The following is a 115343-nucleotide window of genomic DNA, read 5'->3' as shown; positions in this document are numbered from 1 at the left end:
AACCAAAGCCAAGTAATATTGGCCGTTCTGGGCTGGCTCATGAGCTACTCCAGGCTGCTTGAAAAGGCACCCCTTGCGGGTGCCTTTTTTATGGGCGCGATTTGGCTGCCCGCAGCTCAGGCTTTCTGCCCGGCACCGCAAGGTCTGCCGGTTGCCCAGGTGCAGCGTGTGGTCGATGGCGACACCTTGCGCCTCACCGACGGGCGCAATGTGCGCATGATCGGCCTCAACACTCCCGAAACCGGCAAGAACGGCCAGTCCGCCGAACCTTTTGCCGTGGCTGCCCAGCGCCGCTTGCAGGCCCTGGTGGATGCCAGTGGTGGTCAGGTCAGCCTGCGGCTCGGTCAGCAGGCCCAGGATCATTACGGTCGAACGCTGGCCAATGTCTATGCCCGCAACGGCGCCAACCTTGAGGCGCAGATGCTCGGCGAGGGGCTTGGCTATCTGGTGGCGGTTGCCCCCAATGTGGCGCTGGTCGATTGCCAGAAGGACGCCGAACTCAAGGCGCGCAAGGCCGGGCTTGGTGTGTGGCGCAATTCGCCGGTCCAGCCAGCCGGGCAGATCGACAAGGGCGGCTTCGCCCTGATCTCCGCCCAGGTTCGTGATGTGCAGCGCAATCGCGGTGGCATCTGGATCGAGCTGCAGGGTTCGCTGGTGCTGCGCATCGCTCCTGAACTGCTTGCCCAATTCGACAGCGCACAGCTCGAAAGTCTGCAAGGGCGACAGATCGAAGCGCGTGGCTGGGTGGTGGACCGTTCCCGGCGCGGTGGTCTAGAGTCAGGACAGGCCCGCTGGATGATGCCGATTACCCATCCGGCCATGCTCAGCCTGCCGAGCCGCTGACCTCTCGCTATTCAATGCCCTGAACCCGGTGCCTTGCTGATGAATGGTCCGGGCTTTTGTGTTTCACGGCTCTAAGCGTAAAGTCTATAGCCCCGCCCCTTGACAGCAGTGACTGGTCAGTCTTGTTAGGACTATGCATCTTGCGTATCCTCGGCGGTCCGTCTGTCCCACAGTAAAAAAGCGGAATCCCTAAATGTCAGATTTGAAAACTGCCGCGCTCGAATACCATGCCAATCCACGTCCTGGTAAATTGAGCGTCGAACTCACCAAGCCGACCGCAACTGCTCGTGACCTGGCCCTGGCCTACAGCCCTGGCGTTGCCGAACCCGTGCGTGAAATTGCCCGTGATCCTGAACTTGCCTACAAGTACACCGGCAAAGGCAACCTGGTAGCAGTTATTTCCGATGGCACCGCGATCCTCGGCCTCGGCGATCTGGGCCCACTGGCTTCCAAGCCGGTCATGGAAGGTAAAGGGGTTCTGTTCAAGCGTTTCGCCGGTATCGACGTTTTCGATATCGAAGTCGACTCCGAAAGCCCGCAAGCCTTCATCGACACCGTCAAGCGCATCTCCATCACCTTCGGTGGCATCAACCTGGAAGACATCAAGGCGCCTGAGTGCTTTGAAATCGAAAAGGCGCTGATCGAACAGTGCGACATCCCGGTTTTCCACGATGACCAGCACGGCACCGCTATCGTGACCGCGGCCGGCATGATCAACGCCCTGGAAATCGTTGGCAAAAGCCTCGATAGCGCGAAGATCGTCTGCCTGGGCGCTGGCGCTGCAGCCATCTCCTGCATGAAGCTGCTGGTGAGCATGGGCGCGAAGATCGAAAACATCTTCATGGTCGACCGTACCGGCGTGGTTCATTCCGGCCGTACCGATCTGAACCAGTACAAGGCTGTGTTCGCCCACTCCACCGAAAAACGCACCCTGAGCGAAGCTCTGGACGGCGCTGACGTATTCGTCGGTCTGTCCGGTCCTAACCTGCTGAGCGCTGAAAACCTGAAGCTGATGGCCAAGGATCCGATCGTGTTCGCCTGCTCGAACCCTGATCCGGAAATCTCCCCTGAACTGGCTCACGCTACCCGTGACGACGTGATCATGGCGACCGGTCGTTCCGACTACCCGAACCAGGTCAACAACGTTCTGGGCTTCCCGTTCATCTTCCGTGGTGCCCTGGACGTTCGCGCCAAGCGCATCAACGAAGAAATGAAAATCGCAGCGGCCAACGCCCTGCGCGAACTGGCCAAGCTGCCTGTTCCACAGGAAGTCAGCGACGCCTATGGCGGCATCAAGCTGGAATTCGGCCGTGAGTACATCATTCCGAAACCAATGGACGCTCGCCTGCTGGGTCTGATCTCCGACGCAGTGGCCAAGGCTGCCATCGAAAGCGGCGTTGCTACCCTGCCGTATCCGAAGCATTACCCGCTGACCAGCGTGGATGATGTTTTCAACGGTTAAGTAGTAGCCCACAAAAAAACCGGCATTGATGGCCGGTTTTTTTGTGGTCGTGGAATCTGATTTATCCGCGAAGGCTTTCGCGGATAAATCCACTTCTACAGGCTGGTCAGAACAAGTCGATCGGCGCCGATTCGTCCGCCGGCAGCGGGCTGCCCGGTACGCTGCCGCCCAGTTCGTTGACGCTCGGTGGCGTATCTTCGCTCTTGAACAGCTCGAAGAACGCATTCGGCGTGCTTGGTGTGGCTGCACGGCCGCTGACCGGGTCAACCCGCAGGCTGAGGATGCCGTCCGGTTCGGCCTGCTGATGCGGTGGCTTGTCCTTGAGCGCGGCGCTCATGTAGTCCATCCAGATCGGCAGGGAAACCGTGCCGCCAAATTCATGACGTCCAAGGCTTTCAGGCTGGTCGAAGCCAGTCCAGACCGTGGTCACGTAATCGGCGTTATAGCCGGAGAACCAGGCATCCTTGGAGTCGTTGGTCGTACCGGTCTTGCCGGCGATATCCGGGCGGTTCATGGACAGGGCACGGCGTCCGGTACCGCGCTTGATCACATCCTGCAGCATGCTGTTGAGGATGTAGGTCGTGCGACCGCAACCACTGGTGCCTGGGGTTCGGAGGGCGAAGTCGAGGAGTTGCTGGTCAGCGGGTTGTCGTGGACTGTGAAGGTCGAGGTGTCTGGCGCGGTCTTGGCGTCCGTGGCCGGTACGCTGGCCGGATTGGCGAGGAACAGTGTCTGGCCGTCGCGGTTCTCGATCTTCTGGATCAGGTACGGGCTGACCTTGTAGCCGCCGTTGGCGAAAGCACTCCAGCCGGTGGCGATTTCCATCGGGGTCAGGGTTGCGGTGCCCAGTGCCAGCGACAGGTTGCGTGGCAGATCCTGCTTGGCGAAGCCGAAGCGGGTGATGTAGTCGATCGACATGTCGATGCCCAGCGCCTGCAGCAGGCGGATCGAAACCAGGTTGCGCGACTTGTAGAGCGCTTCACGCAGCCTGATCGGGCCAAGGAAGGTATTGGTGTCGTTCTTCGGGCGCCAGACCTTGTCCAGATACTCGTCGACGAACACGATGGGTGCATCGTTCACCAGGCTGGAGGCGGTGTAGCCGTTGTCCAGCGCGGCGCTGTAAATGAACGGCTTGAAGCTTGAGCCCGGCTGACGCTTGGCCTGCATGGCGCGGTTGTAATTGCTCTGCTCGAACGAGAAACCGCCGACCAGTGCGCGAATGGCGCCGTTCTGTGGATCCAGTGACACCAGCGCGCTTTGCGCGGCGGGAATTTGACTGAATTTCAGGGTGCCGTCTGCCTGGCGCAGCAGGCGCACCAGATCGCCAACATGAGCTACGTCAGCAGGCTGACGCGGATTTGCCCCCAGACTGTTGGTGTTCAGATAAGGACGCGCCCATTTCATGCTGCTCCATTCGACGGTTTCTTCCTTTTCGCCATTGCGGGTCAGGACCCGTATGCCGTTCTTGTCGATCTGGGTGACGATGGCAGGCTCCAGGCCATTGATCGTGCGCTGCTTGCTCAGTTCCTGGGCCCAGCCGGCATGAGTCATGCCCGGCAGGCGGCTTTCCGGGCCACGATAGCCATGGCGTTGATCGTATTCGATCAGGCCTTGCTGTACGGCCGTGTTGGCATGTTCCTGAAGATCGCTGGGAACAGTTGTGGTGACGCGGAAGCCTTCGGTATAGGCTTCGCTGCCGTAGCGGCCGACCATTTCGGCGCGGGCCATTTCGGCGATGTAAGGCGCGTAGACCTCTGGCGTCGGAACGTGATAACTGGCGTTGATCGGTTCGTTGAGGGCGGTCTGGTAGGCATTCTGGTCAATCTTGCCCAGACGGTACATGCGCCCCAGGATCCAGTCGCGACGTTCCTTGGCGCGGGCCGGGTTGGCCAGCGGGTTGAAGCGCGACGGCGCCTTGGGCAGACCGGCAATCATGGCCATTTGCGCAAGGCTTACATCGCGAATCGATTTGCCATAGTAGACTTGCGCCGCCGCCTCGATGCCATAGGCACGATTGCCCAGATAAATCTTGTTTACGTACAGCTCAAGGATTTCATCCTTGGTCAGTTGGCGCTCGATTTGCAAGGCAAGAAGGATTTCGGTGGTTTTACGTGAAAAGCTTCTTTCGCTGGTCAGGAAAAAGTTTTTCGCGACCTGCATTGTGATGGTACTGCCGCCTGATTGAATATGGCCGCTTTTCACCAGTTGGGTGGCGGCACGCATCAGGCTGCTGGGGTCGACGCCGTAGTGATTGGCGAAATTGTCGTCTTCGGCCGAGAGCAGGGCGTTGATGAAGTTGGGCGGGATTTCGGCAAAGCGGATCGGGGTCCGGCGCATCTCGCCAAACTCCGCGATCAGCTTGCCGTCGCTGCTGTAAACGCGCAGGGGAATTTGCAGTTGAATGCTTCTCAGCGCTTCAACAGATGGCAGGTTCGGACTCAGATAAAGGAATGCACCGCTCAGACTGAGCAGCAGACCGCAGAATACTGCTACGAGAGACCACCAGAGAAACTTCAGCAGGCGTATCAAGGCTTTTGGATTTCCACGAAAAAGAATGGGTTAAGCACAGGCATTTACAAATGAACACGCCTTGAAGCTTTGTTAAACGAAAAAACCGCTGGGCATTATAAGCATTTTTCGTCTCCAAGCGTGATTTGCGCTACTGTCAAGGCAGTTGACAGTGGCTCTGACCAAAAATTACTCCGTAAGTGGCGGAAAACTCATAGGAATCAGGTTGTGTTCGAACTCTTCGGTAAGAAGGCCAGCACCCTTCTAGGGATCGATATTAGCTCCACCTCGGTAAAACTCCTTGAGTTGAGTCGTTCCGGCACTCGTTACAAGGTCGAGTCCTACGCGGTCGAACCGCTGCCGGCCAATGCCGTTGTTGAAAAGAACATTGCCGAGCTTGAAGGCGTCGGCATGGCGTTGTCGCGGGTGCTGGCCAAGGCCAAGACCAGCGCCAAAATCGTGGCGGTCGCAGTGGCGGGTTCGGCAGTCATCACCAAGACCATCGAGATGGACGCCGGTCTGTCTGACGACGATATGGAAAACCAGCTCAAGCTTGAGGCTGACCAGTACATTCCCTATCCCCTCGAAGAGGTTTCCATCGACTTTGAAGTCCAGGGCTATTCGGCGCGCAATCCCGAGCGTGTCGAAGTGCTGCTGGCTGCCTGCCGCAAGGAAAACGTGGAAGTGCGTGAGGCCGCATTGGCGCTGGCCGGGCTGACTGCCCGGGTCGTCGATGTGGAGGCCTACGCGCTGGAGCGCTCTTTCGGCCTGCTGTCCGCTCAACTGGGCAACAACCACGATAAATTGACCGTGGCGGTGGTGGACATAGGCGCGACCATGACCACCCTGAGCGTGCTGCATCATGGCCGCATCATCTATACCCGCGAGCAATTGTTCGGCGGCCGGCAACTGACTGAGGAAATCCAGCGCCGCTACGGTCTTTCCATGGAAGAGGCGGGGCTGGCGAAGAAGCAGGGCGGCCTGTCCGACGATTACATCAGTGAAGTGCTGAACCCTTTCAAGGATGCGCTGGTGCAGCAAGTCTCGCGCTCGCTGCAGTTTTTCTTTGCTGCCGGCCAGTACAACAGCGTGGATTACATCATGCTGGCGGGCGGTACGGCTTCCATTCCGGGGCTTGAGCATTTGATCCAGAAACGTCTTGGCACGCCCACTCTGGTTGCCAACCCTTTTGCCGACATGGCCCTGAGTTCCAAGGTCAATGCCGGTGCATTGGCCAGTGATGCTCCGGCCCTGATGATCGCCTGCGGTCTTGCCCTGAGGAGCTTCGACTAATGGCACGGATCAACCTTTTACCGTGGCGTGAAGAGCTTCGCGAAGAGCGCAGGAAGCGTTTCCTGACGGTCCTGGCCGGTGTGCTGGTGCTCTCTGTAGCAGCCCTGTTCATGATCGATCGCTACGTCAGCAACTCGATTACCTATCAAGAGTCGCGCAACGCCTTCCTGCAGAAGGAAATCGCCCAGCTGGATATCCGCATCAAGGAAATCAGCGACCTGAAAGCCCGGCGCAAACAGTTGCTGGAGCGGATGAAGATCATCCAGGACCTGCAGGGCAATCGCCCGATCATTGGCCGGATGTTCGACCAGTTGGCGCGGACCCTGCCGGATGGCGTTTATTTCACAGATGTCAAAATGACCGACAAATTGATTTCCATCAGCGGAGCTGCCGAATCGAACAACCGGGTTTCGGACCTGATGCGCAACCTGGAAGCTTCCGACTGGCTGGAATCGCCAAGCCTGACCGAGGTCAAGGCGACCACGGCCGGTGCAGTGGATCAGGCCAACGTCTTTCAGTTGACCGTCCGTCAGACCCAGCCTGCCGTTGTCGTTGAAGGAGCCAAGCCATGAATGTTTCCGAATGGCTGGAAGGGCTGCGCAAGGTCGATCTCAACGATCTGGACCTCAATAACCTGGGTTCCTGGCCGGCAGCGGTCAAGGCGATTTCCGGTGCGTTGGTGATGGTTCTGGTGCTCGGGCTGGGTTATTTCTTTTTCATCCAGGAGCTTGAAGCCCGCCTGGAAGGTGCGCAGGCCAATGAGCTGATGCTGCGCGAGCAACTGTCGACCAAGGCATTCCAGGCCGCGAACCTGGAGCCTTACAAGAAGCAGATGGAAGAAATGGAAAACACCTTCGGCGCTCTGCTGCGGCAATTGCCCAGCGACACCGAGGTGCCGGGTCTGCTCGAAGACATCACCCGTACCGGTCTGGGCAGTGGCCTGGAATTCGAGGAGATCAAGCTGTTGCCCGAAGGGGTGCAGCAGTTCTACATCGAATTGCCGATCCAGATCACGGTCGTCGGCGGTTATCACGATCTGGCGACCTTTGTCAGCGGTGTGGCCAGCCTGCCGCGCATCGTGACGCTGCATGATTTCGAGATCAAACCGGTCGATCCCAAATCCCAGACCAAGCTGCGCATGAACATTCTGGCCAAGACCTACCGCTACAACGATGAAGGGCTGAAGAAATGAGGGCGGCGCGACTGTTGTGCGTCAGTATGCTGTTGATGGGGCTGGCCGGGTGCGACAACGATCAGGAGTTTGCAGACCTCGGTACCTTCATCGATGAGGCCAAGGCGCGTCCATCGGGCAATATCGACCCATTGCCCAAGTTTCGGCCCTATGAAACCTTTACCTACAACGCGGCCAACCTGCGCAGTCCGTTCCAGCCTCCGGTGAAGATCGATCTGCTCAATCGCCAGAAAGGCTCGCGGCTGGTCAAGCCCGACGAGACACGGGTCAAGCAGTTTCTCGAAGGGTTCAACATCGAATCGTTCGAGATGGTCGGAACGATTGGCAACGAATCGGGTACATTCGCCTTGTTGCGCGGTGCCGGAGGTGTGCATCGGGTGAAGGTGGGTGATTATCTGGGCCGCAATAACGGCCGGATTGTGTCGGTCAGCGATGCGCAGGTCGATGTCATTGAAATAGTTCCTGATGGAGAGGGGGCCTGGCTTGAAAGGCCGCGCAGTATTTCCCTCAAAGAACGCTCATGAAGTGGGCAAGGCCAAGCATGCATAACACCGCACAACGGAAACTCATCATGACCAGGATTCTCTCGATTATCGGCGTATCGCTATGGATAGCGATGCTTTCGCCGGTTCTCCAGGCAGCCAATCTCAAAACCCTGGATGTCGCAGCCTTGCCCGGCGACCGGATCGAACTGAAGCTTTCGTTCGATGCCCCGGTGCCTGCGCCGCGCGGCTACACCACCGAGCAGCCGGCGCGCATCGCCCTGGATCTGCCGGGTGTGACCAGTCAGTTGGCGACCAAGAGTCGTGACCTGGGTGCGGGCAACGCGCGCAGCGTCGTGGTGGTTCAGGCCCAGGACCGCACGCGGGTCATCATCAACATGACGACGCTGTCGCCCTACAGTTCGCGTGTCGAAGGCAACAATCTGTTCGTGGTCATTGGCCAGGGCGCTGCGGCGGCCCAGTCTTCCCAGCCGACCACGGCCATGGGAACACCGAGAGTTGCGGTCCCGGCACCAGCTCCTGCTGCCCGGCCATTCGTGCCAGCTGGCGCGAAAGCCATCAAGAATATCGATTTCCAGCGCGGTGAGCTGGGCGAAGGCAATGTCGTCATCGACCTGAGCAGCCCTGGCATCTCGCCGGACATTCAGGAGCAGGGCGGCAAGATTCGCGTCGACTTCGCCAAGACCCAGTTGCCTGAGCCATTGCGCGTCAGGCTGGACGTCAAGGACTTCGCAACGCCTGTACAGTTCGTCAGTGCCACGACTTCCGCTGACAAGGCCAGTATCAGCATCGAGCCTGCGGGCGCCTTCGATTACTCGGCCTACCAGACCGAAAACAAGCTGACCATCAGCGTCCGCCCGTTGACCAACGAAGACCTGGACCGCCGCGCAGCCGACAAGCCGGTATACACCGGTGAAAAACTGTCGCTGAACTTCCAGGACATCGATGTACGTTCGGTGCTGCAATTGATCGCCGACTTCACCAACCTGAACCTGGTCGCCAGCGATACGGTGCAGGGCGGTATTACCCTGCGCCTGCAGAACGTGCCGTGGGATCAGGCGCTGGATCTGGTGCTCAAGACCAAGGGCCTGGACAAGCGCAAGGTCGGCAGTGTGCTGCTGGTCGCGCCCGCTGATGAAATCGCCGCCCGTGAACGTCAGGAACTGGAGTCCCTCAAGCAGATTTCCGAGCTGGCACCGTTGCGTCGCGAGCTCTTGCAGGTCAATTACGCCAAGGCTGCCGATATCGCCAAGTTGTTCCAGTCGGTGACCAGCGTCGAATCGAAGATCGACGAGCGCGGTTCGATCACGGTGGATGAGCGCACCAACAACATCATTGCCTATCAGACCCAGGACCGCCTCGATGAACTGCGCCGCATCGTGTCGCAGCTGGATATTCCGGTGCGTCAGGTGATGATCGAAGCGCGCATCGTCGAAGCCAACGTCGATTACGACAAGGCGCTGGGCGTGCGCTGGGGTGGCACCAGGGTCGGTGGCGGCAACTGGAATACCTACGGCCTGGACGATAATGGCGATGAAGCGGGTAACACCGGTAATGACTTGACCGGCAACGTACCGTTCGTCGACCTGGGCGCTGCCGATGCAACGTCGGGTATCGGGATTGCCTTCGTCACCAACAACACCCTGCTCGACCTTGAGCTGAGTGCGATGGAGAAGACCGGCAACGGTGAAATCGTCTCCCAGCCGAAAGTGGTCACTTCCGACAAGGAAACCGCCAAGATCCTCAAGGGTACGGAAATCCCCTATCAGGAATCCAGCTCCAGTGGCGCCACAACCGTGAGCTTCAAGGAAGCGTCCCTGTCGCTGGAAGTTACGCCGCAGATCACGCCGGACAATCGCATCATCATGGAGGTCAAGGTCACCAAGGATGAGCCGGACTACCTCAATGCGGTCCTTGGTGTACCGCCGATCAAGAAAAACGAGGTCAATGCCAAGGTGCTGGTTTCCGATGGCGAGACGATCGTGATCGGTGGGGTGTTCTCCAATACGCAAAGTAAAGTTGTCGAGAAAGTGCCATTTCTTGGCGATGTGCCGTATCTTGGCCGACTTTTCCGTCGGGATACGGTTTCAGAAGCGAAATCCGAGCTGTTGGTATTTCTGACTCCGCGTATCATGAACAACCAGGCGATTGCTGTGAGTCGTTGATTCTGTGCGAAATTTAATACTTGTAGGGCCGATGGGCGCTGGTAAAAGCACCATCGGCCGTTTGCTTGCCAAAGAGCTGCGCCTGCCATTCAAGGATTCCGACAAGGAAATCGAATTGCGCTCGGGCGCAAATATCCCATGGATCTTCGACAAGGAAGGCGAGCCGGGCTTTCGTGATCGCGAGCAGGCGATGATTGCCGAACTGTGCGAAGCCGACGGCGTCGTGCTGGCGACTGGCGGCGGAGCGGTAATGCGCGGCGAAAATCGTCAGGCACTGCGTGCTGGCGGACGTGTGGTGTATCTGCACGCTTCGGTCGAGCAGCAGGTCGGGCGTACGGCCCGTGACCGCAATCGCCCCTTGTTGCGTACTGCCGATCCGGCCCGGGTATTGAGCGAGTTGCTGGCCATTCGCGATCCGCTGTATCGGGAAATCGCCGATCTGGTGGTTGAAACCGATGAACGGCCGCCGCGTATGGTCGTTCTTGACATACTTGCCCGCTTGGCAGAGCTTCCTCCCCGTTAAAGCGCAGACGAAAATGCGCTATCCTCGGCGACCATCAAAACAGCGACAGCCATTTGCTGTCCTGGCGCACGAAAAAACATGCGCAATGCCCAATCGGTAATCAATGTGGGGACACATGCAGACACTTAAGGTCGAGCTTGGTGAGCGTAGCTACCCGATTCATATTGGCGAAGGCCTTCTGGACAAGCCGGAGCTGCTGATCCCGCATATCGTTGGGCGGCAGGTGGCTATCGTTTCCAATACCACGGTGGCTCCTCTTTATCTTGAGCGATTGACGCGCACCCTGGTGGGCTACAACGTCTTGTCGATCGTGCTTCCCGATGGCGAAGCGTTCAAGAATTGGGAAACCCTGCAAACCATCTTCGACGGCCTGCTCACGGCTCGCCATGATCGCCGCACGACAGTGATTGCCCTGGGTGGTGGTGTGATCGGTGACATGGCCGGATTTGCTGCCGCCTGCTATCAGCGTGGTGTGAATTTCATCCAGATCCCGACCACCCTGTTGTCCCAGGTGGATTCATCGGTGGGCGGCAAGACCGGCATCAACCATCCGTTGGGCAAGAACATGGTCGGTGCCTTCTATCAGCCGGGCGTCGTGCTGATCGATACCACCACCCTCAATACCCTGCCTGAGCGTGAGCTGTCCGCCGGGCTGGCTGAAGTCATCAAGTACGGCCTGATCTGCGACGAGCCTTTCCTGACCTGGCTTGAAGAACACGTCGACGAGTTGCGCGGCCTGGACCAGGCCGCGCTGACCATCGCCATCCAGCGCTCGTGCGCGGCCAAGGCGCTGGTGGTTGGTGCCGATGAGCGTGAGACCGGTCTGCGGGCCACCCTGAACCTGGGCCACACTTTTGGCCATGCCATCGAAACGCATATGGGCTATGGTGTCTGGCTGCATGGCGAAGCGGTTTCCGCCGGTACGGTCATGGCACTGGAGATGTCCGCGCGTCTTGGCTGGATCACCACCCAGGAGCGGGATCGCGGTATTCGCCTGTTGCAGCGCGCCGGATTGCCGGTAGTGCCGCCGCAGGACATGACGGAAAACGATTTCCTCGAACACATGGCGATCGACAAGAAAGTGATCGATGGTCGCCTGCGTCTGGTGCTGCTGCGTCAGATGGGTGAAGCGGTTATCACGGACGATTATCCAAAAGAAGTACTACAGGCCACCTTGGTTGCGGATTACCGTGCCCTGGTGGATCAGCTTAGAGGTTAACGGAAAACCCATGACTAGTTTGCATGCCGACGAGGCTTTCCTCGGCCATTATCAGTTGAGTCATGACCCCTTTGCGGCGCGGGTGCCTGGCTTCAAGTTTTTCCCTGCCCAGCGCAAGTCGGTGCTGGGGCAGCTTCATCATCTGGCGCGCTACAGCCAGTTGCTGCTGGCCGTAACCGGGCCGCAGGGTAGCGGCAAGACCCTGCTGCGCCAGGCTCTGGTGGCGAGCACCAACAAGCAGTCGGTGCAGAGCGTGGTCATTTCGGCGCGTGGCGCCAGCGATGCGGCAGGTGTTCTGCAGCAGGTCGCACAGGCCCTGCTGGTCGCCCAGGCTGAAATGCAGGCGATCCTTGCGCAGGTCGTGCAGCTCGCGCTGACGGGTCAGGAAGTCTATTTGCTGGTCGACGATGCGGAACAACTCGGCGATTCGGCGCTCGAAGCGTTGCTGGGTCTGGCCGCAGGCACGCCTGAGGGGCGTCCGCATGTGTTCCTGTTTGGCGAGCCGTCGCTGATCGATCGACTCGATCAGCTGTGTGCTGACCTGCAGGGTGATGTCGAAGGCGAGCGCTTTCATGTCATCGAGTTGCAACCTTATACCGAAGAAGAAACCCGGGAGTATCTGGCTCAACGTCTGGAAGGTGCAGGGCAAGGAATCGCGTTGTTCACTGCCGAGCAGATTACCGATATCCATGAACAGTCCGATGGCTGGCCTGGAACCATCAACCAGGTCGCCCGCGATTCAATGATCGAGGCGATGATCGCGAGTCGCTCCGCGGTCAAGCGCCCAAGTGTGGGGTTCAACATGCCGAAAAAACACGTACTGGCCTTGGGCGCAGTCGTCGTGGTCGCAGTGGCAGCCGCAGTGCTGATCCCTGGCCGTGGGGACAAGACTGCCGCGCCAGCCAATGCTCCGGCCCAGGCTCAATTGCCGTTGGGGCAGGGCGCTCCAGCGAACCAGCAATCCAACAATGGCGGGCCGGCGATCGAGTTCGCGGGCAATTCGCAGCCGATGCCTCTGCCGCTGGTCGGCAATTCGCAGCCGGTGATGCGCGGGCCTCTGGCTGAAGCGGCCGGTGCCGGAGAAAGCGACGAAGATGCAGTGCCGATGGGGTCGCCAGCCCAGCCGGCCACGGTAACCACCACTGCGCCACCTGCGGGCGCGGCGGCAGGCCAGGCACCTTCTGCTGTGCCTCGTTCTTCCATTCCGGCTCCAGCGGCGGCAACGCCGGTTGCTCCGGCCGCCAAGCCTGCACCGGCTCCAGCTCAGGTCGCCACGGCCAAGCCAGCTCCGGCACCCGCCAAGCCTGCTGAAAAACCTGCTGCTGCCGCTGCCAAACCGGCTGCGGGTGGCAACTGGTACAGCGGTCAGGCGCCAGGTCATTATGTCGTGCAGATTCTGGGCACCAGCTCCGAAGCGACGGCCCAGGCCTATGTTGCCGAGCAAGGCGGCGAGTACCGTTACTTCAAGAAAACATTGCAGGGCAAGCCCCTGTATGTAGTGACGTACGGCAACTTTTCCGACCGCGCTGCCGCTCTTGCAGCCATCAAGGTCTTGCCAGCCAAGGTTCAGGCTGGTAAACCTTGGCCCCGTACTGTCGCCAGCATCCAACAAGAGCTCGGCGCCACTCGCTGAAGTCGCAGCGGCCTTATCCAGGCCGCTCACCCGGCAAACCTGATTTTACCTGCACGGACGTGCCGCTTTTAGCGGCGCGCCTTGCGGTGTCTGCGTTACAAGCGCCATGCCGTTTAGCCCACTTCGGTCAGAATATTGAAAAAATACTTTGACTAGCACAGTGGTCGCCTATAAAACCTTCATAAATGCGACATTGGATTTCGGCTTTTCGCCGTAAAATTTGTGGGCCTTTGTGTCGCTGTGTACAATGACCTCCGTTTTGCCTCTCCGAAGCCGGCGTACGTTCGGCGTGACAGGTAAGTGATTGAATTGAAAAGAAATATGCCTCGGATAGAGGCAGCCTGGTGAGAAAGTGTCTATGAAAGCCGGTCTATACCAACCAGATGAATTCAAGGATAACTGCGGCTTCGGCCTGATCGCTCATATGCAGGGCGAGCCCAGTCATCACCTGCTGCAGACGGCCATCCAGGCCCTGACCTGCATGACCCACCGTGGCGGGATCAACGCCGACGGCAAGACCGGTGACGGTTGCGGTCTGTTGATTCAGAAGCCGGATGCTTTCCTGCGTGCGGTCGCCAAGGATCACTTCGCTGCCGATCTGCCCCGCCAATATGCCGTGGGCATGGTGTTCCTCAATCAGGACGACGCCAAGGCCGATATCGCTCGCGAGAACATGAACCGCGAGATTCTGGCCGAAGGCCTGAGCCTGGTCGGGTGGCGTCAGGTGCCAATCGACACCAGCGTGCTGGGTCGTCTGGCCCTTGAGCGTCTGCCGAAGATCGAGCAGGTATTCATCGGTGGTGAAGGCCTGAGCGATCAGGAATTCGCCATCAAGCTGTTCAGTGCCCGTCGCCGCTCGTCGGTGGCCAACGCTGCCGATGCCGACCATTACATCTGCAGCTTCTCGCACAAGACCATCATCTATAAAGGCCTGATGATGCCGCGCGACCTGACGGCATTCTTCCCTGACCTCAGCGACGAGCGCCTGCAGACCGCGATCTGTGTGTTCCACCAGCGCTTCTCGACCAACACCCTGCCGAAATGGCCACTGGCTCAGCCATTCCGCTTCCTCGCCCACAACGGCGAGATCAACACCATTACCGGCAACCGTAACTGGGCCCAGGCGCGGCGTACCAAGTTCACCAACGATCTGATGGATCTGGACGAACTCGGCCCTCTGGTCAACCGCGTCGGTTCCGACTCATCGAGCATGGATAATATGCTCGAACTGATGGTCACCGGCGGCATCGACCTGTTCCGCGGCGTGCGGATGATCATTCCGCCAGCGTGGCAGAACGTCGAAACCATGGACCCCGATCTGCGGGCGTTCTATGAGTACAACTCCATGCACATGGAGCCGTGGGATGGTCCGGCCGGCGTGGTAATGACCGAAGGTCGCCATGCAGTCTGCCTGCTCGACCGTAACGGTCTGCGTCCGGCCCGCTGGGTCACGACCAAGAACGGCTACATCACCCTGGCGTCGGAAATCGGCGTATGGGACTACAAGCCCGAAGATGTTATCGCCAAGGGCCGCGTCGGTCCTGGGCAGATTTTCGCGGTGGATACCGAAACCGGTCAGATTCTCGACACCGATGCCATCGACAACCGCTTGAAGTCGCGTCATCCGTACAAGCAATGGCTGCGCAAGAATGCCCTGCGCATCCAGGCGACCATGGAAGACAACGACCACGGTTCGGCCTTCTATAACAGTGACCAGCTCAAGCAATACATGAAGATGTATCAGGTCACCTTTGAAGAGCGTGATCAGGTACTGCGTCCGTTGGGCGAGCAAGGCCAGGAAGCGGTCGGCTCCATGGGTGACGATACGCCGATGGCTGTGCTGTCGCGTCGCGTGCGTTCGCCTTTCGACTACTTCCGCCAGCAGTTCGCGCAGGTGACCAACCCGCCGATCGACCCGCTGCGTGAAGCCATCGTCATGTCGCTGGAAATCTGCCTCGGTGCCGAGCGCAATATTTTCCAGGAATCGCCCGAGCATGCTTCGCGGGTAATCCTCAGCTCGCCGGTGATTTCCCCGGCCAAGTGGCGTTCGCTGATGAACCTGGAGCGTCCGGGTTTCGAGCGCCAGATCATCGACCTGAACTATGACGAGAGCGTCGGTCTGGAAGCGGCCATACGCAACATCGCCGATCAGGCCGAAGAAGCCGTGCGTGCCGGTCGTACCTTGCTGGTGCTGAGCGACCGTCATATCGCTCCAGGCAAACTGCCTGCCCACGCTTCCCTGGCTGTCGGCGCAGTTCACCACCGTCTGACCGAGAAGGGCCTGCGTTGCGACAGCAACATTCTGGTCGAAACCGCGACTGCGCGTGACCCGCATCATTTTGCCGTGTTGATCGGCTTCGGTGCCTCGGCGGTCTATCCGTTCCTGGCCTACGAAGTGCTGGGTGACCTGATCCGTACCGGTGAAGTGCTGGGCGACCTTTACGAAGTCTTCAAGAACTACCGTAAAGGCATCACCAAAGGCCTGCTCAAGATCCTCTCGAAGATGGGCATCTCGACCGTTGCGTCCTATCGTGGCGCGCAGCTGTTCGAGGCCATCGGCCTGTCCGAGGAAGTCTGCGACCTTAGCTTCCGTGGCGTACCAAGCCGCCTGAAAGGCGCCCGTTTCGTCGATATCGAGGCCGAGCAGAAAGCCCTGGCTGCCGAAGCCTGGAGCCCGCGCAAGCCGATCCAGCAAGGTGGTCTGCTCAAGTTCGTGTTCGGTGGCGAGTATCACGCTTACAACCCGGACGTGGTCAGCACCCTGCAAGCTGCCGTACAGCAGGGCGACTACAGCAAGTTCAAGGAATACACTGCGCTGGTGGACCAGCGTCCGGTGTCGATGATTCGCGACCTGTTCCAGGTCAAGACTCTCGACCAGCCGCTGAGCATCGACGAAATCGAGCCGTTGAGCGAGATTCTCAAGCGCTTCGACTCCGCCGGGATTTCCCTCGGTGCCTTGTCGCCAGAAGCGCACGAAGCGCTGGCCGAGGCGATGAACCGTCTGGGCGCCCGCTCCAACTCCGGTGAAGGCGGCGAAGACCCATCGCGTTACGGCACCATTCGCAGCTCCAAGATCAAACAGATCGCGACTGGCCGTTTCGGCGTGACGCCTGAGTATCTGGTCAACGCCGACGTGTTGCAGATCAAGGTCGCTCAAGGCGCCAAGCCGGGTGAAGGCGGGCAACTGCCGGGTGGCAAGGTCAATGGCCTGATCGCCAAACTGCGCTATGCAGTGCCGGGCGTGACCCTGATCTCGCCGCCGCCGCACCACGACATCTATTCCATCGAAGACCTGTCGCAGCTGATTTTCGACCTCAAGCAGGTCAACCCGGCGGCACTGGTTTCGGTGAAACTGGTGGCTGAAGCGGGCGTCGGTACCATTGCTGCCGGTGTGGCCAAGGCTTATGCCGACCTGATCACCATTTCCGGCTACGACGGCGGCACAGGCGCTTCGCCTCTGACCTCGATCAAGTACGCCGGTGCACCGTGGGAACTGGGCCTGGCTGAAACTCACCAGACCCTGCGCGGCAACGACCTGCGCGGCAAGGTTCGGGTACAGACCGACGGTGGTCTGAAAACCGGTCTGGACGTGATCAAGGCTGCTATCCTCGGTGCCGAAAGCTTCGGCTTCGGTACGGCTCCGATGATTGCCCTGGGCTGCAAATACCTGCGTATCTGTCACCTGAACAACTGCGCCACCGGTGTAGCGACCCAGAACGACAAGCTGCGCAAGGATCACTACATCGGCACTGTCGACATGGTGATCAACTTCTTCACTTATGTGGCTGAAGAAACCCGTGAGTGGCTGGCCAAACTGGGCGTTCGCTCGCTTGAAGAGCTGATCGGCCGCACCGACCTGCTGGATATCCTGCCGGGCGAAACCGAGAAGCAGCAGCATCTGGACCTGACGCCTCTGTTGGGCAGCGACCATGTGCCGGCCGACAAGCCTCAGTTCAGCCTTGTTGACCGCAACCCGCCGTTCGACAAAGGCCTGTTGGCCGAAAAAATGGTGGAAATGGCCAAGCCGGCCATCGAATCCCTGAGTGGCGGCGAATTCGAGCTGGATATCTGCAACTGCGACCGCTCCATCGGTGCACGGATTTCCGGTGAAATCGCCAGGCTGCACGGCAACCAGGGCATGAACAAGGCACCGATCACTTTCCGCTTCAAAGGCACTGCCGGGCAGAGCTTCGGGGTGTGGAACGCCGGTGGTCTGAACATGTATCTGGAAGGCGACGCCAACGATTACGTCGGCAAAGGCATGACCGCTGGCAAGCTGGTCATCGTTCCGCCTAAAGGCAGCCCGTTCAAGACCAATGAAAGCGCCATCGTCGGCAACACCTGCCTGTACGGCGCGACCGGCGGCAAGTTGTTCGCGGCCGGTACTGCGGGTGAGCGTTTCGCTGTGCGTAACTCCGGGGCCCACGCCATCGTGGAAGGCACTGGCGACCACTGCTGCGAATACATGACCGGTGGTTTCGTCTGTGTCCTCGGCAAGACCGGCTACAACTTCGGTTCCGGCATGACGGGCGGTTTCGCTTACGTGCTCGACCAGGACAACACCTTCGTTGACCGGGTCAACCATGAGCTGGTCGAGATTCAGCGCATCAGCGGCGAGGCGATGGAGGCTTATCGCACTCACCTGCAAAGCGTGCTGAACGAGTATGTCGAGGAAACCGACAGCGAATGGGGCCGTAACCTGGCTGAAAACCTGGACGACTACCTGCGCCGCTTCTGGCTGGTCAAGCCCAAGGCTGCCAACCTGAAGTCGCTGCTCTCCAGCACCCGGGCGAATCCGCAATAAGACAGCCGCAAGCTGCAAGCTTGAAGTGACAAGCTTGCAGCTCTGTGAACTGAACCGAATTTGATTTCTTGCAGCTTGAAGCTTGTCGCTTGAAGCTGCCGCGAAGAGGCTACAAATGGCTGAACGTCTCAGTAACGACTTCCAGTTCATCGAGGTCGGGCGTAAAGATCCGAAGAAGAAGCTGCTGCGCCAGCGCAAGAAAGAGTTCGTGGAAATCTACGAACCGTTCAAGCCCCAGCAGTCGGCCGATCAGGCTCACCGCTGCCTGGGTTGCGGCAACCCGTATTGCGAATGGAAATGTCCGGTACACAACTTCATTCCCAACTGGCTCAAGCTGGTCTCCGAAGGCAATATCCTGGCGGCGGCCGAGTTGTCCCACCAGACCAACACCCTGCCGGAAGTCTGCGGCCGCGTGTGCCCGCAGGATCGCCTGTGCGAAGGCGCCTGTACCCTGAATGACGGTTTTGGTGCGGTCACCATCGGTTCGGTCGAGAAGTACATCACCGACACCGCGTTTGCCATGGGCTGGCGTCCGGACATGTCCAGAGTCGTGCCGACCGGCAAGCGTGTCGCGATCATCGGTGCCGGTCCTGCGGGCCTGGGTTGTGCCGATGTGCTGGTACGTGGCGGCGTGACTCCGGTGGTGTTCGACAAGAACCCGGAAATCGGCGGTCTGCTGACCTTCGGTATTCCCGAGTTCAAGCTGGAGAAATCCGTGCTGAGCAACCGCCGTGAAGTGTTCACCGGCATGGGTATCGAGTTCCGCCTCAATACCGAAGTCGGCAAGGACGTCAGCGTCGATCAACTGCTTGAAGAGTTCGATGCCGTGTTCATGGGCATGGGCACTTACACCTACATGAAGGGCGGTTTCGCCGGTGAAGAGTTGCCGGGTGTGCACGATGCGCTCGACTTCCTGATTGCCAACGTCAACCGTAATCTGGGCTTCGAGAAGTCGCCGGAAGATTTCGTCGACATGAAAGGCAAGAAGGTCGTGGTACTGGGCGGCGGCGACACCGCGATGGACTGCAACCGGACCTCGATCCGCCAGGGTGCCAAGTCGGTGACCTGCGCCTATCGTCGCGACGAAGAAAACATGCCGGGTTCGCGCAAGGAAGTGAAGAACGCCAAGGAAGAAGGCGTGAAGTTCCTCTACAACCGTCAGCCGATCGCGATTGTCGGTGAAGGCAAGGTCGAAGGCGTCAAAGTGGTCGAAACCCGCCTGGGCGAACCTGATGCCCGCGGCCGTCGCAGCCCCGAGCCGATTCCCGGTTCCGAAGAGATTATCCCGGCCGATGCCGTGGTCATCGCTTTCGGTTTCCGTCCAAGCCCGGCGCCATGGTTCGAGCAGTTCGGCATCGAAACCGACAGCCAGGGCCGTGTGATCGCTCCTGAGCAATCGCAATTCAAGCACCAGACCAGCAACCCGAAAATCTTTGCCGGTGGCGACATGGTGCGCGGTTCCGACCTGGTCGTGACCGCAATCTTCGAAGGCCGCAATGCGGCTGAAGGGATTCTGGATTATCTGGGCGTCTAGTGACGCCAGCTACGAGCTACAAGTAGTAAGCGGCAAGCTGGAAGCAAAGGCAGGTTTCTCTGCTTCTGGCTTGCGGCTTATAGCTTGTAGCTTCGCGCTGTCCCTGCGACTAATCGCCTCGATAGAGAAAAGAAACGGCTCTTGCCGTGCCTTTTGTGTCCGCGTCTGAGAAAATGCCCGCACTTTTTTTGCGGATGCCGACATGACTGCCCTGAAGAACGACCGTTTCCTTCGTGCCCTGCTCAAGCAACCCGTAGACGTCACGCCTGTGTGGATGATGCGTCAGGCCGGTCGCTACCTGCCCGAATACCGCGCCAGCCGTGCCAAGGCGGGCGACTTCATGAGTTTGTGCAAGAACGCCGAGTTCGCCTGTGAAGTCACGTTGCAGCCGCTGGATCGCTATCCGCTGGATGCCGCGATTCTGTTCTCCGACATCCTGACCATCCCCGATGCCATGGGCCTGGGCCTGTATTTCGAGACCGGCGAAGGTCCGCGCTTCAAGAAAACCGTCAGTACCCTGGCCGACATCGAAGCCTTGCCGATTCCCGATGCACAGCAGGATCTGGGCTATGTGATGAATGCGGTCAGCACCATTCGTCGTGAGCTCAACGGGCGCGTACCGTTGATCGGCTTCTCCGGCAGCCCATGGACGCTGGCCACTTACATGGTCGAAGGCGGTTCGTCGAAAGACTTCCGCAAGTCCAAAGCCATGCTCTACGAAAACCCGCAAGCCATGCACCTGCTGCTCGACAAACTGGCGCAGTCGGTGACGACGTACCTCAACGGCCAGATTCTGGCGGGCGCCCAGGCGGTGCAGATCTTCGATAGCTGGGGCGGCAGCCTGTCCGCAGCGGCTTATCAGGAATTCTCGCTGGCCTACATGCGCAAGATCGTCAGCGGCCTGATCCGCGAACACGACGGCCGCAAGGTGCCGGTCATCCTGTTCACCAAGGGTGGCGGCCTGTGGCTGGAAAGCATCGCGGACGCCGGGGCCGATGCCTTGGGTCTGGACTGGACCTGCGACCTCGGCCAGGCCCGCCAGCGTGTCGGCAACAAGGTTGCGCTGCAAGGCAACATGGACCCGACCGTGCTCTATGCCCGCCCGGAAGCCATTCGCCAGGAAGTCGCACGCATCCTGGCCAGCTACGGCAGCGGCACCGGCCACGTCTTCAACCTCGGCCACGGCATCACCCCGGAAGTCGACCCGGCCAATGCGGGTGCTTTCATCGAAGCGGTGCATGAGTTGTCGGCGCAGTATCACCAGTAACTGGATTGGTAAGCGCTGTTATGAAAACGCCCGGTATTTTGCCGGGTGTTTTTTATTGGGAAATGCTCACTTGACCAGTCTGTCTCTAGACCTTTGCCGCCAATGGCTGCAACTTCGACAGCTGTAACGCCACGGCCAGTGCCACCAGCAATAACAGGCCGATGAACAGCCCGATGCCGTTCCAGCCGGCGTAATGCCAGAACACTCCGCCTCCGGTTCCGGCAACGCTTGAGCCTGCGTAGTAGCAGAACAGGTACAGCGATGTGGCCTGGCCTCTGGCCTTGACGGCCCGGCGGCCGACCCAGCTACTGGCGAGCGAGTGAGCGCCGAAGAAGCCGAAGGTGAAGATCAATACGCCAACAATGACCACCGCCAGTGGCGAAAACAGGGTCAGTAGCAGGCCGATCAGCATCATCAGGATGATGGCCCACAGCACTTTGCGCCTTCCCAGCCGGTCACCCAGCGAGCCGATCTTAGCCGAGCTGTAGATACCCGACAGATACACCACCGAGAACACGCCGACGACTGCCTGGCTGAGGTTGTAGGGTTCGCTCAGCAGGCGATAGCCGATGTAGTTGAACAGGGTGACGAACGCGCCCATCAGCAGGAAGGCGAGCAGGAACAGCAGCGGCAGCCCTGCATCGCGAAATTGCAGGACGAAACCATCCAGCAGGCTGCGCGGGTGCAGCGAGCGGGGCTGGAAGTTGCGTGATTCGGGCAGGATTCGCCAGAACACGGCGGCTGCCACGAGGGCCAGTCCGCCGACCACCAGCATTGCGCTATGCCAGCTTACGTAATCGATCATCACCCCGGTAATCAGCCGTCCGCTCATGCCGCCGACTGCGCTGCCGCCAATATAAAGCCCCATGGCCAGGCCGAGGTGCATCGGGTGGATTTCTTCGCTGAGGTAGGTCATCGCCACCGCGGCCAGCCCGCTCAGCGACAGACCTACCAGCGCCCGGGTGACCAATACGCCTTGCCAACTGGGCATCAGCGCACTGGCAATGGTGAAGATCGCTGCGCAGAACAACGCCAACACCATTACCGACTTGCGTCCCAGCCGGTCTGAAATCGGTCCGGTGATCAACAGACCGAGGGCAAGCATGGCCGTGGCCACTGACAGGATCAGGCTGCTTTGTGCCGCGTTGATCGAGAACTCCCGGGACAGCAGCGGCATCATCGGCTGCACGCAGTACAGCAGGGCGAAGGTCGCGAAGCCACCGGCGAACAGTGCCAATACCGTCCTTGTGAAAGCAGGGGTGTTCTTCTCGATATAGCGGTCACCTGCCGGAACCGTCGCTTCGACGGCCAGAGGCTGCGGTTCAGTGGAAAGCGGAGCAACGACAGGGTTCACGATGACCTCGGGGCACGGCGGCAGGCATGTAATGAAAAAAGCATATAGCGCTTGAATCATTCCATCCAATATATTGTTCGACCTGTTTGATATGTAAAACGACTTAATGGAGGCTTCATGGAATTGCGCCATCTGCGTTACTTCATTGCGGTTGCCGAAGAGCTGCATTTCGGGCGCGCCGCGCAGTCGCTGGGGATTTCCCAGCCACCGCTGAGCCAGCAGATCCAGATGCTGGAGCATGAACTGGGCGCGCGTCTGTTCGACCGTACCAACCGGCGTGTCGAACTGAGTGAAGCCGGCAGGCTGTTTCTCGAAGAGGCGCGGGCTGTGCTGGCGCAGGTCGACAAGGCCGCTGATGTGGCGCGGCGAGCCCAGTTGGGTGAACTTGGGGAATTGAAAATCGGCTTCACCGCGTCGGCGCCTTTCACTTCCAGCATCCCGCAGGCGATTTTCGCCTTTCGCCAGACTTATCCAGACGTGCATCTGGCCCTGAAGGAAATGACCAGCAAGGACGTGGCTGAACGCCTGGAAGAAAAGTCGATACAGGTCGGCATCATGCGCCCGTTGGCACTGCCGGACTCGCTGGTGTCCTTCGAGTTGTTGCGCGAGCCGCTGGTCGCGATTCTGCGCTCTGATCATCCCTTGGCGCTGGGCAGTGAGCAGGGTCTGTACATGTCGGCGCTGGCCGCCGAGCCGTTCGTATTCTTCCCGCGCTCCTATGGCAGCGGCTTGTACGCCCAGATACTGGATCTGGCCCGAGAGGCCGGGTTCAGTCCGTTGATTACCCAGGAAGCAGGCGAGGTGATGACCATCATCGGGCTGGTGGCTGCAGGTCTTGGCGTGACAGTGCTACCGGCTTCCTACCAGCGGATGCGGATCGAGGGAGTGGTCTATCGCACCTTGCTCGACCCTGCAGCCACCAGTGCCGTGTGGCTGGTGCAGAGAAAGGACGAGCAGTCACCGATGGCCAAGGCGTTTTATGAGCTGGTGACTGGCGGTACGAGGTTCAGCTCGACCAATGAAGTATGAGCTTTTGTGTCGATAAGCTCGCCGTTGTCATATGTATTGCCTAGACTCGGACCTCTTGCAGGCTTTTTATCGGTCTTGCAGGTTGTTTCTTCACTCAGCAAGGAGTCATTGCATGCGTCGCGTGGTGTTCAATCAAAAGGGCGGTGTCGGCAAGTCCAGCATCGCCTGCAATCTGGCTGCTGTCAGCGCTAGCGAAGGTTATCGAACACTGTTGATTGATCTGGATGCACAGGCTAACTCGACCCAGTACCTCACCGGCCTTACCGGCAATGACATTCCCATGGGGATTGCCGAGTTCTTCAAGCAGACCCTTTCCTCCACGCCGTTTGGCAAGAAGAACCGCGTCGATATCTATGAAACGCCTTACGACAACCTGCACGTTGTGACCGCCACTGCAGAACTGGCCGATCTTCAGCCAAAGCTTGAAGCCAAGCACAAGATCAACAAGCTGCGAAAACTGCTGGACGAGCTGAGCGAGGATTACGAGCGTATTTATCTGGATACGCCGCCAGCACTGAATTTCTATGCGGTATCGGCACTGATCGCCTCTGATCGGGTATTGATCCCGTTTGACTGCGACAGTTTTTCGCGTCAGGCCCTTTATGGTCTGCTGCAAGAGGTTGAAGAGCTCAAGGAAGATCACAACGAGGAGCTTGAGGTTGAAGGCATTATCGTCAACCAGTTTCAGTCCCGGGCCAGCTTGCCGCAGCAGATGCTGGACGAGTTGATTGCCGAAGGATTGCCGGTCCTGCCGGTCTACCTCAATGCCTCGGTGAAGATGCGCGAATCGCATCATGCAAGCATCCCTCTGATTCATTTCGATCCTCGTCACAAGCTGACTCAGCAATTTGTCGAGCTGCATCACTGGCTGGAAACCAGGGCACAGGCTTGAGGGCTGAGCGAAGCGGGGCGCAATGCCCCGCTCTGACAGGTATCACTCGTTAGTCTTGAAGAGTGGCGAATCAAAGGTGCCGGCCTTGATCGAACTGGTTATCCGTTCGACGGTGGAGAGGGCCTTTTTGACCATTTCGTCCGGAATGGTGATGGTCGCTTCCATGTCAGCCCTGGAGTGCTCCTGGGAAGCAGCCAGCCGGTTGCTGCCGGTGGGACATCCGCACTTTACCTGGTGCCCGTGCGTGGCAACGGCCACACAGCCATTGATATAGGTCGGGTTGCCCTCGGCGATGTAGCCCACGCTCTTGCACGCCGGACACCATACCGGATCACCCATGCGAGCCACCCTGCGCTGATCTATCAATTCTGTTGCAGATGCTGACAGCACAAAGCCGCCGGTAGTGGTTGGATCGCCTTCCTTGACTACAAATGGCATGAGCATGCCTCCTTGGTGTTTTGGAAAGTACAGATGTTAGATGGAAAGCTTCATCTCAGGGGTGGTTAACTTATATTAAGGAAGAGTCCTACAAAAGAATCGGCAAATACTGTTGCGGGTTACCGAATGGATGCGCTCCTGCGAGTGGTAGTTGAAGGTTGTCAACTATCCTTTCGGGTTGCCCGTTTGGGGAGTTGAGTGGGTTGATTTATCTCTATAGCCTTTTTTGTCATGAACAACAAAAAAGGTATTCGGATATGTACGTTTTAAAAGAATTCAGGCTGGTCGTGGCTGTTGCTGCGCTTGTTGGGTCAGGTGTGGTTCAGGCAGGGCCGCAGGTGACGGTTGTTTTCAAGAATAATGGTTCTGCGGAAGCTGTATATAGTCCGGTGGACAGTAATGAGGCACTGACCAGGACTTTTGCTGTGAAAGTGCCGAATGACAGTGTCTCTGCAGGTAGTGTAGATACATATGTTATTAAAGGACGTCTTTCTCCGTATGCCAGCCACGCTTTTGTCCGTTACAGCAGCGGGAATAAGGTCTGCAAGTTCAAATCTACTTACGTGATGACGGCTACCCGCTCCGTCAAGGTGCCGAAATGGATCAAGGAGGCGACAGCGAGTGGTGGTGCGCGCTGTGATGCCAGAATTAACTCTGTCAATAACGCTACTCATGAATGGATTGTCGAATTCGTCATGAGTTAAAGAGTGCTGGTTGTTAGCTATGGGTTGGCGGTACTGGAAATAAGAATTTATTTTCAGTGCGGCTGACTTTTTATAGATGTTGGTAGGAGGTTTTATGATAAAAGCTATCGAAGTTAAAACTGTCTCCTTGCCTGTTACTTCGACGCCTGCAATGACAGTTGTTGTGGATGCAATAGAGAATATCTCTGCTGTCTCATCCGATACAGCCACGGTATCGCCACTCTCTCGTCAGCTAAGCGAGTGTGCTGCACGGGCGCAAGTGCGTGACCAATCACTTGGTCGCCAGGAGTTGGGGCATCTGGCGCAAAGATTAAAGGCTCAATTCGATACTGTGCCTTATACGCAGAGTAATGCCAGGCATGTTTTGCCAGACACCAGAGTCACAGACAGCGATTTGATAGAGCGAGATCGTCAAGCGGTGGAATATATCATCCGCGATGTGCAACGTGATCCGGGCGCCAGAAACCCTTTTGCCGGTTTGTCCTATGAACAGTTGACTTTGATTGCTTACGATCAAGGTGACACCTTCACTTTGAATGAAAGGCATGCGGCCTCTCGGGCAGCATGGAAATTTGAGGAGAGGTGGCACATGGGAATTGGCTGCGCAAGCCAACAGGGAGCCTTCATCCAGGAGCCCCAGGTTTTTTATGCCGAGCATCTGGCCCATTACCGGGGGCTGCCCCTGATTGAGCAAGCCCAGTATCCGCAAGGTTATGAAGCCAAAGTCGAAGGCTGGATGATCGAAGCTGCCAGTGCAGGCAGCCTCAAGAAAAGTGATCGATTACTGTCCTTGTTCGAGATCCTGGCAGGCGCCATTCCAGGCAAGGACGACAAGCAAGAAGAGAAGGCACCGTCAGCCGAAAGCTCCGACGCTCCAGCGCCTGGCAACCCGGTAATCAAGACGAGCAACTGATCTCCAGGTGCTTGCCCCAATCCGGTGGGCGTTGTGCGTAGTCAGTCATGCCGGGTTGTTCTGTAAAGGGTTTGCAGAGCACTTCATGCAGGCGTCGGACTTCGCTGTAGTCGCCTTTTTCTGCCGCGGCAATGGCGTTCTGCGCCAGATAGTTGCGCAGGATATAGAGCGGATTGACGGCGTGCATGCGCGCCTGGCGCTGCTGCTCGGTGCCGCTGTCTTGTCGCTCATGACGGGCCTGATAGCTTTCGGCCCAACTGTCGAAGCCCTTGATGTCGACAAAGTCGTCACGCAGCTTGCGCAGCGCATCGACAGCCGGTTCGTCTCCCAGGCGGCGAAAGAACAAGGTGTAATCGACGCCGCTGTTCTGCATCAGTTGCAGGAGGCGGCCTATCAGTTTGTCATCCTCGTCTTCGGCGCTGGTCAGGCCCAGTCGACGGCGCATGAGGTCCAGGTAGTGTGCCTGATAGATCGGCAGGAACAGGCCGATGGTTTCGCGCAAGGCTTCGACGCTGATGAAGGGCGTGAGTGCCTGGGCCAGGGCGCTGAGGTTCCATTGCGCGATGGGCACCTGGTTGCTGAAGGAGTAACGGCCTTCATGGTCGGAATGGTTACAGATGAAGTGTTCGTCGAAGTCGTCGAGGAAGGCGAAGGGACCGAAGTCGAAGGTGATGCCCATAATCGACATGTTGTCAGTGTTCATCACGCCATGGCAGAAGCCGTAAGCCTGCCACTTGGCAACCAGTTCGGCGTTGCGCTCGACGATTTCCCGGAACATCGCCAGATGCGGCTCCGGCTGTTCCAGGCACTCTGGATAGTGCAGGGCCAATACATGCCCAACCAGTTCTTTCAAGTGTTCTGGCTGCTTGGTGTAGTAGAAGTATTCAAGGCTGCCGAAGCGGATATGGCTGTGCGCCAGGCGCAGGACCATGGCGGCGTGTTCCTGGGTTTCGCGCCATACCGGAGTGCTGGAGCCCACTACGCAGGCGGCACGGCTGGTGGGGATGCCCAGGGCGTGCAAGGCTTCCGAGGCAAGGAACTCCCGGATCGAAGAGCGCAGTACGGCGCGCCCGTCGCCCATGCGTGAATAAGGTGTCCGCCCGGCGCCCTTGAGATGCAGGTCCCAATGTTCGCCGGAGTCGTTGTACACCTCGCCCAGCAACAGTCCCCGTCCGTCGCCCAGTCTGGGGTTGTAAGAGCCGAACTGATGACCGGAATAGACCATGGCCCGTGGATCGGCATCGCTCCACAGCTTGTGGCCGCTGAAAATCTCCGCGAATAACGGGAGTTCGGCCTGGGACGGGGCGAGATCGAGCAAGGCCAGAGCCGACTCGCTGGCGACTACCAGGCGTGGTTCGGCGATGGGCTCAGGCAGGACCGTAGTGGAGAATGCATCGCCCAGCCGGGCGAAGCGATTGTCGAAGGTCAGTTCGTCGAGGGCTTTCAAGGGCCATCTCCAGCAGAATGTCCGAGCATTCTGCTGGGATTAGCCGTGTCAGTCGAGCTTGAGTTCAGGCGGCTCGGGTGCATCCTTGGGTGCCGGTTTGACTTTGGTCGTGACAGGCGGTGTGTCGGACTCGGCGGGCCGGATGGTCTTGTCGGTGTTTTCGATGGGTACCATCTTGTATTCCTGACCGTGGAGATTCTTGAGATAGACCTCCATCTGGCGGAACGAGATGTTGATTTTCTGCTTCTTGAACTCGCGGTTGATGAAGCGGTTGATCTCGTCGAGTACCGGGTTGCGGTCGCCCAGATCGCGGACATGCATGCGCAGTTCGTGGTCCAGGGTGCTTTCACCGAAGTTCAGGAAATAGACGATCGGTTCCGGTTCCTTCAGGACCCGAGGGTTGTCCCGCGCTGCCTGGAGCAGCAGAGTGCGCACCAGATCCAGGTCCGAACCGTAATCCACGCCCAGTTTGAGGGTGACGCGGGTGATGGTGTCGGTCAGCGACCAGTTGATGAGCTGGCCGGTGATGAAGGTCTTGTTCGGGACGATGATGTCCTTGCGGTCGAAGTCGGTAATGGTCGTGGCGCGGATACGGATCTTGCTGACCGTACCCGACAGGTTGCCGATGGTGATGGTGTCGCCGATCCGCACCGGACGCTCGAACAGAATCATGATGCCGGAAATGAAGTTGGCGAAGATTTCCTGCATGCCAAAACCCAGGCCGACCGACAGCGCGGCGACCAGCCATTGCAACTTGTCCCAGCTCACGCCCAGGGTCGAGAGGGTGGACACGAAGCCGATCCCGGCAATTGCGTAGGACAGCAGTGTGGTGGTGGCATAGGCGCTGCCTTGAGCCAGGTTCAGGCGTGACAGCACCAGCACTTCCAGCAGGCCGGGCAGGTTGCCTGCCAGCACGAAGGTGATGCCGATGATCACCAGCGCGCCGATCATGTCGCCGAGGCTGATGGGCACCATGCTGATATTGGCGCCTGTGCCGCTGGTGTATTCGTACAGGGTGATGTTGTCCAGATAGGCGAACACGGTAATCAGGTCTGCCCAGACCAGATACAACCCGCCGATGAAACCGCCCAGCAAGGCCAGGCGAATCAGGCGCAGCGACTGCTGGTTGACCTGTTCGATATCCAGTTTTGGCTCTTCCACCGCCGCTTCGCCGTCGCCGCTGTCGCGGGCGGCCTGGCGCTTGGCCAGTGCTCGCTGGTAAGCCAGACGCCGCGCGGCAACACTCAGGCCGCGGACGAAGGTGGCTTCCACCACCAGCCAGAGCATCAGCAGATACAGGGTGTCGATCAGCCGGTCACTGAGTTTCAGCGCGGTGTAGTAGTAACCGAAGCACACCGCCAGAAACAGCGCGATGGGCAGTGCCGTGAACGCCAGGCCCACGGCCTTGCGGAACAGCGAGGCGTTGTGATGGGTCGGGCTGGAGAGCAGCAGGCGGCTGAGCAGCCACGCCATCAAGGCATAGCAGGTCAGTACTACACCAATGCCCAGCACGTCGTCGGCCAGTGCCGCCGGTTGGTGTTCGGCGACGGCGACCACAGCCACCAGAGCCAGCACCACCAGCCCCAGACGGCGTATCCAGCCGCGCAGGAATTCGACCTGAGCCGTTTCCCAGCGGAAGTGCAGTTGCGCAACGCCAGCCGGCGCCAGCACGCGATAGGCGGTGTAGAACACCAGCCAGGTCAGGGCAATCTGCAGCAGGGCTTCGCCGAGGTTGGCGTTCTGTCCGCGGGCATCGATCTGCAGGGCATAACCGCACAGCGCCAGGCCCAGTGCGACAGGCATGGCCAGCAGCACGTTGATCAGCAGTGCCAGCGGGGTTTTCCACTGGCTATCGCGCTTGAAGTGGCCGATATCGGCGTGCAGCAGGTTCAGCTTCTGATAAAGCGCCTTGCGCCGCCACGTCAGTACACCGATCAGTAACAGCAGCGGCAGGAACAGCAGTGGTCGTTGTGTCAGCCCGTCGGACAGTTCGCTGAGGCTGGACGTCCAGGGCAGTGTGGCGAGCTGCTTTTTCAGGCGCGGCCAAATGTTCTGGAACCACTCCATATCCAGTGGCTTGTTGCTGGGAATCCAGAACATCTGCTCGTCCAGCGTGGCGCGCAGGCTGATGGCAGTGCTGGTCAGCTGTTTCTGGTTCAGTTGCAGGGTGATGGATTCGTTGAGCAGGGCGCTGAGTTCGCGGTTCAGACGCTCCAGCAGGTCGCTGCGGGTGATGGCCAGATCCAGCAGGGTCTTGCGCAGTTGCGCAGTGATGTCTTCGGGCGGTTGGGTCGCCAGCAGTTTTTCGACATAGGCCGAAGGGCTGCTCATCTGCTCGCGCTGCTGATTGATCTCGAACTGGTACAGGCGGATGTTGGCGATTTCGTCTGCCAGCCCCTTGTCCAGTTGCAGATGGGGCAGGGCCTGCTTCTGCTTGTAGAGAATCTTGGACAGCAACAGGCTGCCGCTCAGCACGGTGATCTGCTCGTTCAGGGCTTGATCGGTCTGGGTCAGGTTGTCCAGTTGCTGCTTGGTCTTGAGGTTCTGCTGGGTCAGTTCGTTGAGCCGGTCGGTGCCGCGCAGCAAGTAGTCGGAGAGCTTGAGGTTGGCGGCGCTTTCCGTGGCCAGCAGACTGCTGCTGCCTGCCTTCTGTGCTTCCAGCGACAGCTCGGCCACGGTCTTCTGCGACTGGGCGCGGCGCTTGTCGTTGATCAGGGTCTGCAGGTCCTGAATTTCCTGCTCCTGGCGGGTCACTTTCTCGGTCAGCAGGTCATGCTGGCTGTTACCCAGGTCCTGAAGCTGGCTGTTGCCGGCCAGTTCCTGGCGACGCAGCAGGTTCAGGGCATTGATCGAGGCCAGTTCGGCATTGAGCATGTTGCGCTGGTCGGCGCTGAGCGGCTTGCCGTTGTCCTTGCCCAGCTTGAGCGTGGCATTGATCTGCTGGATGCGGGTCTGGTTGGCGCTGATTTCCGCCTGGGCTCTTTCCGGACGTGTCTGGGCCGTAATCGTCAGGCTGTTGGCATCGTTCAGGGCTTTCTGCAGATCGCTTTGCTGGGTGCTGCGCTGACTGAGCATCTGCTCCAGTTGCGGCACATCGAGGCTGCCGTAGCGCTGGGCAACCGGGATGACCCTGCTTTCCTTCAAGCGGGTCAGTTCGCGCTGATTGTCAGTGGTCTGCTTGGGGGCCTGGTTCAGTTGCTGCTTGAGGGCAGCCAGTTTCTGCTGGCTGTCCTGTTGGCTGGCAAGAAAATCCAGGGTCTGTTCGAGCACTTGCTGCAGCGCTTTCTGATCGGCTTCCGGCAATTTGCGGTCGGCGATCTTGTCCAGGCTTTGCTGCACGGCTTCGCTGGTTGGCGGATCGGCCGCCAGCGCCGGAAAGGTGGAAAGGCACAGCCCAAGCAAAGTGACAGCAAGAAAAGCACGCAGGGAAAACATAGACACCGGTCGCTTGATAAAACGAGTGGATTGGCAGTTTAAAGGAACAATCCGGGACCCGGGCGGCTTCCTTCGGGGAATCTGACGCCGACTTTGAGGATCTTGTTCCCCTCCATCACCGCAACAGTCCAAATAGTTCCATTCCATTCGATCTGGTCGCCGACCACTGGCTCGCCGCGGTTCTTCTGGATGATGAACTGGCTGAGCGGCATGTTGGTGTCCAGACCGTCGAGCTTGAGGCCGTACAGCGCCGCGACGGCACCCAGTTGCGCATCGCCTTCGAGAACGAAATCGCCGAAGAAACGCAGGTCCAGACCGCGTTGCGGTGCCTGGCTGAACAGCTTGCCCAGCGCCGGAAGATCATGTTCGTGGCCGATTACACACAGCAGGTCGCCGACTTCCAGGGTGGTACTGCCGGAAGGGTGAAGCAATTGCTGGCCCCGGAACAGCGCCGCAATCCGCGTGCCTTCGGGCATTTTCAGCTCGCGCAGGGCTGCGCCGATGCACCACTTTTCCGCGCCCAGGCGATAGACGAACAGCTCCCATTCACTGGTGACATGAACTTCCAGGGCCGCTCGGGAAATCGGTGCAGGATCGGGTGGAACCGTTACCTTCAGCAATTTGGCCATCCACGGCAGGCTGGTGCCTTGCAGCAAAAGCGAAACCAGCACGATGAAGAACGCCAGATTGAAGTACAGCTGCGCGTTGGGCAGGCCGGCCATCAGCGGGAACACCGCCAGAATGATCGGCACCGCGCCGCGCAGGCCAACCCAGGCAATGAACGCCTTTTCACGACCATGGAACGCCTTGAACGGCAGCAGGCCGACCATGACCGAAAGAGGCCGCGCCACCAGAATCATCCACAACGCCAGGCCCAGGGCCGGGATTGCGATAGGCAGCAGGTCGTGCGGGGTGACCAGCAGGCCCAGCACCAGAAACATGCCGATCTGTGCCAGCCATGCCATGCCGTCGAGCATGTGCAGAATGCCGTGGCGGCTGCGGATCGGGCGGTTGCCCAGCACCAGACCGCACAGATAGACCGCCAGGAAGCCGCTGCCATGGATGGCGTTGGTCAGGGCAAAGATCGCCAGGCCACCGGCGATGACCAGAATCGGATAAAGGCCAGCGGCCAGATTGATACGGTTGACCAGTTGCAGCATCAGCCAGCCGCCACCCAGGCCGATGAAGCTGCCGATGCCGAACTCCTGAATCAGATGCCCCAGCAAGCCCCAGTGCAGGCCGGTCTGGCCGCTGGCGAGCATGCCGATCAGGGTGACGGTCAGAAACACCGCCATCGGGTCGTTGCTGCCGGATTCGATTTCCAGGCTGGCGGTCACCCGTTCGTTGAGGCCCTTGCCGCCCAGCAGGGAGAACACCGCCGCGGCGTCGGTGGAGCCTACGATCGCGCCGATCAGCAGGCCCTGAATCATGTTCAGGTCGAATAGCCAGGCGGCGACCATGCCGGTCAGTCCGGTGGTAATCAGCACCCCGACGGTGGCCAGCGACAAGGCCGGCCATAACGCTACCCGGAAACTGGCGACCCGCGTACGCAGGCCGCCGTCGAGCAGAATCACTGCCAGTGCCAGGTTGCCGACCAGATACGCCGTGGCATAGTTGTCGAAGATGATCCCGCCGCCATCCACGCCAGCCACCATGCCGACCGCAAGGATGATGACCAGAATCGGAATGCCCAGACGTGAGGACAGAGAACTGACCAGGATGCTTGCGCCCACCAGCAACGCGCCGATAAGGAACAGGCTGTTGATGGTCGTGGCATCCAAGGGCGGTACTCCATATAAAACTAATCAAAAACGGTTAGGGCAAAAACTGACCATGCAGTCTGCGTGCCAAAGGATTTAACCTGTTGAATTGGCTGGCTGTCAAAGCATTGCTGCATGTGACCGGATAATCATGGTCCGCAGGGCTTGATAAGCCCTTAAATAATTAACGTTCCAAAGTGTGCAGAGCTGTTTACGTGCTGACTTTCTCCCATCAAGGAAAAGACAGCCATGCAAAGACTTTCAGCCAATGTCGGTCCGGGTAATACCGCCAATCGCTACATCACCGAAGAGCAATACCTCAAGACCATCGCCCGGCAGTTCATGGAAGACTATCCGGATATCCACAGCCTGGCCTATGCCGAGGCCCGCGCGCTGATATTCAGGCACACCGGCAGATGGCTGAATCCTGACCGCATCTATTGGCATCGTTTCTCCGGAGCGGTGAGCAGCCCGAGGACATTCACCGGCTGGCAGCACTCAGGCCAGCCAGTGGAGTCGATGACCTTTGTCGAGTTGATGATTCATCGCTTCAATGCAACGGATCAGGTTGCCCCCGACGAGTTGCAGGTTTATGGCGGCTTTTACAGCGACGGTCCGCAGCATGATCGGTTCGATGAGCGCAACGAAATCGCCCTGCTGCCGCAACAGGTTCTCGACGATTTCTGGTCGCTGGATTTCAGCTCGGCGTTCATGACCCGGATGGCGAATTTCTGGGATCGCCACAGCGAGCATTTCTGCATTCTGGCCCGCGCCGGTTTTCTCGCTTCGGCGGGGTTGCAGTTACGCAGTGGCGGCTTGAGTCTTGTCCAGTTCGCGATCATCACCGAGGCGATCATTGGCAAGCTGCAACCGGTCATGACCCTGGATACCCTGAGTAACAGCGTCATACCGGGGCCGGGGCTCACGCTGCGAACATTCGATATCGGCGGTTATGTCTGCCCTGAAAGCATTCGCATCGTCGCTAACAACGGCCAGCAGTTTCTCTATCTGCCGGGCAGCGCCAGGGCTTTCCATGTCTTTGCTTCCGAGCAGGAGTTGTATGCCTGGGTGCAGGGCTGTCTGGGCACGGCATCCTCGAAATCCATCTTCAAGAGTCTGTTCCTGCGCTCTGCGACTGCGCGGCAATTGCACGATGGATTCCTCGACGATCATTTTCAGCAAGTACTGGATACGCCCTGGGCGCAGGGGCAGACGCTGGTCAACCAGAATGACAGGGTCATTACCGGTGACGTGTTTGTCTATCTGCGCGGCATTGCCAGACAGCAGATGCAGGAGGATGCGCAGACCTTGCTCACCTCCAATACCAGCCTGCGCAAGCGGATCTGGATCGGCTATCTGAGTGCCTTCATCAATGTCTTCGGTGCGCTGGCCCCGCTGGGATGGCCGATAACCCTGACACTGGTCGGTGCCGGCGTTGCAAATCTGGCACTCAATTTTGATCAGGCTATCCATGACCGGGATCCCCGACAGCGCAAGGCCGGGATTCTCGGAGTCATCGTCAATACGATATTCGTCGCGTTCAATTTGAGCATGCTGGTCGGCCTTGTCAGGGCCGGGAGCCGGCTGGTGGGAGTGAGCAGTTCCGGCCTTCCAGCGGTTTCCAGCGAATCCATTGCCCTGACCGAACTGAATCCCGTGAGTGGTGCCGGACGCATGCGCGGCATCCAGATGCTGACCAATGGCGAAACCTGGATCAGTCTGGATGATCTTCCGCATCGGGTGGTGTTCAGCGATGCGCATGAGTCCTGGATCATCGACGGCCCGGTCGGCAGCGGGGATTCGGGGCGGGCCGTGTTTCTGGATGGCGATGGCCAGTGGAAATGGCGCGAACCCTTGCCAATGCAGCCATTGCCCGGCACCGGGTTGCCCGATGAGACTCAGCCACTGTCCTTCGTGACCATCCGTTCGACATTCTGGGATGCCTTCATGCAATTCAACCTCACCCAGGAAGAACAGCTGTCGCAGATTGGTCTGGTCCGGCAAAGACTGACCATGAACATCCCGGAGGCTGCGCCGAATGGACAGATCATCTCGATGGGAGAGGATATGGATATCTACATTGACGAAGGAGGAGACGTTCACCATGTGTTCAAGAAGGCCGACGGCCAATATGTGGGCGGCCGTATTTCCATGTACTCGGTCATGGATTCGTCTTTCAACGAGTTCCTGCGCTCCGGGGTTTCTCATGGCCCAACCCAGGTGGAACTGATCGAGGAGCTGGCGGACGATCTGCTGGCTGTCGGGGTCAATAACAATGTCACGCTGTATCGCGGTGGCAGCGCGCTGCGCGGTACGTCAGGCCGCTACTTTCGCAGTGGCCGGATCCGGGCCGGGGATGTGCTGGTCAGCACCGACATGATGTCGTTTTCCGAAAATCCTTATATCGCACGGGCTTTTTGCAGCAGTCAGGCGGGAGAGAATTCCGCGAGTTTTGCGGCTAGCGGCGCTTCGCTGACGTTTGACGAATCCTCTGTAGTATTCGAGTTGCCTGCCAGGCATTACTTCGGCGCAACGCCGATTGCCCCTTTTTCCAGGGAGTACGAGGAAGTCGAATCGCTGTTGATGCCGGGCCGCTACTTCCTGATCGATGGAGTTCAGGAAGTCTCGGGGCTCAACTACAGGTTCCTCAAGGTACAGTTGAGCGAGATTCCCCGTCCCAAGATCTGGCATCGGCTTTATGAACTGCGTACCGGCGAGCCTTTCAGTCGCGAGAGCTATGCCGCGAGGCTGGGAGAAGCGGGCAGGCGACTGGTCGACCGCTTCTTCCCTGTGTATCCCGGCGGCTTGAGTTTCTAGTCAAAACCCGCTGTCCTGCATGTTCAGGCAGGTGTCATCGCGGGCTTCGAGAAGAGCCAGTTCATGATGGCAGCCCGGTATTTCCCAGGTCAGGAAATATCGGGCTGCCTGCAGTTTGCCCTGGTAGAAGTCGGTGTCCGCCGGGTTCGCCTTGGCCAGACCCTGTTCGGCGTGTATCGCCTGCTCAAGCCAGCGCCAGCCGATCACGGTGTGGCCGAATACCTTGAGGTAAAGAGCCGAGTTGGCGAGTGCCGTATTGACCTTGCCCTGAGCCAGATCGGTCAGCAGGCCAACGGTCACCGTCTGCAGGTGTGTTACCAGCTTTTCCAGTGGCTGACGCAAGGTCGAGAGGCTGTCGTAGGCACTGGCGCGTCTTGTGGTGTCGGCAATCAGGCGGATCAGTTGCTTGAGCCCGGCACCGTCGTTTTGCGCCAGCTTGCGTCCCAACAGATCCAGAGACTGAATGCCGTGGGTGCCTTCATGGATCGGGTTCAGGCGGTTATCCCGGTAATACTGCTCCACTGGATACTCGCGGGTGTAACCATGGCCGCCGAGAATCTGGATCGCCAGCTCGTTGGCTTTCAGGCAGAACTCCGAAGGCCAGGATTTGACGATGGGCGTCAGCAGATCGAGCAGTTCATGGGCCTGGCGGCGCAGCTCTTCGGTTTCCCCGGTGCGGGTATCGTCGAACAAGCGTGCGCTATACAAACCGAGGTCGAAAGCGCCTTCCACGTAGGCTTTCTGCGTCAGCAGCATGCGCCGGACATCAGCGTGCTGAATGATCGGCACCGGCGCGCTATCGGGCTTTCGGTTATCCGGCAGTCGTCCTTGCGGGCGTTCCCGGGCATAGTTCAGCGAGTACAGGTAACCGGCATAACCGAGCATCACGGCGCCCATGCCAACGCCAATCCGTGCCTCGTTCATCATCTGGAACATATAGCTCAGGCCTTGATGTGGCTGACCGACCAGATAGCCCACACACTGCCCGTTATCGCCGAAATTCAGCGCTGTCGAGGTGGTGCCGCGCCAGCCCATCTTGTGGAACAGCCCGGCCAGGATCACGTCATTGCGCGGGCCGAGCGTGCCGTCTTGATTGACCAGGAATTTGGGCACGATGAACAGCGAAATACCTTTCACACCGGCAGGTGCGTCCGGCAGTTTGGCCAGCACCATGTGCACGATGTTTTCCGATAGCGAGTGATCGCCGCCGGAAATGAAAATCTTGTTGCCGCGCAGGTGATAAGAGCCATCTGCCGCAGGCTCGGCGCGGGTGCGGATATCCGACAGCGACGAACCGGCGTGCGGTTCGGTCAGCGCCATGGTGCCGAAGAAACGGCCTTCGATCATCGGTTGCAGGAAGCGCAGCTTCTGCTCGTCGCTGCCAAAGCTTTCGATCAGGTTGGCCACGCCCATGCTCAGGAAGGGATAAGCCGTGGTGCCCGCATTTGCAGCCTGAAAGTGGGCGAAGCAGGCCTGGGACAGCAAGGTCGGCAATTGCATGCCGCCTTCTGCAAAGTCCCGCGCCGCATTGAGAAACCCCGCTTCCAGAAACGCCTCGACCGCAGGTTTCACCTCGGGGATCAAAATCGCCTCGCCATGCTCATAGCGAGGCTCGTTTTCATCGGCCTTGCGGTTGTGCGGGGCAAAGTATTTTTCGGCAATGGTACGGGCCGTGCCGATGGCCGCATCGAACGTCTCGCGACTGTGCTCGGCAAAACGCTCGCGCCGGATCAGCGCTTCGGCATCCAGCACTTCATACAGCTCGAAAGCCAGATTGCGGGAACTGAGCAGCGTTTCGGACATGATGGTGCACCTTTGCTGGGAGTGGACTCAGTCTAGGCGGCGGAACAAGGGGCAAGGTAGCAATATTGATTAGGGTGATGACTGCTCAATAACCATGCTCGACGATTATGGGCAGGCCGAAGACCTTCAAGGCTTTTCGTTTGTTTCGTTTATTGCGATTTTCGTTTATTTCGAATATAAATCGGGATTGCTGACCTGCGAAGCCGGTTACAGCTGAATACATAGCCTCTGGAGATCATCATGGCCACCGTCGACCTCTCTCGCACCATTCTTCCCGATGAGAAAGAAATTGCTGCGGCTGTAGAGTCCAGCCGCCAGCTCGCTGCATTCCTTTCGACCAGATTCGAGACCCGGCGCATTGAGCTGGTTGACGAAAAACAGCAACGCGAAGTCGTCGAGCTGCCTACCTTCGCCTTGCGTCTGCTCGGTGAAATCCTTAGCGAGCTTGCGCTGGGTAATGCGGTCAAGGTCGTGCCCATCCACGCCGAGCTGACCACTCAGGAGGGCGCGGATATGCTTAACGTTTCGCGGCCCCATTTGGTGAAGCTTTTGGATGAAGGCGCGTTGCCACACACCAAAACAGGCCGTCATCGCAGAATCAAGTTTGCTGACCTGATGGCTTATAAGGAACAGCGTGACCAAGCGAGCCGTGCAGCCATGGATGATTTGGCGGCACAAGCCCAGGAGTTGGGGATGGGGTACGAATGAGGCATTCCCCATTCACTGCTTTTTATGATGCGAATGTTCTTTATCCAGCACCGCTACGTGACTTTTTGATGCACCTGGCCCTGACAGGCGTCTACCGTGCACGCTGGTCAGCCCGGGTTCACGACGAGTGGAAGCGCAATCTCCTGATCAATCGTCCGGAGCTTACGCTTGAGCAGTTGGATCGTACGTCCTCTTTAATGGATAAAGCTGTGCCTGACGGTCTGGTGACTGACTACGATCCACTTATTGATGGGCTTGGATTACCAGATGCAGATGATCGCCATGTGCTTGCTGCTGCGATCAAATGTAATGCCTCGGTTATTGTGACGTTTAATCTCAAGGATTTCCCGAGGGGGACTCTCGAGCCGTTTGATATTGAACCCTTACACCCTGATGACTTCATTTCTGATCTTTGGGATCTTGATCAGGCTGCTGTCCTTGAAGCTGCACGGCGGCAGCGAGCATCGCTGAAAAAACCACCGCACTGCGCACGGGAATACCTCGAAAAGCTGCTTCAGCAAAGACTTCCTGAAACCGTAAAACTGCTCTCTGGATTCGAGTTTCTGATTTGATGGCGCTGGGTTATTGCGCGTCGATAATCAGGAAGAATCATCGAAAACCGGTACGACTCAATATGTCCCTCATGTAGAGAACCGGATGTGTCAGTGACACCGCTTTCGCGGATGAATTCGCTCCTACACGGTTCAATACCCGGTAGGAGCCAATTCATTCGCGAGGCGGGCAAGCCATCAACCGATGGTCATCAGGCTCGCATTGCCACCAGCCGCAGCGGTGTTCACGCTCAAGGCGCGTTCGATCACCAGGCGTTCCAGCGCAACGTTGGTTTCGCCATGAGACAGGCCGTTGACGCCGATGATGGCACCGGAGCGCTGGGCTACCTGTTCGCAGACTGCACGTAGCTGGTCCGAATCACCATGGTGCAGAACGGCGTCGATCAGCACTTCGTCCTTGCTCCAGTCCGCAACCAGCTTGATGCGGGCCTGCACCTCTTTTGGCAGGCGAGTGCGCAGCGGTTTGCTGATTGCGGTTTCCGGCCAGATGGCCGAGCTGCCGACGGCCAGCACGGCAGCCAGTTGTGTCAGCAGGTCGGCTTCGTCATCGGCCAGGCACAAGACGTGCTCGCGGGGCAGGATGCTGTAGCTGTTGCGTTCGCCGGTCGGGCCGGTCAGCAGGCGGGTGATGCCGCTTTGCGATTGTGCCGCAAACTGAGTGCACAGCTCTTCCAGCGCAGTTTGCTGATTGCTCGCCGCCCAGGTTTTCAAGGCTTGCAGCGGTTTGCCCAGCGCTTCCTGCATGCGGGTGTCGGGTGCGATCAGCTTGTCGCCACGGCCAAAGGATTGTTCGATGGCTTGCTGTGGACGAGTCGACAGCAGGCGATACAGATACAGCGGTCCGCCCGCCTTGGGTCCGGTGCCGGACAGGCCTTCGCCGCCGAACGGCTGCACGCCGACCACCGCGCCGACAATGTTGCGGTTGACGTAGACGTTACCGGCATTGACGTTGTCGATGACCTTGGCAATCGTTTCATCGATGCGGGTATGCACGCCCAGCGTCAGGCCGTAACCCGAGGCATTGATCTGGCCGATGAGCTGATCCAGTTCCTTGCGCTTGTAGCGAACCACGTGCAGCACCGGGCCGAAGATTTCCCGTTGCAGTTCATCGAAGCTTTCCAGCTCGATCAGGGTTGGCATCACGTAGGTACCGCGCTTGAGTTCTGCGCTGTCGGCAATGGCTACCTGATAAACCATGCGGCCTTTGTCGCGCATGCCCTGGATGTGTTTCTCGATGCCAGCCTTGGCTTCGGCGTCGATCACCGGCCCGATGTCCACGGACAGGCGCTCCGGGTTGCCCAGGCGGTTTTCGGCCATGGCGCCCTTGAGCATTTCGATCACGCGGTCGGCCGAGTCTTCCTGCAGGCACAGCACGCGCAGAGCCGAGCAGCGTTGACCGGCGCTGTCGAAGGCCGAGGACAGCACGTCGATCACCACTTGTTCGGTCAGTGCCGAAGAGTCGACGATCATGGCGTTCTGGCCGCCGGTTTCGGCGATCAGCGGGATCGGTCGGCCCTGGGCGTCGAGGCGCCCGGCGATGTTGCGTTGCAGCAGGCGTGCAACTTCAGTGGAACCGGTGAACATCACGCCTTTGACGCGCTCGTCGCCTACCAGCCGGGCACCGACGGTTTCACCACGACCTGGCAGCAATTGCAGCACGCCTTCCGGGATGCCGGCTTCCAGCAGCAGGCGCACGGCCTGGGCGGCGATCAGCGGCGTCTGTTCGGCAGGCTTGGCCAGTACCGGGTTGCCGGCAGCCAGTGCGGCGGCAACCTGGCCGCTGAAAATCGCCAGCGGGAAGTTCCACGGGCTGATGCAGACCACCGGGCCCAGCGGGCGGTGCGTATCGTTACTGAAATCGTTACGTGCCTGGACGGCGTAGTAGCGCAGGAAATCCACCGCTTCGCGGACTTCGGCAATGGCGTTGGCGAAAGTCTTGCCAGCTTCGCGGACCAGCAGGCCCATCAACGGCTGGATTTCGTTCTCCATCAGATCGGCGGCGCGCTCCAGAATGGTGGCACGTTCGGCGGGCGGCGTGGCCTGCCAGATCGGGCCGGCAATCAGGGCGCTCTGCAGCGCGTTATCGACGTCCTGCAGACTGGCTTCCTGCACATGGCCGACCACGTCGCGCTGGTCGGACGGATTCAGGGTCGCAACGGCAGTGCCTTCGCTGGCCGGGCAGCCGAGCAGCGGCGCTGCTTTCCAGTCGTTGTGCGCGGTAGCCAGCAAGGCCGACGACAGCGAAGCCAGTCGGTGTTCGTTGGCCATGTCGATGCCGCTGGAGTTGGCGCGTTCCTGGCCATACAAGTCACGAGGCAGGGGAATGCGAGGATGCGGCAAGCCGAAGCTGCCTTCCTGGGTGGCCATGCGCTCGATGCTGCTGACCGGATCGGCTACCAGTTCCTGGATCGAGATCGACTGATCGGCGATACGGTTGACGAACGAGGTGTTGGCGCCGTTTTCCAGCAAGCGGCGAACCAGATAGGCCAGCAGCGTTTCATGGGTGCCCACCGGTGCATAGACCCGGCACGGACGGTTCAGCTTGCCATCGGCAACCTTGCCGACTACTTGTTCGTAAAGCGGCTCGCCCATGCCGTGCAGGCACTGGAATTCGTACTGACCGGGGTAATAATTCTGGCCGGCAATGTGATAAATGGCCGACAACGTATGGGCGTTGTGGGTGGCGAACTGTGGATAGATGACTTCCGGTGCCGCCAGCAGTTTGCGGGCGCAGGCGATATAGGAAACGTCGGTGTACACCTTGCGGGTATACACCGGATAGCCTTCCAGGCCCTCGACCTGGGCGCGTTTGATTTCGCTGTCCCAGTACGCGCCTTTTACCAGGCGGATCATCAAGCGATGACGGCTGCGGCGGGCCAGATCGATTACATAGTCAATCACATACGGGCAGCGCTTCTGGTAGGCCTGAATGACGAAACCGATACCGTTCCAGCCGGTCAGTTGTGGCTCGAAGCACAGACGTTCGAGCAGATCCAGCGACAGCTCCAGGCGGTCGGCTTCTTCGGCGTCGATATTCAGGCCGATGTCGTATTGCTTGGCCAGCAGGGTCAGCGACAGCAGGCGCGGATACAGCTCTTCCATCACCCGCTCATACTGGGCGCGGCTGTAGCGTGGGTGCAGCGCCGAAAGCTTGATGGAAATGCCCGGGCCTTCATAAATGCCGCGACCGTGGGAGGCCTTGCCAATCGAGTGGATGGCCTGCTCGTAGGACGCCAGATACTTCTGCGCGTCGTGCTCGGTCAGCGCCGCTTCGCCCAGCATGTCGTAGGAGTAGCGGAAGCCCTTGGCTTCAAAGCGGCTGGCGTTGGCCAGGGCTTCACCGATGGTTTCGCCGGTCACGAACTGCTCGCCCATCAGGCGCATGGCCATGTCCACGCCCTTGCGGATCATCGGCTCGCCGCTCTTGCCGATGATGCGGCTCAGGGAAGAACTCAGGCCTGCTTCATTATGGGTGGCGACCAGCTTGCCGGTCAGCAGCAGGCCCCAGGTGGCGGCGTTGACGAACAGCGACGGGCTGTTGCCCAGGTGCGGCTGCCAGTTGCCGTTGCTGATCTTGTCGCGGATCAATGCATCGCGAGTGCCCTTGTCCGGGATGCGCAGCAGCGCTTCGGCCAGGCACATCAGCGCCACGCCCTCCTGGGACGACAGAGAGAACTCTTGCAGCAAGCCCTGAACGATCCCGGCACGTCCGCCTGCGCTCTTCTGGTTGCGCAGTTTGTCGGCAATGCTGGCAGCCAGCTTGTGGGTGGCTTCGGCCATCGGCGCGCTCAGGCGTGCCTGCTCCAGCAGCATGGGAACCACTTCCGGCTCGGGACGGCGGTAGGCGGCGGTGATGGCGGCGCGCAGGACCGATTGCGGCAGGATGCTTTCGGCGAACTCCAGGAAACTCTGATAGCCGGTATCGCCCGGTACTTCGCCCTGATCGTCATTGTCCTTGTTGCCCGAGCCGTTCAGCTCAAGCAGGGTTGCACCACTCTCCAGTTTTTCCAGGTAATTGAAAATCGCCTGCTTGATCAACCAGTGCGGCGTACGGTCGATGGACTGTGCGGCTGCTTTCAATCGCTCGCGGGTCGGGTCGTCAAGTTTGACGCCCAGAGTGGTGGTGGCCATATCTTGTCCTCATTGTTGCCACTGTGGGTGTGGCATCGGCTTTGACGCAGATTAGCTTTGCGCCGGAAAAGGTGCAACCGGGTGCAACCTGTTTTTTCCGGCTGCTTCGGCTGCAATCAGCAAGAAGGTTGACTGTTTAGAGGGTGTGCGTGCTTTTGGTGCGTTTTATTTTGCGAAAAGCTCGGATATCGCCTCAAAATGGGGCGAAAATGACCGCTTAGTGATCTTTTTGTGATGGGTGCAACTGCCTGGATAAAATTGGTTGCACCTTATTCGGAATGTTTAATAGGATTCACAACCACGGTGCAACCGTTAGTGAATCGTTCAGTGGCTGCTTCCTTGCGGAAACTTCAGTCAGCGCGGCATCGGATACCCAGGCACGATGGCTGGTTTCAGCAGTCGGCCTTGCTGACATCCGACGCTTTATAAAAACAATGCCAAGGCAGAACTCATGAGCTTCAATAACCCAACCCTGATCACTTTCGTGATCTATATCGCAGCTATGGTGCTGATCGGCCTGATGGCCTATCGCTCAACCAATAACCTTTCGGACTACATTCTCGGCGGACGCAGCCTCGGCAGTGTGGTGACCGCACTTTCGGCGGGCGCTTCGGACATGAGCGGCTGGTTGCTGATGGGCCTGCCGGGCGCCATCTATATGTCGGGTCTGTCGGAAGGCTGGATCGCCATCGGCCTGATCATCGGCGCTTACCTGAACTGGCTGTTCGTGGCCGGACGTCTGCGTGTGCAGACCGAGCACAACGGCGATGCGCTGACCCTTCCGGATTACTTCAGCAGCCGTTTTGAAGACAACAGCGGCCTGCTGCGGATCATTTCGGCCATCGTGATCCTGGTGTTCTTCACCATCTATTGCGCTTCGGGGATCGTGGCTGGTGCGCGTCTGTTTGAAAGCACCTTTGCCATGCCCTATGAAACGGCGCTGTGGGCCGGTGCTGCGGCCACCATCATCTATACCTTTGTAGGTGGTTTCCTGGCGGTGAGCTGGACCGATACGGTGCAGGCCACGCTGATGATCTTCGCGCTGATCCTGACGCCGATCATCGTTCTGCTGGCGACCGGTGGCGTCGACACCACGTTCCTGGCCATCGAAGCCAAGGACCCGACCAGCTTCGACATGTTCAAGAACACCACTTTCATCGGCATCATTTCCCTGCTGGCCTGGGGCCTTGGCTATTTCGGCCAGCCGCACATCCTGGCGCGCTTCATGGCGGCGGATTCGGTCAAGTCGATTGCCAGCGCCCGTCGTATCTCCATGACCTGGATGATCCTGTGTCTGGGCGGCACGGTCGCGGTTGGTTTCTTCGGTATTGCCTACTTCTCGGCCAACCCCGACGTAGCCGGTCCGGTCAACGAGAACCCGGAGCGAGTGTTCATCGAACTGGCCAAGCTGCTGTTCAACCCGTGGGTCGCCGGTGTACTGCTGTCTGCGATTCTCGCTGCTGTAATGAGCACCCTGAGTTGCCAGTTGCTGGTGTGCTCCAGTGCCCTGACCGAAGACTTCTACAAGGCTTATCTGCGCAAGGGGGCTTCGCAGCGTGAGCTGGTCTGGGTCGGTCGCGCGATGGTGCTGCTGGTTGCCCTGGTCTCGATTCTGCTGGCCGCCAACCCTGAAAACCGCGTGTTGGGCCTGGTGAGCTACGCCTGGGCCGGTTTTGGCGCAGCGTTCGGGCCGGTGGTGCTGATTTCGGTATTGTGGAAAGGCATGACGCGCAATGGCGCTCTGGCTGGTGTAGTCGTCGGCGCAGTGACCGTCGTGCTCTGGAAGCAGTTCAGCACCATGGGGCTGTACGAAATCATTCCAGGCTTTATCTTGGGCAGCATTGCGATCGTGGTTTTCAGCCTGATTGGCAAAGGCCCGTCGACTGCCATGCAGGAGCGCTTCATCGCCGCCGAGAAGGAATTCAAGGCCGCTCGTTGATCCGCAGACCCTGAAATGAGAAAGGCCCGCATTTTCAATTCGGGCCTTTTTTTATTTTTGTGTAGCTGTAACGTAATCAGATCTTGTTGTGATCGATGTCCAGATTATAGAACGTGGCTTTCCCGCCTTCGTTGCTGTAGCCGGAGTTGTCCTGGGTATATACACCAGCCTTGAAGTACAGCGGTTTGGTTCTCCAGGAAGAACTGATGGATGTGCTCCAGTTCACATCTCTGGCACTGACGCTCAGTTCACCGCCGGGGCTGAGGTGAATGATGTATTTGAATTTCTCGTTGAGTGGCACGCCTTCGGCAATTTTAATGACCTTGCTTTTGTCATCATCGAAACGCTTGCGCACTTTCACCACGATATTGCCGGTCTGAGTCTCCTCCTTGTATTGATACTCGACCTTGAGCATCGGCTCTGTGCTTTCGTAGGCGTGTATCTGGCCAATGACGATCTTGCCGGACGACGGCACTTGATTGACCTCCAGTGTTGCATTCAGGAAGTTGTCCGCTTCGGGGTACAGCCAGTTGTGCAGCGTGCCGTCAGCCCACGTCTCGCGCAGCTCGCTGCGTGGGTACTTGGCGTTTTCGGTGCGTGAGCCGGTTACCGGCGACCAGAAGAAGATGTACCCGGAATGCGACTCGAAATACTTGCCGTCATAGCCTTGACGTAACTGTGAGGTTTCAATTGTCTTGGGCGGAGACCCTACCGGGATGCTTAAGTTCCATGAATCTAGATCTATCATTCTATTTTTCCAAAAAATATTCGGTCGACTGTCGGAAAGTCTCTTCTCAGAGCGTTCGAGCAGTTCTTATACGGTTTGAAAGCGCATTTGTTAATGCTCGAAAAGCGAACTAATGACGTCAAAGTGCTGTCACTTTTCTTGTAGGACAGAATTTATATGGCCTGCAGGAATATACCGTTAGTCGGGTAGGCTGAACTTTTGTGGTGGCAATACGCTGCCTTGCCTCTGAAATTCTCAGGAGCGACTAAAGTTGATACAGATTCGATGAGGGTTTTCTTGTAGTAGACGCCTCCCACACAATTAGAGAAGCAGCATGGAATGCGCGCAATCCAAGCCCAATGATGGCTCTTCGGTTCTTCTGGTAGTCGATGATTACCCTGAAAATCTGGTGACGATGTGCGCAGTCCTGCAGCGCACCGACTGGCGTATCGTGACGGCCAGTTCAGGGGTCGAGGCATTGACTGTGCTTCTGGAGCAGGAAGTGGATCTGGTCCTGCTCGATGTGCAGATGCCCGACATGGACGGGTTTGAAGTCGCACGCCTGATGCGCGGCAGTCAGAGAACACGCCTGACGCCGATCATCTTTCTCACTGCCAACGAGCAGAGCCCGGCTTCTGTCCACAAGGGCTATGCAAGCGGGGCGGTGGATTACCTGTTCAAACCTTTCGACCCGAACGTGCTCAAACCCAAGGTTCAGGCCTTGCTGGAGCAGCAGCGCAACCGGCGCGCCCTGCAAAAACTCACCCTGGAACTGGAGAGCGCCAGAGCTTTCAATGCCTCGGTACTGGCCAATGTGGCCGAGGGCATTATGGTGGTCGACGAGTCCGGTATCATCAGTTTCGCCAACCCGGCGATCTGCCGTTTGCTGAATGCATCTGTCGAGCAGTTGTGCGGTACCAGCGTGCTGGATTATGTGCAGGAACCACAGGTCGGCAACTGGCTGGAGTCCGGCTTCTACGAGCACTACCGCAAGGCAGAAACCTATCGCGTGCATGATGCTGTCCTGCGCACGGTCGAGGGCGGCCAGTTGCCGGTGGCCTTGTCCTGCGCGCCATTGCCGTGCGAGCAGAGGGCGATGGTGCTGACCATTCTCGACATGTCGGTTGTGCGCGATCTGTATCAGCAGCTTGAGCAACAGGCGGTCACCGATGCCCTGACCGGGCTGCTCAATCGCCGCGGCTTCTATCAGGCCGTCGAAGGCATGCTGCTGCGCAACGAGCATGCGGACAAGTATCTGGTGGTGCTGTATCTGGATCTGGACGGCTTCAAGCAGATCAATGACACGCTCGGTCATGATGCTGGCGATCAGGTGCTGCTGTGGGTGGCCGGCCAGCTCAAGGACTGCTTGCGCCCCTATGATGTGCTGGCGCGGATGGGCGGCGACGAATTTACCGTGGTGATCGACGGTTTCGACTATCCCGAGCAGGCGGCCAAGGTTGCGGAAAAACTCATCGAGCGCGTTTCTGCCAAGCGTCAGGTGGACGGCGGGGATATTGCCCTGGGCGTCAGTATCGGCATTGCGACCTATCCGGAATGCGGCTCCAACCTCGATGGCTTGCTGCGTGCTGCCGATATCGCCATGTATGAAGCCAAGCGGGCAGGGCGTCAGCAGTATCGTTTCTACGATCAGAACATGAACGGACGGGCGCGCTCGCGCCTGATGCTGGAAGACAGCGTCCGTAATGCCATTGATGGCAAGAACTTCTCGGTTGTGTATCAGCCGCAGGTGTATGTAGCCGATGGCCGTCTGCGCGGCTTTGAAGGGCTGTTGCGCTGGCAGCACGCCAGTGTCGGAGAAGTACCGCCAGCCCTGTTCATTCCGCTGCTCGAGGAAACCCGGCTCATCAACCGGTTGGGCAGCTGGATCTTCGATCAGGGCGCGGAGCAGCGTCAGGCCTGGAGTCGGGTCTACACCTCCGACCTGGTGCTGAGTATCGGCATCAGCCCTACGCAGTTCTGCATGCCCAATCTGGCAGCGGAACTGCGGCGGGCAATCGAGCGTTTCGGTCTGCAGCCCGGTCAACTGGAAGTCGAGATCACCGAAGCGTCACTGGTCAACAACCTGGCCCATAGCCACAAGCAATTGCAGCAACTGCGCGATATCGGTGTGCGGGTGGCGCTGGATGATTTTGGCGTTGGCGAGTGCTCGCTGTCGCATCTGAGAAACCTGCAACTGGACACCCTGAAGCTGGATCGACACTTCATCGCCGGCCTGCTCGATTCGCCGCGCGATGCGGTGCTGGCGCGTAGCATCATCGACCTGTGCCGCAACCTGGATATTCTGGTCATCGCCGAAGGTGTCGAGACGTTCCAGCAATATGAGTGGCTGGCCAACAATGGTTGCCAAATCATTCAGGGGTTTCTGGTGTCCTACCCGCTGGATGCTGCGGACGCCATGTCTTTTCCCCAGCGTTTCGACTGGTCGAGGCTGCAGGGCTGATTGCGGTAGACTGGCGCCTTTGAATCATCTGTCACGGCCTCATGACTGCTCCAGCCCATGCTCCGCTCAAATATCTGCAAGCCTATCCGGCCTCCCTTCAGGATCAGGTGCGGCAACTGATCGCGCAGGACAAACTGGGCGATTATCTGCAGCAGCGTTATTCCGAACGTCATCAGATCCAGAGTGACAAGGCGCTGTATGCCTACGCCCTGGCCTTGAAGCAGGAACACCTGCGCAATGCGCCGAACATCGACAAGGTGCTGTTCGATAACCGTCTCGACCTGACGCATCGGGCGCTGGGGTTGCACACCACGGTATCGCGGGTGCAGGGTGGCAAACTCAAGGCCAAGAAGGAAATCCGGGTTGCGGCGCTGTTCAAGGAAGCGGCACCGCAGTTCCTGAAAATGATCGTGGTGCATGAACTGGCCCACTTCAAGGAGTCCGATCACAACAAGGCGTTCTACCAGTTGTGTGAGCACATGCAGCCTGGCTATCACCAACTGGAGTTCGACTTGCGGATCTACCTGACGTATCGCGATCTGCAGGCTGCGGCCCGGTCGACTACCTGAAAGCGTTTGAACAAAGGATTTGAAGATGGATGTCAGCAAGACCAAAAGCAGCTTTTATCGCCGTCTGTACGTGGCTTACCTGATCGACTGTCAGCTCGCCAGCAGCGTGCCCGAACTGGTGGAAATCACCGGCATGCCACGGCGCACCGCCCAGGACACCATCGCCGCGCTGGCCGACCTGGATATCGAGTGCGAATTCGAGCAACTGGAAGGTGCCCGCAACCATGCTGGTCACTACCGGATTCGTGACTGGGGGGCCATCGACAAAGAGTGGATCGCCCGCAACCTGATCAGCATCAAGGCCGTGCTGGGTTATCCCTGAATACGTTGTGTCTTACTCAAGGTCGCGGCGCATGCCGATGTGCGGGATATCGTCTTCCAGATACACCTCGCCCACCGCATTGAAGCCGTAGCGGCTGTAGTAGCCCTGCAGATGAGCCTGCGCCGACAGATAAATAGGCTGGTCTGGCCATTTTCTTTCGGCATGTTCCAGCGCCTGCACCATCAGTTCATGGCCCATGCCCTTGCTGCGAATCGACGGAGCGGTTACCACCCGGCCAATGGTCACATCGCCACCTTGCTGGATCGGGTCCAGCAGCCGCAGGTAAGCCACCAGTTCGTCGTTCTGCCAGGCCATCAAATGGCAGGTATCGCCGCTCAGGTCCAGCCCGTCCACATCCTGATACACGCACTGTTGTTCGACCACGAACACCTCGGAGCGCAGTTTCAGAACGGCATAAAGCTGTTTGATGTTCAGCTCGGTGTGGTGTTTGCAGATCCATTTGATAGGCATGTCTTTGACTCGCAGATAAACCAGAAGGGAATTCTAAACGCATCCAGCCGCATTCCCAATAAAACCCGGTGATGTCTGTCGCTGGCGTTGGCGAATGCCGGGCAAATATTTTTGCGTTAATCGTACAAATGCCACATGAGTGTGGGTTGTTTAGTGACGGGATTGGGTCTTCAATACAACTCAGGATTCAAGTGACGGTGTTGCTCAACGGCTATCAGTCTGGATCGGGCATGCTGCCCACCTGGGGAATCAAGCATGTCGCGATTGCTGCAAACCATGGGGTTGCTGGGACTACTTCTGATTGCCCCTGCCGGTGCAAGCGAGACGTTGCGTCTGGTCGCCGACCCATGGCCACCCTTTACCGATAGCACCCTGATCAACGGCGGTCTGGCCACCGATCTGGTCAGAACCGCCTTGGGCCGTGCCGGGTATCAGACCCTCTATGAGCAAGTACCCTGGGCGCGGGCGATGTATGGCATCGCCGAAGGGCGCAACGATGTACTGATCAATGCCTGGTTCAATGAGGAACGCACCAGGGTTGGTCAGTTTTCGGCCGAGTATCTGGTCAACCGGGTGCGTTTTCTCAAGCGCAAGGATGCGGTTATCGATACCTCGAACCCGGCTCAACTGCACCGGTACATCATTGCCGTCGTGCGCGGTTATGCCTACTACCCGGCGTTCGACAATGATCCGGCGCTGAAGAAAGTCCCGGTCCACAGCTTTTCCATGGCAGCCAACATGCTGGCTGCCGGACGTGTCGACCTGGCTCTGGAAGATGAATACGTGGCCCGCTACAACCTGGCAAACGAGCCCGATGAAGTTCGTGATCGCGTCGAGTTCCTGCCGGACTCACTCAACGAAAACAGCCTGCACATCCTGGTCAGCCTGAAAAACCCCAGGCACGCGCAGATCGTTGCCGACTTCGACCGTGAAATCGCGGCGATGAAAGCCGATGGCACTTACAGCGAACTGTTCAGATTGCACGGTCTGCTGTCGTCTCCGGCCCCTTGATCAAATGCGCCGCCAGGGTGCGCAGCGGTGCCAGTTGACGATAGATCAAGGCCAGTTGCGTCTGTACCAGACGCTGGCTTTCGTCCAGATCATCGGGCATCTGTTCGAGCTGGGTAGCCAGTTCTTCTTCTGCATCGTTCTGTACGGCAACCGGTTGCTTGTCTGCCAGGCTCCGGGCGATTTCATCAATGCTGGCCGCCAGTGCCGCGCCTGCGCCATCGATAAGCTGCTCATGGACGTCGCCGGGCAGTTGGGTATCGCGGTGTGCGCCGAGCCCCGACAGGTAGCTCAACAGCGTGTGTGACAACACCAGGAAGCGGAAACCGACATCGGCTTCCTTGCGGAAATGGCCCGGCTCCATGAGCATGTTGGCCAGGGTCGTGGACAGCGCCGCGTCGGCATTGTGCGCATTGCGCCGGGCCAGCCGGTAAGCCAGGTCGTCGCTCTTGCCCTTGGCATATTGCTGCATGATCTGGCGCAGGTAGATGCTGTTGCAGCTCAGGGTATTGGCCAGCACCTTGTTCAGCTTGCGCCCTTGCCAGTCAGGCAGGAACAGGAACACCGCGAGCCCGGCAATCAGGCTGCCCAGCAGGGTATCGAACAGGCGAGGCAGGAATAATCCGTAGCCATCGCCCACCTGATTGAAGCAGAACAGCACCATGATGGTGATCGCCGCAGTCGACAGGGTGTAGCGCGTGGTGCGGTTGACGAAGAACACCACGCCGGCCAGTACCGCGCACATCGATTGCAGGATGGGGCTGGTGACCAGCTCGAACAGTGCCCAGCCCGCCGTCAGCCCCAATGCCGTGCCAATGATCCTCTGCACCAGTTTGCGCCGGGTCGCGCCGTAGCTTGGCTGGCAGACGAAAACGGTGGTCAGGATGATCCAGTAGCCTTGCGACGGATGAATCAGATGCACCATGGCGTAACCGATGGTCAGGGCCAGCGGCAGGCGCAAGGCATGGCGAAACAGCAGCGAGGTCGGCGTCATCTGCTGGCGCAGGCGCTTCCAGACGTCCTTGAGGTTGCGCGGCGAGCGGTCCAGCAGGCTGCTGTCGGTCGCATCGGCGACCGCGTCCGGGTTACTGGCATCGCTGATCAGTCGGTCCAGGGTTTCCAGATTGGCGGTCAGCGCCCGCAGGGAGCGCAACAGGCTGCGCCATGCCGGATTGCTCTGGATGCGCAGATGCTCAAGGGAGGCGCGCAGGTCTTCCATGGCCTCGGCAAAGCTTGGGTCATAGACAAACGGCTGGCGTAACTGGATGGACTCCGACAACGCCTGACAGGCGACGCCTTGCTGACGCAGCAGGCGCTGGCAGCGAAACAGCACGTCGCTGTGGAAGAACGCCTCGGCCAGCGAGTTGTAGGGGTAATGCGATGAACTGGCGCGCTCATGAATGTCCTGAGCGATGAAATACAGCTTCAGGTAGCGGCTGACTTTCGAGCCGGGCCGGCCACTGCCGACCCGATGCAGGATGATTTCCTTGGTTGCGTTCAGCGCTGCAACCACCTGACCGTTCTGCTTGGCCAGTTCCAGGCGCCGGGCCTCGACGTCGAGGGTACGAATCGGCTCGAACAGGGTCGACTTGAGCTTGAGGTACAGCCCCAGCTCGCGGAACAGCCGCGCCAGGGCCTGCTGCACCGGCTGGTTGGAAAACAGCATCTGCCACAGCACCGACAACAGGCCGTACCAGGCTGCACCGGCCACCAGCAGCATCGGTTCGTGCCAGAAATCGAGCACTTCGCCGCCGCGCTGATCCACGCCAATCATGGTGTAGACCGAAAGAATCAGGGTTCCGTAGGCAATCGCGCCATAGCGCTCGCCCAGCGCACCGAGCATGGTCAGGCAGAAACTCGCCAGTGCCAATGAGCAGACGAACAGCCAGGGATAGGGAAACAGCAGTTCAACGGCCAGTGCGGCAATGCTGAAACAGACCAGGGTCACGGCCAGCGCATTGAGGCGGCCTTGCCAGCTGTCATCGGTTTCGGCCAGGGCGCAGGCGATAATCCCCAGGAACAGCGGGATCAACAAGCCCATTTCATTCTGATACCAGCATAGCGCCATGCTGCCGGTCAGCGCGATAAAGACCCGAACGCTATAGCTGAACTTGTCCAGTGCCCATAACCGGCGAAACGAATGACTCAATGATTTTGATGCCATGAATGAGATGACGGCCTTGTTCGCAATTGATCGGTCTTGCAGAAGGATATGTACAGGCCTGAAGCAGGCCTGTACATCCGCCTGGGAAAAAAATTATCGTCCCGAGCGTGCCGCTTTTCTGCTGCGCCGCTCTATTACACGTATTGCGCGGCCGCGTAGGCCGACGCCCAGGCCCACTGGAAATTGAAACCGCCCAGGTGGCCGCTCACATCCAGCACTTCGCCGACGAAATACAGCCCCGGCGATTTCAGCGATTCCATGGTCTTGGAAGACACTTCCCGGGTGTCGATTCCGCCCAGTGTCACTTCGGCAGTGCGATAGCCTTCGGTGCCCGCTGGCACCACCCTCCAGCTCGCCAGTGCGTCGGCAATCCCGGCCAGCTCTGCGTGGGTGTACTGCTTCATCGGTTTGGAGACGAACCAGTGTTCGGCAATCAGGTTGGCCATCTTCTTGGTGAAGATTTCCCCCAGCAGAGTCTTCAGCTCGCTGTTCGGACGTTCGGCCTGCTGCTGGGCCAGCCAGCTTGCGGCGTCGTGATCGGGCAGCAGGTTGATTTCCACGCAGTCGCCGGGCTGCCAGAACGAGGAGATCTGCAGGATCGCCGGGCCACTGAGGCCGCGGTGGGTAAACAGGATGTTTTCGCGGAAGCTCGTGTCATTGCAACTGACCAGACAATCCACCGAGGTTCCGGACAACTCGCTGCACAACTCCTTGAGCTGGTCAGTGATGGTGAACGGCACCAGCCCGGCGCGAGTCGGCAGTAGCGTATGGCCGAATTGCCTGGCGACCTGATAGCCGAAGCCGGTAGCCCCCAGTGTCGGGATCGACAGGCCACCGGTGGCGATCACCAGCGATTCGCAGTTCAGCGTGCCCAGTGTGGTTTCCAGGCTGTAGCCGGTGGCGGTCTTTTCGATGCTCTGCACGGAAGTGTCCATGTGCAGGCTGGCACCGGCCTGTCGGCATTCTTCCAGAAGCATTTCCAGGATGTCGCTGGACTTGTTATCGCAGAACAGCTGGCCGAGTTTCTTCTCGTGATAAGGCACGCCATGTTTGGCGACCATTTCAATGAAGTCCCACTGGGTATAGCGGGCCAGGGCCGATTTGCAGAAGTGCGGGTTCTGCGACAGGAAATTGGCCGGCTCGGTGTACATGTTCGTGAAGTTGCAGCGCCCGCCGCCGGACATGAGAATCTTCTTGCCCGGCTTGTTGGCGTGATCGATCAACATCACCTTGCGCCCGCGCCCGGCAGCAGTCAGCGCGCACATCAAACCTGCGGCGCCAGCGCCAATGATTACAACGTCAGTAACGGGCACAGCATGGTCCTCTCGTTACAGCCTGTAGGAGCGAATTTATTCGCGAAGCTTTTGGTCTGGTGGCTTAAAGAATGCGAACCCGCAGCGATTTGCCCTTGATCTTGCCGTTGTTCAAACGCTCCAGCGCCTGCTTGGCGATGCTGCGCTCGACGGCAACATAGGCCTGGAAGTCGAAGATGGCGATCTTGCCGACCTGCGCACCGGGAATGCCGGCTTCGCCTGTCAGGGCGCCGAGAATGTCGCCTGGACGCAGCTTGTCCTTGCGGCCCGAACCGATGCACAGCGTCGTCATGGCCGGCAGCAGCTTGCCGCCTTCCTTGATGCTCAGGGCGTCGTATTGCTGCCAGTTCAGCGGAGCTTTCTGCAATTCCTCGATGGCGCGGGCGCGCTGGCTTTCCGACGGGGCCACCAGGCTGACGGCAATACCTGTTTCACCGGCACGACCGGTACGACCGACGCGGTGAATATGGATTTCCGAGTCACGGGCCAGTTCGACGTTGATGACCATGTCCAGCGCATCGATATCCAGACCGCGCGCGGCGACGTCGGTAGCAACCAGCACCGAAGTACTGCGGTTGGCGAACATCGCCAGTACCTGATCGCGATCACGCTGTTCCAGGTCACCATGCAGGCCCACGGCGGACATGCCTTTGGCGGTCAGGTGATCGACCACTTCCTGGACCTGCTGCTTGGTGAAGCAGAATGCGACGCAGGAGGTCGGGCGGAAATGGCCCAGTACCTTGACCACGGCTTCCAGGCGTTGCTCCGGAGAGATTTCGTAGAAGATCTGTTCGATCTGGCTGTCGGCATGCAGTGCTTCGACCTTGACGGTCTGCGGGTCGCGCATGAACTTGGAAGCCAGTTGCTTGATGCCGACCGGGTAAGTGGCCGAGAACAGCAGGGTCTGCCGACGTTGCGGGGTCTGCTCGATGATATCGGCGATGGCGTCGTAGAAGCCCATGTCCAGCATGCGGTCGGCTTCATCGAGGATCAGCGTGTTCAGGCCGTCCAGTACCAGCGAGCCTTTACGCAAGTGCTGCTGGATGCGGCCTGGCGTACCGACGATGATGTGCGCGCCGTGCTCCAGCGAACCGATCTGCGGCCCGAAAGATACGCCGCCACACAGGGTCAGCACCTTGATGTTGTCTTCGGCACGGGCCAGACGGCGAATTTCCTTGGCCACCTGATCGGCCAGTTCGCGAGTCGGGCACATCACCAGCGCCTGGCAGCCGAAAAAGCGCGGGTTGATCGGGTTCAGCAGCCCGATACCAAAGGCGGCGGTCTTGCCGCTGCCGGTCTTGGCCTGGGCGATCAGGTCCATGCCCTTGAGAATCACCGGCAGGCTTTGTGCCTGAATCGGCGTCATTTCGGCATAACCAAGCGACTCCAGGTTAGCCAGCATGGCAGCGGACAGGGGCAAAGTGTTGAAAGCGGTGTTAGTCACGACGGTGGACCTGCAAAACAAAAATGTCGCGCAGTGTATCAGGTCGCGAGGGCGGCATTGATGCCTTCGCGAATGAATTAGCGCCTGCACGGTGGTGTGAATTCATTCGCGAACAGCCGTCTTCTTGCCCTCCTGCGCCGGCAATTGCAGAAATATCCCCGCCGCAAACATCGCCAGCACGCCAACACTGAGGAACGTCAGCTGGAAGGCGCCCAGTACGCTGCTGACTTCTCCGGTCGCCACATCGTCGGTAAATCCGCCGAGCAGTGCCGCGGCGCTGGCCACGCCAAGGCTCAATGACAATTGCGCCACCACCGACAGCAGGCTGTTGCCGCTGGCGGCGCTGGCATCGTCCAGGTCGATCAGGGTCACGGTGTTCATGGCGGTGAACTGCAGGGAGTTCACCGCGCCCAGCAAGGCCAGATGCACCAGCAGCACCCAGTACGGAGTCTGCGCATCGACCAGCGCCAGAGTCGCCAGCAGAATCCCCAGCAGTAGCGTGTTACCGGTCAGGATGGTGCGATAGCCCAGATGCTCGATCAGCCAGCGCGCCACGGTCTTGGCGAACATCCCCGCAGCCGCCAGAGGCAGCATGCTCATTCCGGCCTGGGACGGCGAATAACCCAGGGCGACTTGCAGCAGCAACGGCACCAGAAACGGCAGCGCGCCACTGCCCAGACGGGCAAACAGGTTGCCGAGAATGCCTACCGCGAAGGTCCGGGTGCGGAACAGCGACGGCGCGAAGAGCGGAAACTCCACATGTCCGGCGCGCAGCCAGTAGATCGCCAGACAGCCCATGCCGGCAAACAGCAGCAGGACCACGCGCATGTGTGGCAGATGCAGTTCGCCCAGGCCTTCCAGAGCAATGGTGATCAGCACCATCGCCGCGCCGAACAGGATGAAGCCTGGACCGTCGAAACGTGTGCGCCCGCCACCGGGGATATCCGGGATGAAGTGCTTGACCGCATAGCAGCCGAGCAAGCCCACCGGAATATTGATCAGAAAGATCCAGTGCCAACTGAAATACTCGACCATCCAGCCGCCCATGGTCGGCCCCAATAATGGCCCCAGCAGGCCGGGCACGGTGATGAAACCCATGATCCGCACCAGCTCCGAGCGCGGATAGGCGCGCAACACGATCAGCCGCCCGATTGGCAGCATCAACGCCCCTCCGAACCCCTGAATCACCCGTGCCGCCACCAGCATGTTCAGCGAATTGGACAGTGCGCAGAGCAACGAGCCAAAGCTGAACAGCAGGATGGCGCTGAAAAAGATGCGCTTGATGCCAAAGCGGTCGGCAATCCAGCCCGAGGCCGGAATCAGCAGGGCGATGGTCAACATGTAGGCAATCACTACCGACTGCATGCGCAGCGGGTCTTCTTCCAGCGAACGGGCCATGGACGGCAGCGCCGTATTGAGGATCGTACCGTCCAGGCTTTGCATGAAGAAGGCGATGGCGATGACCCAGGGCATCCAGCGCAGGGTTTTTTCGTCCAGAGGTGGCATGTGAACTTCCTGTTGAAAATTCGCGAATGAATACAGCACCGTGGAGCGAATTCATTCGCGAAAATGTGCTTACAACGTCAGGGTCAGTTTGCTTATCAACGCGCCCGGCAACTGGATGGATGCTGTCTGACGCTGGCTATAAGTGCTGGCCGACAGAATCAGCTCCCGCTCGCGGGTCAGGTTTTCCAGGGCGCTGCCCAGCAGACTATAGGCGCTGTCATCGAAACGCATGGTACTGACTGGCGCCACGATCTTGCCGTCCTCGACCCAGAAGGTCGCAAAACGAGTCATGCCGGTCAGGCGCGCAGCCGACTGGTCGGAGAAGTTCAGGTACCAGAGGTTGCTGATGTACAGCCCGGTGCCGAGCTGTTGCAGGATCTGCTCCTGTTCCAGCGTACCGCCTGCGATGTTCAAGGCGTTCGGCCATTCGCCGTTGTCCGCGCCATTGGCTTGCAGGCCGTATTCGGCGGCGCTGCTGGAGTCGACCAGTTGCTCGCGGGCTTCACCGGCGGCGATCAACGACAAGTCCTTGCGCGGGTAGCCTTCGCTGGAGAAGGCAGGCGACAGCGAGCCACTGACCTGTTCGTCGAGACTGAACAACGGGTTGAATCGGGCATCGCCGCTGTACAGCCGCTGCAACGGGCTATGTTTGCTGGCCAGCGCCTGCGCGGAAAATCCGCCCCAGCACAGCATGCCGATGATCTCGTCGAGTGCTGCCGGTGCCAGATAGGCGCGGTATTGCCCAGGCTCCAGGGCGCGCAGCGGTCGACCGAGAAACTGCAACTGCTCGCGGGTCTGCGCGAAGCGTCGGGCAAAAGCCTCGCTGTTCCAGTCATGCCCGGCATAGCCGGCTTTCACGGCCTGGCCGTTCTCGTGGAACAGGCTCCAGTCGAAATTGAAACTATTGGCCTGATGCCAGCCCTGCGCGCCCCAGGAGCTGGCGAAACCGCGGTAGATCGGGCCGGCAGCATAGAAACCCACCAGATCCAGACCCTCAGACAGCTGGCTGATCTGTTCCACGATACGCCCGCTGTCCGGCAGCGGCGAATCCTGCAGGTTGTGGCTGTTCCAGGCATCGGTATTGGGCAGCAGATACGGATCCCGGGCGAGCAGACCCACGGTTTCCCGCAACTGCAGCAAGGCTTGAGTCAGGCGCTGGGCATCGTCTTGCGCATCGCCCGAAAGGGTCAGCTCCAGATCGGCATGCCGCCCGTCATCGATCAGCTTGAAGGTTACGCTGGCCTGCTGCACATGCCCGGCCTGACGCACCTGGCCATGGTTGAAACGAATGAAGTCCGAGGCTTCGGCGTTATAGGTCAGGGTGAAGTGTTCGTTCGGTTCGATCCGGCTCTTGAGGACGCTGACCAATGCCTCGAATTGCTGTTGATGAGACATCAGGCATCACCTCCAAAGACATCGACATTGGCGAAAACACAGGCAGGCGAGGCGTGACCGACACGCACCACCTGGTTGGGCTCGCCTTTGCCGCAATTGGGTGTACCCAGCACTTTGAAGGTACTGGCATCGCCCACCGCGCTGAGATTGCGCCAGAACTGCGCGGAAATCGCCCGGTAGTTGGGGTTCTTGACCACGCCTTTCAGTTCTCCGTTTTCGATCAACTGGCCCCACTCGCAGCCGAACTGGAATTTGTTGCGCGCATCATCGATGGACCACGAACGGTTGGTCGACATCAGAACTCCGTGCTCGATACCGCCAATCAGTTGCTCCAGCGACTGGTCGCCCGGCTCGATATTCAGGTTGGCCATGCGGTCGATCGGCGGGCGGTTCCAGTTGCAGGCGCGGCTGTTGGCGACGCCTGGCAAGCCAGAGCGATATTGCGACAGGGCTCCGCCCAGGGGCCGCTGCAACAGGCCGTCGCGAATCAGGAACTGCTTGCTCGCCGGGGTGCCATCGTCGTCATGAGCGTAGCTGGCCAGTTGCTCGGGAATCTCGGGATCGAAAGTCACGTTCAGCAGGCTGGAGCCGTATTGCAGCGTGCCGAAATCCGAGGCCTTGACGAAGCTGGTCCCCGCGTAATTACGCTCGTCACCCAGAATCCGGTCCAGTTCCAGCGGGTGGCCGATGGATTCGTGGATCTGCAGGATCATCTGGTCCGGCATCAGCAGCAGGTCACGCGGACCGCTCGGCGTATTGGGCGCGAGGATCAATTGCAGTGCCTGATCGGCCACCTGTGCGGCAGCGCCGATCAGTCCGCAATTACTGATGATTTCTGCGCCACCTTGCTGGCCGAAGTTGTCCCGGCCCAGGCTGCGGGTCTGGCTGTCATGCCCGTCGTAGGCGGTTACCGTCATGCCCGGAAAGACGAAGCGTTGTGCCTGACGAATTTCTGCGCCCGCACTGTTGAGATAGATCTGCTCGACGTTCTCCAGCCCCAGGCCAGCTTGCCAGTTCACCAGCCGCTCGTCCCTGGGCACCGCGTTCGATTCGGCCATCAGCAGGTCGATGCAATCGCTCAGGCCTGGAAAGGCACTGTTGAGGTTGGGCGACAGGTAATCGGCGCGAGCGGTGGAAACCGCGTGCCCGGTCAGGTCCAGCAGCGTGTGCGGCGCCAGACGGCGGGCCAGTTCTTCGGCCTGATGCAGCGCGGCCTGCAGGCCACGTTGGGAAATATCGTTGGTGGCGGCGTAGGTTTCGACGCCGTTGAGGCGCACCGTCAGCATGGCTCCTTCATCGCTGCCCAGCGATGGCGGCTCGGCCACGTTCTTGCGCACGCTCAGGTGCTGGCTGGTCCGGCGTACGTAACGCACGGCAAAGAATTGCGCATCGCTCTGCAATGCGGCGAACCGCTGCTTGAGCCGAGCGGAGAAATCGAACATGCAGAGGGGCTCCTTCTGGTGCGGGTTTCGCGAATGAATTCGCTTCCACACAGACTGGGCGGGAGCGAACTCATTCGCGAACAAGGCGAACTTGTCCGCGAATCATAGAGCCTGAATTACGCCTGTGCTACCTCGCGCAGCGGCTTGCCACGTGCCGGACGGTCGCCCGCCACGAAGTAGTCGGCGGTGCTGCGTGGCAACGGCTGGCGACCGCGAATCCGGTCGGCGATCTTCTCGGCGATCATGATCGTCGGCGCATTGAGGTTGCCGGTGGTGATGATCGGCATGATCGAGGCATCCACCACGCGCAGGCTTTCCAGGCCATGAACGCGACCCTGGCCATCGACCACGGCCATCTCATCGGTGCCCATCTTGCAGGAGCATGATGGGTGGAACGCGGTTTCGGCGTGTTCGCGGATGAACGTGTCCAGGTCTTCGTCGGACTGCACTTCAATGCCGGGGCTGATTTCGCGGCCACGGTACGGGTCCAGTGCCGGTTGCTGCATGATTTCCCGGGTCAGGCGGATGCCGTCGCGAAATTCCTGCCAGTCCTGCTCTGTGGCCATGTAATTGAACAGGATGCTCGGGTACTCGCGTGGATCCCTGGACTTGACCTGCACTCGGCCACGGCTCGGTGAACGCATGGAGCCGACATGGGCCTGGAAGCCATGTTCTTTCACACCATTGCTGCCGTTGTAGTTAATCGCGACCGGCAGGAAGTGGTACTGAATGTTCGGCCACTCGAACTCTTCGCGAGAGCGGATGAAACCGCCTGCCTCGAACTGGTTGCTGGCGCCAATACCTTTACCGAGGAACAGCCACTCTGCACCAATCGCCGGCTGGTTCCACCACAGCAGGGAAGGGTAGAGCGAGACGGGCTGGGTGCAGGAATATTGCAGGTACATCTCCAGGTGGTCCTGCAGGTTCTGACCGACGCCTGGCAGGTCGTGTACCACTGGAATATCGAGCTTGTTCAGCAATTCTGCCGGACCGACGCCGGAGCGTTGCAGGATCTGCGGCGAAGCGATGGCACCGCTGCACAACAGGACTTCCTTGCGAGCACGGGCTTCGATGCGGGTATCGCTGTCGCCGGACAGATAGGCCACACCGACGGCACGCTTGCCCTCGAACAGGATGCGATCGGTCAGGGCATGAGTGACGATGGTCAGGGTCGGGCGCTTTTTGGCTTCATCCAGATAACCGCGTGCGGTACTGGCGCGGCGGCCGTTGGGCGTCACGGTTCTGTCCATCGGGCCGAAACCTTCCTGCTGATAACCGTTGAGGTCGTCGGTGCGCGGATAGCCGGCCTGTACGCCAGCCTCGACCATGGCATGGAACAACGGATTATTGCCGGACTTGGGCGTGGTCACGCTGACCGGGCCATCGCCGCCGTGATAGTCGTTGGGGCCAATGTCACGGGTTTCGGCCTTGCGGAAATACGGCAGGCAGTCGAGGTAGCTCCAGTCTTCCAGACCCGGTTCCTTGGCCCAGCCGTCATAGTCCATGGCGTTGCCGCGGATGTAGCACATGCCGTTGATCAGCGACGATCCACCCAGGCCCTTGCCGCGGCCGCATTCCATGCGGCGGTTGTTCATGTGCGGTTCCGGCTCTGTTTCATAGGCCCAGTTGTAGCGACGGCCTTGCAGGGGGAAGGCCAGTGCCGCAGGCATCTGGGTGCGGAAGTCGAGCCGATAATCCGGGCCGCCGGCTTCCAGCAGCAGAACGGTGACGCCCGGATCTTCAGTGAGACGGGCTGCCAGAGTGTTACCGGCCGAGCCGGCACCGATGATGATGTAGTCGAATTCCTGGGACATTACTGCGTCCTCTTTTGAAGTAAATAGGGGAGGGCGAGGATTCGCGAATGAATTCGCTCCTGCTGTGGGAGCGGATTCATCCGCGAAGAATCTGCATCAAAATACGGATGCGTAATCGCCCAGTTCCACCTGTACGGACTTGATGCGGGTGTATTGCGCCAGCGAGCTGATGCCGTTTTCGCGGCCGACGCCGGATTGCTTGTAGCCACCGACCGGCATTTCTGCCGCCGACTCGCCCCAGGCGTTGATCCAGCAGATGCCGGCTTCCAGCTGATGAATCACGCGGTGTGCGCGGTTCAGGTCGCGGGTCACGATGCCTGCGGCCAGGCCGAAATCGGTGTCGTTGGCGCGGCGGATCACTTCGTCTTCGCTGTCGTAGCCGAGGATGCTCATCACCGGGCCGAAGATTTCTTCGCGCACGATGGTCATCTCATCCGTGCAGTCGGTGAACACGGTCGGCGCCACGAACGCACCTTTGGCCAGGTCGCCTTCGGTCAGGCGTTCACCACCGCACAGCATGCGCGCACCTTCTTGCTTGCCCTTGGTGATGTAGCCCAGCACGCTTTCCATGTGCTCGAAGCTGACCAGCGGGCCGAAGTTGGTGTTTTCATCTTCCGGATTGCCGATACGGATGCGTTTGACGCGCTCCAGGATTTTGGCTTCCAGTTGCGCTTTCAGCGCATTGGGCACGAAGACTCGTGTGCCGTTGGTGCAGACCTGACCGGAGCTGTAGAAGTTGGCCATCATTGCGATGTCGGCGGCGCGATCCAGGTCGGCGTCGTCGAAGATGATCAGCGGCGACTTGCCGCCCAGCTCCATGGTCACTTCCTTGAGCGAAGAACTCGACGCGCTGGCCATGACTTTCTTGCCGGTGTCGGTGCCGCCGGTAAAGGAAACTTTCTCGATGCGCGGGTGCTCGGTGATCCAGGTGCCGACTTCACGGCCGCTGCCGGTCAGCACGTTGAATACGCCATCCGGCACGCCGGCCTCGGTATAGATTTCTGCCAGCTTCAGGGTGGTCAGGGAGGTGACTTCGCTGGGCTTGAAGATCATCGCGTTACCGGCAGCCAGTGCCGGAGCGGATTTCCACAGGGCGATCTGGATCGGGTAATTCCAGGCACCGATACCGGCCACTACGCCCAGCGGCTCACGGCGTGTGTAGACGAACGAAGAGCTGCGCAACGGAATCTGTTCGCCTTCGATGGCCGGGACCAGACCTGCGTAGTACTCCAGTACATCGGCGCCGGTCACGACGTCGACATAACGGGTTTCGGAATAGGATTTACCGGTATCCAGGGTTTCCAGCGCGGCCAGTTCATCGTTGCGCTCCCGCAGGATGTCCACGGCACGGCGCAGGATGCGCGAACGCTGCATGGCAGTCATGGCTGCCCAGACTTTCTGGCCTTTCTCGGCACTGGCGACTGCGCGCTCGACGTCTTCCTTGCCTGCACGCTGCACTTGCGCGAGGACTTCGCCATTCGCCGGGTTGATGGCATCGAAAGTGGCGGGGTTGCTGGCGTCTACGTAGCCGCCATCGATGTAGAGTTTCTGCAATTCAAAACGGGCCATAAAGTCCTCGCAAATTCAGGTGGGGGGCGATGACTGATTTCAGTTTGCCGGTAAGTTTGGGCAACATTCATCGCCAGTCGTTCGGTGAGCAGGGCTGTGCAGCACTTCAACGCAACGCTTTTGCCAGCTGGAAATCCATGTACTCGTAAGCGATCTGCTGCGCCTGTTCGGTGTCGAAAGCGTCGCCCGACAAGGCGCCGCGCAGCCACAGGCCATCGATGAGCGCCGCCAGTCCGCGAGCTGCGCTGCGTGCCTGCTCCAGCGGCAGGACGCGGCGGAACTGGCAGCACAGGTTCGAGTACAGGCGGTGATCGTTGATCCGCTGCAAACGGTGCAGTGAAGGCTGGTGCATGCTGGTGGCCCAGAAGGCCAGCCAGGTTTTCATCGCCGGGCCATTGACCTGGCTGACATCGAAGTTGCCTTCGATGATGACTTGCAGGTGCGCCCTCGGGCTGTCATCCGTCAGTGCCAGACGGCGTTCGCCGATACTCTGGATCAGGGCATTCATCAGGTGGCGCATGGTCGCTGCGATCAGGCCGTTCTTGTCCTGAAAGTAGTGGCTGATGATGCCGTTGGAGACGCCTGCCAGACGCGCGATCAAGGCGATGCTGGCATCGCTCATGCCGACCTGATCGACCGCGCTGAGCGTGGCCTGAATCAGTTGCTGGCGGCGAATGGGTTGCATACCAACCTTGGGCATTGGCTCGGGTCTCCTGTGCTTGCTGACCCTGAATAGCCTATTTGTTTTTAATTGAACGTTCAATCAATAAAAAATCGTGGACGTGACGAAAGGCTCTGGAACAGGGTTTTCAGCTATGAAGTTTGTTGCCCTGTGGCAGCGGATTCATTCGCGAAAGAGCCATGGAGGCATTTTTCGCGAATGAATTCGCTCCTGCGCGTCAGCCCAGATTCTTGCCCAGCAGAGCGTGATACAACTCGCTGTCGCCCAGAATGCCGACCACCTTGTTGCCATCCTGCAACACCAGCTTATTGCCGGTCTGGTAGCGGATCTGCAAGGCATCGCGCATGCCGATATTGGAGTGCACCAGGGTCGGGCGGCGATCCAGGCTGCTGACGTCCTGGCCCGGTGTCCAGTTCTGCAGGTCGAGTTGCGCAGCGCCCTGGCGTGCGCCTTTGATGACGTTGCCTTCGGCCAGGTCCAGCCAGGAGTCCACGCCCGGATCGAGGCATACCGAACCGTTGATCCGCGTGCAGTTGTCGACACTGCGCATCAGGCTGCGACCGCACAAAACATTCAGCGGGTTGGTGTGAGCGACGAAGGTACGAACGTAGTCATCGGCCGGATTGAGGACGATTTCCTCGGGCACGCTGTACTGAATGATCCGGCCATCTTTCATGATTGCGATGCGGCTGCCCAGCTTGAGCGCTTCATCCAGGTCATGACTGACGAACACGATGGTCTTGCTCAGCTTGCTCTGCAGGGCCAGCAGTTCGTCCTGCAGACCCTGGCGAATCAACGGATCGAGAGCGGAGAACGGTTCGTCCATCAGCAGGATATCGGCGTCCATCGCCAGTGCCCGCGCCAGGCCGACCCGCTGTTGCATGCCGCCGGACAGGGCGTCGGGTTTCTTGTTGCGCCATTGGGTCAGGCCGACCAGTTCAAGTTTCTCGTCGACCAGCCTGCGCCGTTCCTTTTCCGGACGACCCTGCATTTCCAGGCCGAAGCTGATGTTCTCGCGCACCGTCAGCCAGGGCATCAGGGCGAACTTCTGGAACACCATCGCGATGCGCTGGGTGCGCATCATTTTCAGTTCTGCGGCCGTGCAGTTGGCAATGTTGATCTGCGAGCCTTCATGCTCGACATGCAGCGAACCACGGCTGACAGTATTGAGACCGTTGATGCAGCGCAGCAGGCTGGACTTGCCCGAGCCGGACAGGCCCATCAGTACGCAGATTTCGCCTTTTTCGATCTCCAGGCTGGCTTTTTCAACGCCTACGATCTGGCCGGTTTTCTTCAGGATCTGGTCGCGCGTGAGGCCTTGGTCCAGCAGCTTGAGTGCCTCACGCGGATCCTTGGCGAAGATGACGTCTACCTGGTCGAATTTGATGATACTCATGCGTCGGACCCTACCTTGGCTTCGGGTTGTTTGCAGATACGGTCGAGCATGATTGCCAGCAACACGATCGCCAGGCCGGCTTCAAAGCCCAGGGCGATATCGGCGGTGTTCAGTGCGTTGACCACGGGTTTGCCCAGACCGTCGGCACCCACCAGTGCTGCGATCACCACCATCGACAGCGACAGCATGATGCACTGGGTAATGCCGGCCGCGATGCTGGGCATGGCGTAAGGCAGTTCGATCCGGGTCAGCAACTGGCGACGCGACGAGCCAAATGCCTTGCCGGCGTCGAGCAGTTCATGGGGCACATCGCGAATGCCCAGATACGTCAGGCGAATCGGCGCAGCGATGGCGAAAACCACAGTCGAGATCAGGCCGGGCACGACGCCCAGGCCGAACAGCGTCAGGGTTGGAATCAGGTACACGAAGGTCGGTACGGTCTGCATCAGGTCCAGCAGCGGACGGATGATGGTATAGAAGGTGGGCTTGTGCGCGGCGATGATGCCCAGCGGCACGCCGATGACCACGCACACCAGGGTGGCGAACAGCACCTGGGCCAGGGTTTCCATGGTTTCCTGCCAGTAATGCAGGTTGAGAATCAGCAGGAAGGCCAGGATGACGAAGACGGTCAGTCCCCATTTGCGCTGGATGTAATGAGCCAGCGCCGCAATCAGGCCAATCAATATCAGCGGGTTGAACCAGGTCAGGGCGAAGGTCAGGCCATGGATCATCATTTCCAGGGTCGAGGCTATGGCATCGAAATAGTTGGCGCCGTGTTGCGTCAACCAGTCTACGAAGGCCGCGATGTACTCGCCCAGTGGGATTTTATGGTCAGTCAGCATGGTTCGATTGTCCGCTTGCGGGGGAAAATGGGACTGCAGGCGGGCTGACCCGCCTGTAATCGTCTTACTGGGTCAGCCTGGCTTTGGCAGCCTCCAGCCCAGGCTTGCCATCCACGGTGGTAACGCCGGCGAGCCAGGAATCCAGTACTTGAGGGTTGTTCTTGATCCACGCCTTGGCGGCGGCATCGGGTTTCATCTTGTCGTCCAGAACCTTGCCCATCAGGGTGCTTTCCATGTTCAGGGTAAAGGACAGATTCTTGAGCAATTGCCCTACGTTGCTGCATTCCTGCACATACCCTTTGCGGGTATTGGTGAAGATAGTGGCCTGGCCGAAGTTGGGCCCGAAATAGTCGTCGCCACCGGTCAGGTACTGCATCTTGAAGCGGGTATTCATCGGATGCGGTTCCCAGCCGAGGAACACCACATCGGTGCCGCGACGTGTGGCCCGGTCGACCTGCGAGAGCATGCCGGCCTCGCTGGATTCGACGACCTTGAAGCCAGCGGCCTTGAGACCGAAAGCGTCCTTGTCGATCATGCTCTGGATCAGGCGGTTGCCGTCGTTGCCTGGCTCGATCCCGTAGATCTTGCCATCGAGTTCCTTCTTGAATTTGGCAATGTCGGAGAAGTCTTTCAGACCCTTGTCGTAAAGCGCCTGGGGCACGGCCAGGGTGTACTTGGCGTTTTCCAGGTTGGCGCGCACGGTTTCGACGGTGCCGGCTTCGCGATAGGCCTTGATGTCGTTTTCCATGGTCGGCATCCAGTTGCCGAGGAATACATCCATGTTCTTGCCGTCAGCCAGGGACTTGTAGGTTACCGGCACGGAAATCATGGTGGTCTTGGTCTTGTAGCCCAGGGATTCGAGTACTGCACTGGTCACTGCTGTGGTCACGGTAATGTCGGTCCAGCCGACGTCCGAGAAGTTGACTGTATGGCAGGCCTCCGGCTCGGCTGCCTGGGCCAGTAGTGGCAGGCCGAGCGTGGCGAGCAACAGCAGTAATTTGGGATTTTTCATGGGTTGGACTCCTGTGAATTCTGTCTCTTCATCAGCAGATGAACGCTGACGCGGCTTATGTGTGGCAAGGCAATTGCGAAGCTCTTTCACTGCGCCCGGCGATCGAGTCGAAGCCGATCATGTAACAGGCAAAATCAAACGCCTACAGGGGGCGTCGTATCCAGTACAGGCGGGGTCGCATCCAGTGTGAGCAAGGTCGCATACAGATTCTTTATACCGTACAAGCGCAGTCTTGCCGGGGCTGAGGCAGCTAAAAACGGCTAATGAGGGTGTTGCCGGGTGCGCGCGAGCGCGGTGTGTTGGAGGTGGTTCGGCGTATTGAAGTTCAGTTATGCGACTTGCTTGCGCACGTGTGCATCGGGCATGACAGCGACACCGCGAGCGAAGGACTGAAACATATCCCCGGGCTGCTCGATTTTTGAACATGGCTGCCCGAAGCCGCCACCTTTTAGCGCGAAAAAATCGGCTGTGGCGCAGTGCTATTGCCCTGTGCGTTGAGTGACACCCTTGCGCAATCCCGTGGGTTGCTGTTTCCCGAAAGTGCTACCGAACTGCTCACGCTCTCATGTCGTGCGCGGGCTGGCGCGTCGCAATTAGATACGTGGGTCGCGCCTGAATAGACACATCGCGACGTCGTTTTCAGGGGTTATTGAATGGCTATTCAATTTTAGGCATGGGTTTTGCGACAGGTTTGTCAGGCCCTGCATGAAGCAAGGCTACTAAGAAGAGCCTCGCCTGAGGCCAACCACCGCCTAGAGTGAGGAATACGTGATGACTTCGTTCAATGCAGGGGCTCAATCCCAGAACCGCGCACCACAGTCCATCGGCTTTCTGCTACTGGACAACTTCACCCTGATTTCCCTCGCATCGGCGGTCGAACCCCTTCGCATGGCCAACCAGTTGTCTGGCCGTGAACTGTATCGCTGGACCACCCTGAGTGTGGACGGCAACCAGGTCTGGGCCAGCGATGGTCTGCAGATCACCCCGGATGCGGCCATGCACAAGGCGCCAGCTCTGGACACTGTCATTGTCTGTGGCGGTGTCGGCATCCAGCGCACCGTGACTCGCGAGCACGTGAGCTGGCTGCAAGGCCAGGCCCGTCAATCCCGTCGCCTGGGCGCAGTCTGCACCGGCAGTTGGGCACTGGCCTGTGCCGGCCTGCTCGACGGTTTTGATTGCAGTGTTCACTGGGAATGTCTGGCGGCGATGCAGGAAGCCTTTCCCCGCGTTTCCATGAGCACCCGTCTGTTCACCCTCGACCGCAACCGTTTCACCAGCTCGGGCGGTACTGCGCCGCTGGACATGATGCTGCACCTGATCAGCCGCGATCATGGTCGTGAACTGTCGGCGGCCATTTCCGAAATGTTCGTCTACGAGCGTATCCGTAACGAACAGGACCATCAGCGCGTGCCGCTCAAGCACATGCTGGGCACCAACCAGCCCAAGCTGCAGGAAATCGTGGCGCTGATGGAGGCCAATCTGGAAGAGCCGATCGACCTCGACGAACTGGCGGTCTACGTGGCGGTATCGCGCAGGCAACTGGAGCGCTTGTTCCAGAAATACCTGCACTGTTCGCCGTCGCGTTATTACCTCAAGTTGCGCCTGATTCGTGCCCGGCAATTGCTCAAGCAGACGCCGATGTCGATCATTGAAGTCGCCTCGGTATGCGGCTTCGTATCGACGCCGCACTTCTCCAAGTGCTACCGCGAATACTTCGGCATCCCGCCGCGCGACGAGCGCGTGGGCTCCAACACCACCCAGCAAGTCGCCATGATGCCGATCCCGCAGGCACTGGTCCTGGCCCCGTTGTCCGGCCCGATGTCAGCCTTGAGCCAGGCACGTAACGAGTCGACGTTTGCGAGCGTGCGGTTGTAAAGATTGAGGGCTTTTCGCGAATGAATTCGCTCCTACCGTGTGGGAGCGAATTCATTCGCGAAGGGGGTGCAAGCTTCTTACAGGCTAAACCGCGAAACCATGCTGTTCAGGTCCACTGCCAGGCGCGACAGTTCGTTGCTGGCGGCGGTGGTCTGGTTGGCGCCGGTGGTCGATTGGGCGGACAGGTCGCGGATGTTCACCAGGTTGCGGTCGACTTCACGGGCGACCTGGGCCTGTTCTTCGGCGGCGCTGGCGATGACCAGGTTGCGTTCGTTGATTTCTTCCACCGCCGTATGGATGGTTTCCAGCGCCAGGCCGGCGCCCTTGGCGATGCTCAGGGTCGATTCGGCGCGTTCGGTGCTGTTGCGCATCGAGTTCACGGCCTGTTCGGTGCCGCCCTGAATGCTGCCAATCATGCGTTCGATTTCGCTGGTCGACTGCTGGGTGCGGTGCGCGAGGGCGCGTACTTCATCTGCCACTACCGCAAAACCACGCCCGGCTTCACCGGCGCGGGCGGCTTCGATGGCGGCGTTGAGGGCCAGCAGGTTGGTCTGGTCGGCCAGGCCGCGAATCACATCCAGGACCTTGCCGATATCCCGCGACTCTTCAGCCAGGTTGCTGATCAGTTCGGCGGTACTCTGCACGTCGCCGCTCATGCGCTCGATGGCATTGACGGTTTCGACAACCAGATCGCGACCGTCGCCAGCCGACGAAGTAGCGTTTTTCGAGGCTTCGGAAGTGCTGGTGGCGTTGCGGGCAACTTCTTCGACGGCGCTGGTCATTTCGTTGACCGCGGTGGCTGCCTGTTCGATTTCGTTGTTCTGTTGCGCCAGGCCACGAGCGCTTTCGTCGGTCACGGCGTTCAGCTCTTCTGCTGCCGAGGCCAGTTGAGTCGCAGAACCGGAAATCCGTTGCAGAGTGTCACGCAGCTTGCCTTGCATGGTTTCCATGGCCTGCAGCAAACGGCCGGCTTCATCGCTGCCGTCGACCTTGATCGGGCGCGTCAGGTTACCTTCGGCAATGGTTTCGGCCGCATGCAGTGCTGCTGAAATCGGGCGGGTAATACTGTTGGTCAGCAGCCAGGCGAACAGGACTGTCAGCAGCGTGGCGATGATCAGCATGCCGATGACCAGATTGAAGGCCGAGGCGTATTCCAGCGTGGCCTGGCGTTTGGTGTCGTTCAACTGTTCCGTGTTGATATCCACCAGTTTGCCCAGAACCACGTTCATCTGGTCGGAGTTGCTGAGCATTTCGTTGTTGAGCAGGTCTTGCAGCTCATCGATTCTGTTGGCCTTGCTCAGGGCTTTCATGCGCTCTTCGAGCTGGCGGTATTGCCCGAGCAACTGGACATACTGGTTGTAGAGTGCCTGCTCTTTCGGATCACCAATTAGTCGTTCATAAATGCTCTGGGCTTCGCTGATCTGCTTGTTGCGCATGGCCAGCAGATCGACAGTCTTCTGCTGGATGTCCGGTTCGCGGTTGACCAGCAGACGATAGGACAGCACTCGCAGGCGGATACTGACTTCGGCGAATCGATCCAGGCTCTTGATGCTGGGCACGCTGTTTTCGGCGAGGACTTCGGTCGCAGCCCGAATCTTGCTCATTTGCGAAAGCGCGAAAATGCCGAGGATCAGCATGAGCGTGCCGATGACGGCAAAGCCGAGAAACGCGCGCGGCGCGATATTCATGTTACGTAGTGACATGGAAGCTTCCAGAATTAAGGCGCGTTCCATGCGTCGTATGAAGAGAGGGCAATCTGTTGATGGTTGCCTATCGGTTCTACGACGAAAGTCTTGAGGCGAGGACACGTGTTTTGATGTGAATCAATTCATGGCGCTTTTTCAGAAAAATGAAAAAGCGCCTGCAAGTCGTTGAAACCAATGGTCGCTGCGGGTTTTGGCGATTATTTCGAGGTGTTTTGCTGCGCGCTTTTGTCGCAGCAGAGCGGGTCTGACGAACAGCAGGAACCAGATGCCGGAAATGCAGTCACATTTCGCCTGAACAGTTGCTTTATTGACTTGTTCAGACGCTAGCATGCGCAATGACTTTTCTTTATCGTGTGCGCCCGTTGAAATTCGCTTGAGAAATCATAATGTTGGAATCATCCCTTAGCCAATTGGAACAACTTGTCGGTGATCTGGTGCAACAGAACCAGCAGCTACAGGAAACAAATGCACAACTCAGTGCCGAGCTTGCCAAAGCCAAGGATGAGAACGACAGCCTGCAGTTGAACCTGATGGAGCAGGAAGAGAAGCAAGGCAGTACCGCCGCCCGTATCCAGGCGCTGGTCGAACGCGCTACCAGCGCCAGTGCTGTCAGCGCATGAACCACGACAGAAACGGGGTGACCGTTCTCTCCATTCTGGGCAACGAATATTCGGTCAAGGCTCCGGCAGGCGAGGATCAGACCCTGCTGCAGGCTGCCGCGATGCTCAAGACTTCCCTGGCCGATACCAAGCGCAAGTACCCGACCCTGATCGGCGACCGCCTGCTGGTGCTGGCGGCGTTGAACCTGTGCTCACAGCAGATCGAACTTGAGCAGCAGCACAGGATCGAGCTTGAGCGTTATCAGGATCAGGTCAGTGCTACGGTCGATGTGATTTCCAAGACTATTTCACAGGGTTGAGTCGTTACTTTTTTCGCGAATGAATTCGCCCCCACACGGTAGAAGCGAATTCATCTGCGATAACCCTAGCCCTGCATCACCAGCCGGATATCCGCTGCCAGTTCACGGACGCGGGCTTCTTCGGTGTCCCATGAGCACATGAAACGTGCGCCGCCCTTGCCGATGAAGGTGTAGAAACGCCAGCCCCTGGCGGTCAAGGCAGCAATGGCCGGTTCGGAAAGTTGCAGGAACACGCCGTTGGCCTGTACCGGGAACATCAATTCCACACCGGGAATGTCCTTGACCAGCTCTGCCAGCAATTGCGCGCAATGGTTGGCGTGGCGGGCATGCTTGAGCCAGGCATCGTTTTCCAGCAGGCCTACCCATGGCGCGGACAGGAAACGCATTTTCGAGGCCAGTTGACCAGCCTGCTTGCAGCGATAGTCGAAGTCTTCGGCCAGGTCGCGATTGAAGAACAGGATTGCTTCGCCCACCGCCATACCGTTCTTGGTGCCGCCAAAGCACAGCACATCGACGCCCGATTTCCAGGTCAGTTCGGCCGGTGAGCAGTCCAGAAAGGCGCAGGCATTGGAGAACCGCGCGCCGTCCATATGCAGGTGCAGGCCCAGATCCTTGCAGGTGTCGCTGATCGCCCGGAGTTCTTCAGGCTGGTAGACGCCGCCGACTTCGGTCGCCTGGGTCAGGGTCACGACGCGGGGTTTGGGGTAGTGGATATCCTGACGCTTGAGCGCCACTTCGCGGATCGATTCGGGGGTCAGCTTGCCGCCCGCGCTGGGTGCCGTGAGCAGTTTCGAGCCGTTGGAAAAGAACTCCGGTGCGCCGCACTCGTCTGTTTCGACGTGGGCAGTTTCCGAACAGATGACACTGTGATAACTCTGGCACAGCGAAGACAGCGCCAGTGAGTTGGCAGCGGTTCCGTTGAAGGCAAAGAACACTTCGCAATCGGTTTCAAACAGGCGGCGGAAACCGTCGGAGGCGCGGGCAGTCCATTGGTCGTCGCCATAGGCACGTTGATGCCCTTTGTTCGCCTGTTCCATGGCTGCCCAGGCTTCGGGGCAGATGCCGGAATAGTTGTCGCTGGCGAACTGTTGGCTTTGGTCTGTCATGGCCGATTCCTTGTGGTCGTTTTATGGTGCGCACTTTAGCGAACAATGCAGGCCTGGGTCATGTGTTGTTATGTAAGCGTTGTTTCTATGCACGGAGTGATATGGATCTTTCAAACCCGCCCTTTTTGCCGGGACGCGACAAGGCGCTGGATCTGCTCAAATGGCTGGCAATGCTGAGTATGGTGCTGGATCACCTGCGCTATGTCGGCTGGTCGGTCGATGTTCTCTACGTACCTGGCCGCCTGGCCTTTCCCTGGTTCTGTCTGGCAATTGCGGTCAATCTGGCACGGCGCAGTGCAGCGCTGGTGAACCCGCGTGTGCAATGGCGTTATCTGGGCTGGGTGCTGGCGTTCGCGGTGCTTTCGGAAATCCCCTATCGGCTGTTCATGACCGATGCCACGACGCTGAACGTGATGCCGACTCTGCTTCTGGGGCTTCTGGCCGCGCAAGGATGGCGGCATCGCAATGTCACGACCCGACTCATGGCCATTGGCGCCTTGCTGTTTGCCGCGATCTTTCAGCAGCAACTGATGTTCGGCTTTGCCGGCGTGCTGCTGCCGCTGGCCTTGCTGCTGGTCCTGCATAAACCGCTCTGGTACGCGATTTTTCCGGCAGTGCTGTGTCTGGCAGCGAATGCCTGGTCGGACATGTTCGCCGGTGCTGCGTGGGGCGATCCGGTCTCGATTGCGGCGATGATTATCTGTCTGCTTGCGCCATTGCTCGGCATTGCCTTGCTGCGCCACAAACCCGAGTTCAAGGTCTGGCCGATGCGCCGCTGGGCCTACGGGATCTATCCGGGGCACTTTCTGGTCCTGCTGGGGCTGCGAGAGTTGCTGGCCCTGTGAAGGACTGTAAGACCGGTTTTATCCGGGAAGACGCCAGTGAGTCAGTTGCATGACTGAGCCTGGACTGGCCTCTTCCCGAATGAATTCGGTCCCACATGGAGAACATCGCGGAGAATCCCAGTAGACAAAGCGCCATTACTGCCCTTATCTTCGCCGCAGGCCGCCTCATGTGGCCAACGTCGCTCGGACGGTTCCGGGCGCTTACGTCTGCGAGATACTCATGGCTGACCAAGGTTCGCCGCGCCGCTTTGCGCGCATAGATCGACTCCCCCCTTACGTGTTCAACATCACTGCCGAGCTGAAAATGGCTGCTCGTCGTCGTGGTGAAGACATTATCGACTTGAGCATGGGCAACCCCGACGGGGCCACACCTGCGCACATTGTCGAGAAACTGGTTACCGTTGCCCAGCGTGAAGACACTCACGGCTACTCGACTTCGCGTGGCATTCCCCGTCTGCGCCGGGCGATTTCCAACTGGTACAAGAAACGCTACGAGGTCGATATCGACCCGGAAAGCGAAGCCATCGTCACCATCGGCTCCAAGGAAGGCTTGGCGCATCTGATGCTCGCCACCCTTGATCAGGGCGATACCGTGCTGGTGCCCAACCCCAGTTATCCGATCCACATCTATGGTGCCGTGATTGCCGGCGCCCAGGTGCGTTCGGTGCCGCTGGTGCCGGGTGTGGACTTCTTTGCCGAGCTGGAAAAGGCCATTCGTGGCTCGATCCCCAAACCGAAGATGATGATTCTGGGCTTCCCGTCCAACCCGACCGCGCAATGTGTGGAGCTGGACTTCTTCGAGCGGGTGGTGGCTCTGGCCAAGCAGTACGACGTGCTGGTGGTTCACGACCTGGCCTATGCCGACATCGTCTATGACGGCTGGAAAGCGCCGTCGATCATGCAGGTCCCGGGCGCCAAGGACATTGCGGTGGAGTTCTTCACCCTGTCCAAGAGCTACAACATGGCCGGCTGGCGCATTGGTTTCATGGTCGGTAACCCGGAACTGGTCAATGCGCTGGCACGGATCAAGAGCTATCACGATTACGGCACTTTCACGCCGTTGCAGGTCGCGGCCATTGCAGCCCTCGAAGGCGACCAGCAATGCGTGCTCGACATCGCCGAGCAATATCGCCAGCGGCGCAACGTGCTGGTCAAGGGCTTGCATGAGCTGGGCTGGATGGTGGAAAACCCCAAGGCGTCGATGTATGTCTGGGCCAAGATTCCGCCAGCCTATGCGCACCTTGGCTCGCTGGAGTTCGCCAAGAAGCTGCTGGCCGAAGCCAAGGTCTGTGTCTCGCCGGGTGTCGGTTTTGGCGAATACGGCGACGACCATGTGCGCTTTGCCCTGATCGAGAACCAGGACCGCATCCGCCAGGCCGTACGCGGTATCCGCGCCATGTTCCGGGCTGACAAGCCGGCCTGAGTCCTGACTCGCTCCCTCGGATCTCATTCAGTGGGAGCGAATTCATTCGCGAAACGCCCGCAAGGCCGAAACAAAAGCATCGCCTTCAATGACGTCTCGCGGATGAATCCGCTCCTGCGGGTGGATTCATCCGCGAATCATTTGTCTCTCCCCGCCATGCCATGTCGTAAACGCACCTTTGTGTGGCGTCCGTAGGCATTTGGTCCGTTTGCGTCAGCCATACCATCGCATCTAAAGGGCACTTTATAGCCCTGCCTACAAGCCAGGCGCAGCGCCGCCGCTGGGAGATCGCGATGTTCAGCAAGCAAGACCAGATTCAGGGATATGACGATGCACTGTTGGCAGCGATGAATGCCGAAGAGCAGCGCCAGGAAGATCATATCGAGCTGATCGCCTCCGAGAACTACACCAGCAAGCGTGTGATGCAGGCTCAGGGCAGTGGCCTGACCAACAAATATGCCGAAGGCTATCCGGGCAAGCGCTACTACGGTGGTTGCGAGCATGTCGACAAGGTCGAGCAACTGGCCATTGATCGCGCCCGGCAACTGTTCGGTGCCGATTACGCCAACGTCCAGCCACACTCCGGCAGCCAGGCCAACGCCGCTGTCTATCTGGCCCTGCTGCAAGCGGGCGATACCGTTCTGGGCATGAGCCTGGCCCACGGCGGTCACCTGACCCACGGTGCCAAGGTCAGTTTTTCCGGGCGCCTGTACAACGCCGTGCAGTACGGCATCGACACCAACACCGGGCTGATCGATTACGACGAAGTCGAGCGTATCGCCCTGGAAAGCAAACCCAAGATGATCATCGCCGGTTTCTCGGCCTACTCGAAAACCCTGGATTTCCCGCGTTTTCGTGAAATCGCCGACAAGGTCGGTGCCTACCTGTTCGTCGATATGGCGCACGTGGCCGGTCTGGTTGCGGCAGGCCTGTATCCGAACCCGCTGCCATACGCTGACGTGGTGACTACCACCACCCACAAGACCCTGCGCGGTCCACGTGGCGGCCTGATCCTGGCCAAGGCCAACGAAGAGATCGAGAAAAAGCTCAACTCCGCGGTATTCCCGGGCGGGCAGGGCGGCCCGTTGATGCACGTCATCGCCGCCAAGGCCGTGTGCTTCAAGGAAGCCATGGAGCCGGATTTCAAGGCTTATCAGCAACAAGTGATCAATAACGCCCAGGCGATGGCGCAAGTGTTCATCGAGCGAGGCTACGACGTCGTGTCCGGCGGAACCGACAACCACCTGTTCCTGGTCAGCCTGATCCGTCAGGGCCTGACCGGCAAGGATGCGGACGCGGCTCTTGGTCGTGCACACATCACCGTCAACAAGAACTCGGTACCGAACGACCCGCAATCGCCGTTCGTGACCTCGGGCCTGCGGATCGGTACGCCGGCCGTCACCAGCCGCGGCTTCAAGGTAACCCAGTGCACCGAGCTGGCCGGCTGGATCTGCGACATTCTCGACAACCTCGGCGACGCCGATGTCGAGGCCAACGTCGCCGGCCAGGTGGCCGCACTGTGCGCCGATTTCCCGGTTTATCGCTGAGTCAGGAGTAGCCCCCGATGCAACATTACTCAGGCTTCGGCCTTTTCAAGCACTCCCTCAGCCATCATGAAAACTGGCAGCGCATGTGGCGCACGCCAACACCCAAGAAAGTCTACGACGTGGTCATCGTCGGCGGCGGCGGGCATGGTCTGGCGACCGCCTATTACCTGGCCAAGGAGCATGGCGTAAAGAACGTGGCGGTGGTCGAGAAAGGCTGGCTGGGCGGCGGTAACACGGCGCGCAACACCACCATCGTGCGTTCCAACTACCTGTGGGACGAATCGGCTCATCTTTATGAGCATGCGATGAAACTGTGGGAAGGCCTGTCCCAGGACCTGAACTACAACGTCATGTTTTCCCAGCGTGGCGTGTACAACCTGTGCCACACGCTGCAGGACATGCGCGACTCCGAGCGTCGGGTCAGCGCCAACCGCCTGAACGGCGTGGACGGCGAACTGCTCAATGGCAAACAGGTCGCCGAAGAGATTCCGTACCTGGACTGCTCGAAAAACACCCGCTATCCGATCATCGGCGCAACGGTCCAGCGCCGTGGCGGCGTGGCCCGTCACGATGCGGTGGCCTGGGGCTTTGCCCGCGCCGCCGATGCCTTGGGCGTGGACTTGATCCAGCAGACCGAAGTGATCGGCTTCCGCAAGGAAAACGGCGTCTGCATCGGCGTCGAAACCAACAAGGGCTTCATTGGCGCCAAGCGTGTCGGCGTGGTGACTGCCGGTAACTCCGGGCACATGGCGAAACTGGCGGGCTTTCGTCTGCCGGTGGAATCCCACCCGTTGCAGGCGCTGGTTTCCGAGCCGATCAAACCCATCATCGACAGCGTGATCATGTCCAACGCCGTGCACGGCTATATCAGCCAGTCCGACAAGGGTGACCTGGTGATCGGTGCCGGGATCGACGGCTGGGTCGGCTACGGCCAGCGCGGTTCGTACCCGGTGATCGAGCACACCATCCAGGCCATCGTCGAGATGTTCCCGGTGCTGTCGCGGGTGCGCATGAACCGCCAATGGGGCGGTATCGTCGACACCACGCCGGACGCCTGCCCGATCATCTCCAAGACGCCCGTTCCGAACATGTTCTTCAACTGCGGTTGGGGGACCGGTGGCTTCAAGGCGACGCCCGGCTCAGGCAACGTGTTTGCCGCCAGCCTCGCCAAGGGTGAGATGCATCCGCTGGCCAAGCCTTTTTCCATCGAACGTTTCCACAACGGCGCGCTTATCGACGAGCACGGCGCCGCTGCAGTCGCCCACTAAAAAAGTCTTGTGAGAACCGGTACGCCAGACAAGGCGGCGTTCTCACCAGGCTTTGAAGGAGAGTTTTATGTTGCATATCTTCTGTCCTCACTGTGGCGAACTGCGCTCCGAAGAGGAATTTCATGGCTCCGGTCAGGCGCATATCCCGCGTCCGCTGGACCCTAACGCCTGCACCGACGAAGAGTGGGGCGACTACATGTTCTTCCGTGACAATCCGCGTGGTCTGCACCACGAACTGTGGATTCACGCTGCCGGTTGCCGCCAGTACTTCAATGCCACCCGCGACACCGTGACCTACGAGATTCTCGAAACCTACCCGATTGGCGCCAGGCCACAGTTCACGGCCAAGGGAGACAAGGCATGAGCCAGACCAACCGACTGCCCCATGGTGGCCGTATCGACCGTAGCAAGGTGCTGAATTTCTCCTTCAACGGCCAGACTTATCAGGGCTATGAAGGCGACACGCTGGCTGCCGCACTGCTGGCCAATGGCGTCGATATCATCGGTCGCAGCTTCAAGTATTCCCGTCCCCGCGGGATTTTCGCGGCAGGTTCCGAAGAGCCGAACGCGGTGTTGCAGATCGGTGCCACCGAAGCGACCCAGATTCCCAACGTGCGTGCCACCCAGCAGGCGCTGTATTCGGGGCTGGTTGCAACCAGCACCAACGGCTGGCCAAGCGTGAACAACGACGTGATGGGGATTCTCGGCAAGGTCGGCGGCAAGCTGATGCCGCCGGGTTTCTACTACAAGACTTTCATGTATCCGCAGTCGTTCTGGATGACTTACGAGAAGTACATCCGCAAGGCGGCCGGCCTGGGCCGTTCACCGACCGAGAATGATCCGGACACCTATGACGCGATGAACCAGCACTGCGACGTGCTGATCGTCGGTGCCGGTCCTGCCGGCCTGGCTGCTGCACTGGCTTCTGCGCGCAGCGGCGCCCGGGTGATTCTCGCCGATGAGCAGGAAGAGTTCGGCGGCAGTCTGCTCGACAGCCGTGAAAGCCTCGATGGCAAACCGGCTGCCGAATGGGTCGCCACCGTTGTTGCAGAGCTCAAGGGCCTGAAAAACGTGATCCTGTTGCCACGGGCTACGGTCAACGGCTATCACGACCATAACTTCCTGACCATTCATGAGCGCCTGACCGACCACTTGGGGGATCGTGCCCCGATTGGCATGGTGCGTCAGCGGATGCATCGGGTACGTGCCAAGCGCGTGGTGCTGGCCAGCGGTACTCATGAGCGGCCACTGGTCTACGGCAACAACGATGTGCCGGGCAACATGCTGGCCGGTGCGGTTTCCACCTATGTCCGTCGTTATGGTGTAGCGCCTGGCAGAAAGCTGGTGCTGTCCACCAACAACGATCACGCCTATCGCGTTGCGCTGGATTGGCTCGATGCCAGCCTGCAAGTGGTGGCGATTGCCGATGCGCGCCACAACCCGCGTGGACCGCTGGTTGAAGAGGCGCGGGCCAAGGGTATTCGTATTCTGACTTCCAGCGCGGTGATCGAAGCCCGTGGCAGCAAGCGCGTCACGGCTGCGCGGGTTGCCGCCATCGACGTCAAGACCCTGAGCGTTACCAGTCCGGGCGAATGGCTGGAGTGCGATCTGGTTGCCAGCTCCGGTGGCTACAGCCCGATCGTACACCTGGCTTCACACCTGGGCGGCAAGCCGGTCTGGCGTGAAGACATCCTGGGTTTCGTACCGGGTGAAGCCCCGCAGAAACGTGTTTGCGTCGGTGGCGTGAATGGTGTCTACAGCCTGGCCGATACCCTGGCCGATGGTTTTGAAGGCGGTGCCCGCGCAGCCAATGAAGCCGGTTTCAAGGCGGTGGAAGGCGTGATGCCCAAGGCCTTGAGCCGTGCAGAAGAACCTTCGCTGGCGCTGTTTCAGGTGCCTCACGAAAAAGGCACGGCCCGTGCGCCGAAGCAGTTCGTGGATCTGCAGAACGATGTCACCGCAGCCGCCATCGAACTGGCGACCCGCGAAGGTTTCGAGTCGGTCGAGCACGTCAAACGCTATACCGCACTGGGCTTCGGCACCGATCAGGGCAAGCTGGGCAACGTCAACGGCCTGGCTATCGCCGCCCGTTCGCTGAACGTTTCGATTCCCGAGATGGGCACCACCATGTTCCGTCCGAACTACACGCCGGTGACTTTCGGTGCAGTAGCCGGACGGCACTGCGGGCATATCTTCGAGCCGGTACGCTTTACCGCACTGCATGCCTGGCACCTGAAAAACGGTGCCGAGTTTGAAGACGTCGGCCAGTGGAAGCGTCCGTGGTATTTCCCGAAAAACGGCGAAGACATGCATGCCGCCGTTGCCCGTGAGTGCAAGGCCGTGCGTGCCAGCGTCGGTCTGCTGGATGCTTCGACCCTGGGCAAGATCGACATTCAAGGCCCGGATGCCCGCGAATTCCTCAACCGTGTGTACAGCAACGCCTGGACCAAGCTGGATGTGGGCAAGGCGCGTTACGGCCTGATGTGCAAGGAAGACGGCATGGTGTTCGACGACGGGGTTACCGCCTGTGTCGCCGACAACCATTTCATCATGACCACCACCACAGGCGGCGCTGCACGGGTTCTGCAATGGCTGGAAATCTACCAGCAGACCGAATGGCCAGACCTGAAGGTGTATTTCACCTCCGTGACCGACCATTACGCGACCCTGACGCTGTCCGGCCCCAACAGCCGCAAGTTGCTCAGCGAAGTCACGGATATCGACCTGGGCCGTGAAGCCTTCCCGTTCATGACCTGGAAGGAAGGTCTGGTGGCTGGCGTGCCGGCCCGGGTGTTCCGTATTTCCTTTACCGGCGAGCTGTCCTACGAGGTCAACATTCAGGCCGACTACGCCATGGGTGTTCTGGAGAAGATCGCCGAGGCAGGCAAGAAGTACAACCTGACGCCGTATGGCACCGAAACCATGCACGTGCTGCGGGCCGAGAAGGGTTTCATCATCGTCGGTCAGGACACCGACGGCTCGATGACCCCCGACGACCTGAACATGGGCTGGTGCGTAGGCCGGACCAAACCGTTCTCCTGGATCGGCTGGCGCGGCATGAATCGCGAAGACTGCGTGCGCGAACAACGCAAGCAACTGGTGGGCCTCAAGCCGGTGGATCCGACCAAGTGGCTGCCGGAAGGTGCGCAACTGGTGTTCGACACCCAGCAGACGATTCCGATGAGCATGGTTGGCCACGTCACTTCCAGCTATGCCCACAACTCTCTGGGTTATTCGTTTGCGATGGGTGTGGTCAAGGGCGGCTTGCAGCGCATGGGCGAGCGGGTGTTCGCGCCGCTGGCCGATGGCAGCGTGATCGAAGCCGAAATCGTTTCCTCGGTGTTCTTCGATCCGAAGGGTGAACAGCAGAACGTGGAGTGATGTGCACGGGCGGTCTCAACACGCATCACGCCGTCTGTGCAGGAGCGAATTTATTCGCGAACCCCCACAAACCGAATTCATGACAGGTGTCTCATGACCACAGTCAACGTATACCAACAACGCCCGCAAGCGGGCGTAAAGGCTGAATCGCCGCTGTTCCACGCCGACCTCGGCAGTCTGGTCGGCAAGGGCCGCGCCAACCCTGGCGTTACCCTGCGGGAAAAGAAACTGCTCGGTCACCTGACCATCCGTGGCGATGCCCGTGATCCGGGTTTCGCAGCCGGCGTGCACAAGGCGCTGGGTATGGAATTGCCAACTGCACTGGCGCTGGTCACCAGTGGCGAAAGCTCGCTGCAATGGCTTGGTCCGGATGAATGGTTGCTGATCGTGCCCACCGGCGAAGAGTTCGCCGCCGAGCAACGGCTGCGCGAGGCACTGGCGGGGCTGCATATCGCCATCGTCAATGTCAGCGGTGGCCAATCCATCCTGGAGCTGACCGGCCCCAACGTGCGTCAGGTGCTGATGAAGTCCACCAGCTATGACGTGCACCCGGACAACTTCCCGGTGGGCAAGGCCGTCGGCACGGTGTTCGCCAAGTCGCAACTGGTGATTCGTCGTACCGGCGAGGAAACCTGGGAACTGCTGATCCGTCGCAGCTTCTCCGATTACTGGTGGCTGTGGCTACAGGATGCCAGTGCTGAATATGGATTGAGCATTCAGGCGTAGTGAACCCGCTCGCGAATGAATTCGCTCCTGCCGCAGGAGCGGGTTTATCCGCGAACCATTGTCAGGAGTCACCTTTAATATGAGTCGCGCCCCCGATACATGGATTTTGACTGCCGACTGCCCCAGTGTGCTGGGCACGGTGGACGCAGTAACCCGCTATCTGTTCGAGCAGGGCTGCTATGTCACCGAGCACCATTCGTTCGATGATCGGCTATCCGGGCGTTTTTTCATTCGCGTCGAATTTCGCCAGCCTGACGGTTTCGACGAAGCTGCATTTCGCGCCGGGCTGACTGAGCGGGGCGAAGCGTTTGGAATGATCTTCGAGCTGACGGCGCCGAACTACCGTCCAAAAGTAGTGATCATGGTCTCCAAGGCCGATCATTGCCTGAACGATCTGCTCTACCGCCAGCGCATCAATCAGCTGTCCATGGACGTAGTTGCGGTGGTCTCCAATCACCCCGATCTTGAGCCATTGGCTGGCTGGCACGGAATTCCGTACTACCATTTCCCACTCGACCCGAATGATAAGCCTTCTCAAGAGGCCAGGGTCTGGCAGGTCATAGAAGATTCAGGCGCCGAACTGGTGATCCTTGCCCGCTACATGCAGGTGCTGTCACCGGATCTGTGTCGCAAGCTCGATGGCAAGGCGATCAACATTCACCACTCGCTGCTGCCGGGCTTCAAGGGTGCCAAGCCTTACCATCAGGCCTACAACAAGGGCGTGAAACTGGTTGGCGCGACGGCGCATTACATCAACAACGACCTGGACGAAGGGCCGATCATTGCCCAGGGCGTCGAAGTGGTAGACCACAGCCATTACCCCGAGGACCTGATTGCCAAGGGCCGGGATATCGAAGGGCTGACCCTGGCAAGGGCGGTCGGCTATCACATTGAACGGCGAGTGTTTCTGAATGCCAACAGGACGGTAGTGCTTTGAAGCTGCAAGCGGCAAGTTACAAGCTGCAAGCGAAAAGCTAGAGGCCGGCGAGGTCTTCTTGCCGCTTGAAGCTTGCAGTTGCTTCTCTCCCTCTTTCTATCCAACAACAAAACGTAGAGGTGAACGCATGTCTGATAATCGCGGTGTGGTGTATCTAGGCGCTGGCAAGGTCGAGGTGCAGACAATTCCTTTCCCGAAAATGCAGGATCCACGAGGCAAGCGCATCGAACACGGAGTCATTCTGCGTGTTGTTTCCACCAATATCTGCGGCTCGGACCAGCACATGGTTCGCGGTCGTACCACGGCGCAGACCGGGCTGGTGCTCGGTCATGAAATCACCGGCGAAGTGCTTGAAGCCGGGCGCGATGTGGAGCATCTCAAGGTCGGAGATCTGGTTTCGGTGCCGTTCAACGTGGCGTGCGGCCGTTGCCGCAGTTGCAAGGAACAGCACACCGGCGTCTGCCTGACAGTCAACCCGGCGCGTGCCGGCGGTGCCTACGGTTATGTGGACATGGGTGACTGGGTCGGCGGCCAGGCTGAATACGTGCTGGTGCCTTATGCCGACTTCAACCTGCTGAAACTCCCTGACCGTGATGCGGCCATGGAGAAGATTCGCGACCTGACCTGCCTCTCCGACATCCTGCCCACCGGTTATCACGGTGCGGTGACTGCGGGCGTCGGCCCTGGCAGCACCGTGTATGTCGCCGGTGCCGGCCCGGTCGGTCTGGCGGCAGCGGCTTCGGCACGCTTGCTGGGTGCAGCGGTGGTGATCGTCGGTGACGTGAACCCCAAGCGACTTGTTCATGCCAAGGCCCAGGGCTTCGAGATTGCCGACCTGTCGCTGGACACACCGCTTCACGAACAGATCGCTGCCTTGCTGGGTGAGCCGGAAGTGGATTGCGCCATCGATGCCGTGGGCTTCGAGGCGCGTGGCCACGGGCATGCCGGTGCGCAGTCCGAGGCACCGGCCACGGTTCTCAACTCGTTGATGGGCGTGGTGCGGGTCGCTGGCAAGATCGGGATTCCCGGCCTGTACGTCACCGAAGATCCGGGCGCTGTCGATGCCGCCGCGAAAATGGGCAGCCTGAGCATCCGCTTCGGCCTGGGCTGGGCCAAGTCCCACAGCTTCCATACCGGACAGACTCCGGTGATGAAGTATAACCGCCAGTTGATGCAGGCGATCATGTGGGACCGGATCAAGATCGCCGATGTGGTCGGTGTCGAGGTCATCAGCCTCGATGACGCGCCACGAGGCTACGGCGAGTTCGATGCCGGCGTACCGAAGAAATTCGTGATCGATCCACACAAGCTGTTCAGCGCAGCGTAATAGCGTCAGCCGCCTGTTAGGAGCGGATTCATTCGCGAGCAGATTTCGCGGATAAATCCGCCCCTACACTGTCGGAAAGAATCGCTATCCAGCCGTCCCGCTCGGGAACAAGGTATTCATCACTCAGTCAAACCGTCTGTTTTATCATCCACTTTTGGATGGTTTCGGTTAGAGGTTGACTGTAATGAACACTGCACGCGGTATTGCACTCGCAACATTGATGGCCCTGGCGGCAAGCCCGGTTTTTGCGTTCAATCTGAACGACGCGGCCAATGCGGTCTCCAACGCCACCGGCGGCAACCAGAAAGCCACGGCAGCACCTGAAGCCGCCGGCTTGCTCAATACTCTCGGTACACAACTGAACGTCACCCCGGAACAGGCCGTGGGCGGTACGGGAGCCTTGCTGGGGCTGGCGAAGAACAAACTGACCGGTACCGATTACTCGCAACTGACCCAATCCGTCCCGGGCCTCGATCAATTGTCCGGGCTTTCCGCGTTGAACACGCTGGGCGACGGCGGGCTTGGCGCCTTGCTGGGCGCAAACAAATCAGCGAACGGCTCGGCACTCGGCAGCGCGCTCGGCAATGTGCAGAACATGGGCGACGTGAACAACGCCTTCAAGGCGCTGGGCATGGACAGCAGCATGGTCAGCCAGTTTGTCCCGGTGATCCTGCAATACCTCGGTCAGCAGGGCGCCAGTGGCTCGGCATTGCAAAGCCTGAGCGGCCTATGGGGCGCCGGTAGCTGATTCGGCACGCAAGGTGCTGATGCGAGCGTCCTTTTCGATCCAGAGCTGGTTGACCCAGTTCTGGACGTGCTCGCGAAACAGCGGATCGTTTTCGTAGTCGCCCTGCCACAAGGCGGGGTCAAGTTCCCGGGTTTTGATGTCGACGATCACCTTGGGCACCCGTCCGCACAACATGTCCCAGAAGCCCGGAATCCGAGAGCCCGGATAGACCACAGTCACATCCAGAATCGCATCCAGTTGCTCGCCCATGGCCGCGAGTACAAACGCCACGCCGCCGGCCTTGGGTTTGAGCAAGTAGGTATGCGGCGAACCCTGCGCGGCATGCTTGGCTGGCGTGAAACGGGTGCCTTCCAGGTAATTGACGATGGTCACCGGCTGGCGCTTGAACAGCTCGCAGGCGGCCTTGGTAATTTCCAGGTCCTTGCCCTTGAGCTCCGGGTGTTTCGCCAGAAAGGCCCGGGTGTAGCGTTTCATGAACGGATAATCCAGCGCCCACCAGGCCAGTCCCAGCAACGGAACCCAGATCAGTTCCTTTTTCAGAAAGAACTTGAAGAACGGTGTGCGGCGGTTGAAAGCCTGGACCAGCGCCGGAATGTCGACCCACGACTGATGGTTGCAGACCACCAGATAGGAGGTGTCGCTGCGCAGGCCTTCATTGCCGCGAATCACCCACTGGGTCGGTGTGAATGAGGCAAAGATGAGCTTGTCGATCTCGGCCCAGGTTTCGGCAATCCACATCACCGCCCGCGAGCAGTGATCGCGCATACGGCCTTTGAACAGCAGCTTCAGCAATGCAAAAACCAGCAGTGGGCCAATCAGCACAAGGGTATTGACCAACAGCAGCAGGGTGAGGAAACAGCCGCAAAGCACTCGGCGCATAAGGGACTCTGGCATCTTTTCGAGAGGGCAATGATAGAGACAGCGATTTGTTACGCCAATTACACAGGTGCTTACAAATGTTTCACGCGCTGACGATTATGCTGGTTAGCCCCGAACAAACCGCAAGTTCGCTGTCTAAAACCGGGCGTCAATCAGACGCTGCCCATTGCGAGGAACCTGCCACGTGAAACCGATCCTGGCGCTATTGTCCCTGCTGGCGTTGCCTGTCATGGCCGCCGAACCGACGCTGTATGGTCGCTATGAAAACATCAAGGTCCCCGAGATCGGCGAGACCTTCAAGGCCAAGATGGACACCGGTGCGCTGACCGCTTCGCTGTCGGCCAGGGACATTGAGTTGTTCCAGCGCGATGGCGACGACTGGGTACGTTTCCGTCTGGCGACCAAGGATGCCGGCAACAAGGTCTATGAGCACAAGGTTTCGCGAATCAGCAAGATCAAGGGCCGAGCGGAAGGCGATGACGACGATGAAGTCATCGACCCGACCACACGCCCGGTCGTCGACCTTGAAATGTGCCTGGGCAACAAGAAGCGCACCGTCGAAGTGAATCTGGTGGATCGCAGCCATTTCAACTATCCGTTGCTGATCGGGGCCAAGGCGTTGCGCGAGTTCGATGCAGCGGTCAACCCGGCGCGGCGTTATACGGCTGACAAGCCCGATTGCTGATTGACGTCGAGGGCTGAAATCGCGCACCTTTTCGCCCTCACTCCAGGCGCCCGGATGCCATGCCGCATATTTTGATTGTCGAAGACGAGGCCGCGATTGCCGACACGCTGGTCTATGCGCTGCAAGGCGAAGGTTTTACCACCACCTGGCTTGGTCTCGGTCAGGCAGCTGTCGAGCATCAGCGCAGCACGCCGGCCGACCTGATCATTCTCGATATCGGCTTGCCGGACATCAGCGGTTTTGAGACCTGCAAGCAATTGCGCCGTTTCAGTGAAGTGCCGGTGATGTTTCTCAGCGCCCGCGACGGCGAAATCGACCGGGTCGTGGGTCTGGAAATCGGCGCTGACGATTATGTCGTCAAGCCGTTCAGCCCCCGTGAAGTGGCGGCGCGGGTCCGGGCGATTCTCAAGCGCATGTTGCCACGCACGGTCACGCCGCCCGGCAGCGAAGTGTTTCAGGTCGACCGTGAACGGGTCCAGATCAGCTATCGCGGCCAGCCCTTGAGTCTGACGCGGCATGAGTTTCGGTTGTTGCAATGCCTGCTGGAGCAGCCCGAGCGAGTGTTCAGCCGCGAGCAATTGCTCGATGCGCTGGGCGTGGCGTGCGACGCAGGTTATGAGCGCAGCATCGACAGCCATATCAAGAGCCTGCGCGCCAAGCTGCGTCTGGTTGCCGCCGATGCCGAGCCGATCCAGACCCATCGCGGCCTGGGCTACAGCTTCAGTCCCGGACATAGCTGATGTCGCTGAGCATCCGGATTTTTCTGGTTTATGCGGTGTTCATCGCCCTGACCGGCTATTTCGTGCTCAGCACGGTAATGAAGGAAGTGCGCCCCGGTGTGCGCCAGTCCACCGAAGAAACCCTGGTGGACACGGCCAACCTGCTGGCGGAAATCCTCCAGGATGATGTGAAGAACGGTTCGCTGGATCAAAGCCGTTTCCCGGATGCGCTCAAGGCCTATGGCTTGCGCCAGCCCGAGGCGAAGATCTGGGGTTTGTCGAAGCAGCATGTCAACAACCGCATCTACGTCACCGACGCCAGGGGCATCGTGCTGTTCGACTCCAGTGGCGAGGCGGCTGGCCAGGATTACTCGCGCTGGAACGATGTCTACCTGACCTTGCGCGGCGAATATGGCGCCCGCTCGACCCGCAGCGATCCCGAGGATAGCAACTCGTCGGTGATGTACGTCGGAGCGCCGATTCGCGATAACGGCACGATCATCGGTGTGGTTACCGTGGCCAAGCCCAACAGTTCGCTGCAGCCTTATGTCGACAGGGCCGAGGGGCGACTGCTGTGGTACGGCGCTGGCCTGATGGCCTTGGGGCTGCTGCTGGGCGCGCTGTTTTCGTGGTGGCTCAGTTCGGCACTGCGGCGCCTGATGGACTATGCCCAGGCGGTCAGCGAAGGACGTCGCGCCGAGTTGCCGCATTATCGCGGCGGTGAGCTGGAGCGCTTGTCTGCCGCAGTCGAGCACATGCGTACCCAACTGGAAGGCAAGGCCTACGTCGAGCGCTATGTGCATACCCTGACTCACGAACTGAAAAGCCCGCTGGCGGCGATTCGCGGTGCCGCCGAGCTGTTGCAGGATGAAATGCCCGCCGAACAGCGGCAGCGTTTTGTCAGCAATATCGATGGCGAAAGCCAGCGCATGCAGCAACTGATCGAGCGCCTGCTGAATCTGGCCATGGTCGAGCAGCGTCAGGGCCTGGAAGAAAAGGTGCTCGTGCCTCTGGCAGCGCTGGTCGATGAACTGTTGCTCGAACGGGACGTACAGATCGAGCGCCTGAATGTGCAGGTCGAGCAACTGATCGACCGCGACCTGAGCCTGCTGGGCGAGCGGTTCCTGTTGCGTCAGGCGCTGGCCAACCTGCTGGACAACGCCCTGGACTTCACCCCGAGTGGCGGAACCCTGCGCCTGGCCGCCGAGCGGACCGGCGAGCGGATTCGTTTTACGCTCTTCAATAGCGCCGAGCCGATTCCCGATTACGCCTTGCCGCGTCTCAGCGAGCGTTTCTATTCCCTGCCAAGGCCGCACAGTGGCCGGAAAAGCACCGGGCTGGGGCTGAACTTCGTCGAGGAAGTCGTGCAGTTGCATGGCGGCGAGATGCAGATCGGCAATGTCGATGGCGGAGTGCAGGTAAGCCTGCTCCTGCAATGAGCCTTGCCCGCTAACCTCCACACACTCTCCACATTGCGCCCATCATCTCTCCACACAAGGGTTCCAGACTCTCTCTATCGAAAACAGGGAGAGCCCCATGAACCGAAGTCTGGCTATGAAACTGGGAATGATCGCGGCGCTGATTATTCTGTTGCTGATTCCCTTGATGATGATCGGCAGCCTGATCGCGGATCGGCAGCAACAGCGCGACACCGTACTGGAAAATATTGCCAGCAGCTCAAGCCTCAGCCAGCAATTGAGCGGCCCGGTCATGGCGGTGCCGTATCGCAAGTGGGTGCGGATCTGGAAGACCAATCCACAGACCAATGAGTCCTATCAGGAGCCGGCGCAGGAAAAGGGCTACCTGTATTTTTTGCCGGAACGCTTCGAACTCGATGGCAAGGTCCAGACCGAACTGCGTTCGCGGGGCATCTACGAAGCCCGTCTTTACCATGCCGACAACCGCATCAGCGGGCATTTCGTGATCCCCGAGAATCTGGGGCTGAGCGAGAACCTTGCCGATTACGAGTTCGAGCGCCCGTTTCTGGCGGTGGGCATCAGCGATGTGCGCGGTATAGAAAGTGCCATGCAACTGCAACTGGAAGGCCAGACCCTGGATTTCATTCCCGGTACACGGCTGGCATGGCTGGGCGAGGGCGTCAGTGTCAATCTGCCGATGCAGGATGGCGCGCAGCAGGTCCGTCTGGAGTTTGCCTTCGATCTGCGCCTGCAAGGCACCGGGCAACTCAAGGTCATCCCAGTGGGCAAATCCAGCAGCGTGAAACTGGCTGCCGACTGGCCGCATCCGAGCTTCATCGGCAACTATCTGCCGACGCGCCGGGAGATTTCCGCGCAGGGCTTCAGCGCCAACTGGCAGACCTCGTTCTTCTCCACCAACCTTGAGGATGCGCTGGTTCGCTGTCAGCAGACCAACAAGTGCCAGGAATTCAAGAGCCGCAGCTTTGGTGTCAGCTTTATCGAACCGGTGGATCAATATCTGAAGAGCGAGAGGGCCATCAAGTACGCGCTGTTGTTTATCGTGCTGACCTTTGCCGGCTTCTTTCTGTTTGAAGTGCTCAAGAGCCTGGCTGTGCACCCGATCCAGTATGCGCTGGTGGGCGTATCGCTGGCGCTGTTCTTCCTGATGCTGCTGTCGTTATCGGAACACGTGGGGTTTGCCAACGCCTACCTGCTGTCAGCCGGGGCCTGTGTGACGCTGATCGGTTTCTATGTGTGCCATGTGTTGCAGAGCGTGCGCAATGGCATCGGCTTCTCGGTGGCGCTGACGGCCCTGTATGGCTTGCTCTACGGACTGCTCAGTGCCGAGGATTACGCCTTGCTGATGGGCTCGCTGCTGTTGTTCGGCCTGCTGGGCGTGTTCATGGTGCTGACCCGCAGGCTCGATTGGTACGGCATCACGCCGGGCAAGCGGACTCAATCGCTTGAATCCGCAGGGGAGGTGGGTCATGAGTAACCGGGTTGGATTGCGTGAGGAGCAAGTCCTGGCCAGGGAGCTGATGGCCAGGATTGTCAGCCTGCTGCCAGCGCCGACTGTGCGTACTGCGCAGGCAGGCTGTCGATCACTCAGGCCGAAGGCTGGGTCGCCTGCATCGATGGCCGCTGGCTGACGTCGGCGTACCAGGTTGCAAGGCGCGGATAGCTGCTGCGCCAGCGCAGGTCGGGCTGGCGAAAGTCCAGATAGCCAAGGGCAGCAGCCACACTGATGGACGCGATATCGAACGATGAACTGAGTTCGGTGATCGCATCCTGCTCGAAGTAGCTCAGGGAGCGCTCGATCTTTTCCTGCTGGTTATCGAGCCACTGTTCCCAGTGCTTGTCCTTGGGGCGCAGCGCGGTTTCGTAGCGAATCAGCAAGGCGGCGTCCAGCAGCGCATCGGCCAGCGAAGCCAGGGTCAGGCGTCTCCAGCGCGCCGAACCTTCGCGAGGGATCAGCGGCAGGCCGACGTGTTGGTGGTCCAGATAATCGAGGATCACCCGGCTGTCATGAATGACATTGCCATCAGCCAGGCGCAATGCCGGGATCTTGCCTGCCGGATTGTCATCGTTGAGTTCGCTGGAGGGGCTGACCGGCGTGAGCACCGTCGCCTGCAACTGCACTCTGTCGAGCTGACCGGTTTCATGCAGCAGGACAACCACCTTGCGGGCAAAGGGGGAGGCTGGGTTGGTGTACAACGTCATGGTAGGGGCTGACATGAATGTTCCTCGACTGGGGCAGTCTCATAGACTAGTCAGCGTACCGTTGGTCTGCAATATCGGGAGCATATTGTGGATTGTCCGCAAATGAATTTCAGTCACCGGTAAGCGAATTCATTCGCGAAAAGGTCAGGCCAACAGCCCTTTGATACTCAACCCGGCGGCAACTCCCATCCCCACCCAGGCCAGGGTATCCCACCAGCCATCGCCGAGCAGTGCCATGAACAGGCCTGCACCGGTAAGCAGGGCGATCAGGCCCGGTACTGCGAAGGTCGAGCCTTTGCGCTTCATGCTGTCACCTCAACGCGCGCGGGGGCGCGGCGTCTTACCCACCACAGGTACAGGCCGCTGCCGAGGACGATGATGGTCAGCACGTCCAGCGCCGCCCAGAGGATTTTCATCGGCATGCCGCCGTAATCGCCGAAGTGCAGTGGTTGCGACATGCCCAGCGCATCCATGTACCAGGGCCGTTCGACGATGGCGGTGACCTGCAGGGTCCGGGCATCGATCAACACCGGGGTGGCCAGGTGAGCCGTCAGGTGTGTATTGCCTTTGAGGAACACGGTGTAATGGTGTTCGCTGGAAAAGCGTGTGCCGGGAAAGGCGATGAAGTCCGGCTTCATGCCCGGCGCGGCAGTTTCGGCGATAGTTAGCAGTTCAGTCGCAGGCGCTCGCTGGCTCAGCGGCGGGGCGTCGCGGTAGGGCGCGATCATGCTGGCCAGCGCGTCATTGCGCCATGAGGCAATCAACAGGTCGGCACAGGCACTGATCACCCCGGTCACGCCGACTACCAGCGCCCAGGTCAGGGTCACGACGCCAATCAGGTTATGCAGGTCCAGCCAGCGGGTACGGGTGGATTTGCCGGCGCGCACGGTGCCGAACTCCAGCTTGCGCATGAACGGCGCATACAACACGGTGCCGGAGACGATCGCGACCACGAACAACAGACCCATGAACGCCAGCAACAGCTTGCCCGGCAGCTCGGCATACATATCCACATGCAGGCGCAGCATGACCATCATGAAGCCGCCGTTGGCCGAAGGCATTTCCTGCGCTTCGCCGGTGCGGGCATCCAGCGCAAAGGTGTGCGACGAGTTGGGCTCGGTGCCTGCGGTCGCGGCCGTGATCGCCATGACACCGTTGGGATCGTCTTCGTCCCAGCCGAAATACTGCAGCACTTCTCCGGGACGGTGCGCCTCGGCGGCCTGGACCAGTTGCTCAAGGTTCAGGCGTGGCGTGTCCTCGGGCATTTCCCGATAGTGCGGCGCATCACCGAGCAGGTGCTCGATCTCGTGATGAAAGATCAGCGGCAGGCCGGTTACCGCCAGCATCAGCAGGAACAGTGTGCAGATCAGGCTGCTCCAGGTATGAACGATGGACCAGCGGCGCACGGTATGGCTTTTCATTGGTGCTTCCAAAAGCAAAAGGCCCGCTGACGATCAGGGGCCTTTGGTACTCGGGTTAATTCACCACTTGTAATTGACGCTGGCGACGACGTTGCGTTGATCGCCGTAGTAGCACCAGAACCCGTCACAGGTGGCCAGGTAATCCTTGTTGAAAATGTTCTTGGCGTCCACCGCCAGCGAAGCGCCCTTGAGGCTGCTGGCCAGACGGCCCAGATCGTAATGCAGCGAGGCGTCATACACGGTGTAGGAGCCGACATGGCCAAGGGCGGTGTTGCTCTGGTTGCCGTAAGTGTCACCGACATAGCGCACGCCTGCGCCAATACCGAAACCGTCGAGCGCGCCACTGTGCCAGGTGTAGTCGGCCCAGGCCGTGGCCTGATTGCGTGGAACCTGCGGGACGCGGCTGCCCTTGTCGTCGCCCTTGAGGATTTCGCTGTCGGTGTAGGTATAGGAACTGATCAGCTTGAGGTTGTCAGTCACGTCCGCAGTGGCTTCAAGCTCCAGGCCGCGAACCTTGATCTCGCCAATCTGGCTGGTGATGTTGTTTTCGGTGATCGACACGTTCTTCTGGCGCAGGTCGAACACCGCAGCGGTCAGCAGGGCTTTCGAGCCGGGTGGCTGATACTTCAGACCGGCTTCGTACTGCCGGCCTTCAGTCGGCTTGAATGATTCTGTTGCGCTGACGCCTGCGCCGGTAGCGGCCTGGAAAGACTCGGTATAGGAAATGTACGGCGTGAAACCGTTATCGAAGACATAACTCAGGCCAGCGTTGGCACTGAAATGCTTGTCGCGCTGGGTGCTGGTGGCGCTGTTGTTGTTATAGAACGTGGTGCCGGTATGCACCCAGTCCTCGCGTCCGCCCAAAGTCAGGCGCCACTGGTCCAGCGCGATCTGGTCCTGTGCATACAGGCCGGTCTGCTGGGTTTTCTGGTCGTAGTCGTACAGCGTCGAGTACAGAACGTTGGAGAAGTCCGCGCCGTATACCGGGCGGTTGACGTTGGTGCCCGGAACGTTGCCGTAGCCATACTGCCACTGGTAGTTGGTGTTCGAGCGCTGATGGTCGAGGCCCAGCAATACAGTGTGGCTCAGCGCGCCGGTCTGGAAATCGGCCTGGAAGTTGTTGTCCACGGCAAACTGGCTGATGTCTTCGTTGACGACACCGGTGGTGCGTCCGATGTTGCCATCGGCATCGACCGCCGTTGCGCCACTGTTGACGCTCAGGGCCTGGAACGACAGGTCGCTCTTGGTGTAGCGCAGGTTCTGGCGGAACTGCCAGACATCGTTCAGGCGATGGTCGAAGGCATAGCCCAGCGCGTAATAGGTGCGGTCGTAGAACTCCCAGTCCGGATCACCGAGGTTCTTGTGATGGGAAATGTTGCCGGCCGCCGATCCCAGCCTGGTGCCTTGCAACGGCAGGAACTGGCCGGTAATCCCGGTATCGTCGCGGGTGTACTGCGAGATGAAGGTCAGGTGCGTGTCGTCATTGATGTTCCAGGTCACGCTTGGGGCAATGTTGTAGCGCTTGTCCGGGATGTGATCGATGGCCGAGCCGCTGTCACGCACCACGCCACTGACGCGATACAGGAACTGGCCTTCATCGTCGATCTTGCCGGTGCTGTCGAAATTGATCTGCTTGTGCTCGTTGCTGCCCGCCTGCAAGCCCACTTCATGGCTGCTTTCGGCTTGCGGGCGACGGCTGACCATATCGAGCATGCCGCCCGGCGGGGTCTGGCCGTAGACCGAAGACGACGGGCCGCGCAGTACGGCGATGCGCTCCAGGTTCCATGGCTCGGGCTTGGGGTTGGCGTAGGAGCCGACCGGCATCGGCAGGCCGTCGAGGAACTGGGTCGGCACGAAGCCGCGAATGCGCAGCCAGTCGTTGCGCGAGTCGGAGCCATAGCCGCTGCTGACCACGCCTGCGGTATAGCGCAGGGCGTCATTGAGGTTGAGTACCGAGCGGTCGTCCATTTGCTGGCGAGTCACGACCGAGATCGAGCGTGGCGCTTCCACTATTGGCGTATCGGTCTTGCTGCCTGCCGCGCTGCGGGTCGCCGTATAACCTTCGACCGGACCCCATGCCGTTTCAGTATCGCCCTGCCAGCCCTGGATATTGGTTTCCGGCAAGGCCACGGTTCCTTCGGGCGCAGCTTCCAGGCTGTAGCTGCCCGCGCTGCTTTGTACCAGTTGCAGACCCGTGCCGCGCAAGGCCTGACGCATGGCGCCCGTGGCATCGAACTGACCCTGCACCGGTGCCGACATGCGTCCGCTGACCAGCGATGGACTGATCGCCAGGGTCAGCCCGGCCTGGCTGGCAATCTGATTCAGGGTGGTGGACAGCGTGGCGGCTGGCAGGTTGTAGGTGCGAACGCTTGAAGCCTGTTCGGCGGCAATCGGTGAGGTGCTCACCAGCGGCATGCCGAGGGCGATTGCCAGGGCCAGCAGGCTGGGACGCAGAAGAGTTTCAAGCGGGCGAGACATACAAGGCTCCAGGGCAAACGGTATCTATTGCCTCTCTGCCGCACGAATCCGCAAAAGTGACAGGGCTCTGTGCAAAAAAAATCGGACTCAGGGTTTTTCGGTCGCGGCGCTGTCGTTTTTCTCGCTGCTGGCCTGCACGTTTACCCACCATGGCGTGTGCTGTTCGATCTGCACCGGCAAGGTCGGCAACAGGGCCTTGAGAGCCAGGTCGGTATTGTTCAGCGGGAAGCTGCCGGTAATCCGCAGGTCTGCTACTTGCGGCGAGACGCCCAGATAGCCGACCCGGTAGCGACTCAGTTCGGCAAGCATGTCGCCCAGCCGGGCGTTGTCCATCACCAGCATGCCACGGGTCCAGGCATCGGTGCCGGAAGGCATGCTGAGCATCGGCCCGAGCCCGTCGGGCGTCAGCAGGATCTGTTGGCCTTCGCGCAGGACCAGCTCGTTGCCGTGGTCACGAGGATTGGCTGCGACGGCCGATTGCAGCACGCTCAGGCGCGTGCCATCCGACTCGCGGCGGACCAGAAAGCGCGTACCCAGCGCGCGCATCCTGCCGTCGCTGGTTTCGACGATAAACGGGCGAGGATCGTCATGACTGCCGGTTTCGACCAGGATTTCGCCATCCTGCAGGACCACCCGGCGCTGTCTGGCATCGAAATGCACATCGATGGCGCTGTGGGTGTTGAGGCGGATCAGCGTGTTGTCCGCCAGGCGGATGTCACGCTGTTCGCCGGTTGCGGTGCGCTGGTCGGCGAGCCAGTAATCGATTGGCAGGTAGCGATTGCCCATGAACAGCGCCAGTCCGCAGCTCAGCAATAACCCCGCGAGTCCGCCACCCAGCTTGCGCACGCGCCGCCGCAGGCTGCCCGGCGCTTGCTGCAAGGCCTTGCGGGCCGGGCCAGACGGGATGGCGAAGCGCTGGTTGAGCATGCCCAACTGGCTCCAGGCACGGGCATGCTCTTCGTTGGCGCCCAGCCACTTGGCGAACTCGTCCTGTTCGATGCCATCACCGGAATCCAGGCTCAGTTGCCAGGCGATGGCAGCATCGAGCACCTGTGCCGAAACCGGCCGTGAACCGGCGAGCTTCATGTCGGTTCGCCGTACAGGGCGATGTAGCACTGGCGCATGGCCTGGGCCAGGTATTGCCGAACCCGGGAAACCGAAACCCCCAGGCGCTCGGCGATTTCGGCATGGCCCATTCCGTCGAGACGGTTATAGAGAAAGGCTGCGCGTGCCTTGCTCGACAGCTTGCCGAGCATGCGGTCGATGTTCTTGAGGTCTTCAAGGATCAGTAGCTGATCCTGCGGCGAAGGGTGCTCGGCTTCAGGGATCAGCATCAGTTCGTTGAGATAAGCCTGCTCCAGCGCTGCGCGGCGAAAATAGTCGAACAGCAGGCCCTTGGCGACCGCTGCCAGAAAGGCGCGGGGTTCATTCGGCGTCTTGAGCTCGTCACGTCCGAGCAGGCGTACAAAGGTGTCCTGGCTCAGGTCTTCAGCGCGTTGTGGACAGGCCACATTGCGTCGAAGCCAGGCCAGCAGCCAACTGCGGTGGTCGCGATACAACACGCCAACGATCTCGTTATGAGTGCTTGGGGCTGACGACACGAATGGCCTCGAATGGAAATGTGTTAAATAACGAGAACGATTCGCGATTCTGTCAGAGCCTGCGGATACTGGCAATTGACGCTTATCGGAATGAGGGAGGGTTTTCGCGAATGAATTGGCTCCCACCATGGTTGTAGGAGCGGATTTATCCGCGAAGATGTCAGCGCGGTTTGTTGACGGGTGCCAACAGCAATTCGATACGGTGTTTGCGAATCCCATCGGCTGCCGCTTCTGCCAGCGCCGTGTCGGTAATGATGGTGTCGAACTGTTCGAGGGCCGAGACCTTGTACATGCCGAACGTCCCGTATTTGGAGCTGGTGGCGATCAGCACGGTGCGGGATGCGGACTGCATGGCCGCCTGTTTGACTTCGACTTTCAGCGCTGATGGCGTGGTGGTGCCGCGTTGCAGGTCCCATGAACTGGTCGACAGGAAGGCCACGTCGGTAGCGAGCTGGCGCAGGGTTGCAGCAGCCAGGCCGCCGACGCTGGAGCGGTTGGGGTGATCGAGCAGGCCACCGGTGTGGATGACATCCACATGCGCGGCATCGGCCAGGGCGTTGACGATGCCGAAGTCATTGGTCACCACCGTCATGCCGGAAAGCGCCACGATATGCGGGACGATTTCCAGAGTGCTGGTGCCGGCATCCAGATAAATGGTCATGTCCGGATGCAGCAGTCCGGCCGCGAGCCTGGCCATGCCCTGCTTGTGCGGCAGCTCCACGACCGCCTTGGACTGATGGCTGGGCTCGCTGTGCAACTGGCTGGCGATACGCACGCCACCGGTTACCGAATAGGCGCGTCCTTCCTGCTCCAGCACGGCGATATCGCGACGGATGGTCATGTGCGAGCACTCGAACATCTCCATCAACTGATGCACGCTCAGCACCTGATGCTTGCGCAATTGACGAAGCATCAGCTCGCGACGCTGATCGGGGATCATCGGTGTACCGCCAACGATGGCGATATCCTCTTCGGTGGGCATTACGACTCCTGTGCATCCATGACCCGCCAGCGGCAGGCGGCGGTCGTGGCATCTTAGCCAATCGCTTCGACAATCGCAGCAGCTCTTCGCCAGACAGCAAGGCTGTGAGTGCCTGCCGAATCCTCTATGCTCGCAGGCATGGGCGAAGGAACACTCTCGACAGGCTCAGTGTCGAACTGTTGCCAATGATGACGGGCTCTCGCCGTCGCATGTTTTCAATCAAACTCAAATAACAGGACATGAGCATGACAGTTGCATTCTGGTGTGTATTGGTCGCGATAATGCTGCCATTCATTTGTGCGGGCATCGCCAAGGTAGCAAGTGGCTCCTACTCGTCGCGAAACAATCATGATCCACGCGGCTTTCTCGACAAGCTCGAAGGCTTTCCCAAACGCGCGCATGCCGCGCAACTGAACGGTTATGAAATCACTCCGGCGTTTGCCGCGGCAGTGATCATTGCGCATGTTGCGGGCAACGCGCAGTTGGTCACGATCGATGTACTGGCCGTTCTGTTCGTTACCAGTCGCTTGCTCTACATCATCTTCTACATGGCTGACCTGGCTATCATGCGCTCGATTGTCTGGCTCATCGGGCTGGGTCTGATTATCGGCCTGTTTGGCGCTTCTGCGTTCCCGGCTGCCTGATCCCGCCCTTCGCTGGCAGATGGGGGCGCCACCGTTTTCCATGGATTTATCGAGCATTACCTTGAAAAGATTGAGTGCTGTCCTGTTGTCCTGTCTGGTATTGAGCGGCTGTGGCGGCGTCGATCCCGATTCACCGTTGGGCCAGCGCAAGGCGATCTTCAAGGAAATGCTCAAGACCAGCGAGGATCTGGGCGGCATGTTGCGCGGGCGCATCGCTTTCGATGGCCAGCGCTTCAGCGAAGGCGCGGTCAGGCTCGACCGTCTGGCCCATGAACCCTGGAAGCACTTCCCGCAGGTCAGGGAAGCGGAGCATGGCAGTGCAACGGATGCGGTCTGGCAGAAGCAGGCGCGCTTTCAGGAGATTGCCCGCTCGCTGGAGTCTGCGACGGGTGAGCTGGCGGCGTTATCCAGCGTCAGGCCGTTCTCGGCGAGCAGCCTGGCACCGGCAGTGGACAAGGTCGAGGCCGCTTGTCAGGCGTGCCACAAAGAGTTCAGGAATCATTGATCCGCGGGCAAGGGCTTCACTCCTCCGGCTGCACCTTCTCAAGCTCGGTCTGGGCATCCTGCAGTTCCTTGCGGGACTCGGCGAGCTTGTCCTTGCGCTTGTCGATGCGCTCCGGATCGCCCTTGGCCATGGCCTTGTTCAGGTCTGCCTGACGGCGGCTTACTTCGCGCTTGGCCTCCAGCACTTTCTGTTCGCGTTGCTTGACCAGCGAAGCTTCGCTGCAGTTGGCGTTGACTTCGCTCAATGCCTTTTCCAGGCCCGCTTGCTCCTGCTTGTTGCCCTCGGCCTTGGCTTCCTGAATCTTGCTGTTGATCTCCTGGCTTTTAACCAGGCACTCCGACGGCGGCGGAGCCTGCTCGGCTGCGAGTAGCGGGGCTGCCGCAAACGTGAAACTGCCCAGCAGAATCAGGCTGGAAAGAAACTTCATGTGAACTCCTTGAAAAACCATAACGTCCGGGCACGCGGGCGATGAAAAGTGAATTAAAAACCTGCGATACCTTGCTCCCGTAACTGCTCGCGCAATGCCAGCACCTGCGGGTCCTGAAAAAACTCCCAGAGTCGTGCAGCCCTTCCTGGGCCTATACCGGGTACGCTTTGCCACTGTTCGGCACTTCTTGCTGCCAGTTCATGCCATTCCATGCCTGGACTGATCCCGATTGCCGGAGGCAGACCGATAGCCACCAGCCAGGTTTGAAACGATCTTTCACGAGCAGTTTGCAGGCTGTCGAGCAGTTTAGTGCTGCTGCGTTCCGCAAAGCCCGGAATTTTAGCAAGCTGCGCACGATCCAGGGTCATCCAATCGAGCAGGCCATTGATTTCTCCGGCCTCGATCAACTTGTCCCAGGTTCCGGGGCCAACCCCAGGCAGCGCCAACCCCTTCTTGCTACTGAGCCAGACCAGCCTGGCCCGGAACTGACTTTCACATCCCGGCGTCGGCTGCCAGCAACTCAGACCATGAAAATCGCGTTGTTGCGGAACTGTCATTTCAATTCTTTCGCTATTGCGTGAAACCACCTTGTCCAGGCGCGGAATGGTAAGGCCTGCAAGGCTCAGGGAAACCTGATCGCCGGGGCGAATATCCAGTGCTTGCCAGCGTTGCAGAGAGCCGACGCTGAGCCTGCTGATCTTTCGGTCATCAAGACGGACAGGAGTCAGCTCCAGCACCGGTGTGATTCTGCCGCTACGCCCGATAGTGAAGTTGACCTTGCGTACTTCGGCCAGCACTTGGGCATAGGGGTATTTCCAGGCCGCGATCCAGTAGGGTGCCTTGGCCTGCCAGCGTTGTGCCGGTGGCCGTTCGCCGTGACGCATGATGACGCCGTCCGTGGCGAATGGTAGCCCGGTGCGATACCAATGGTTGCGCCAGTCACTGGCCTGGGTGAAATTTTCCAGTGGCTGGGTGTAGACGGCGCTGTCGGTGAAACCCATGGCTTTCAAACCGGCGATTCGTTCCTGCATGTCTGCTGGCCCGGCTGGCCAGTCCCAGACGAACAACCCGATACTGTCGGCCTCTTGGTCACTTATCTCCTGTCGAGCCAGCAATCCGGCGACCTTGCTACGGGCATTGATGCTGCCTGATGTGGCCTGAACATGGTCTGAAAGACTCCAATACAGTTCGCCTTGTAGAACCAGTGTGTCCGGCTGAGGAAGTTGCTTGGCAATGGCAGAAGCCCGCTGTGCATGGCGCGTCCAGTCCTGGCCCTTGAGACCGTCGCCACGGCTGATGACCTTGCTGAGCCTGCCGTTTTCGTACACCAGCGATACCGCAACCCCATCGACCTTGGGTTGTATCCACAGATCCTTCCGGCCCTTGAGCCAGTCCTGCACGGCTTGCGCATCCGCCAGTTTGGCCACGCCGGTATGCGGTATGGGGTGCTCAAGCGGCCCTCTGGCGGTTTGCAGCGGGTTGGCGGCGGGAGCCCTGGTCGAAGTGAAGCAGGCATGCAGAAAGTCGAGGCGCTGGCGGGACTGGTCATACAGCTCGTCTTCTATCAATGAAACGCCCTGGCGGTGATAACTGTCATCCCACTGCGTGAGCTGATGTTGCAGGGCCAGAATCTCGGTATGGGCCTTGGCGGTTGTCCAGTTCGGACAGGCGTTGGCAAAGGCCGCCGAAGCGCCGAGTAACAGGAGGGTACAGCTCAATAAACGTCCAACGGTCAGCATCGCAGCGTCCTTGCCTTGAGGGGATGCCTTCAGGCTAGACAGTCTGGTTGATTGCGCCGGACAAGCTGGTTACCGGGTTTTTCTGCAGGTACAGATCGGCATGATTTACGTGTACTACTGTGTCTTTAGTCTTCGTCGCAGATTGGCAGAATAGACAATCAGTCCTGTTCTGGTCCGGGTGCCCCATGGATATAACGACGCTCGCTGTTTTCGTTCCTGCCTGTTTTGCCCTCAACATGGCACCTGGCCCGAACAATCTGCTGTCGATCAGTAACGCGACGCGCTATGGCTTTGCCCGTTCATGCATTGGCGGCGTGGGGCGATTATTGGCTTTTGTGATCATGATTACGCTGGCTGCGGTTGGCCTGACCGCCGTGCTGCATACCTCGGAATGGCTGTTCCATGCGATCAAGATTGCCGGTGCGGCGTACCTGTTCTATCTGGCGGTGCAATTGTGGCGCGCCAATGCGCATGATCAGGGCGATATGAGCGGCCCTTCGGCAAGCATGAGAAGCCTGGCCCGTCAGGAGTTTCTGGTGGCCATCGGCAATCCCAAGGCGATTCTTCTGTTTACTGCCTTCCTGCCGCAGTTCATCGATGACACCAGCAATGTCACCAGCCAGTTCGCGGTGCTGGGTGGAATTTTCCTGGCATTGGAGTGTATCGCCATCAGCCTGTACGGCTACATGGGCGTGCATGCCCGCCGTCTGTTTTCACGGCCCGCTGGCAAGCGTCTGTTCAATCGGGCATGTGCCGGGTTGCTGGCGGGAGCAGCTTCGGTACTGCTGGTATCACGGCGCGCCTGAGTCATCGTCAGATACTAAAAAGCCCCGGACGATCTGATCGTCCGGGGCTTCTAGTTACAGCGTCAGTGGGTATTACAGGCCGGCAGCAGCGCGCAGGGCGTCGGCGCGGTCGGTTTTTTCCCAGGTGAACGTGGTGAAGGTATCGTCGCCCACGGTCTTGGTTTGCGGCTTGCGACCGAAGTGGCCATAGGCAGCGGTTTCCTGGTACATCGGGTGCAGCAGGTCAAGCATGGTGGTGATCGCGTATGGACGCAGGTCGAAGATGTCGCGAACCAGCTTGATGATCTTGTCGTCACTGATCTTGCCAGTGCCGAAGGTGTTCAACGAGATCGAAGTCGGTTGCGCAACGCCGATAGCGTAGGAAACCTGGATCTCGCAACGCTCGGCCAGACCGGCAGCCACGATGTTCTTGGCAACGTAGCGGCCAGCGTAGGCCGCGGAACGGTCAACTTTCGATGGATCCTTACCGGAGAACGCGCCGCCACCGTGGCGAGCCATGCCGCCGTAGCTGTCGACGATGATCTTGCGACCGGTCAGGCCGCAGTCACCTACCGGGCCGCCAATGATGAACTGGCCAGTCGGGTTGATGTGGAACTGGGTGTCCTTGTGCAGCAGCTCGGCTGGCAGCACGTGCTTGACGATCAGTTCCATTACGCCTTCGCGCAGATCGTTATAGGAAACTTCCGGGTTGTGCTGGGTCGACAGAACGACAGCGTCGATGCCCACGACCTTGCCGTTTTCATAGCTGCAAGTCACCTGGGACTTGGCATCCGGGCGCAGCCAAGGCAGCAGGCCGGACTTGCGGGCTTCAGCCTGACGCTTCACCAACTGGTGAGAGAAAGCGATTGGAGCAGGCATCAGTTCGGCAGTTTCGTTGCTGGCGTAGCCGAACATCAGGCCCTGGTCACCGGCGCCCTGATCTTCAGGCTTGGCACGGTCAACACCCTGGTTGATGTCAGGAGACTGCTTGCCGATGATGTTCATCACGCCGCAGGTAGCGCCGTCGAAACCGACGTCGGAGCTGGTGTAGCCAATGTCGCTGATCACGTCGCGAACGATCTGTTCGAGGTCAACCCAGGCTGTGGTGGTGACTTCGCCGGCAACGATTGCAACGCCAGTCTTGACCAGGGTTTCAACGGCTACGCGAGCGTGTTTGTCCTGGGCGATGATAGCGTCCAGTACCGCGTCGGAAATCTGGTCGGCGATCTTGTCTGGGTGTCCTTCGGACACGGACTCGGAGGTGAAAAGTGAGTATTCGCTCATCTCTACGGGTTTCCTGAATTTTACCGATGGTGAGTGTTGCCAGCCGGTCGCTGAAAGTGGCGAACCTGGATCTGGAAACCATTACGTAAGCCTACATACAGGCTTTCCCCGGGAACTAGCCCCGCAGCGATGGCCCAACGGGCCAGATCATCCTGTTCGAAACCTAACCAGAGATCGCCACAGGCCTCCCTGGCCCAGCTCTGATCATGACTACACAACTCTGTTACCAGCAGGCTACCGCCCGGCTGCAATCGCTCCGCCAGTTGCCGCAAGGCTTCGGCCGGTGCGGCGAAATGGTGCAGCACCATGTTCAGAACGACGCAATCGACACTGACTTTAGTGCCTGTGAGTGCGTCGGCCAGCACCAGCTCGACATTGCCCAGTTGCTCGCGCTCGCAGACATCGCGGGCCAGCTCCAGCATTGCCGGGCTGTTGTCCATGGCCGTGACGCGAGCAAAGCGTCGGGCCAGTTCCGGCAGAAAACCACCGTCGCCGGGGCCGACTTCCAGTGCCGTTGCCGAGGCGGTGAAGCTCAGTTTGTCCAGCAGGCTCAGCAGGCTGTCGCGGTATTGAGCGAGGCCGGCGATCAGGTCCTGCTGGGCACGAAACTTTTCTGCGGTGCGGGCGAAGAAGTCCTGGCTGGCCTGGGCCCGCTGGCCATGCACCTGGTCAATGCGCAGGCGAGCATCGTGGGGCAGGCTCAGCGCATCGACCTCATCGAGCAGGGCCGCGTGCAGTCTGCCGCCGGTCAGTGCGGTGTGGGGCAGGGCGCGACGGTAAAAGATCGCATTGCCTTCACGACGGGTCGCCACCAGACCGGCCTGGGCCAGTACTTTCAGATGATGACTCATGCCTGACTGGCCGATGGCAAAGATCTGCGCCAGCTCCAGTACGCCGAACGAATCGTTGGCCAGTGCGCGCAGGACGTTCAGTCGCAGAGGATCGCCGCCGGCCTTGCACAGGGCAGAGAGGTCGTCGCAGTCGTCATGGCTGATTGCTGGCGCGCATAGGTTCATAGGGAACGCAGTCTAGTTAGCGACCGGTCGCGCCGCAAGAGCAATATCAAAAAGTTTTGATATTGGTTGTCGGGGGCATTTGTCCGTGACGGCCATCACGTTATTGCGGGACGCTATACCTGTTAGCGGGGACAAATAACGCCGCAAGGCAGGAAAAACACCCACTAGTGACTATCTTTCATTGCTCCCAGGCAGTGCCTGAGAGAAAATGGTCGCCTTTTTCCGATCCCATTCCTTCATTCTCCAGGAGATCAGCGATGCCAAGCCGTCGTGAGCGTGCCAACGCCATTCGTGCCCTCAGCATGGATGCCGTGCAAAAAGCCAACAGCGGCCATCCCGGTGCCCCCATGGGCATGGCGGATATCGCCGAAGTTCTGTGGCGCGACTATCTGAAGCACAACCCGGCCAACCCGTCGTTTGCCGACCGTGACCGCTTCATCCTGTCCAATGGCCATGGCTCGATGTTGATTTACTCGTTGCTGCATCTGACCGGCTACGATCTGTCCATCGATGACCTGAAGAACTTCCGTCAACTGCACAGCCGCACGCCGGGCCACCCGGAATACGGCTACACCCCGGGTGTTGAAACCACTACCGGCCCGCTGGGTCAGGGTTTTGCCAACGCCGTCGGTTTTGCCGTTGCAGAAAAGACGCTGGCTGCACAATTCAACCGTCCAGGCCATGACATCGTTGATCACCACACCTACGTGTTCATGGGTGATGGCTGCATGATGGAAGGTATTTCCCACGAAGTCGCTTCCCTGGCCGGTACTCTGGGCCTGGGCAAACTGATCGCGTTCTACGACGACAACGGCATTTCCATCGACGGTGAAGTCGAAGGCTGGTTCACCGACGATACGCCGAAGCGTTTCGAGTCGTACGGCTGGCAGGTCATCCGCAATGTCGACGGTCACGATGCCGACGAAATCAAGACCGCCATCGATACCGCCCGCAAGAGCGAGCAGCCGACCCTGATCTGCTGCAAGACCACCATCGGTTTCGGTTCGCCCAACAAGCAAGGCAAGGAAGAGTCCCACGGTGCTCCGCTGGGCGCCGATGAAATCGCCCTGACCCGCGCTGCGCTGAAATGGAACCACGGTCCTTTTGAAATCCCGGCCGATATCTATGCCCAGTGGGATGCCAAGGAAAAAGGCCTGGCCGCCGAAGCCGAGTGGGACCAGCGTTTCGCTGCCTATTCCGCTGCTTTCCCAGAGCTGGCCAACGATTTCATCCGCCGCATGAGCGGTGAGTTGCCAGCCGACTTCGCCGAAAAATCGGCTGCCTATGTCGCTGAAGTCAACGCCAAGGGCGAAACCATCGCCAGCCGCAAGGCCAGCCAGAACGCGCTGGGTGCTTTCGGTCCACTGCTGCCTGAGTTCCTCGGCGGTTCGGCTGACCTGGCCGGTTCCAACCTGACCATCTGGAAAGGCTGCAAGAGCATCACCGGCGAAGACGCCAACGGCAACTACCTGCACTACGGTGTGCGTGAGTTCGGTCAGGCGGCAATGATGAACGGTATCGCTCTGCACGGCGGTTTCGTACCGTACGGCGCGACCTTCCTGATCTTCATGGAATACGCTCGTAACGCAGTGCGCATGGCCGCTCTGATGAAGAAGCGCGTTATCCATGTGTTCACCCACGACTCCATCGGTCTGGGCGAAGACGGCCCGACGCACCAGCCGGTCGAGCAACTGACCAGCCTGCGTACCACGCCGAACCTGGACACCTGGCGTCCGGCGGATGCCGTGGAATCGGCCGTGGCCTGGAAATACGCCATCGAGCGTAACGACGGTCCGTCGGCACTGATCTTCTCGCGTCAGAACCTGCCTCACCAGAGCCGCGACGCAACCCAGCTGGCGGACATCGCCCGTGGTGGCTACGTACTGCGCGACTGCGCGGGCGAGCCTGAGCTGATCCTGATCGCTACCGGTTCGGAAATCGGTCTGGCCGTGCAGGCGTTCGACGCACTGACCGCTCAGGGTCGCAAGGTGCGTGTGGTTTCCATGCCGTGCACCAGCGTCTTTGAAGCCCAGGACCCGGGTTACAAGCAGGCCGTTCTGCCATTGCAGGTCAGCGCCCGTATCGCCATCGAAGCTGCCCACGCCGACTACTGGTACAAGTACGTCGGTCTGGAAGGCCGCGTGATCGGCATGACCACCTTTGGTGAGTCGGCACCTGCGCCAGCGTTGTTCGAGGAGTTCGGCTTCACTCTGGAGAACATCCTGAGCACCGCCGAAGAACTGCTGGAAGACTGAGAAAGGTCGCAGTAACCAGGTAGGAGCGGATTCATCCGCGAAGGCTTCCTCTTCGCGAATGAATTCGCTCCTACAGGTTTATGTGCAGTACGGTTTGTCTTGCGAGCACCACCATGCCCCAACATCGCCCTTACAAAGTTGCTCTGAACGGCTATGGCCGGATCGGTCGTTGCGTGCTGCGCGCGCTCTGTGAGCGAGGTGCCCGGGCAGGCTTCGAGGTGGTCGCAATCAATGATCTGGCCGATATGGCCAGTCTCGAATATCTCACCCGTTTCGACTCCACGCATGGCCGCTTTCCCGGCGATGTGCGGGTCGAGGGGCAATACCTGCACATCAACGATCACCGAATCAAGGTGCTGCGTAGCGCCACGCCCGAAGGCATCGACTGGGCGGCGCTGGGTGCGGATCTGGTGCTGGAATGTTCAGGTGTCTACAACACCCGCGAGGACGGCCAGCGTTTTCTCGATGCCGGTGCGTCGCGGGTGCTGTTCTCGCAACCGATGGCCAGCGAAAGCGATGTGGACGCCACCATCGTCTTCGGTATCAATCAGCACACGCTGACCGGTGCCGAGCGACTGGTCTCCAACGCATCCTGCACCACCAACTGCAGCGTACCGTTGTTGCGCCTGCTGGATGATGCGCTGGGTCTTGAATACATTTCGATCACCACCATCCACTCGGCGATGAACGATCAGCCGGTGATCGATGCTTATCATCACGAGGATTTGCGCCGTACGCGCTCGGCCTTTCAGTCGATCATTCCGGTGTCCACCGGTCTGGCACGCGGAATCGAGCGGCTCCTGCCGGAACTTGCGGGCCGAATTCAGGCCAAAGCAGTTCGCGTACCGACGGTCAACGTCTCGTGCCTGGATATCACGCTGCAGACTGCACGTGATACCGATGCTGTGGAAATCAATCGTATCTTGCGTGAGGCCGCGACCAGCGGCCCGCTCAAGGGCCTGTTGGCATACACCGAGTTGCCGCATGCCAGTTGTGATTTCAACCATGACCCTCATTCGGCGATTGTCGATGCGAGTCAGACCCGGGTTTCCGGCCCACGGCTGGTAAACCTGCTGGCCTGGTTCGATAACGAATGGGGTTTTGCCAACCGAATGCTCGACGTCGCGGACCATTTCTTGCGCGTCGCAGACCAACAACAGTAAAAGACAGGAACGCCTCATGACCGTGTTGAAGATGACCGACCTCGATCTGCAAGGTAAGCGGGTACTGATTCGCGAAGACCTCAACGTCCCGATCAAGGACGGCGCTGTCAGTAGCGATGCCCGGATCCTTGCTTCGCTGCCGACCATCAAGCTGGCGCTGGAAAAGGGTGCTGCGGTAATGGTCTGCTCGCACCTGGGCCGTCCGACCGAGGGCGAGTTCTCCGCCGAGAACAGCCTCAAGCCGGTTGCCGAGTACCTGAGCAAGGCACTGGGTCGCGAAGTCCCGCTGGTAGCCGATTACCTCGATGGCGTCGACCTCAAGGCCGGCGACGTCGTCCTGTTCGAGAACGTGCGCTTCAACAAGGGCGAGAAAAAGAACGCTGACGAGCTGGCACAGAAATATGCCGCGCTGTGCGACGTGTTCGTGATGGACGCTTTCGGTACCGCACACCGCGCCGAAGGCTCGACCCACGGCGTTGCCAAGTTCGCCAGGGTCGCTGCAGCAGGTCCTCTGCTGGCGGCCGAACTGGAAGCCCTGGGCAAGGCGCTGGGCGCTCCGGCCAAGCCGATGGCAGCCATCGTTGCCGGTTCCAAGGTGTCCACCAAGCTGGATGTGCTCAACAGTCTGAGCGCCATCTGCGATCAGTTGATCGTCGGCGGCGGCATCGCCAACACCTTCCTGGCGGCAGCCGGTCACAAGGTCGGCAAATCGCTGTACGAACCTGATCTGCTGGACACTGCCCGCGCCATCGCGGCCAAGGTCAGCGTACCGTTGCCAGTGGACGTGGTGGTTGCCAAGGAATTTGCTGAAAGCGCTGCGGCAACCGTCAAGCTCATCGCCGATGTGGCCGATGACGACATGATTCTCGACATCGGTCCACAGACCGCTGCCCAGTTTGCCCAATTGCTGAAATCTTCCGGGACTATCCTGTGGAACGGTCCGGTCGGCGTCTTCGAGTTCGATCAGTTCGGTGAAGGCACCAAGACCCTGGCCAAGGCGATTGCCGAAAGCGCTGCATTCTCCATCGCAGGTGGCGGCGATACGCTGGCGGCCATCGACAAATATGGCGTTGCATCACAGATTTCCTACATTTCCACTGGCGGCGGCGCTTTCCTGGAGTTTGTCGAAGGCAAGGTCCTGCCAGCGGTTGAAGTACTCGAGCAGCGTGCAAAGGCCTGATTCCATATCAGGAAGGGGAGTAGTACATGGTCAGGACGTTACCGTTATTGCTTATCGCAGGTTTGCTGGCCGGTTGCGCGAGCAAGCCTGGGGTCGACGAGGCGGAACCTGAGTCACAGGCCCAGCTACTCCAATTGAGTTGCTATCAGGCCGGTTGGCAGGCTGAAACCGTACCGGTGATCTACAAGCGTGGCGGTCAGGAAGTATGGGATCGTTACGAGTTCATGCCGCGTGTGGGAGAAGTCGGCTGTCTCTGAGTCAGGTTGAAAGCTCGCAGGCAACATCTGCGAGCTTTGGCGGTCACTAGAAGGTGGACCTTTTCCGAGAAGGAGTTTCGCCATGAAAATCGCCACCCTGGCTCTTGTGAGTTGCATTGTATTGGCAGGTTGCAGCGGTTCGGGCTCCAAAGCCCGTACCTGTGAAGTATTCAGCCCGGCCTCCGTGAATGTACCGACGACCGAAAACAGCCAACGGGTCGAGGCACATGTCACGGGTGAACCGGCCAGTGATCGTAATCAGGAACAGAACTGCCCCTGAGCAGTGAAGCGAGCGGCATATGCCGGGCTTTCCAGGGCAGGCCAGGAGACATGATGAAAGGCTTGATTGCCCTTGCGGCATTTGCAGTGCTTGGCGGTTGTGCCTTTACCAAGGCACCGCAGTCCAGTGATTCCTGGAACCACTGGGTGTGTGACAGCAAGGCCGAAGTGCACTGGCGCTTTGCCGATTCGGCGAAGAAGGAAGTGGATGTACGCCTTAACCAGAGTGACCAGGTGTTCCGGCTCAAGGCCGAACCTGGTGCCGCCAGCGGTACGCTCTACAGTAATAGCGTGTTGGCGTTTACCAACAAGGGTGACGAAGGCCTGATCTACTGGGACGCCACCAACGATTTGATCGGACGCGGCTGCAAGGCCAGATAAGTCGTAGCCGATGTACCACCCGCATGGCCCCGTGGCCAATGCGTATAACTTGAATAGCAGTCGCCACTACGGCAGGCTTGCACGATTAACGACCCGACCGGGAGACACACAGACAATGGCACTTATCAGCATGCGCCAGATGTTGGACCACGCAGCCGAATTCGGCTACGGCGTTCCAGCTTTCAACGTAAACAACCTGGAACAAATGCGCGCCATTATGGAAGCGGCCGACAAGACCGATTCCCCGGTGATCGTCCAGGCTTCGGCTGGCGCCCGCAAATACGCCGGTGCCCCGTTCCTGCGTCACCTGATCCTCGCGGCAGTCGAAGAATTCCCGCACATCCCGGTGGTCATGCACCAGGATCACGGCACCAGCCCTGACATCTGCCAGCGCTCGATCCAGCTGGGCTTCAGCTCGGTGATGATGGACGGTTCGCTGGCTGAAGACGGCAAGACGCCGGCCAGCTACGAATACAACGTCGACGTGACCCGTCGCGTAGTTGCTTTCGCTCACGCCTGTGGCGTGTCGGTAGAAGGTGAGCTGGGTGTGCTGGGTTCTCTGGAAACCGGCATGGCCGGTGAAGAAGACGGCGTTGGCGCCGAAGGCATCCTGGATCACAGCCAGATGCTGACCGATCCGGAAGAAGCCGCTGACTTCGTCAAGAAGACCCAGGTCGATGCCCTGGCAATCGCCATCGGCACCAGCCATGGCGCCTACAAGTTCACCAAGCCGCCTACCGGCGACATCCTGGCGATCGAGCGCATCAAGGAAATCCACAAGCGCATCCCCAACACTCACCTGGTGATGCACGGTTCTTCGTCCGTTCCTCAGGAATGGCTGAAAATCATCAACGAGTACGGCGGCGACATCAAGGAAACCTACGGTGTGCCGGTCGAGGAAATCGTTGAAGGCATCAAGTACGGCGTGCGCAAGGTCAACATCGACACCGACCTGCGTCTGGCTTCTACTGGCGCCATCCGCGAATTCATGGCCAAGAACCGCAGCGAGTTCGACCCGCGCAAATACCTGGCCAAGACCGTCGTCGCCATGCGTGACGTATGCATCGCCCGCTACGAAGCCTTCGGCACCGCCGGCAACGCCTCGAAGATCAAGCCTATTTCGCTTGATGCCATGTTCGAGCGCTACGCCAGGGGTGAACTGGATGCCAAGATCAACTGAGTGTTGATCCTCTAAAGAAAAAACCCGCAGAAATGCGGGTTTTTTTATGAAGCATGCTTTCCATGGTTCTCTGGCATCATCCGGTTCTTATCGGAGGAAAAGCCAGTCTCAGCTCTTTCCACATTTCCGTTTCATGCCGCTTGTTGAATAGCGATACCCAGAAACCGAAGCTTGCCTCAGAAATGATCCCGTCGATCATTTCCCGCTCTTCATCAACTCCGAACACGCCGTCTTGTAAGCCTCATGCTGATACTTGTTCAAGGTATCGGGCAGGGTGAAGTCGTGTTTTCTGTGCTGGGCATTGATGGTCTGCGGGGACACCAGGGTCACGCCGCAGTCGGCCAGAAGCTGGAAGACGGTTTCGATCTTGAAGGTGGTCGGGCCGCCGGCGAATTCGCCTTTCTTGCTGCGTTTCTTGATGGCGATATGGCTGATGCCGTTTTCACGCACGAAACTGGCGATCCGGGAAGCGAAGGCTTTGACGTTGTCGGCTTCGTCGTCATCTTCCAGCGCGATCTTGCGGGTGGCCAGCGGCAAATGCGCGATGCCGCCGTTCTGACGGGTTGCCAGGGCGAAGATGGCTTCACTGCCTTTGATTTCTACACCACAAATAATCATGAGAATGCCTGGTGCCTTGGGTTCATATAAAGGAACAGGTTATCTCATCGCTGGCGTTATTCCTGCGCAATTGATTCCAGATATTCCGAACGCTCGTCGCTCATGCGCGCAATGCAGTCGTTTTCGCTGATGGTATAGGCCTTGCTACCCGCAGCTGACGGGAAGACTTCCACCGCGCAATCGGCATCGCGCAGCTTTTCCCAGGCCTGTTGCGCGGTCTTGAGCTTGCTGGTGAAGTCGTTGTATTGCGATTTGTTGGCGACGAATTGCGACTGGACCCGATTGAGCAGGTTCTGAAAGTTTTCCTTGAGCAGCTCTTCTGCCGTGTGACGACTGTAGACCGAGCATTCCAGCGTCTGGTTTTCGCTATCGACGCCGTCGCAAGGCGTGCTGTCCGAGTCTTGAGCAGCTTGTGCGCCGGTCACGGCTGTCGCCATGAGGGCCAAGGTCAGGAAAATCGTTTTCATCGAGTTGCTCCGATCCATTGATGCAGTGAATTCTGGCCTAAGCGCGAAGCAAAGAACAGGTTTACGACACAGGCCGGGCGTGGCCGATGGCGCTTTGTCGCATCTTGACGCTTTCGGCAAACCCCCTGTCGTTTTTGCACCCGGCTCGCCGGACCCTCCGGCATATGCTGACCCCAATAGCGCCGACAGCCGATTCGGCGCGCAAGCACCTAAAAGGGGACAGCCTGATGAGCCCAGCCGAACTGCACGCCGACAGCATCGTCATTGACGGGCTGATTATCGCCAAATGGAACCGTGAGCTGTTTGAAGACATGCGCAAGGGCGGTCTGACCATGGCCAACTGCACGGTATCGGTGTGGGAAGGTTTCCAGGCCACCATCAACAGCATCTGCTCCAGCCAGAAGCTGATGCGCGAGAACAGCGATCTGGTGATGGCAGTCCATACCACCGCCGACATCCGCAAGGCCAAGGAGCTGGGCAAGACCGGCATACTGTTCGGCTTCCAGAATGCCCATGCCTACGAAGACCAGATCGGCTATGTCGAGATCTTCAAGAAGCTGGGCGTTGGCATCGTGCAGATGTGCTACAACACCCAGAATCTGGTGGGCACCGGCTGCTATGAGCGCGATGGCGGCCTGTCGGGCTTCGGTCGTGAAATCGTTGCCGAGATGAACCGCGTGGGCGTCATGTGCGACCTGTCTCATGTGGGCTCCAGGACTTCCGAAGAAGTCATCCTCGAATCGAAGAAACCGGTCTGCTATTCCCATTGCCTGCCGTCCGGCCTCAAGGAACATCCGCGCAACAAATCCGATGCCGAACTGAAGTTCATTGCCGATCACGGCGGCTTTGTCGGCGTGACCATGTTCGCGCCATTCCTGGCCAAGGGTATCGAGTCGACCATCGACGATTACGCCGAAGCCATCGAATACACCATGAACATCGTTGGTGAAGACGCCATCGGCATTGGCACCGACTTTACCCAGGGCCACGGCCAGGACTTCTTCGAGTACCTGACCCACGACAAGGGCTACGCCCGTCGGCTGACCAGCTTCGGCAAGATCATCAACCCGCTGGGCATTCGCACCGTGGGCGAATTCCCCAACCTCACCGAAACCCTGCTCAAGCGCGGCCACAGCGAGCGCGTGGTGCGCAAGATCATGGGCGAGAACTGGGTGAACGTGCTCCGAGACGTCTGGGGCGAATAACTGCCAGACACCCCCTGTTTGAATTGATAACCCTGCTGCCCCTGGCGCAGTGGGAGTAACCCGAATTTCTGGAGTTTGACCCCATGGCTAAAATCGCCCCGCAACTGCCTATCGAAGTCGACAGCGAAACCGGCGTCTGGACCTCCGATGCATTGCCGATGCTCTATGTGCCTCGCCATTTCTTCGTCAACAACCACATGGGGATCGAAGAGGTGCTGGGCGCCGATGCCTACGCCGAGATTCTCTACAAGGCTGGTTACAAGTCCGCCTGGCACTGGTGTGAAAAGGAAGCCGAATGTCACGGGCTGCAAGGCGTAGCGGTGTTCGAGCACTACATGAAGCGTCTGTCGCAACGGGGTTGGGGACTGTTCAGGATTCAGGACATCGACCTGGAAAAGGGCACCGCCAGCGTCAAGCTTGAACACTCGGCATTCGTGTATGTGTACGGCAAGGTCGGACGCAAGGTCGATTACATGTTCACCGGCTGGTTTGCCGGGGCCATGGACCAGATCCTGGAGGCTGGCGGCAGTTCGATTCGCACCGTTGCCGAGCAGGTCTACGGTGGCTCCGAAGAAGGCCATGACGACGGTCTGTTTGTCGTCAAACCGCTGTAAGTCGAGGATCGTGCGATGGCTTTTGAAGCGATGTTCCAGCCGATCCAGATCGGCAAACTGACGATCCGTAACCGCGTCCTGAGTACCGCGCATGCCGAGGTCTATGCCACCGATGGCGGGATGACCACCGACCGTTACGTGAAGTACTACGAAGAGAAAGCCAAGGGCGGTATCGGCCTGGCGATCTGCGGCGGTTCTTCCAGTGTGGCCATCGACAGTCCGCAAGGCTGGTGGAAGTCGGTCAACCTGGCCACCGACAAGATCATTCCGCACTTCCAGAATCTTGCCGACGCCATGCACAAGCATGGTGCCAAGATCATGATCCAGATTACCCACATGGGCCGTCGTTCCCGCTGGGACGGCGAGCATTGGCCGACGCTGATGTCGCCCTCGGGCATTCGCGAGCCGGTTCACCGTGCGACCTGCAAGACCATCGAGCCGGAAGAAATCTGGCGGGTGATCGGCAACTACGCCAGCGCTGCGGCGCGTGCCAAGGCCGGTGGCCTGGATGGCGTCGAGCTGTCTGCCGTGCACCAGCACATGATCGACCAGTTCTGGAGCCCGCGGGTCAACAAGCGTACTGACGAGTGGGGCGGCAGCTTCGAGAACCGCATGCGCTTTGGCCTGGAAGTGATCAAGGCGGTGCGCAAGGAAGTCGGCCCGGATTTCTGTGTGGGTATCCGTATCTGCGGTGACGAATTCCATCCTGATGGCCTCAGCCATGAGGACATGAAAGAGATCGCCAGGTATTACGACGCCACCGGCATGATCGACTTCATCGGTGTGGTCGGCTCGGGTTGCGACACCCATAACACCCTGGCCAACGTTATCCCCAACATGAGTTATCCACCGGAGCCGTTCCTGCATCTGGCAGCCGGTATCAAAGAGGTGGTCAAGGCGCCGGTCCTGCACGCCCAGAACATCAAGGACCCGAACCAGGCCACGCGGATTCTGGAAGGCGGCTATGTCGATATGGTCGGCATGACCCGCGCCCACATCGCCGATCCGCACCTGATTGCCAAAATCAAGATGGGGCAGGTTGACCAGATCAAACAGTGCGTCGGAGCCAACTACTGCATCGACCGTCAGTATCAAGGGCTGGATGTGCTGTGCATCCAGAACGCCGCGACATCCCGTGAATACATGGGCGTGCCGCACATCATCGAGAAGTCCGAAGGACCGAAGCGCAAGGTGGTGATCGTCGGTGCCGGGCCGGCGGGCATGGAAGCTGCCCGGGTATCTGCCGAGCGCGGTCATGACGTCGCGCTGTTCGAGAAGAAGGAATTCATTGGCGGGCAGATCACTACCGCATCGAAGGCACCGCAACGTGACCAGATTGCCGGGATCACCCGCTGGTATCAGTTGGAGCTGGCGCGCTTGAAAGTCGATCTGCGCCTGGGCACGGCTGCCGATCCGGCGACCATTCTCGACCTGCGCCCGGATATCGTGGTGCTGGCAGTCGGTGGTCATCCGTTCCTGGAACAGAACGAGCACTGGGGCGCCGCCGAGGGGCTGGTGGTCAGCAGTTGGGACGTGCTGGACGGCAAGGTTGCGCCGGGCAAGAACGTGCTGGTCTACGACACCATCTGCGAGTTCACCGGTATGTCGGTGGCCGATTTCCTGGCCGACAAGGGTTCGCAGGTCGAGATCGTCACCGATGACATCAAGCCTGGCGTGGCGATCGGCGGCACTTCGTTCCCGACCTATTACCGCAGCATGTACCCCAAGGAAGTGATCATGACCGGCGACATGATGCTGGAAAAGGTCTACCGCGAAGGCGACAAGCTGGTTGCCGTGCTGGAGAACGAATACACCGGCGCCAAAGAGGAGCGGGTGGTGGATCAGATCGTGGTCGAGAACGGCGTGCGGCCGGACGAAGCGCTCTATTACGCGCTCAAGGAAGGCTCGCGCAACAAAGGCCAGATCGACATCGACGCCCTGTTCGCCATCCAGCCCCAACCTTCGCTGAGCCAGCCAGGTGATGGCTACCTGCTGTTCCGCATCGGCGACTGCGTGGCACAACGCAATACCCATGCGGCGATCTATGACGGATTGCGGCTCTGTAAGGATTTTTAAGACCCCTCCCCGTAGGAGCGGACTTGTCCGCG

At 59.4% G+C, this 115343-nt stretch carries 94 protein-coding genes and 2 pseudogenes (1 of these 96 running past the window's edge); 56 read left to right on the top strand and 40 right to left on the bottom strand.

Annotation, left to right across the window (positions count from 1 at the left end):
* The 3 genes from rpmE to ALQ04_RS11365 all read left to right on the top strand — a co-directional run.
* Positions 1–16: the 3' portion of a 50S ribosomal protein L31 gene (rpmE, locus tag ALQ04_RS11375; RefSeq protein WP_122315860.1), read on the top strand. It extends 206 nt beyond the left edge of the window; the window shows 16 of its 222 coding nt (coding positions 207–222); its start codon lies beyond the left edge, outside the window; its stop codon occupies positions 14–16.
* 23 nt (positions 17–39) lie between these two features.
* Positions 40–843 (top strand): thermonuclease family protein, encoded by an 804-nt coding sequence (locus ALQ04_RS11370; protein ID WP_122315890.1) that lies wholly within the window; start codon positions 40–42, stop codon positions 841–843.
* Between the two features lie 193 nt (positions 844–1036).
* Positions 1037–2305: a malic enzyme-like NAD(P)-binding protein gene (locus tag ALQ04_RS11365; RefSeq protein WP_122315859.1), complete on the top strand. Its 1269-nt coding sequence runs from the start codon at positions 1037–1039 to the stop codon at positions 2303–2305.
* Positions 2306–2411: 106 nt separating this feature from the next.
* Here the strand turns inward: ALQ04_RS11365 and ALQ04_RS11360 are convergent.
* A pseudogene (locus ALQ04_RS11360) lies at positions 2412–4831 on the bottom strand (penicillin-binding protein 1A).
* Between the two features lie 210 nt (positions 4832–5041).
* On the opposite strand from ALQ04_RS11360, the gene ALQ04_RS11355 reads away from it, so the two are divergent.
* The 11 genes from ALQ04_RS11355 to hemE all read left to right on the top strand — a co-directional run bounded on the left by ALQ04_RS11355 (position 5042) and on the right by hemE (position 20946).
* On the top strand, positions 5042–6106 hold the full coding sequence (locus ALQ04_RS11355) for a pilus assembly protein PilM (RefSeq protein ID WP_122315858.1): 1065 nt from the start codon (positions 5042–5044) through the stop codon (positions 6104–6106).
* Positions 6106–6678 carry a PilN domain-containing protein gene (locus ALQ04_RS11350; protein ID WP_122315857.1) on the top strand — a complete coding sequence of 191 codons (573 nt, stop codon included), beginning with the start codon at positions 6106–6108 and terminating at the stop codon, positions 6676–6678. The genes ALQ04_RS11355 and ALQ04_RS11350 overlap by 1 nt, the downstream gene beginning before the upstream one ends.
* Entirely contained in the window at positions 6675–7298 is a 624-nt protein-coding gene (pilO, locus tag ALQ04_RS11345; RefSeq protein ID WP_122315856.1) for a type 4a pilus biogenesis protein PilO, read from the top strand. The genes ALQ04_RS11350 and pilO overlap by 4 nt, the downstream gene beginning before the upstream one ends.
* Positions 7295–7822 (top strand): type 4a pilus biogenesis lipoprotein PilP, encoded by a 528-nt coding sequence (gene pilP, locus ALQ04_RS11340; RefSeq protein ID WP_122315855.1) that lies wholly within the window; start codon positions 7295–7297, stop codon positions 7820–7822. Before pilO ends, pilP begins: the two co-directional genes overlap by 4 nt.
* Before the next feature lie 47 nt (positions 7823–7869).
* Complete coding sequence (pilQ, locus tag ALQ04_RS11335; RefSeq protein WP_183142154.1) at positions 7870–9966, top strand: type IV pilus secretin PilQ; 2097 nt, start codon at positions 7870–7872, stop codon at positions 9964–9966.
* 4 nt (positions 9967–9970) lie between these two features.
* Complete coding sequence (gene aroK / locus ALQ04_RS11330; protein ID WP_122315853.1) at positions 9971–10489, top strand: shikimate kinase AroK; 519 nt, start codon at positions 9971–9973, stop codon at positions 10487–10489.
* 115 nt (positions 10490–10604) lie between these two features.
* Positions 10605–11708 (top strand): 3-dehydroquinate synthase, encoded by a 1104-nt coding sequence (gene aroB, locus ALQ04_RS11325; RefSeq protein ID WP_122315852.1) that lies wholly within the window; start codon positions 10605–10607, stop codon positions 11706–11708.
* A gap of 10 nt (positions 11709–11718) precedes the next feature.
* A complete protein-coding gene (locus ALQ04_RS11320) occupies positions 11719–13341 on the top strand; it encodes an SPOR domain-containing protein (RefSeq protein WP_122315851.1) in 1623 nt (540 codons plus the stop codon).
* 358 nt (positions 13342–13699) lie between these two features.
* Positions 13700–18145, top strand: coding sequence for a glutamate synthase large subunit (gene gltB / locus ALQ04_RS11315; protein ID WP_122315850.1), 4446 nt, complete (start codon positions 13700–13702; stop codon positions 18143–18145).
* Between the two features lie 115 nt (positions 18146–18260).
* Entirely contained in the window at positions 18261–19679 is a 1419-nt protein-coding gene (locus tag ALQ04_RS11310; protein WP_122315849.1) for an FAD-dependent oxidoreductase, read from the top strand.
* Positions 19680–19881: 202 nt separating this feature from the next.
* Positions 19882–20946, top strand: a complete 1065-nt coding sequence (hemE, locus tag ALQ04_RS11305; RefSeq protein ID WP_122315848.1) for a uroporphyrinogen decarboxylase — start codon at positions 19882–19884, stop codon at positions 20944–20946.
* An 85-nt stretch (positions 20947–21031) separates the two neighbouring features.
* On the opposite strand, the gene ALQ04_RS11300 is transcribed toward hemE, so the two are convergent.
* Positions 21032–22300 carry an MFS transporter gene (locus ALQ04_RS11300; RefSeq protein ID WP_259644989.1) on the bottom strand — a complete coding sequence of 423 codons (1269 nt, stop codon included), beginning with the start codon at positions 22298–22300 and terminating at the stop codon, positions 21032–21034.
* 117 nt (positions 22301–22417) lie between these two features.
* Between ALQ04_RS11300 and ALQ04_RS11295 the strand changes: the two genes are divergently transcribed.
* Together ALQ04_RS11295 and ALQ04_RS11290 are read left to right on the top strand one after the other, a co-directional pair.
* Positions 22418–23329, top strand: coding sequence for a LysR family transcriptional regulator (locus ALQ04_RS11295; RefSeq protein WP_122315847.1), 912 nt, complete (start codon positions 22418–22420; stop codon positions 23327–23329).
* Positions 23330–23441: 112 nt separating this feature from the next.
* Positions 23442–24221, top strand: a complete 780-nt coding sequence (locus ALQ04_RS11290) for a ParA family protein (RefSeq protein ID WP_122315846.1) — start codon at positions 23442–23444, stop codon at positions 24219–24221.
* 42 nt (positions 24222–24263) lie between these two features.
* Here the strand turns inward: ALQ04_RS11290 and ALQ04_RS11285 are convergent, their stop codons facing one another.
* Positions 24264–24659: a PAAR domain-containing protein gene (locus ALQ04_RS11285; protein ID WP_122315845.1), complete on the bottom strand. Its 396-nt coding sequence runs from the start codon at positions 24657–24659 to the stop codon at positions 24264–24266.
* 257 nt (positions 24660–24916) lie between these two features.
* Between ALQ04_RS11285 and ALQ04_RS11280 the strand changes: the two genes are divergently transcribed.
* Both ALQ04_RS11280 and ALQ04_RS26735 read left to right on the top strand, forming a co-directional pair.
* Positions 24917–25363, top strand: coding sequence for a hypothetical protein (locus tag ALQ04_RS11280; RefSeq protein WP_122315844.1), 447 nt, complete (start codon positions 24917–24919; stop codon positions 25361–25363).
* Positions 25364–25457: 94 nt separating this feature from the next.
* Positions 25458–26276 (top strand): hypothetical protein, encoded by an 819-nt coding sequence (locus tag ALQ04_RS26735; RefSeq protein WP_147466585.1) that lies wholly within the window; start codon positions 25458–25460, stop codon positions 26274–26276.
* Here the strand turns inward: ALQ04_RS26735 and selO are convergent.
* From selO to ALQ04_RS11260, 3 genes are read right to left on the bottom strand one after another with little or no spacing between them, the layout of a single operon-like run.
* Positions 26260–27723: a protein adenylyltransferase SelO gene (gene selO / locus ALQ04_RS11270; protein ID WP_122315843.1), complete on the bottom strand. Its 1464-nt coding sequence runs from the start codon at positions 27721–27723 to the stop codon at positions 26260–26262. The genes ALQ04_RS26735 and selO overlap by 17 nt on opposite strands.
* Positions 27724–27771: 48 nt before the next feature.
* Positions 27772–31158, bottom strand: a complete 3387-nt coding sequence (gene mscK, locus ALQ04_RS11265; protein ID WP_122315842.1) for a mechanosensitive channel MscK — start codon at positions 31156–31158, stop codon at positions 27772–27774.
* A gap of 38 nt (positions 31159–31196) precedes the next feature.
* The gene (locus ALQ04_RS11260) at positions 31197–32939 is read right to left on the bottom strand and encodes a potassium/proton antiporter (RefSeq protein WP_122315841.1); all 1743 of its coding nucleotides are present in this window, start codon (positions 32937–32939) and stop codon (positions 31197–31199) included.
* A 228-nt stretch (positions 32940–33167) separates the two neighbouring features.
* On the opposite strand from ALQ04_RS11260, the gene ALQ04_RS11255 reads away from it, so the two are divergent.
* Positions 33168–35735 (top strand): dermonecrotic toxin domain-containing protein, encoded by a 2568-nt coding sequence (locus ALQ04_RS11255; RefSeq protein WP_122315840.1) that lies wholly within the window; start codon positions 33168–33170, stop codon positions 35733–35735.
* On the opposite strand, the gene ALQ04_RS11250 is transcribed toward ALQ04_RS11255, so the two are convergent.
* On the bottom strand, positions 35736–37538 hold the full coding sequence (locus ALQ04_RS11250) for an acyl-CoA dehydrogenase (protein WP_122315839.1): 1803 nt from the start codon (positions 37536–37538) through the stop codon (positions 35736–35738). It lies immediately after the preceding gene.
* 240 nt (positions 37539–37778) lie between these two features.
* Between ALQ04_RS11250 and ALQ04_RS11245 the strand changes: the two genes are divergently transcribed.
* Positions 37779–38246, top strand: coding sequence for a helix-turn-helix domain-containing protein (locus ALQ04_RS11245; protein ID WP_122315838.1), 468 nt, complete (start codon positions 37779–37781; stop codon positions 38244–38246).
* Positions 38243–38818 carry a PIN domain-containing protein gene (locus tag ALQ04_RS11240; RefSeq protein ID WP_122315837.1) on the top strand — a complete coding sequence of 192 codons (576 nt, stop codon included), beginning with the start codon at positions 38243–38245 and terminating at the stop codon, positions 38816–38818. Before ALQ04_RS11245 ends, ALQ04_RS11240 begins: the two co-directional genes overlap by 4 nt.
* 177 nt (positions 38819–38995) lie before the next feature.
* Here ALQ04_RS11240 and putA read toward each other — a convergent pair whose 3' ends face one another.
* The gene (putA, locus tag ALQ04_RS11235) at positions 38996–42949 is read right to left on the bottom strand and encodes a trifunctional transcriptional regulator/proline dehydrogenase/L-glutamate gamma-semialdehyde dehydrogenase (protein WP_122315836.1); all 3954 of its coding nucleotides are present in this window, start codon (positions 42947–42949) and stop codon (positions 38996–38998) included.
* A gap of 451 nt (positions 42950–43400) precedes the next feature.
* On the opposite strand from putA, the gene putP reads away from it, so the two are divergent.
* Positions 43401–44888, top strand: a complete 1488-nt coding sequence (gene putP, locus ALQ04_RS11230; RefSeq protein WP_122315835.1) for a sodium/proline symporter PutP — start codon at positions 43401–43403, stop codon at positions 44886–44888.
* Between the two features lie 76 nt (positions 44889–44964).
* On the opposite strand, the gene ALQ04_RS11225 is transcribed toward putP, so the two are convergent.
* A complete protein-coding gene (locus ALQ04_RS11225; protein WP_122315834.1) occupies positions 44965–45636 on the bottom strand; it encodes a polysaccharide lyase family 7 protein in 672 nt (223 codons plus the stop codon).
* A gap of 313 nt (positions 45637–45949) precedes the next feature.
* Between ALQ04_RS11225 and ALQ04_RS11220 the strand changes: the two genes are divergently transcribed.
* Genes ALQ04_RS11220 through ALQ04_RS11210 form a run of 3 tightly spaced genes read left to right on the top strand, consistent with a single transcriptional unit; the run spans position 45950 to position 48967 of the window.
* Positions 45950–48076, top strand: a complete 2127-nt coding sequence (locus ALQ04_RS11220) for a bifunctional diguanylate cyclase/phosphodiesterase (protein ID WP_122315833.1) — start codon at positions 45950–45952, stop codon at positions 48074–48076.
* A gap of 41 nt (positions 48077–48117) precedes the next feature.
* On the top strand, positions 48118–48645 hold the full coding sequence (locus ALQ04_RS11215; RefSeq protein WP_122315832.1) for a YgjP-like metallopeptidase domain-containing protein: 528 nt from the start codon (positions 48118–48120) through the stop codon (positions 48643–48645).
* A 25-nt stretch (positions 48646–48670) separates the two neighbouring features.
* Positions 48671–48967: a helix-turn-helix domain-containing protein gene (locus ALQ04_RS11210; protein WP_122315831.1), complete on the top strand. Its 297-nt coding sequence runs from the start codon at positions 48671–48673 to the stop codon at positions 48965–48967.
* Between the two features lie 12 nt (positions 48968–48979).
* Here ALQ04_RS11210 and ALQ04_RS11205 read toward each other — a convergent pair whose 3' ends face one another.
* Positions 48980–49438: a GNAT family N-acetyltransferase gene (locus ALQ04_RS11205; RefSeq protein ID WP_122315830.1), complete on the bottom strand. Its 459-nt coding sequence runs from the start codon at positions 49436–49438 to the stop codon at positions 48980–48982.
* A 255-nt stretch (positions 49439–49693) separates the two neighbouring features.
* On the opposite strand from ALQ04_RS11205, the gene ALQ04_RS11200 reads away from it, so the two are divergent.
* Positions 49694–50449, top strand: a complete 756-nt coding sequence (locus tag ALQ04_RS11200; protein WP_122315829.1) for an ABC transporter substrate-binding protein — start codon at positions 49694–49696, stop codon at positions 50447–50449.
* Here ALQ04_RS11200 and yccS read toward each other — a convergent pair.
* The 12 genes from yccS to ALQ04_RS11140 all read right to left on the bottom strand — a co-directional run bounded on the left by yccS (position 50412) and on the right by ALQ04_RS11140 (position 67025).
* The gene (gene yccS, locus ALQ04_RS11195) at positions 50412–52610 is read right to left on the bottom strand and encodes a YccS family putative transporter (RefSeq protein ID WP_122315828.1); all 2199 of its coding nucleotides are present in this window, start codon (positions 52608–52610) and stop codon (positions 50412–50414) included. The two genes, ALQ04_RS11200 and yccS, sit on opposite strands and share 38 nt — an antisense overlap.
* 134 nt (positions 52611–52744) lie before the next feature.
* Positions 52745–53923: an NAD(P)/FAD-dependent oxidoreductase gene (locus ALQ04_RS11190; RefSeq protein ID WP_122315827.1), complete on the bottom strand. Its 1179-nt coding sequence runs from the start codon at positions 53921–53923 to the stop codon at positions 52745–52747.
* 64 nt (positions 53924–53987) lie between these two features.
* Positions 53988–55367, bottom strand: a complete 1380-nt coding sequence (gene dbpA / locus ALQ04_RS11185; RefSeq protein WP_122315826.1) for an ATP-dependent RNA helicase DbpA — start codon at positions 55365–55367, stop codon at positions 53988–53990.
* Between the two features lie 102 nt (positions 55368–55469).
* Positions 55470–56873 (bottom strand): multidrug transporter subunit MdtD, encoded by a 1404-nt coding sequence (gene mdtD / locus ALQ04_RS11180; protein ID WP_122315825.1) that lies wholly within the window; start codon positions 56871–56873, stop codon positions 55470–55472.
* 69 nt (positions 56874–56942) lie between these two features.
* Positions 56943–58268: a TldD/PmbA family protein gene (locus tag ALQ04_RS11175; RefSeq protein ID WP_122315824.1), complete on the bottom strand. Its 1326-nt coding sequence runs from the start codon at positions 58266–58268 to the stop codon at positions 56943–56945.
* Entirely contained in the window at positions 58268–59710 is a 1443-nt protein-coding gene (locus ALQ04_RS11170; protein WP_122315823.1) for a TldD/PmbA family protein, read from the bottom strand. Before ALQ04_RS11170 ends, ALQ04_RS11175 begins: the two co-directional genes overlap by 1 nt.
* A 116-nt stretch (positions 59711–59826) precedes the next feature.
* The gene (betA, locus tag ALQ04_RS11165; protein ID WP_122315822.1) at positions 59827–61524 is read right to left on the bottom strand and encodes a choline dehydrogenase; all 1698 of its coding nucleotides are present in this window, start codon (positions 61522–61524) and stop codon (positions 59827–59829) included.
* Positions 61525–61620: 96 nt separating this feature from the next.
* Entirely contained in the window at positions 61621–63093 is a 1473-nt protein-coding gene (betB, locus tag ALQ04_RS11160) for a betaine-aldehyde dehydrogenase (RefSeq protein ID WP_122315821.1), read from the bottom strand.
* 106 nt (positions 63094–63199) lie between these two features.
* Complete coding sequence (betI, locus tag ALQ04_RS11155) at positions 63200–63793, bottom strand: transcriptional regulator BetI (protein WP_122315820.1); 594 nt, start codon at positions 63791–63793, stop codon at positions 63200–63202.
* A 199-nt stretch (positions 63794–63992) separates the two neighbouring features.
* Complete coding sequence (gene choV / locus ALQ04_RS11150; protein WP_122315819.1) at positions 63993–65171, bottom strand: choline ABC transporter ATP-binding protein; 1179 nt, start codon at positions 65169–65171, stop codon at positions 63993–63995.
* On the bottom strand, positions 65168–66013 hold the full coding sequence (gene choW, locus ALQ04_RS11145; protein ID WP_122315818.1) for a choline ABC transporter permease subunit: 846 nt from the start codon (positions 66011–66013) through the stop codon (positions 65168–65170). The genes choV and choW overlap by 4 nt, the downstream gene beginning before the upstream one ends.
* A gap of 64 nt (positions 66014–66077) precedes the next feature.
* Complete coding sequence (locus tag ALQ04_RS11140) at positions 66078–67025, bottom strand: choline ABC transporter substrate-binding protein (protein WP_122315817.1); 948 nt, start codon at positions 67023–67025, stop codon at positions 66078–66080.
* A gap of 771 nt (positions 67026–67796) precedes the next feature.
* On the opposite strand from ALQ04_RS11140, the gene ALQ04_RS11135 reads away from it, so the two are divergent.
* Complete coding sequence (locus ALQ04_RS11135; protein ID WP_122315816.1) at positions 67797–68900, top strand: GlxA family transcriptional regulator; 1104 nt, start codon at positions 67797–67799, stop codon at positions 68898–68900.
* Positions 68901–68977: 77 nt separating this feature from the next.
* On the opposite strand, the gene ALQ04_RS11130 is transcribed toward ALQ04_RS11135, so the two are convergent.
* From ALQ04_RS11130 to ALQ04_RS26730, 3 genes and pseudogenes are all read right to left on the bottom strand, one after another.
* On the bottom strand, positions 68978–70105 hold the full coding sequence (locus ALQ04_RS11130) for a methyl-accepting chemotaxis protein (RefSeq protein WP_409077252.1): 1128 nt from the start codon (positions 70103–70105) through the stop codon (positions 68978–68980).
* A gap of 18 nt (positions 70106–70123) precedes the next feature.
* Positions 70124–70537: pseudogene (locus ALQ04_RS27655) on the bottom strand (MCP four helix bundle domain-containing protein); the annotation flags it as partial.
* Positions 70538–70741: 204 nt separating this feature from the next.
* Positions 70742–70936 carry a hypothetical protein gene (locus ALQ04_RS26730; protein ID WP_147466584.1) on the bottom strand — a complete coding sequence of 65 codons (195 nt, stop codon included), beginning with the start codon at positions 70934–70936 and terminating at the stop codon, positions 70742–70744.
* Between the two features lie 56 nt (positions 70937–70992).
* Between ALQ04_RS26730 and ALQ04_RS11125 the strand changes: the two genes are divergently transcribed.
* Complete coding sequence (locus ALQ04_RS11125) at positions 70993–71226, top strand: hypothetical protein (protein WP_122315814.1); 234 nt, start codon at positions 70993–70995, stop codon at positions 71224–71226.
* On the top strand, positions 71223–71525 hold the full coding sequence (locus ALQ04_RS11120) for a cell division protein ZapA (protein ID WP_122315813.1): 303 nt from the start codon (positions 71223–71225) through the stop codon (positions 71523–71525). The genes ALQ04_RS11125 and ALQ04_RS11120 overlap by 4 nt, the downstream gene beginning before the upstream one ends.
* A 65-nt stretch (positions 71526–71590) precedes the next feature.
* Here the strand turns inward: ALQ04_RS11120 and ALQ04_RS11115 are convergent, their stop codons facing one another.
* A complete protein-coding gene (locus tag ALQ04_RS11115) occupies positions 71591–72631 on the bottom strand; it encodes a low specificity L-threonine aldolase (protein WP_122315812.1) in 1041 nt (346 codons plus the stop codon).
* 101 nt (positions 72632–72732) lie between these two features.
* On the opposite strand from ALQ04_RS11115, the gene ALQ04_RS11110 reads away from it, so the two are divergent.
* The 10 genes from ALQ04_RS11110 to ALQ04_RS11065 all read left to right on the top strand — a co-directional run bounded on the left by ALQ04_RS11110 (position 72733) and on the right by ALQ04_RS11065 (position 84833).
* Positions 72733–73476, top strand: coding sequence for a TraX family protein (locus tag ALQ04_RS11110; RefSeq protein ID WP_122315811.1), 744 nt, complete (start codon positions 72733–72735; stop codon positions 73474–73476).
* 220 nt (positions 73477–73696) lie between these two features.
* Entirely contained in the window at positions 73697–74899 is a 1203-nt protein-coding gene (alaC, locus tag ALQ04_RS11105; protein WP_122315810.1) for an alanine transaminase, read from the top strand.
* Positions 74900–75192: 293 nt separating this feature from the next.
* Complete coding sequence (gene glyA, locus ALQ04_RS11100; RefSeq protein ID WP_122315809.1) at positions 75193–76446, top strand: serine hydroxymethyltransferase; 1254 nt, start codon at positions 75193–75195, stop codon at positions 76444–76446.
* A gap of 17 nt (positions 76447–76463) precedes the next feature.
* Positions 76464–77714: a sarcosine oxidase subunit beta family protein gene (locus ALQ04_RS11095; protein WP_122315808.1), complete on the top strand. Its 1251-nt coding sequence runs from the start codon at positions 76464–76466 to the stop codon at positions 77712–77714.
* A gap of 67 nt (positions 77715–77781) precedes the next feature.
* Positions 77782–78078 carry a sarcosine oxidase subunit delta gene (locus ALQ04_RS11090; protein ID WP_122315807.1) on the top strand — a complete coding sequence of 99 codons (297 nt, stop codon included), beginning with the start codon at positions 77782–77784 and terminating at the stop codon, positions 78076–78078.
* Positions 78075–81095, top strand: a complete 3021-nt coding sequence (locus ALQ04_RS11085) for a sarcosine oxidase subunit alpha (RefSeq protein WP_122315806.1) — start codon at positions 78075–78077, stop codon at positions 81093–81095. The genes ALQ04_RS11090 and ALQ04_RS11085 overlap by 4 nt, the downstream gene beginning before the upstream one ends.
* A 93-nt stretch (positions 81096–81188) precedes the next feature.
* On the top strand, positions 81189–81821 hold the full coding sequence (locus ALQ04_RS11080) for a sarcosine oxidase subunit gamma (protein WP_122315805.1): 633 nt from the start codon (positions 81189–81191) through the stop codon (positions 81819–81821).
* A gap of 79 nt (positions 81822–81900) precedes the next feature.
* The gene (gene purU / locus ALQ04_RS11075) at positions 81901–82758 is read left to right on the top strand and encodes a formyltetrahydrofolate deformylase (protein ID WP_122315804.1); all 858 of its coding nucleotides are present in this window, start codon (positions 81901–81903) and stop codon (positions 82756–82758) included.
* A 127-nt stretch (positions 82759–82885) separates the two neighbouring features.
* Positions 82886–84085 (top strand): formaldehyde dehydrogenase, glutathione-independent, encoded by a 1200-nt coding sequence (gene fdhA, locus ALQ04_RS11070; RefSeq protein WP_122315803.1) that lies wholly within the window; start codon positions 82886–82888, stop codon positions 84083–84085.
* 184 nt (positions 84086–84269) lie between these two features.
* Positions 84270–84833, top strand: a complete 564-nt coding sequence (locus ALQ04_RS11065; protein ID WP_122315802.1) for a DUF2780 domain-containing protein — start codon at positions 84270–84272, stop codon at positions 84831–84833.
* Here ALQ04_RS11065 and ALQ04_RS11060 read toward each other — a convergent pair.
* Complete coding sequence (locus ALQ04_RS11060; protein WP_122315801.1) at positions 84813–85712, bottom strand: acyltransferase; 900 nt, start codon at positions 85710–85712, stop codon at positions 84813–84815. The genes ALQ04_RS11065 and ALQ04_RS11060 overlap by 21 nt on opposite strands.
* Positions 85713–85896: 184 nt before the next feature.
* Here ALQ04_RS11060 and ALQ04_RS11055 point away from each other — a divergent pair, with 184 nt between their 5' ends.
* The 4 genes from ALQ04_RS11055 to creD all read left to right on the top strand — a co-directional run bounded on the left by ALQ04_RS11055 (position 85897) and on the right by creD (position 90029).
* The gene (locus tag ALQ04_RS11055) at positions 85897–86397 is read left to right on the top strand and encodes an ATP-dependent zinc protease (protein WP_122315800.1); all 501 of its coding nucleotides are present in this window, start codon (positions 85897–85899) and stop codon (positions 86395–86397) included.
* Positions 86398–86456: 59 nt separating this feature from the next.
* Positions 86457–87137 carry a two-component system response regulator CreB gene (creB, locus tag ALQ04_RS11050; RefSeq protein ID WP_122315799.1) on the top strand — a complete coding sequence of 227 codons (681 nt, stop codon included), beginning with the start codon at positions 86457–86459 and terminating at the stop codon, positions 87135–87137.
* Entirely contained in the window at positions 87137–88555 is a 1419-nt protein-coding gene (creC, locus tag ALQ04_RS11045; protein WP_122315798.1) for a two-component system sensor histidine kinase CreC, read from the top strand. The genes creB and creC overlap by 1 nt, the downstream gene beginning before the upstream one ends.
* A 97-nt stretch (positions 88556–88652) precedes the next feature.
* On the top strand, positions 88653–90029 hold the full coding sequence (gene creD, locus ALQ04_RS11040) for a cell envelope integrity protein CreD (protein ID WP_122315797.1): 1377 nt from the start codon (positions 88653–88655) through the stop codon (positions 90027–90029).
* Between the two features lie 110 nt (positions 90030–90139).
* On the opposite strand, the gene ALQ04_RS11035 is transcribed toward creD, so the two are convergent.
* The 7 genes from ALQ04_RS11035 to ALQ04_RS11005 all read right to left on the bottom strand — a co-directional run bounded on the left by ALQ04_RS11035 (position 90140) and on the right by ALQ04_RS11005 (position 97236).
* Positions 90140–90769: a glutathione S-transferase family protein gene (locus tag ALQ04_RS11035; protein ID WP_122315796.1), complete on the bottom strand. Its 630-nt coding sequence runs from the start codon at positions 90767–90769 to the stop codon at positions 90140–90142.
* A 129-nt stretch (positions 90770–90898) separates the two neighbouring features.
* Positions 90899–91060 carry a hypothetical protein gene (locus ALQ04_RS11030; RefSeq protein WP_122315795.1) on the bottom strand — a complete coding sequence of 54 codons (162 nt, stop codon included), beginning with the start codon at positions 91058–91060 and terminating at the stop codon, positions 90899–90901.
* Entirely contained in the window at positions 91057–92175 is a 1119-nt protein-coding gene (locus ALQ04_RS11025) for a PepSY domain-containing protein (protein WP_122315794.1), read from the bottom strand. Before ALQ04_RS11025 ends, ALQ04_RS11030 begins: the two co-directional genes overlap by 4 nt.
* A gap of 60 nt (positions 92176–92235) precedes the next feature.
* A complete protein-coding gene (locus ALQ04_RS11020) occupies positions 92236–94653 on the bottom strand; it encodes a TonB-dependent siderophore receptor (protein ID WP_122315793.1) in 2418 nt (805 codons plus the stop codon).
* An 87-nt stretch (positions 94654–94740) separates the two neighbouring features.
* A complete protein-coding gene (locus tag ALQ04_RS11015) occupies positions 94741–95739 on the bottom strand; it encodes a FecR domain-containing protein (protein WP_122315792.1) in 999 nt (332 codons plus the stop codon).
* The gene (locus ALQ04_RS11010) at positions 95736–96254 is read right to left on the bottom strand and encodes an RNA polymerase sigma factor (RefSeq protein ID WP_122315791.1); all 519 of its coding nucleotides are present in this window, start codon (positions 96252–96254) and stop codon (positions 95736–95738) included. Before ALQ04_RS11010 ends, ALQ04_RS11015 begins: the two co-directional genes overlap by 4 nt.
* A gap of 160 nt (positions 96255–96414) precedes the next feature.
* Positions 96415–97236: a DeoR/GlpR family DNA-binding transcription regulator gene (locus ALQ04_RS11005; protein ID WP_122315790.1), complete on the bottom strand. Its 822-nt coding sequence runs from the start codon at positions 97234–97236 to the stop codon at positions 96415–96417.
* A 245-nt stretch (positions 97237–97481) separates the two neighbouring features.
* Between ALQ04_RS11005 and ALQ04_RS11000 the strand changes: the two genes are divergently transcribed.
* Positions 97482–97880 (top strand): MAPEG family protein, encoded by a 399-nt coding sequence (locus tag ALQ04_RS11000; RefSeq protein ID WP_122315789.1) that lies wholly within the window; start codon positions 97482–97484, stop codon positions 97878–97880.
* A 55-nt stretch (positions 97881–97935) separates the two neighbouring features.
* Positions 97936–98385 (top strand): cytochrome c, encoded by a 450-nt coding sequence (locus ALQ04_RS10995; protein WP_122315887.1) that lies wholly within the window; start codon positions 97936–97938, stop codon positions 98383–98385.
* 16 nt (positions 98386–98401) lie between these two features.
* Here ALQ04_RS10995 and ALQ04_RS10990 read toward each other — a convergent pair whose 3' ends face one another.
* Together ALQ04_RS10990 and ligB are read right to left on the bottom strand one after the other, a co-directional pair.
* Entirely contained in the window at positions 98402–98812 is a 411-nt protein-coding gene (locus ALQ04_RS10990; RefSeq protein WP_122315788.1) for a DUF1090 domain-containing protein, read from the bottom strand.
* Between the two features lie 53 nt (positions 98813–98865).
* Entirely contained in the window at positions 98866–100551 is a 1686-nt protein-coding gene (gene ligB, locus ALQ04_RS10985; protein ID WP_122315787.1) for an NAD-dependent DNA ligase LigB, read from the bottom strand.
* Between the two features lie 185 nt (positions 100552–100736).
* On the opposite strand from ligB, the gene ALQ04_RS10980 reads away from it, so the two are divergent.
* Positions 100737–101357 carry a LysE family translocator gene (locus tag ALQ04_RS10980; protein ID WP_122315786.1) on the top strand — a complete coding sequence of 207 codons (621 nt, stop codon included), beginning with the start codon at positions 100737–100739 and terminating at the stop codon, positions 101355–101357.
* Between the two features lie 72 nt (positions 101358–101429).
* Here ALQ04_RS10980 and metK read toward each other — a convergent pair whose 3' ends face one another.
* Complete coding sequence (gene metK / locus ALQ04_RS10975) at positions 101430–102620, bottom strand: methionine adenosyltransferase (protein ID WP_122315785.1); 1191 nt, start codon at positions 102618–102620, stop codon at positions 101430–101432.
* Positions 102621–102640: 20 nt separating this feature from the next.
* Positions 102641–103636: a metalloregulator ArsR/SmtB family transcription factor gene (locus ALQ04_RS10970; protein WP_122315784.1), complete on the bottom strand. Its 996-nt coding sequence runs from the start codon at positions 103634–103636 to the stop codon at positions 102641–102643.
* A 257-nt stretch (positions 103637–103893) separates the two neighbouring features.
* Here ALQ04_RS10970 and tkt point away from each other — a divergent pair, with 257 nt between their 5' ends.
* The 7 genes from tkt to fba all read left to right on the top strand — a co-directional run bounded on the left by tkt (position 103894) and on the right by fba (position 110331).
* Positions 103894–105891 (top strand): transketolase, encoded by a 1998-nt coding sequence (gene tkt / locus ALQ04_RS10965; RefSeq protein ID WP_122315783.1) that lies wholly within the window; start codon positions 103894–103896, stop codon positions 105889–105891.
* A gap of 113 nt (positions 105892–106004) precedes the next feature.
* Positions 106005–107054 carry an erythrose-4-phosphate dehydrogenase gene (gene epd, locus ALQ04_RS10960; RefSeq protein WP_122315782.1) on the top strand — a complete coding sequence of 350 codons (1050 nt, stop codon included), beginning with the start codon at positions 106005–106007 and terminating at the stop codon, positions 107052–107054.
* Positions 107055–107070: 16 nt separating this feature from the next.
* On the top strand, positions 107071–108234 hold the full coding sequence (locus ALQ04_RS10955) for a phosphoglycerate kinase (RefSeq protein WP_122315781.1): 1164 nt from the start codon (positions 107071–107073) through the stop codon (positions 108232–108234).
* 26 nt (positions 108235–108260) lie between these two features.
* Positions 108261–108491, top strand: a complete 231-nt coding sequence (locus tag ALQ04_RS10950; protein ID WP_122315780.1) for a hypothetical protein — start codon at positions 108261–108263, stop codon at positions 108489–108491.
* An 82-nt stretch (positions 108492–108573) separates the two neighbouring features.
* Complete coding sequence (locus tag ALQ04_RS10945) at positions 108574–108771, top strand: hypothetical protein (protein ID WP_122315779.1); 198 nt, start codon at positions 108574–108576, stop codon at positions 108769–108771.
* A 53-nt stretch (positions 108772–108824) separates the two neighbouring features.
* Positions 108825–109151: an MliC family protein gene (locus tag ALQ04_RS10940; RefSeq protein WP_122315778.1), complete on the top strand. Its 327-nt coding sequence runs from the start codon at positions 108825–108827 to the stop codon at positions 109149–109151.
* 115 nt (positions 109152–109266) lie between these two features.
* Positions 109267–110331 carry a class II fructose-bisphosphate aldolase gene (gene fba / locus ALQ04_RS10935; RefSeq protein WP_122315777.1) on the top strand — a complete coding sequence of 355 codons (1065 nt, stop codon included), beginning with the start codon at positions 109267–109269 and terminating at the stop codon, positions 110329–110331.
* Between the two features lie 195 nt (positions 110332–110526).
* Here fba and ALQ04_RS10930 read toward each other — a convergent pair whose 3' ends face one another.
* Both ALQ04_RS10930 and ALQ04_RS10925 read right to left on the bottom strand, forming a co-directional pair.
* Positions 110527–110949 (bottom strand): DUF3010 family protein, encoded by a 423-nt coding sequence (locus ALQ04_RS10930; RefSeq protein ID WP_122315776.1) that lies wholly within the window; start codon positions 110947–110949, stop codon positions 110527–110529.
* A gap of 56 nt (positions 110950–111005) precedes the next feature.
* Positions 111006–111416, bottom strand: coding sequence for a lysozyme inhibitor LprI family protein (locus ALQ04_RS10925; protein WP_122315775.1), 411 nt, complete (start codon positions 111414–111416; stop codon positions 111006–111008).
* Positions 111417–111643: 227 nt separating this feature from the next.
* On the opposite strand from ALQ04_RS10925, the gene ALQ04_RS10920 reads away from it, so the two are divergent.
* The 3 genes from ALQ04_RS10920 (at position 111644) to dgcA (ending at position 115311) form a co-directional block, all read left to right on the top strand.
* A complete protein-coding gene (locus ALQ04_RS10920) occupies positions 111644–112621 on the top strand; it encodes a dipeptidase (protein ID WP_122315886.1) in 978 nt (325 codons plus the stop codon).
* Between the two features lie 83 nt (positions 112622–112704).
* Positions 112705–113235 (top strand): 4-vinyl reductase, encoded by a 531-nt coding sequence (locus tag ALQ04_RS10915; RefSeq protein WP_122315774.1) that lies wholly within the window; start codon positions 112705–112707, stop codon positions 113233–113235.
* A 15-nt stretch (positions 113236–113250) separates the two neighbouring features.
* Positions 113251–115311 carry a dimethylglycine demethylation protein DgcA gene (gene dgcA, locus ALQ04_RS10910; RefSeq protein WP_122315773.1) on the top strand — a complete coding sequence of 687 codons (2061 nt, stop codon included), beginning with the start codon at positions 113251–113253 and terminating at the stop codon, positions 115309–115311.
* Positions 115312–115343 lie beyond the last annotated feature (32 nt).

Source organism: Pseudomonas cichorii (assembly GCF_003700275.1).
Lineage (GTDB): Bacteria > Pseudomonadota > Gammaproteobacteria > Pseudomonadales > Pseudomonadaceae > Aquipseudomonas > Aquipseudomonas cichorii_B.
This window is presented reverse-complemented; position numbering and strand designations above follow the sequence as displayed.

What these genes read in the sequence shown, in the direction of transcription:
- ALQ04_RS11370 (WP_122315890.1), top strand. Translation starts at nt 40, where the DNA reads ATGAGCTACTCCAGGCTGCTTGAAAAGGCACCCCTTGCGGGTGCCTTT.
- ALQ04_RS11365 (WP_122315859.1), top strand. Translation starts at nt 1,037, where the DNA reads ATGTCAGATTTGAAAACTGCCGCGCTCGAATACCATGCCAATCCACGT.
- ALQ04_RS11350 (WP_122315857.1), top strand. Translation starts at nt 6,106, where the DNA reads ATGGCACGGATCAACCTTTTACCGTGGCGTGAAGAGCTTCGCGAAGAG.
- pilO (WP_122315856.1), top strand. Translation starts at nt 6,675, where the DNA reads ATGAATGTTTCCGAATGGCTGGAAGGGCTGCGCAAGGTCGATCTCAAC.
- pilP (WP_122315855.1), top strand. Translation starts at nt 7,295, where the DNA reads ATGAGGGCGGCGCGACTGTTGTGCGTCAGTATGCTGTTGATGGGGCTG.
- pilQ (WP_183142154.1), top strand. Translation starts at nt 7,870, where the DNA reads ATGACCAGGATTCTCTCGATTATCGGCGTATCGCTATGGATAGCGATG.
- aroB (WP_122315852.1), top strand. Translation starts at nt 10,605, where the DNA reads ATGCAGACACTTAAGGTCGAGCTTGGTGAGCGTAGCTACCCGATTCAT.
- ALQ04_RS11320 (WP_122315851.1), top strand. Translation starts at nt 11,719, where the DNA reads ATGACTAGTTTGCATGCCGACGAGGCTTTCCTCGGCCATTATCAGTTG.
- gltB (WP_122315850.1), top strand. Translation starts at nt 13,700, where the DNA reads ATGAAAGCCGGTCTATACCAACCAGATGAATTCAAGGATAACTGCGGC.
- ALQ04_RS11310 (WP_122315849.1), top strand. Translation starts at nt 18,261, where the DNA reads ATGGCTGAACGTCTCAGTAACGACTTCCAGTTCATCGAGGTCGGGCGT.
- hemE (WP_122315848.1), top strand. Translation starts at nt 19,882, where the DNA reads ATGACTGCCCTGAAGAACGACCGTTTCCTTCGTGCCCTGCTCAAGCAA.
- ALQ04_RS11295 (WP_122315847.1), top strand. Translation starts at nt 22,418, where the DNA reads ATGGAATTGCGCCATCTGCGTTACTTCATTGCGGTTGCCGAAGAGCTG.
- ALQ04_RS11290 (WP_122315846.1), top strand. Translation starts at nt 23,442, where the DNA reads ATGCGTCGCGTGGTGTTCAATCAAAAGGGCGGTGTCGGCAAGTCCAGC.
- ALQ04_RS11285 (WP_122315845.1), bottom strand. Translation starts at nt 24,659, where the DNA reads ATGCCATTTGTAGTCAAGGAAGGCGATCCAACCACTACCGGCGGCTTT.
- ALQ04_RS11280 (WP_122315844.1), top strand. Translation starts at nt 24,917, where the DNA reads ATGTACGTTTTAAAAGAATTCAGGCTGGTCGTGGCTGTTGCTGCGCTT.
- ALQ04_RS26735 (WP_147466585.1), top strand. Translation starts at nt 25,458, where the DNA reads ATGATAAAAGCTATCGAAGTTAAAACTGTCTCCTTGCCTGTTACTTCG.
- mscK (WP_122315842.1), bottom strand. Translation starts at nt 31,158, where the DNA reads ATGTTTTCCCTGCGTGCTTTTCTTGCTGTCACTTTGCTTGGGCTGTGC.
- ALQ04_RS11255 (WP_122315840.1), top strand. Translation starts at nt 33,168, where the DNA reads ATGCAAAGACTTTCAGCCAATGTCGGTCCGGGTAATACCGCCAATCGC.
- ALQ04_RS11250 (WP_122315839.1), bottom strand. Translation starts at nt 37,538, where the DNA reads ATGTCCGAAACGCTGCTCAGTTCCCGCAATCTGGCTTTCGAGCTGTAT.
- ALQ04_RS11245 (WP_122315838.1), top strand. Translation starts at nt 37,779, where the DNA reads ATGGCCACCGTCGACCTCTCTCGCACCATTCTTCCCGATGAGAAAGAA.
- ALQ04_RS11240 (WP_122315837.1), top strand. Translation starts at nt 38,243, where the DNA reads ATGAGGCATTCCCCATTCACTGCTTTTTATGATGCGAATGTTCTTTAT.
- putA (WP_122315836.1), bottom strand. Translation starts at nt 42,949, where the DNA reads ATGGCCACCACCACTCTGGGCGTCAAACTTGACGACCCGACCCGCGAG.
- putP (WP_122315835.1), top strand. Translation starts at nt 43,401, where the DNA reads ATGAGCTTCAATAACCCAACCCTGATCACTTTCGTGATCTATATCGCA.
- ALQ04_RS11225 (WP_122315834.1), bottom strand. Translation starts at nt 45,636, where the DNA reads ATGATAGATCTAGATTCATGGAACTTAAGCATCCCGGTAGGGTCTCCG.
- ALQ04_RS11220 (WP_122315833.1), top strand. Translation starts at nt 45,950, where the DNA reads ATGGAATGCGCGCAATCCAAGCCCAATGATGGCTCTTCGGTTCTTCTG.
- ALQ04_RS11215 (WP_122315832.1), top strand. Translation starts at nt 48,118, where the DNA reads ATGACTGCTCCAGCCCATGCTCCGCTCAAATATCTGCAAGCCTATCCG.
- ALQ04_RS11210 (WP_122315831.1), top strand. Translation starts at nt 48,671, where the DNA reads ATGGATGTCAGCAAGACCAAAAGCAGCTTTTATCGCCGTCTGTACGTG.
- ALQ04_RS11205 (WP_122315830.1), bottom strand. Translation starts at nt 49,438, where the DNA reads ATGCCTATCAAATGGATCTGCAAACACCACACCGAGCTGAACATCAAA.
- ALQ04_RS11200 (WP_122315829.1), top strand. Translation starts at nt 49,694, where the DNA reads ATGTCGCGATTGCTGCAAACCATGGGGTTGCTGGGACTACTTCTGATT.
- yccS (WP_122315828.1), bottom strand. Translation starts at nt 52,610, where the DNA reads ATGGCATCAAAATCATTGAGTCATTCGTTTCGCCGGTTATGGGCACTG.
- mdtD (WP_122315825.1), bottom strand. Translation starts at nt 56,873, where the DNA reads ATGCCACCTCTGGACGAAAAAACCCTGCGCTGGATGCCCTGGGTCATC.
- ALQ04_RS11175 (WP_122315824.1), bottom strand. Translation starts at nt 58,268, where the DNA reads ATGTCTCATCAACAGCAATTCGAGGCATTGGTCAGCGTCCTCAAGAGC.
- ALQ04_RS11170 (WP_122315823.1), bottom strand. Translation starts at nt 59,710, where the DNA reads ATGTTCGATTTCTCCGCTCGGCTCAAGCAGCGGTTCGCCGCATTGCAG.
- betA (WP_122315822.1), bottom strand. Translation starts at nt 61,524, where the DNA reads ATGTCCCAGGAATTCGACTACATCATCATCGGTGCCGGCTCGGCCGGT.
- betB (WP_122315821.1), bottom strand. Translation starts at nt 63,093, where the DNA reads ATGGCCCGTTTTGAATTGCAGAAACTCTACATCGATGGCGGCTACGTA.
- betI (WP_122315820.1), bottom strand. Translation starts at nt 63,793, where the DNA reads ATGCCCAAGGTTGGTATGCAACCCATTCGCCGCCAGCAACTGATTCAG.
- choV (WP_122315819.1), bottom strand. Translation starts at nt 65,171, where the DNA reads ATGAGTATCATCAAATTCGACCAGGTAGACGTCATCTTCGCCAAGGAT.
- choW (WP_122315818.1), bottom strand. Translation starts at nt 66,013, where the DNA reads ATGCTGACTGACCATAAAATCCCACTGGGCGAGTACATCGCGGCCTTC.
- ALQ04_RS11140 (WP_122315817.1), bottom strand. Translation starts at nt 67,025, where the DNA reads ATGAAAAATCCCAAATTACTGCTGTTGCTCGCCACGCTCGGCCTGCCA.
- ALQ04_RS11135 (WP_122315816.1), top strand. Translation starts at nt 67,797, where the DNA reads ATGACTTCGTTCAATGCAGGGGCTCAATCCCAGAACCGCGCACCACAG.
- ALQ04_RS26730 (WP_147466584.1), bottom strand. Translation starts at nt 70,936, where the DNA reads ATGCTAGCGTCTGAACAAGTCAATAAAGCAACTGTTCAGGCGAAATGT.
- ALQ04_RS11125 (WP_122315814.1), top strand. Translation starts at nt 70,993, where the DNA reads ATGTTGGAATCATCCCTTAGCCAATTGGAACAACTTGTCGGTGATCTG.
- ALQ04_RS11120 (WP_122315813.1), top strand. Translation starts at nt 71,223, where the DNA reads ATGAACCACGACAGAAACGGGGTGACCGTTCTCTCCATTCTGGGCAAC.
- ALQ04_RS11115 (WP_122315812.1), bottom strand. Translation starts at nt 72,631, where the DNA reads ATGACAGACCAAAGCCAACAGTTCGCCAGCGACAACTATTCCGGCATC.
- ALQ04_RS11110 (WP_122315811.1), top strand. Translation starts at nt 72,733, where the DNA reads ATGGATCTTTCAAACCCGCCCTTTTTGCCGGGACGCGACAAGGCGCTG.
- alaC (WP_122315810.1), top strand. Translation starts at nt 73,697, where the DNA reads ATGGCTGACCAAGGTTCGCCGCGCCGCTTTGCGCGCATAGATCGACTC.
- glyA (WP_122315809.1), top strand. Translation starts at nt 75,193, where the DNA reads ATGTTCAGCAAGCAAGACCAGATTCAGGGATATGACGATGCACTGTTG.
- ALQ04_RS11095 (WP_122315808.1), top strand. Translation starts at nt 76,464, where the DNA reads ATGCAACATTACTCAGGCTTCGGCCTTTTCAAGCACTCCCTCAGCCAT.
- ALQ04_RS11090 (WP_122315807.1), top strand. Translation starts at nt 77,782, where the DNA reads ATGTTGCATATCTTCTGTCCTCACTGTGGCGAACTGCGCTCCGAAGAG.
- ALQ04_RS11085 (WP_122315806.1), top strand. Translation starts at nt 78,075, where the DNA reads ATGAGCCAGACCAACCGACTGCCCCATGGTGGCCGTATCGACCGTAGC.
- ALQ04_RS11080 (WP_122315805.1), top strand. Translation starts at nt 81,189, where the DNA reads ATGACCACAGTCAACGTATACCAACAACGCCCGCAAGCGGGCGTAAAG.
- purU (WP_122315804.1), top strand. Translation starts at nt 81,901, where the DNA reads ATGAGTCGCGCCCCCGATACATGGATTTTGACTGCCGACTGCCCCAGT.
- fdhA (WP_122315803.1), top strand. Translation starts at nt 82,886, where the DNA reads ATGTCTGATAATCGCGGTGTGGTGTATCTAGGCGCTGGCAAGGTCGAG.
- ALQ04_RS11065 (WP_122315802.1), top strand. Translation starts at nt 84,270, where the DNA reads ATGAACACTGCACGCGGTATTGCACTCGCAACATTGATGGCCCTGGCG.
- ALQ04_RS11060 (WP_122315801.1), bottom strand. Translation starts at nt 85,712, where the DNA reads ATGCGCCGAGTGCTTTGCGGCTGTTTCCTCACCCTGCTGCTGTTGGTC.
- creB (WP_122315799.1), top strand. Translation starts at nt 86,457, where the DNA reads ATGCCGCATATTTTGATTGTCGAAGACGAGGCCGCGATTGCCGACACG.
- creC (WP_122315798.1), top strand. Translation starts at nt 87,137, where the DNA reads ATGTCGCTGAGCATCCGGATTTTTCTGGTTTATGCGGTGTTCATCGCC.
- creD (WP_122315797.1), top strand. Translation starts at nt 88,653, where the DNA reads ATGAACCGAAGTCTGGCTATGAAACTGGGAATGATCGCGGCGCTGATT.
- ALQ04_RS11035 (WP_122315796.1), bottom strand. Translation starts at nt 90,769, where the DNA reads ATGTCAGCCCCTACCATGACGTTGTACACCAACCCAGCCTCCCCCTTT.
- ALQ04_RS11030 (WP_122315795.1), bottom strand. Translation starts at nt 91,060, where the DNA reads ATGAAGCGCAAAGGCTCGACCTTCGCAGTACCGGGCCTGATCGCCCTG.
- ALQ04_RS11025 (WP_122315794.1), bottom strand. Translation starts at nt 92,175, where the DNA reads ATGAAAAGCCATACCGTGCGCCGCTGGTCCATCGTTCATACCTGGAGC.
- ALQ04_RS11020 (WP_122315793.1), bottom strand. Translation starts at nt 94,653, where the DNA reads ATGTCTCGCCCGCTTGAAACTCTTCTGCGTCCCAGCCTGCTGGCCCTG.
- ALQ04_RS11015 (WP_122315792.1), bottom strand. Translation starts at nt 95,739, where the DNA reads ATGAAGCTCGCCGGTTCACGGCCGGTTTCGGCACAGGTGCTCGATGCT.
- ALQ04_RS11005 (WP_122315790.1), bottom strand. Translation starts at nt 97,236, where the DNA reads ATGCCCACCGAAGAGGATATCGCCATCGTTGGCGGTACACCGATGATC.
- ALQ04_RS11000 (WP_122315789.1), top strand. Translation starts at nt 97,482, where the DNA reads ATGACAGTTGCATTCTGGTGTGTATTGGTCGCGATAATGCTGCCATTC.
- ALQ04_RS10990 (WP_122315788.1), bottom strand. Translation starts at nt 98,812, where the DNA reads ATGAAGTTTCTTTCCAGCCTGATTCTGCTGGGCAGTTTCACGTTTGCG.
- ligB (WP_122315787.1), bottom strand. Translation starts at nt 100,551, where the DNA reads ATGCTGACCGTTGGACGTTTATTGAGCTGTACCCTCCTGTTACTCGGC.
- ALQ04_RS10980 (WP_122315786.1), top strand. Translation starts at nt 100,737, where the DNA reads ATGGATATAACGACGCTCGCTGTTTTCGTTCCTGCCTGTTTTGCCCTC.
- metK (WP_122315785.1), bottom strand. Translation starts at nt 102,620, where the DNA reads ATGAGCGAATACTCACTTTTCACCTCCGAGTCCGTGTCCGAAGGACAC.
- ALQ04_RS10970 (WP_122315784.1), bottom strand. Translation starts at nt 103,636, where the DNA reads ATGAACCTATGCGCGCCAGCAATCAGCCATGACGACTGCGACGACCTC.
- tkt (WP_122315783.1), top strand. Translation starts at nt 103,894, where the DNA reads ATGCCAAGCCGTCGTGAGCGTGCCAACGCCATTCGTGCCCTCAGCATG.
- epd (WP_122315782.1), top strand. Translation starts at nt 106,005, where the DNA reads ATGCCCCAACATCGCCCTTACAAAGTTGCTCTGAACGGCTATGGCCGG.
- ALQ04_RS10955 (WP_122315781.1), top strand. Translation starts at nt 107,071, where the DNA reads ATGACCGTGTTGAAGATGACCGACCTCGATCTGCAAGGTAAGCGGGTA.
- ALQ04_RS10950 (WP_122315780.1), top strand. Translation starts at nt 108,261, where the DNA reads ATGGTCAGGACGTTACCGTTATTGCTTATCGCAGGTTTGCTGGCCGGT.
- ALQ04_RS10945 (WP_122315779.1), top strand. Translation starts at nt 108,574, where the DNA reads ATGAAAATCGCCACCCTGGCTCTTGTGAGTTGCATTGTATTGGCAGGT.
- ALQ04_RS10940 (WP_122315778.1), top strand. Translation starts at nt 108,825, where the DNA reads ATGAAAGGCTTGATTGCCCTTGCGGCATTTGCAGTGCTTGGCGGTTGT.
- fba (WP_122315777.1), top strand. Translation starts at nt 109,267, where the DNA reads ATGGCACTTATCAGCATGCGCCAGATGTTGGACCACGCAGCCGAATTC.
- ALQ04_RS10930 (WP_122315776.1), bottom strand. Translation starts at nt 110,949, where the DNA reads ATGATTATTTGTGGTGTAGAAATCAAAGGCAGTGAAGCCATCTTCGCC.
- ALQ04_RS10925 (WP_122315775.1), bottom strand. Translation starts at nt 111,416, where the DNA reads ATGAAAACGATTTTCCTGACCTTGGCCCTCATGGCGACAGCCGTGACC.
- ALQ04_RS10920 (WP_122315886.1), top strand. Translation starts at nt 111,644, where the DNA reads ATGAGCCCAGCCGAACTGCACGCCGACAGCATCGTCATTGACGGGCTG.
- ALQ04_RS10915 (WP_122315774.1), top strand. Translation starts at nt 112,705, where the DNA reads ATGGCTAAAATCGCCCCGCAACTGCCTATCGAAGTCGACAGCGAAACC.
- dgcA (WP_122315773.1), top strand. Translation starts at nt 113,251, where the DNA reads ATGGCTTTTGAAGCGATGTTCCAGCCGATCCAGATCGGCAAACTGACG.